The 115,343-nt window shown below is 36.5% G+C and carries 113 protein-coding genes, 1 tRNA gene and 1 riboswitch (1 of these 115 cut by a window edge); of the genes, 33 read left to right on the forward strand and 81 right to left on the reverse strand.

Going from position 1 to position 115,343, the window contains the following annotated elements; translation table 11 throughout:
• On the forward strand, positions 1-820 hold the 3' portion of the coding sequence (locus B5X51_RS05355) for a sensor histidine kinase (RefSeq protein WP_079719861.1). The gene continues 335 nt to the left of window position 1, outside the view; only the last 820 of its 1,155 coding nucleotides appear in the window; the start codon falls outside the window, past its left edge; it ends in the stop codon at positions 818-820.
• Here the strand turns inward: B5X51_RS05355 and B5X51_RS05360 are convergent.
• From B5X51_RS05360 to greA, 3 genes are all read right to left on the reverse strand, one after another.
• On the reverse strand, positions 817-1,203 hold the full coding sequence (locus tag B5X51_RS05360; protein WP_245828706.1) for an acyl-CoA thioesterase: 387 nt from the start codon (positions 1,201-1,203) through the stop codon (positions 817-819). The genes B5X51_RS05355 and B5X51_RS05360 overlap by 4 nt on opposite strands.
• A 23-nt stretch (positions 1,204-1,226) precedes the next feature.
• Positions 1,227-1,616, reverse strand: a complete 390-nt coding sequence (locus B5X51_RS05365) for an HIT family protein (protein WP_079719863.1) — start codon at positions 1,614-1,616, stop codon at positions 1,227-1,229.
• A 104-nt stretch (positions 1,617-1,720) separates the two neighbouring features.
• On the reverse strand, positions 1,721-2,197 hold the full coding sequence (greA, locus tag B5X51_RS05370) for a transcription elongation factor GreA (RefSeq protein ID WP_079719864.1): 477 nt from the start codon (positions 2,195-2,197) through the stop codon (positions 1,721-1,723).
• Positions 2,198-2,313: 116 nt separating this feature from the next.
• Between greA and B5X51_RS05375 the strand changes: the two genes are divergently transcribed.
• A complete protein-coding gene (locus tag B5X51_RS05375; RefSeq protein WP_079719865.1) occupies positions 2,314-2,748 on the forward strand; it encodes a Rieske (2Fe-2S) protein in 435 nt (144 codons plus the stop codon).
• 48 nt (positions 2,749-2,796) lie between these two features.
• Here B5X51_RS05375 and B5X51_RS05380 read toward each other — a convergent pair whose 3' ends face one another.
• The gene (locus B5X51_RS05380; RefSeq protein ID WP_079719866.1) at positions 2,797-5,178 is read right to left on the reverse strand and encodes a TonB-dependent receptor; all 2,382 of its coding nucleotides are present in this window, start codon (positions 5,176-5,178) and stop codon (positions 2,797-2,799) included.
• Between the two features lie 382 nt (positions 5,179-5,560).
• Here B5X51_RS05380 and B5X51_RS05385 point away from each other — a divergent pair, with 382 nt between their 5' ends.
• The gene (locus B5X51_RS05385) at positions 5,561-7,978 is read left to right on the forward strand and encodes a hybrid sensor histidine kinase/response regulator (RefSeq protein ID WP_079719867.1); all 2,418 of its coding nucleotides are present in this window, start codon (positions 5,561-5,563) and stop codon (positions 7,976-7,978) included.
• On the opposite strand, the gene B5X51_RS05390 is transcribed toward B5X51_RS05385, so the two are convergent.
• The 9 genes from B5X51_RS05390 to B5X51_RS05430 form a co-directional block, all read right to left on the reverse strand.
• Complete coding sequence (locus B5X51_RS05390; protein WP_079719868.1) at positions 7,968-9,323, reverse strand: sigma-54-dependent transcriptional regulator; 1,356 nt, start codon at positions 9,321-9,323, stop codon at positions 7,968-7,970. The two genes, B5X51_RS05385 and B5X51_RS05390, sit on opposite strands and share 11 nt — an antisense overlap.
• 393 nt (positions 9,324-9,716) lie before the next feature.
• A complete protein-coding gene (locus B5X51_RS05395; protein ID WP_079719869.1) occupies positions 9,717-10,058 on the reverse strand; it encodes a hypothetical protein in 342 nt (113 codons plus the stop codon).
• Positions 10,059-10,500: 442 nt separating this feature from the next.
• Complete coding sequence (gene arfB, locus B5X51_RS05400) at positions 10,501-10,902, reverse strand: alternative ribosome rescue aminoacyl-tRNA hydrolase ArfB (protein WP_079719870.1); 402 nt, start codon at positions 10,900-10,902, stop codon at positions 10,501-10,503.
• Between the two features lie 6 nt (positions 10,903-10,908).
• On the reverse strand, positions 10,909-12,438 hold the full coding sequence (locus tag B5X51_RS05405) for a DUF4301 family protein (protein ID WP_317042098.1): 1,530 nt from the start codon (positions 12,436-12,438) through the stop codon (positions 10,909-10,911).
• A 26-nt stretch (positions 12,439-12,464) separates the two neighbouring features.
• Positions 12,465-13,031, reverse strand: coding sequence for an AAA family ATPase (locus tag B5X51_RS05410; protein WP_079719872.1), 567 nt, complete (start codon positions 13,029-13,031; stop codon positions 12,465-12,467).
• Complete coding sequence (gene pnuC / locus B5X51_RS05415; protein ID WP_079719873.1) at positions 12,992-13,624, reverse strand: nicotinamide riboside transporter PnuC; 633 nt, start codon at positions 13,622-13,624, stop codon at positions 12,992-12,994. Before pnuC ends, B5X51_RS05410 begins: the two co-directional genes overlap by 40 nt.
• Positions 13,608-13,868, reverse strand: a complete 261-nt coding sequence (locus B5X51_RS05420) for a YkoF family thiamine/hydroxymethylpyrimidine-binding protein (RefSeq protein ID WP_079719874.1) — start codon at positions 13,866-13,868, stop codon at positions 13,608-13,610. The genes pnuC and B5X51_RS05420 overlap by 17 nt, the downstream gene beginning before the upstream one ends.
• Before the next feature lie 321 nt (positions 13,869-14,189).
• Positions 14,190-14,885: a phosphoglycerol geranylgeranyltransferase gene (locus tag B5X51_RS05425; protein ID WP_079719875.1), complete on the reverse strand. Its 696-nt coding sequence runs from the start codon at positions 14,883-14,885 to the stop codon at positions 14,190-14,192.
• Positions 14,885-15,532 (reverse strand): 4'-phosphopantetheinyl transferase family protein, encoded by a 648-nt coding sequence (locus B5X51_RS05430; RefSeq protein WP_079719876.1) that lies wholly within the window; start codon positions 15,530-15,532, stop codon positions 14,885-14,887. The genes B5X51_RS05425 and B5X51_RS05430 overlap by 1 nt, the downstream gene beginning before the upstream one ends.
• A gap of 66 nt (positions 15,533-15,598) precedes the next feature.
• Between B5X51_RS05430 and ahcY the strand changes: the two genes are divergently transcribed.
• The gene (gene ahcY, locus B5X51_RS05435) at positions 15,599-16,915 is read left to right on the forward strand and encodes an adenosylhomocysteinase (RefSeq protein WP_079719877.1); all 1,317 of its coding nucleotides are present in this window, start codon (positions 15,599-15,601) and stop codon (positions 16,913-16,915) included.
• A 190-nt stretch (positions 16,916-17,105) separates the two neighbouring features.
• Here ahcY and B5X51_RS05440 read toward each other — a convergent pair whose 3' ends face one another.
• From B5X51_RS05440 to B5X51_RS05455, 4 genes are all read right to left on the reverse strand, one after another.
• Entirely contained in the window at positions 17,106-17,453 is a 348-nt protein-coding gene (locus B5X51_RS05440; protein ID WP_079719878.1) for a putative signal transducing protein, read from the reverse strand.
• Between the two features lie 110 nt (positions 17,454-17,563).
• Positions 17,564-17,824: a 50S ribosomal protein L27 gene (rpmA, locus tag B5X51_RS05445; RefSeq protein WP_079719879.1), complete on the reverse strand. Its 261-nt coding sequence runs from the start codon at positions 17,822-17,824 to the stop codon at positions 17,564-17,566.
• Between the two features lie 28 nt (positions 17,825-17,852).
• Positions 17,853-18,344, reverse strand: coding sequence for a 50S ribosomal protein L21 (gene rplU, locus B5X51_RS05450; RefSeq protein ID WP_079719880.1), 492 nt, complete (start codon positions 18,342-18,344; stop codon positions 17,853-17,855).
• 102 nt (positions 18,345-18,446) lie between these two features.
• Complete coding sequence (locus B5X51_RS05455) at positions 18,447-18,911, reverse strand: DUF4199 domain-containing protein (protein WP_079719881.1); 465 nt, start codon at positions 18,909-18,911, stop codon at positions 18,447-18,449.
• 185 nt (positions 18,912-19,096) lie between these two features.
• Here B5X51_RS05455 and B5X51_RS05460 point away from each other — a divergent pair, with 185 nt between their 5' ends.
• Together B5X51_RS05460 and B5X51_RS05465 are read left to right on the forward strand one after the other, a co-directional pair.
• Positions 19,097-20,422, forward strand: a complete 1,326-nt coding sequence (locus B5X51_RS05460; RefSeq protein WP_079719882.1) for a M16 family metallopeptidase — start codon at positions 19,097-19,099, stop codon at positions 20,420-20,422.
• 17 nt (positions 20,423-20,439) lie between these two features.
• A complete protein-coding gene (locus tag B5X51_RS05465; protein WP_079719883.1) occupies positions 20,440-22,500 on the forward strand; it encodes a M16 family metallopeptidase in 2,061 nt (686 codons plus the stop codon).
• A 501-nt stretch (positions 22,501-23,001) separates the two neighbouring features.
• Here the strand turns inward: B5X51_RS05465 and B5X51_RS05475 are convergent.
• From B5X51_RS05475 to mutY, 5 genes are all read right to left on the reverse strand, one after another.
• Complete coding sequence (locus tag B5X51_RS05475; RefSeq protein WP_079719885.1) at positions 23,002-23,907, reverse strand: DMT family transporter; 906 nt, start codon at positions 23,905-23,907, stop codon at positions 23,002-23,004.
• Between the two features lie 240 nt (positions 23,908-24,147).
• Positions 24,148-24,711, reverse strand: coding sequence for a gliding motility lipoprotein GldD (gene gldD, locus B5X51_RS05480; RefSeq protein WP_079719886.1), 564 nt, complete (start codon positions 24,709-24,711; stop codon positions 24,148-24,150).
• A 13-nt stretch (positions 24,712-24,724) separates the two neighbouring features.
• The gene (locus B5X51_RS05485) at positions 24,725-26,053 is read right to left on the reverse strand and encodes a gliding motility-associated protein GldE (RefSeq protein ID WP_079719887.1); all 1,329 of its coding nucleotides are present in this window, start codon (positions 26,051-26,053) and stop codon (positions 24,725-24,727) included.
• A gap of 21 nt (positions 26,054-26,074) precedes the next feature.
• Positions 26,075-26,545, reverse strand: a complete 471-nt coding sequence (locus B5X51_RS05490) for a single-stranded DNA-binding protein (RefSeq protein WP_079719888.1) — start codon at positions 26,543-26,545, stop codon at positions 26,075-26,077.
• Positions 26,546-26,648: 103 nt separating this feature from the next.
• Complete coding sequence (gene mutY / locus B5X51_RS05495; protein ID WP_079719889.1) at positions 26,649-27,704, reverse strand: A/G-specific adenine glycosylase; 1,056 nt, start codon at positions 27,702-27,704, stop codon at positions 26,649-26,651.
• A gap of 126 nt (positions 27,705-27,830) precedes the next feature.
• On the opposite strand from mutY, the gene B5X51_RS05500 reads away from it, so the two are divergent.
• The 3 genes from B5X51_RS05500 to B5X51_RS05510 all read left to right on the forward strand — a co-directional run bounded on the left by B5X51_RS05500 (position 27,831) and on the right by B5X51_RS05510 (position 30,601).
• Positions 27,831-28,139, forward strand: coding sequence for an HU family DNA-binding protein (locus tag B5X51_RS05500; RefSeq protein WP_255351554.1), 309 nt, complete (start codon positions 27,831-27,833; stop codon positions 28,137-28,139).
• Between the two features lie 308 nt (positions 28,140-28,447).
• On the forward strand, positions 28,448-29,986 hold the full coding sequence (locus B5X51_RS05505) for an Rne/Rng family ribonuclease (protein WP_079719890.1): 1,539 nt from the start codon (positions 28,448-28,450) through the stop codon (positions 29,984-29,986).
• Between the two features lie 138 nt (positions 29,987-30,124).
• The gene (locus B5X51_RS05510; RefSeq protein ID WP_245828707.1) at positions 30,125-30,601 is read left to right on the forward strand and encodes a regulatory protein RecX; all 477 of its coding nucleotides are present in this window, start codon (positions 30,125-30,127) and stop codon (positions 30,599-30,601) included.
• Positions 30,602-31,149: 548 nt separating this feature from the next.
• Here B5X51_RS05510 and B5X51_RS05515 read toward each other — a convergent pair.
• The 8 genes from B5X51_RS05515 to B5X51_RS05550 form a co-directional block, all read right to left on the reverse strand.
• Entirely contained in the window at positions 31,150-32,031 is an 882-nt protein-coding gene (locus B5X51_RS05515) for a cupin-like domain-containing protein (protein WP_079719891.1), read from the reverse strand.
• The gene (locus tag B5X51_RS05520; RefSeq protein WP_079719892.1) at positions 32,028-32,897 is read right to left on the reverse strand and encodes a cupin-like domain-containing protein; all 870 of its coding nucleotides are present in this window, start codon (positions 32,895-32,897) and stop codon (positions 32,028-32,030) included. Before B5X51_RS05520 ends, B5X51_RS05515 begins: the two co-directional genes overlap by 4 nt.
• Before the next feature lie 15 nt (positions 32,898-32,912).
• On the reverse strand, positions 32,913-34,004 hold the full coding sequence (gene bioB / locus B5X51_RS05525; protein WP_079719893.1) for a biotin synthase BioB: 1,092 nt from the start codon (positions 34,002-34,004) through the stop codon (positions 32,913-32,915).
• Between the two features lie 78 nt (positions 34,005-34,082).
• Positions 34,083-35,240 carry a beta-ketoacyl synthase N-terminal-like domain-containing protein gene (locus B5X51_RS05530; protein WP_079719894.1) on the reverse strand — a complete coding sequence of 386 codons (1,158 nt, stop codon included), beginning with the start codon at positions 35,238-35,240 and terminating at the stop codon, positions 34,083-34,085.
• 112 nt (positions 35,241-35,352) lie between these two features.
• Entirely contained in the window at positions 35,353-36,618 is a 1,266-nt protein-coding gene (bioA, locus tag B5X51_RS05535; RefSeq protein ID WP_079719895.1) for an adenosylmethionine--8-amino-7-oxononanoate transaminase, read from the reverse strand.
• Positions 36,619-36,800: 182 nt separating this feature from the next.
• Positions 36,801-37,418 (reverse strand): dethiobiotin synthase, encoded by a 618-nt coding sequence (gene bioD / locus B5X51_RS05540; protein WP_079719896.1) that lies wholly within the window; start codon positions 37,416-37,418, stop codon positions 36,801-36,803.
• A 232-nt stretch (positions 37,419-37,650) separates the two neighbouring features.
• Positions 37,651-38,094, reverse strand: coding sequence for a putative signal transducing protein (locus B5X51_RS05545; RefSeq protein ID WP_079719897.1), 444 nt, complete (start codon positions 38,092-38,094; stop codon positions 37,651-37,653).
• Positions 38,091-39,239 (reverse strand): aminotransferase class I/II-fold pyridoxal phosphate-dependent enzyme, encoded by a 1,149-nt coding sequence (locus tag B5X51_RS05550; RefSeq protein WP_079720727.1) that lies wholly within the window; start codon positions 39,237-39,239, stop codon positions 38,091-38,093. Before B5X51_RS05550 ends, B5X51_RS05545 begins: the two co-directional genes overlap by 4 nt.
• A 33-nt stretch (positions 39,240-39,272) precedes the next feature.
• Here B5X51_RS05550 and B5X51_RS05555 point away from each other — a divergent pair, with 33 nt between their 5' ends.
• A complete protein-coding gene (locus B5X51_RS05555; protein WP_079719898.1) occupies positions 39,273-39,719 on the forward strand; it encodes an MgtC/SapB family protein in 447 nt (148 codons plus the stop codon).
• A gap of 1 nt (position 39,720) precedes the next feature.
• On the opposite strand, the gene mnhG is transcribed toward B5X51_RS05555, so the two are convergent.
• From mnhG to B5X51_RS05590, 7 genes are read right to left on the reverse strand one after another with little or no spacing between them, the layout of a single operon-like run.
• Positions 39,721-40,125: a monovalent cation/H(+) antiporter subunit G gene (gene mnhG / locus B5X51_RS05560; RefSeq protein WP_079719900.1), complete on the reverse strand. Its 405-nt coding sequence runs from the start codon at positions 40,123-40,125 to the stop codon at positions 39,721-39,723.
• The gene (locus tag B5X51_RS05565; RefSeq protein WP_079719901.1) at positions 40,122-40,397 is read right to left on the reverse strand and encodes a cation:proton antiporter; all 276 of its coding nucleotides are present in this window, start codon (positions 40,395-40,397) and stop codon (positions 40,122-40,124) included. Before B5X51_RS05565 ends, mnhG begins: the two co-directional genes overlap by 4 nt.
• Positions 40,394-40,870 (reverse strand): Na+/H+ antiporter subunit E, encoded by a 477-nt coding sequence (locus B5X51_RS05570; RefSeq protein ID WP_079719902.1) that lies wholly within the window; start codon positions 40,868-40,870, stop codon positions 40,394-40,396. Before B5X51_RS05570 ends, B5X51_RS05565 begins: the two co-directional genes overlap by 4 nt.
• Positions 40,870-42,390, reverse strand: a complete 1,521-nt coding sequence (locus tag B5X51_RS05575) for a proton-conducting transporter transmembrane domain-containing protein (RefSeq protein WP_079719903.1) — start codon at positions 42,388-42,390, stop codon at positions 40,870-40,872. Before B5X51_RS05575 ends, B5X51_RS05570 begins: the two co-directional genes overlap by 1 nt.
• On the reverse strand, positions 42,387-42,740 hold the full coding sequence (locus B5X51_RS05580; RefSeq protein WP_079719904.1) for a Na+/H+ antiporter subunit C: 354 nt from the start codon (positions 42,738-42,740) through the stop codon (positions 42,387-42,389). Before B5X51_RS05580 ends, B5X51_RS05575 begins: the two co-directional genes overlap by 4 nt.
• 3 nt (positions 42,741-42,743) lie before the next feature.
• Entirely contained in the window at positions 42,744-43,154 is a 411-nt protein-coding gene (locus B5X51_RS05585) for a Na+/H+ antiporter subunit B (RefSeq protein WP_079719905.1), read from the reverse strand.
• 45 nt (positions 43,155-43,199) lie between these two features.
• Positions 43,200-45,509, reverse strand: a complete 2,310-nt coding sequence (locus tag B5X51_RS05590; protein ID WP_079719906.1) for a putative monovalent cation/H+ antiporter subunit A — start codon at positions 45,507-45,509, stop codon at positions 43,200-43,202.
• 542 nt (positions 45,510-46,051) lie between these two features.
• On the opposite strand from B5X51_RS05590, the gene B5X51_RS05595 reads away from it, so the two are divergent.
• On the forward strand, positions 46,052-46,231 hold the full coding sequence (locus tag B5X51_RS05595; protein WP_245828720.1) for a helix-turn-helix domain-containing protein: 180 nt from the start codon (positions 46,052-46,054) through the stop codon (positions 46,229-46,231).
• On the opposite strand, the gene B5X51_RS05600 is transcribed toward B5X51_RS05595, so the two are convergent.
• The 6 genes from B5X51_RS05600 to B5X51_RS05625 form a co-directional block, all read right to left on the reverse strand.
• Entirely contained in the window at positions 46,232-47,164 is a 933-nt protein-coding gene (locus B5X51_RS05600; protein WP_217699533.1) for a DMT family transporter, read from the reverse strand.
• Between the two features lie 80 nt (positions 47,165-47,244).
• Positions 47,245-47,538: a F0F1 ATP synthase subunit epsilon gene (locus tag B5X51_RS05605; protein ID WP_079719907.1), complete on the reverse strand. Its 294-nt coding sequence runs from the start codon at positions 47,536-47,538 to the stop codon at positions 47,245-47,247.
• Positions 47,539-47,615: 77 nt separating this feature from the next.
• Positions 47,616-49,130: a F0F1 ATP synthase subunit beta gene (atpD, locus tag B5X51_RS05610; protein WP_079719908.1), complete on the reverse strand. Its 1,515-nt coding sequence runs from the start codon at positions 49,128-49,130 to the stop codon at positions 47,616-47,618.
• 296 nt (positions 49,131-49,426) lie between these two features.
• Positions 49,427-51,274, reverse strand: a complete 1,848-nt coding sequence (gene glmS, locus B5X51_RS05615; RefSeq protein ID WP_079719909.1) for a glutamine--fructose-6-phosphate transaminase (isomerizing) — start codon at positions 51,272-51,274, stop codon at positions 49,427-49,429.
• 27 nt (positions 51,275-51,301) lie between these two features.
• Positions 51,302-52,867 (reverse strand): BamH family beta-barrel-assembly machinery protein, encoded by a 1,566-nt coding sequence (locus B5X51_RS05620; protein ID WP_079719910.1) that lies wholly within the window; start codon positions 52,865-52,867, stop codon positions 51,302-51,304.
• Between the two features lie 13 nt (positions 52,868-52,880).
• Positions 52,881-53,693: a glycogen/starch synthase gene (locus B5X51_RS05625; RefSeq protein ID WP_079719911.1), complete on the reverse strand. Its 813-nt coding sequence runs from the start codon at positions 53,691-53,693 to the stop codon at positions 52,881-52,883.
• 110 nt (positions 53,694-53,803) lie between these two features.
• Here B5X51_RS05625 and panC point away from each other — a divergent pair, with 110 nt between their 5' ends.
• The 8 genes from panC to B5X51_RS05665 all read left to right on the forward strand — a co-directional run bounded on the left by panC (position 53,804) and on the right by B5X51_RS05665 (position 60,353).
• The gene (gene panC, locus B5X51_RS05630; RefSeq protein ID WP_079719912.1) at positions 53,804-54,661 is read left to right on the forward strand and encodes a pantoate--beta-alanine ligase; all 858 of its coding nucleotides are present in this window, start codon (positions 53,804-53,806) and stop codon (positions 54,659-54,661) included.
• A 3-nt stretch (positions 54,662-54,664) separates the two neighbouring features.
• Positions 54,665-55,015, forward strand: coding sequence for an aspartate 1-decarboxylase (gene panD, locus B5X51_RS05635; RefSeq protein ID WP_079719913.1), 351 nt, complete (start codon positions 54,665-54,667; stop codon positions 55,013-55,015).
• A gap of 4 nt (positions 55,016-55,019) precedes the next feature.
• Entirely contained in the window at positions 55,020-55,985 is a 966-nt protein-coding gene (locus tag B5X51_RS05640; protein WP_079719914.1) for a lysylphosphatidylglycerol synthase transmembrane domain-containing protein, read from the forward strand.
• A 37-nt stretch (positions 55,986-56,022) separates the two neighbouring features.
• Positions 56,023-57,171, forward strand: a complete 1,149-nt coding sequence (locus B5X51_RS05645; RefSeq protein ID WP_079719915.1) for an alpha/beta hydrolase — start codon at positions 56,023-56,025, stop codon at positions 57,169-57,171.
• A 19-nt stretch (positions 57,172-57,190) separates the two neighbouring features.
• A complete protein-coding gene (gene radA / locus B5X51_RS05650) occupies positions 57,191-58,555 on the forward strand; it encodes a DNA repair protein RadA (protein WP_079719916.1) in 1,365 nt (454 codons plus the stop codon).
• A 62-nt stretch (positions 58,556-58,617) separates the two neighbouring features.
• Positions 58,618-58,863 carry a hypothetical protein gene (locus B5X51_RS05655; RefSeq protein ID WP_079719917.1) on the forward strand — a complete coding sequence of 82 codons (246 nt, stop codon included), beginning with the start codon at positions 58,618-58,620 and terminating at the stop codon, positions 58,861-58,863.
• Complete coding sequence (locus B5X51_RS05660; RefSeq protein WP_079719919.1) at positions 58,863-59,159, forward strand: type II toxin-antitoxin system RelE/ParE family toxin; 297 nt, start codon at positions 58,863-58,865, stop codon at positions 59,157-59,159. The genes B5X51_RS05655 and B5X51_RS05660 overlap by 1 nt, the downstream gene beginning before the upstream one ends.
• A 60-nt stretch (positions 59,160-59,219) precedes the next feature.
• On the forward strand, positions 59,220-60,353 hold the full coding sequence (locus B5X51_RS05665; RefSeq protein WP_079719921.1) for a M23 family metallopeptidase: 1,134 nt from the start codon (positions 59,220-59,222) through the stop codon (positions 60,351-60,353).
• Between the two features lie 68 nt (positions 60,354-60,421).
• On the opposite strand, the gene B5X51_RS05670 is transcribed toward B5X51_RS05665, so the two are convergent.
• From B5X51_RS05670 to B5X51_RS05705, 8 genes are all read right to left on the reverse strand, one after another.
• On the reverse strand, positions 60,422-61,684 hold the full coding sequence (locus B5X51_RS05670) for a MutS-related protein (RefSeq protein WP_079719923.1): 1,263 nt from the start codon (positions 61,682-61,684) through the stop codon (positions 60,422-60,424).
• A 56-nt stretch (positions 61,685-61,740) separates the two neighbouring features.
• Positions 61,741-62,778 (reverse strand): NADP(H)-dependent aldo-keto reductase, encoded by a 1,038-nt coding sequence (locus tag B5X51_RS05675; RefSeq protein ID WP_079719924.1) that lies wholly within the window; start codon positions 62,776-62,778, stop codon positions 61,741-61,743.
• Positions 62,779-62,803: 25 nt separating this feature from the next.
• Positions 62,804-63,748: an OmpA family protein gene (locus tag B5X51_RS05680; RefSeq protein ID WP_079719926.1), complete on the reverse strand. Its 945-nt coding sequence runs from the start codon at positions 63,746-63,748 to the stop codon at positions 62,804-62,806.
• Between the two features lie 121 nt (positions 63,749-63,869).
• Entirely contained in the window at positions 63,870-64,640 is a 771-nt protein-coding gene (locus tag B5X51_RS05685; RefSeq protein WP_079719928.1) for an exodeoxyribonuclease III, read from the reverse strand.
• Between the two features lie 52 nt (positions 64,641-64,692).
• A complete protein-coding gene (locus B5X51_RS05690; protein ID WP_079719929.1) occupies positions 64,693-65,232 on the reverse strand; it encodes a DinB family protein in 540 nt (179 codons plus the stop codon).
• Positions 65,233-65,243: 11 nt separating this feature from the next.
• Positions 65,244-68,222, reverse strand: coding sequence for a T9SS type A sorting domain-containing protein (locus B5X51_RS05695; RefSeq protein WP_079719931.1), 2,979 nt, complete (start codon positions 68,220-68,222; stop codon positions 65,244-65,246).
• Between the two features lie 115 nt (positions 68,223-68,337).
• Positions 68,338-69,876 carry a glycine--tRNA ligase gene (locus tag B5X51_RS05700; RefSeq protein WP_079719932.1) on the reverse strand — a complete coding sequence of 513 codons (1,539 nt, stop codon included), beginning with the start codon at positions 69,874-69,876 and terminating at the stop codon, positions 68,338-68,340.
• 63 nt (positions 69,877-69,939) lie between these two features.
• On the reverse strand, positions 69,940-70,824 hold the full coding sequence (locus B5X51_RS05705; RefSeq protein WP_079719934.1) for a hypothetical protein: 885 nt from the start codon (positions 70,822-70,824) through the stop codon (positions 69,940-69,942).
• A 62-nt stretch (positions 70,825-70,886) separates the two neighbouring features.
• Here B5X51_RS05705 and B5X51_RS05710 point away from each other — a divergent pair, with 62 nt between their 5' ends.
• Entirely contained in the window at positions 70,887-71,567 is a 681-nt protein-coding gene (locus tag B5X51_RS05710) for a ComF family protein (protein ID WP_079719935.1), read from the forward strand.
• A 58-nt stretch (positions 71,568-71,625) separates the two neighbouring features.
• Positions 71,626-73,239 (forward strand): Ig-like domain-containing domain, encoded by a 1,614-nt coding sequence (locus B5X51_RS05715; protein ID WP_079719937.1) that lies wholly within the window; start codon positions 71,626-71,628, stop codon positions 73,237-73,239.
• Here the strand turns inward: B5X51_RS05715 and B5X51_RS05720 are convergent.
• Positions 73,226-74,005: an amidohydrolase gene (locus B5X51_RS05720; RefSeq protein ID WP_079719939.1), complete on the reverse strand. Its 780-nt coding sequence runs from the start codon at positions 74,003-74,005 to the stop codon at positions 73,226-73,228. The genes B5X51_RS05715 and B5X51_RS05720 overlap by 14 nt on opposite strands.
• A gap of 101 nt (positions 74,006-74,106) precedes the next feature.
• On the opposite strand from B5X51_RS05720, the gene B5X51_RS05725 reads away from it, so the two are divergent.
• The gene (locus B5X51_RS05725) at positions 74,107-74,616 is read left to right on the forward strand and encodes a DUF1440 domain-containing protein (protein WP_079719941.1); all 510 of its coding nucleotides are present in this window, start codon (positions 74,107-74,109) and stop codon (positions 74,614-74,616) included.
• Here B5X51_RS05725 and B5X51_RS05730 read toward each other — a convergent pair.
• The 4 genes from B5X51_RS05730 to B5X51_RS05745 form a co-directional block, all read right to left on the reverse strand.
• Positions 74,613-77,087 carry a ligase-associated DNA damage response DEXH box helicase gene (locus B5X51_RS05730; protein ID WP_079719943.1) on the reverse strand — a complete coding sequence of 825 codons (2,475 nt, stop codon included), beginning with the start codon at positions 77,085-77,087 and terminating at the stop codon, positions 74,613-74,615. The two genes, B5X51_RS05725 and B5X51_RS05730, sit on opposite strands and share 4 nt — an antisense overlap.
• Positions 77,088-77,254: 167 nt before the next feature.
• Positions 77,255-77,590 (reverse strand): endonuclease domain-containing protein, encoded by a 336-nt coding sequence (locus B5X51_RS05735; protein ID WP_317042099.1) that lies wholly within the window; start codon positions 77,588-77,590, stop codon positions 77,255-77,257.
• Positions 77,591-77,745: 155 nt separating this feature from the next.
• On the reverse strand, positions 77,746-79,392 hold the full coding sequence (locus B5X51_RS05740) for an ATP-dependent DNA ligase (protein WP_079719945.1): 1,647 nt from the start codon (positions 79,390-79,392) through the stop codon (positions 77,746-77,748).
• Positions 79,389-80,435: a ligase-associated DNA damage response exonuclease gene (locus tag B5X51_RS05745; protein WP_079719946.1), complete on the reverse strand. Its 1,047-nt coding sequence runs from the start codon at positions 80,433-80,435 to the stop codon at positions 79,389-79,391. Before B5X51_RS05745 ends, B5X51_RS05740 begins: the two co-directional genes overlap by 4 nt.
• Before the next feature lie 158 nt (positions 80,436-80,593).
• Here B5X51_RS05745 and B5X51_RS05750 point away from each other — a divergent pair, with 158 nt between their 5' ends.
• Positions 80,594-81,016 carry a TerB family tellurite resistance protein gene (locus tag B5X51_RS05750; protein ID WP_079719948.1) on the forward strand — a complete coding sequence of 141 codons (423 nt, stop codon included), beginning with the start codon at positions 80,594-80,596 and terminating at the stop codon, positions 81,014-81,016.
• A gap of 126 nt (positions 81,017-81,142) precedes the next feature.
• Here B5X51_RS05750 and fbp read toward each other — a convergent pair whose 3' ends face one another.
• Positions 81,143-82,150 (reverse strand): class 1 fructose-bisphosphatase, encoded by a 1,008-nt coding sequence (gene fbp, locus B5X51_RS05755; RefSeq protein WP_079719949.1) that lies wholly within the window; start codon positions 82,148-82,150, stop codon positions 81,143-81,145.
• Positions 82,151-82,350: 200 nt separating this feature from the next.
• Between fbp and B5X51_RS05760 the strand changes: the two genes are divergently transcribed.
• The 5 genes from B5X51_RS05760 to B5X51_RS05780 all read left to right on the forward strand — a co-directional run bounded on the left by B5X51_RS05760 (position 82,351) and on the right by B5X51_RS05780 (position 87,215).
• A complete protein-coding gene (locus B5X51_RS05760) occupies positions 82,351-82,836 on the forward strand; it encodes a GNAT family N-acetyltransferase (RefSeq protein ID WP_079719951.1) in 486 nt (161 codons plus the stop codon).
• A 72-nt stretch (positions 82,837-82,908) separates the two neighbouring features.
• Complete coding sequence (locus B5X51_RS05765) at positions 82,909-83,379, forward strand: GNAT family N-acetyltransferase (protein WP_079719953.1); 471 nt, start codon at positions 82,909-82,911, stop codon at positions 83,377-83,379.
• A 6-nt stretch (positions 83,380-83,385) separates the two neighbouring features.
• Positions 83,386-84,636, forward strand: a complete 1,251-nt coding sequence (locus B5X51_RS05770; RefSeq protein WP_079719955.1) for an aspartate kinase — start codon at positions 83,386-83,388, stop codon at positions 84,634-84,636.
• Positions 84,637-84,673: 37 nt separating this feature from the next.
• Positions 84,674-86,476 carry a GNAT family N-acyltransferase gene (locus B5X51_RS05775; RefSeq protein WP_079719957.1) on the forward strand — a complete coding sequence of 601 codons (1,803 nt, stop codon included), beginning with the start codon at positions 84,674-84,676 and terminating at the stop codon, positions 86,474-86,476.
• An 88-nt stretch (positions 86,477-86,564) separates the two neighbouring features.
• Positions 86,565-87,215: an SDR family oxidoreductase gene (locus B5X51_RS05780; RefSeq protein WP_079719959.1), complete on the forward strand. Its 651-nt coding sequence runs from the start codon at positions 86,565-86,567 to the stop codon at positions 87,213-87,215.
• 109 nt (positions 87,216-87,324) lie between these two features.
• Here the strand turns inward: B5X51_RS05780 and B5X51_RS05785 are convergent, their stop codons facing one another.
• The 14 genes from B5X51_RS05785 to B5X51_RS05850 all read right to left on the reverse strand — a co-directional run bounded on the left by B5X51_RS05785 (position 87,325) and on the right by B5X51_RS05850 (position 101,024).
• Complete coding sequence (locus B5X51_RS05785) at positions 87,325-87,741, reverse strand: arsenate reductase ArsC (RefSeq protein WP_079720728.1); 417 nt, start codon at positions 87,739-87,741, stop codon at positions 87,325-87,327.
• Between the two features lie 10 nt (positions 87,742-87,751).
• On the reverse strand, positions 87,752-88,237 hold the full coding sequence (locus B5X51_RS05790) for a DUF6428 family protein (RefSeq protein WP_079719961.1): 486 nt from the start codon (positions 88,235-88,237) through the stop codon (positions 87,752-87,754).
• Positions 88,238-88,390: 153 nt separating this feature from the next.
• Positions 88,391-88,777, reverse strand: coding sequence for a VOC family protein (locus B5X51_RS05795; RefSeq protein WP_079719963.1), 387 nt, complete (start codon positions 88,775-88,777; stop codon positions 88,391-88,393).
• 320 nt (positions 88,778-89,097) lie between these two features.
• Positions 89,098-90,078 carry a 2-hydroxyacid dehydrogenase gene (locus B5X51_RS05800; protein WP_079719964.1) on the reverse strand — a complete coding sequence of 327 codons (981 nt, stop codon included), beginning with the start codon at positions 90,076-90,078 and terminating at the stop codon, positions 89,098-89,100.
• A gap of 366 nt (positions 90,079-90,444) precedes the next feature.
• On the reverse strand, positions 90,445-91,794 hold the full coding sequence (gene mgtE, locus B5X51_RS05805) for a magnesium transporter (protein WP_079719966.1): 1,350 nt from the start codon (positions 91,792-91,794) through the stop codon (positions 90,445-90,447).
• On the reverse strand, positions 91,772-92,605 hold the full coding sequence (gene rsmA, locus B5X51_RS05810) for a 16S rRNA (adenine(1518)-N(6)/adenine(1519)-N(6))-dimethyltransferase RsmA (RefSeq protein ID WP_079719968.1): 834 nt from the start codon (positions 92,603-92,605) through the stop codon (positions 91,772-91,774). The genes mgtE and rsmA overlap by 23 nt, the downstream gene beginning before the upstream one ends.
• Positions 92,606-92,608: 3 nt before the next feature.
• Positions 92,609-92,917: a DUF4286 family protein gene (locus B5X51_RS05815; protein ID WP_079719970.1), complete on the reverse strand. Its 309-nt coding sequence runs from the start codon at positions 92,915-92,917 to the stop codon at positions 92,609-92,611.
• Positions 92,918-92,926: 9 nt separating this feature from the next.
• On the reverse strand, positions 92,927-94,750 hold the full coding sequence (locus tag B5X51_RS05820) for a tetratricopeptide repeat protein (protein ID WP_317042100.1): 1,824 nt from the start codon (positions 94,748-94,750) through the stop codon (positions 92,927-92,929).
• 13 nt (positions 94,751-94,763) lie between these two features.
• Entirely contained in the window at positions 94,764-96,035 is a 1,272-nt protein-coding gene (gene serS, locus B5X51_RS05825; RefSeq protein ID WP_079719972.1) for a serine--tRNA ligase, read from the reverse strand.
• A 157-nt stretch (positions 96,036-96,192) separates the two neighbouring features.
• Positions 96,193-97,512 (reverse strand): HTTM domain-containing protein, encoded by a 1,320-nt coding sequence (locus B5X51_RS05830; RefSeq protein WP_079719973.1) that lies wholly within the window; start codon positions 97,510-97,512, stop codon positions 96,193-96,195.
• Complete coding sequence (locus B5X51_RS05835) at positions 97,502-98,440, reverse strand: bifunctional riboflavin kinase/FAD synthetase (protein WP_079720730.1); 939 nt, start codon at positions 98,438-98,440, stop codon at positions 97,502-97,504. Before B5X51_RS05835 ends, B5X51_RS05830 begins: the two co-directional genes overlap by 11 nt.
• Before the next feature lie 7 nt (positions 98,441-98,447).
• Entirely contained in the window at positions 98,448-99,077 is a 630-nt protein-coding gene (gene pth, locus B5X51_RS05840) for an aminoacyl-tRNA hydrolase (protein WP_079719975.1), read from the reverse strand.
• A 229-nt stretch (positions 99,078-99,306) separates the two neighbouring features.
• Complete coding sequence (locus tag B5X51_RS05845; protein WP_079719976.1) at positions 99,307-99,960, reverse strand: 50S ribosomal protein L25/general stress protein Ctc; 654 nt, start codon at positions 99,958-99,960, stop codon at positions 99,307-99,309.
• A 122-nt stretch (positions 99,961-100,082) separates the two neighbouring features.
• Positions 100,083-101,024, reverse strand: a complete 942-nt coding sequence (locus B5X51_RS05850) for a ribose-phosphate pyrophosphokinase (RefSeq protein ID WP_079719978.1) — start codon at positions 101,022-101,024, stop codon at positions 100,083-100,085.
• Positions 101,025-101,403: 379 nt separating this feature from the next.
• On the opposite strand from B5X51_RS05850, the gene B5X51_RS05855 reads away from it, so the two are divergent.
• From B5X51_RS05855 to B5X51_RS05875, 5 genes are all read left to right on the forward strand, one after another.
• Complete coding sequence (locus B5X51_RS05855; RefSeq protein ID WP_245828708.1) at positions 101,404-101,895, forward strand: CIA30 family protein; 492 nt, start codon at positions 101,404-101,406, stop codon at positions 101,893-101,895.
• Between the two features lie 260 nt (positions 101,896-102,155).
• Positions 102,156-102,237: transfer RNA gene (locus tag B5X51_RS05860), tRNA-Leu, on the forward strand.
• 263 nt (positions 102,238-102,500) lie between these two features.
• Complete coding sequence (locus B5X51_RS05865) at positions 102,501-103,538, forward strand: hypothetical protein (RefSeq protein ID WP_079719981.1); 1,038 nt, start codon at positions 102,501-102,503, stop codon at positions 103,536-103,538.
• Positions 103,522-103,872 (forward strand): hypothetical protein, encoded by a 351-nt coding sequence (locus B5X51_RS05870; RefSeq protein ID WP_139374840.1) that lies wholly within the window; start codon positions 103,522-103,524, stop codon positions 103,870-103,872. The genes B5X51_RS05865 and B5X51_RS05870 overlap by 17 nt, the downstream gene beginning before the upstream one ends.
• Positions 103,869-105,122 carry a patatin-like phospholipase family protein gene (locus B5X51_RS05875; protein WP_079719985.1) on the forward strand — a complete coding sequence of 418 codons (1,254 nt, stop codon included), beginning with the start codon at positions 103,869-103,871 and terminating at the stop codon, positions 105,120-105,122. The genes B5X51_RS05870 and B5X51_RS05875 overlap by 4 nt, the downstream gene beginning before the upstream one ends.
• 94 nt (positions 105,123-105,216) lie before the next feature.
• Here B5X51_RS05875 and B5X51_RS05880 read toward each other — a convergent pair whose 3' ends face one another.
• The 10 genes from B5X51_RS05880 to metE form a co-directional block, all read right to left on the reverse strand.
• Positions 105,217-106,479, reverse strand: coding sequence for a hypothetical protein (locus B5X51_RS05880; protein ID WP_079719987.1), 1,263 nt, complete (start codon positions 106,477-106,479; stop codon positions 105,217-105,219).
• A 6-nt stretch (positions 106,480-106,485) separates the two neighbouring features.
• Positions 106,486-106,749 (reverse strand): hypothetical protein, encoded by a 264-nt coding sequence (locus B5X51_RS05885; RefSeq protein WP_079719989.1) that lies wholly within the window; start codon positions 106,747-106,749, stop codon positions 106,486-106,488.
• Between the two features lie 167 nt (positions 106,750-106,916).
• Positions 106,917-107,114 (reverse strand): type I restriction endonuclease subunit R, EcoR124 family, encoded by a 198-nt coding sequence (locus tag B5X51_RS15890; protein ID WP_176132729.1) that lies wholly within the window; start codon positions 107,112-107,114, stop codon positions 106,917-106,919.
• Positions 107,115-107,361: 247 nt separating this feature from the next.
• Positions 107,362-108,255: a hypothetical protein gene (locus tag B5X51_RS05895; protein WP_079719992.1), complete on the reverse strand. Its 894-nt coding sequence runs from the start codon at positions 108,253-108,255 to the stop codon at positions 107,362-107,364.
• A gap of 16 nt (positions 108,256-108,271) precedes the next feature.
• Positions 108,272-108,646, reverse strand: coding sequence for a hypothetical protein (locus B5X51_RS05900; protein WP_079719994.1), 375 nt, complete (start codon positions 108,644-108,646; stop codon positions 108,272-108,274).
• 4 nt (positions 108,647-108,650) lie between these two features.
• On the reverse strand, positions 108,651-108,923 hold the full coding sequence (locus B5X51_RS05905; RefSeq protein WP_079719996.1) for a helix-turn-helix domain-containing protein: 273 nt from the start codon (positions 108,921-108,923) through the stop codon (positions 108,651-108,653).
• Between the two features lie 286 nt (positions 108,924-109,209).
• Positions 109,210-109,704 carry a hypothetical protein gene (locus B5X51_RS05910; protein ID WP_079719998.1) on the reverse strand — a complete coding sequence of 165 codons (495 nt, stop codon included), beginning with the start codon at positions 109,702-109,704 and terminating at the stop codon, positions 109,210-109,212.
• 11 nt (positions 109,705-109,715) lie between these two features.
• Positions 109,716-111,032, reverse strand: coding sequence for a tyrosine-type recombinase/integrase (locus B5X51_RS05915; RefSeq protein WP_079720000.1), 1,317 nt, complete (start codon positions 111,030-111,032; stop codon positions 109,716-109,718).
• A 1,288-nt stretch (positions 111,033-112,320) separates the two neighbouring features.
• The gene (locus tag B5X51_RS05920; protein ID WP_079720002.1) at positions 112,321-112,575 is read right to left on the reverse strand and encodes a cysteine-rich CWC family protein; all 255 of its coding nucleotides are present in this window, start codon (positions 112,573-112,575) and stop codon (positions 112,321-112,323) included.
• Between the two features lie 24 nt (positions 112,576-112,599).
• Positions 112,600-114,906 carry a 5-methyltetrahydropteroyltriglutamate--homocysteine S-methyltransferase gene (gene metE, locus B5X51_RS05925; protein WP_079720003.1) on the reverse strand — a complete coding sequence of 769 codons (2,307 nt, stop codon included), beginning with the start codon at positions 114,904-114,906 and terminating at the stop codon, positions 112,600-112,602.
• Positions 114,907-115,082: 176 nt separating this feature from the next.
• Positions 115,083-115,267: riboswitch (cobalamin riboswitch) on the reverse strand.
• Positions 115,268-115,343 lie beyond the last annotated feature (76 nt).

Raw genomic sequence — 115,343 nt, forward strand, 5'->3', positions numbered from 1 at the left:
TTTAAAAGATGAAAATGAACCTATTATTATCAACCTTGGAAATGGAGAGAAACAATATATTTATTATGGAAATTCACCTGTTCTAAATAGCCTTAAGTATTATCCCATAGGATTAGTGCTAATAGGCTTTCTCTTTATTGGGGTGGTTTATTTCTTTTATACCACTACCAAATCTAGCGAGCAAAATAAACTTTGGGCCGGAATGGCTAAAGAAACAGCGCATCAAATTGGCACCCCATTATCTTCGCTTATTGGGTGGACAGAAATCCTGAAACAGGAAAATGTAAATGAGTCTTATATAGCCGAAATGGAAAAAGATATTACGCGGCTGGAAACTATTACAGAGCGATTTTCTAAAATAGGCTCTTCTCCAATTTTAGAAAAAACAAATATTATTGCAGCTACGCAACAAAGTTTCGATTATTTAAAAACCAGAAGCTCAAGACTTATAGATTTTTCTTTAGATGTTCCAGAGGGGAATATAACAGTAATGTTAAATCAGCAACTTTACAGCTGGACTATAGAAAATCTTGTGAAAAATGCTATAGATGCTATGCGCGGAAAGGGAAAACTAAATATTAGTATTCAGGAAGATCAAAAATGGGCACATATCCTTATTAAGGATACAGGAAAAGGGCTGGAAAAAAGCAGATTCAACCTTATTTTTGAACCCGGCCATACCAGTAAAAAAAGAGGATGGGGATTGGGATTATCTCTAGCCAAAAGAATTATTGAAAGTTACCATCACGGCAAAATTAAAGTAGAAGAAAGTGAGATTAACAAAGGTACAACTTTTAAGATCTCCCTTAGAAAAGTTTAAAACTCAGAAAGCTTCTCTCTTAAAGCTTCAGGAATCCTACAGCTTTTATTTTTTTTAAAATCGTAACAAACCACCACGTCTTTCCCTTCGGCACAAACCTCATTTACTTCATCTAAGATCAAATGTTTTAAGCCGAAACTACTATTTTTAATAAAATCGAGTTTGGTTTTTACAATGGCCTTACCGGGATAATACAACGACTTTTTAAAATCGCAGTGTGTAGAAACCAACATGGTGCCAATACTACTTTCTTCATACATTTCGTAAATCCCGGAAGCCTCCCAGAAATTTACACGACCTGATTGCATATAACGCATAAACGAAATATTATTTACGTGTTTATACATATCTAAATCGCTCCAATCTATTCTTAGCTCGAGCATTAACTTATAAGTTTCAAGCTTCATTATAGATTCACGTGAATAGATGCTGCCAATTCCTTGAATTCTTCTTCCTCCATTTTAACACTGTTAGAGAAATCCATGTCACTCATACTATTTAACGGAATAAGATGTACGTGTACATGTGGAACTTCCAGACCTACTACAGCCATCCCTACCCGCTTGCAATCCACGGTTTTTTCTAAAGCGATCGCTACTTTTCGGGAAAAACGCATCAATTCCTGATATACTTCCTCTTCCAATTCAAAGATTTTATTCACCTCTTTCTTTGGAATACAGAGAACGTGACCTCGCGCATTAGGATTTATATCCAGAAAAGCCAAAAACTGACTGTCTTCTGCGACCTTATAAGCAGGCACTTCGCCCCTTACTATTTTAGTAAACAAACTAGCCATAATAATTATTGAATTAGTTAATATCTTAAATATAAAATCCTTTTCGCAAAACCCTAGTTAAAGGTATTGGAAAAGGATTTTTTAAACTGTTAAAAACCGGAAATCTATTCTCTCCAGATATCTAAAACTTCAAATTTCATGGTACCACTAGGCACATCAATTTCTGCTGTATCGCCAACTTCTTTACCCAATAAACCTTTACCTATTGGGGAATCTACCGAAATTTTACCTGCTTTAAGATCAGCCTCACTTTGGGCTACCAGCTTATATTTTACTTCGGCTCCATTGGTTTGGTTCTTTATTTTTACGTGGGAATGCACCAGCACTTTTGAAGTGTCTAACTGAGACTCGTCAATAACCCTTGCGTTTGCAACCACTTCTTCCATTTTAGAAATTTTCATCTCTAAAAGACCCTGTGCTTCCTTAGCAGCATCATATTCTGCATTTTCACTCAAATCTCCTTTATCCCGGGCTTCGGCAATAGCTTCAGAAGCTCTTGGCCTTTCTACATCACGTAGCTGATTTAGTTCATCTCTCAACTTTTTTAGCCCCTCTTTAGTATAATAAGATACTTTGCTCATAACGTCATCGTTTATATAAATAGAAAAAATCCCATAGCACGACGGGATTTGTTTAACAAATATAATAAATTTACGCCTTGAAAACAATAATATTATTTAGCGAAAAATTTGCCGATATGACGAAAAAAATACTCGTTTTACTTCTATTTTCAATAATTTTTAATGGGTGCTCCACAAATGATGATAATTCGCTTAATAACCCTAACCTTATCAATTTAAATTTCAGGCTTCAACTAAACCTTGATTTTCCCGAATACAATGACCTTCAATTTCCTGGAAATAGTTTTGTAACTTATAATGAAGGTATACGCGGAGTGGTGGTGTATAATATTAATAATTCACAATACACTGCCTTCGAACTAAGCGACCCAAATCATCCGCCAAACACTTGTTCTGCAATGAGCGTTGAAGGGGTAGTTGCTACTTGTAATTGTGAAGATGGTAATTCCTATAATATTATTACCGGAGAATTATTAGAAGGCGAAGGCGAGTACGCTATGAAACCTTACCGAATTGAACGCCGCGGAAATATGATTGAGGTTTATAATTAAAAAACCCCTCCCCTCCCATTAAAAAGAAGGAGAGAGGCGACAAACAAATTAAAATTTCAAAGTAATTCCGCCTAAAAAGTTGGTAGTAGCTTGTGGATAGTACCCGGCACCATCTAAAGTTTGCACCCCAGTTGAATTGTCTGGATTCTCTACATTAAAAGTGTAATAATAGCCGTTAGAAACATATTCTTCGCCAAAAATATTATTGACCAATCCTGTAAATACCACCTCTTTAAATAAAGGTGCATTTCTCCAGGTATACTGAATATTAAAATCGTTCACAAAATAGGCATCCAGTTTAGATGTTTTGGCTTCAATATTACTCATATATTGCTCACCTACATATTTAGAAAGTAGGCTTAGCTCCAGGCCGTTTACCGGCAGATAGCTAATTCGGTTACCTCCTACTATAGAAGGCGAAAAAGAGATATCTGTATTTCCAAAGTCTACAAGCTCCCCATTCCAGGTAGATACAAAATCTGTATTCTTGTTTTGGCTTAAAGCCAGGTTTGGTCTTAGTACTACTTTCTCTGAAAGTCTAATTACCGCATCTATTTCTAGCCCTAAACGATAACTATTCCCGCTGTTTTCACGAATAAAAGCTCCTACATCGTCAATACCACCTGTAAGTACCAATTGGTTTTGGTAATCCATATAGTATAAATTAGTATTTACCTGAACGCTTGGGGTACTGTGTCTCCAACCTAATTCATAATCGTTCAGTTCTTCATGTTCCGGTTCGCCATTTTCATAATCACTCCTTCTTGGCTCTCTGTTGGCGCGCGCATAAGAAAAATAGAATTGATTTTGATTGTTTAGTGCATAGGTTAATCCCGCTTTAGGATTAAAAAAAGCAAAAGAATCGTCTATAAGGAATTCGTTTCCTTCAGATAAAACCCCTTCGGTCTCATAATCTATTGTTCTAATTTGCAAGTCTAAATAACCGGCCAGTTTTTCTGAAATTGCGTAGGTTGCTTTTCCGTAGAGATTAAAATCTGTTTTTCTTCCCACGTTTTCATAATATGGCTCATAAGGATCATTATTAAGAGCAAAACGAGTATAAATCACATCCCCAAAATGATCTCCTATATACCTATTCCAGGCACCGCCAAAATTCACATCCCAATCACTATCTTTATAATTTAAAGCGAAAGTGGTACCAAAAAAATCGTTATCCAACCATTTAGTTCCTACCAAATCTGATGTAGTAACTTCCTCTCCATTAGCCTGAAAATTTGGAAGTCCAAATTCATTTAAAGTGGCATCCTCTTCATATTCTTCATAATAACCACGACCATAGGTATAGTGGAAAGCGAGGTTAGAAGACCAGTTACTGTTATATTCCTGGTTCCATAATAGCTGATAATGATCTTGCTTATAATTATCGGTTTGGTTATCGTAGAATTTAGTATTTCCATCCTCATCTGTGTATGCTCCAGCAGGATTATAGGTTCGGTCATTTTCCAGGGTTTCCCCATCTATCCCGTACCAGGCCTGGTAAGTTCTTTCACTTCCCCCGAAAGTTATAGCTTTAACCAGTGTATTATCGTCTACATAAGTAGCTTGTAAAAAGTAGGATTTTAAATCGCTGCTGGCTCTATCTATATATCCATCGCTTTTAATTTGGGAAGCACGCCCTGCAATTTCCCAGTGGTTGTTTAATAAACCTGTACTAAATTTAAGTGTATGTTTGTGGGTATTAAAAGAACCATAGCTATTGGCAATTTCGGCATTTGCTTCTTCGCTATAAGCGTCGGTTAAAATATTAAGACTTGCACCAAAAGCACCTGCTCCGTTCGTTGAAGTACCTACACCCCGCTGTAATTGTAAGTTTTCTACAGAGGAGGCAAAATCTCCCAGGTTAACCCAAAAAGATCCAAGGCTTTCTGCATCATTATATGGAATTCCATTTATAGTAACATTTGTACTTGTAGTTCCACTACCACGCACCCTAAGCCCTGTGTATCCTACACCGGCTCCCGCATCACTAGTAGTAACCACATTGGGCATATAGTTCATAAGAATAGGAATATCCTGGCCCAGGTTACGGTCTTCAATTTCTTCGTTACTAAGATTACTATACGTAATGGGAGATTGGGCGGTTACCCTTAAGGAAGATACAAGAACCTCATCTAAAACCTCCTGCGCGTCTGCAAGGTCTACATTTAAGGTTTGATCTTGATTGAGCTCTACTTTTAAACTTTTCTGATTTCCATAAGAAAACACAAGCTGATAAGTACCTTCTTTAAGCTCCAGGCTATATTTACCATTTTCATCTGTAGCTGTTCCTTTTCCAGATTCTACGGCATAAACGGCCACTCCTTCTACCGGGGTTTCCCCGCGGGTAACTTTACCCTCTAAAATGTGTGTTTGAGCTAAGGCTTGCAATGAGAAAAGGCAGAGGCCACTAAAAAATAATAAAGATTTCATTCGTAAGAAATTATTTTACGAATAAAAGGGGCTATTATTCCTTGGTTAAAATTAGATAAAAAAAATCCTGAAATTGCCCACCGGTGTTTTGGCATTTTCAGGAGTACATACTTTTTACGCGTTATGCGTATGTCCCTTGGCAGCATTACCCGCCCAGGTTCTTTGGGTATGATCTCAGCCACACTTAAGTGGCACCCCTTTGAGATTGGGGGCAAATGTATAAAGCTTTTATGGATATTCCATAGTTATTAAGTCTATAAATTTATTCTCAAAAATTAATTCATCACAGACTTGCTAAGAGAACCTGGCTTCACAAAATTAAGAACCAGTAATTGCTGGTTTCATTTCGTTTAAATGGTGTAATTTTGGTAGCAAGAAATTTATGCGAAATACGAAACGGTCAATAACTTACAAAGTAATTAGCGGATATCTCCTTATAGCCGCACTTGCTGCTATTGCCGTTTGGCTAGTATGGAACCAGGTCGTTGCATTTAGCCAGGTTTCAGAAAAGAACAATAATAATAACGAACAGCTTTTTATGCTGAGCGATATTACCACCAGCCTTTATGAAACTGAAAATTTAAGCAGGCAACTTATTCAAACCGGAAATGAAGCCGATCTTGATAAATATCAAAACCAAATAGATAGTATTCAGTTTAATATTAAAAAACTAAAAACCGGTTATGCTGATAGTTCTATAAAAAATGAACTGGACAGTATTAAAGAATTACTTTCTGATAAGTCTACCAATCTTCAGGAATTATACGAACTAAGAGAGCAACAAAGAAATCAGAACTATTACTCCCAGGTCTTAAATGAATTAAAGAAAGTAGATCCCTCTTTTGATGATTATAATTACAACCAGCGTTTCTCCAACCTGGAACCGCACCAACGTAGGTTATTAATTAGATGGCTGGAATATTCACGGGAAGATAATGCCGAAAAACTCACCAACCGAACAGCCGACTCTATAATTGGCTCGGTAAGAAGTGTATTAAGTGAGTTGGAAATTGCTACCAGGCGTTTTCAAAATACAGTAGATAAAAAAGAACAGGAATTTCTGGAAAATGACATGATTATTAACCAGCAATTACGGCGTTTATTGGGTAAAATTGAACTTGAAGAACGGGAAGCCTCCATACAGCGAGCAAAAGTTTCCCAGGATATGATAAAAGAGAGTTCTCAAATATTCATAATTGCTGGAGTTGTGAGCTTCCTAATTATATTATTGTCACTTATTTTTATCATTAAAGATATCACTAAAAGTCAGCAATATAGAAGACAGTTAGAGGAAGCAAAAGATTTTGCTGAAACCCTGCTAAAAAGACGGGAGCAATTTATGGCCGCCATTACCCACGATTTAAGATCTCCTTTAAATACACTGATTGGCTATACCGATCTTATTGAAAATTCTTCATTAAATACCAAGCAGTTACATTATATGGACCAGGTGAAAAAATCGTCTAACTTCATTCTTCATTTGGTAAATGATTTATTGGATCTTTCTAAGCTGGAAGCCGGAAAAATGACGATTGAAAAACTACCATTTAATCCCGCAAAACTTATAGAAGATACTGTTTATAACGCTTTACCAGCAAAAAGAAATGAGAATGTAGCGATTGTTTTTGAAGCTTCAAAAGATGCAGACACACAAGTTCTTAGCGATCCCTTCAGGATAAAGCAGATAATTACCAACCTCATCACCAACGCCTGTAAGTTTACTAAAGAAGGGGAAATTAAAGTCAATATTTACCTTAAGAAAGAAATTGAAGATAGTTACTGCCTTATTATCTCGGTAAAAGATACCGGTATTGGAATTTCTGAAGAAAAACAAGAAGAGATCTTTGAGGAATTTTCACAGGAAAATACAAAAATAGAAAAAGCCTACGGCGGAACCGGTCTCGGACTTACCATTACCAAGAGTTTAACCGAATTACTAAAAGGCGAATTAAAGCTGAAAAGCAAGCAGGGTGAAGGTAGTGAGTTTACGGTTTTTCTTCCCGTTAGAAAGCTTACTACCGAAGCAGCCAAAGCACCTGAAACATCATCTACACCAGAATTACCAGATCTTACCGGAAAAACAGCTCTTATTGTAGACGATGAACCTTCTCAGCTTTCTCTCACCCGAGAATTACTTAAATCTATGGGAATGCAATGCGATAGCGCATTAAATGGAAATGATGCTCTTAAAAAACTAAAAAACCAAAACTATTCCCTCGTGCTAACCGATATACAAATGCCCGAAATGGATGGTTTTGATCTCATTAAAAATATCAGGAAAAAGTACAAAAGCGGGGAATTGCCTGTTATTGCTTTATCTGGGCGAACAGATGTTGACGCAGAAACCTATAAGCTTGCAGGATTCAACAAAAGCCTCTTAAAACCTTATAAACCCGGAAAACTTCAACAAAGTATTGCCGATATCTTTAGACTTGAACTTAAAGAAAAAGTAAATAATAACCTTCAAAACTCTAAGAACAATCATTACAATCTCCAGGACATTTATGATTTTTCGGCAGGAGATCAAGAAGCTGTACAAAGCATTTTAGAGGCTTTTATAGAAAGTTCTAGATCACAAATAGAGCTCATTGCTATGGCACGCAATGACAATGATTTAAGAGAAGTCGCCAGGTTAGCGCACAAGATGGTGCCTATGTTAAAGCAAATAAATGCCATACACCTGGGCAAGCAATTAGAAAGACTGGAGCAGCATGAAGCTTTTACAGATAAAGAATTTAAACAATTAAAGACCGGAATTTTAAGCTTAATGAAAGAACTGGAACAGGAAATTAAAGTTTAATATCGTACTGTTTTAGTTTGTTATAAAGTGTTTTGCGGTCTATAGAAAGTAATCTCGCAGCTTTGCTCTTATTTCCTCCTGCCTTTTCCAGAGCGTCTAAAATTAATTGCTCCTCATTCTTATTTTTAAATAGCCCATATTCGGTTTCTGGATTGGAATGATTCGCAGTTGCAATTTCATGCGGCAATACTTTAAGCGGTATCATTTCGTCTTGAGTAAGCAGAGCCGCCCTTTTTACCATGTTTTTTAACTCCCTTAAATTCCCAGGCCAGTTATAGTTTTTAAAAGCTTCAATAGCACTTTCGGTAAAGCCTATTACATTTTTCTCTAATTCAGCATTGGCCTCATCAAGAAAATATTCTGCAAAAAGCATCAAATCTTCCTTGCGTTCGTTTAAAGAAGGCACTTTAATTGAAAATTCATTTAAACGATGATAAAGATCTTCCCTAAACTCTCCATCTTTTACAGCTTGCGCAAGATCTTCATTGGTAGCGGTAATTACGCGAATATCCACATGTAACTCATTATTGCTGCCTACAGGTTTGATTTTTCTTTCCTGAAGCGCCCTTAATAATTGCACCTGGAGTTCATAACTTAAATTACCAATTTCATCTAGAAAAAGCGTACCACCGTTAGCCGCTTCAAAATGTCCGGTTTTATCGCTTATTGCTCCGGTAAAAGATCCTTTTAAATGACCAAAAAATTCACTGGAAGCCAACTCCCTGGGTATTGCCCCGCAATCTACAGCTATAAATGGAGCTCCTACACGCTTACTTTTTTTGTGAATACTTTTTGCCACCTGCTCTTTCCCGGTTCCACTTTCACCCATTATTAAAACAGACATATTTGTAGGTGCTACAAGCCCTATGTAATCACTTAATTTAAGTGCAGCTTCACTAACTCCCTTAACAAAACTGGTCTCCTGTGTTACGGCAGATTTTTGTATTGGTTTAGCTTGCTTTTTTTCCCCGGCTGGTTTAACCTGGGTATGAGTTAAAGCGTTCTCTATGGTTTGTAAAATAGACTCCGGTCTAAATGGCTTAGATACATAATCAAAAGCTCCAATTTTCATTGCCTCTACCGCCATACTAATTTCGGCATAACTGGTCATAATAATAACCTGAGTATCGGCATTTTTCCCTTTCACTTCTTTAAGAATCTCAAGACCACTGGTATCAGGTAACCTAACATCAGAAAGGATGAGGTGAAAGGAGTTATCTTTTATTTTTTTTAAAGCCTCCAGTCCAGAAAAAACCAATTCAACCTCATAGTCTCGCTTGATTAGAAAAGTTTTCAACATAGTTCCAAAAGGAACATCATCTTCAACTATAAGAATTTTTGTCATTGATTTTTAATTTAAGCGTCTTGCAAATTTAACAATCTAAAATTCATTAAGTTTAAAATAAGCATAAAAAAAGAGACCTCGTTAAAGGTCTCTCTTCAATGACAATCTAAATTATTTATTAACCTGTCATTGGGTGGTATCCATTTTCCAAACTGCAAAAAGCGCTATCTTCATAAAATCTATAAATCTACCTAAATAATTAAAAAAGTGTTAGTTAGTAGGCCAAAAGGCTATTTAATTATCTAAGTTGACGTGCTTACAATTGCTTATTGCTTTACATTTGGTGCCGAAGGAGTTGGTTTCTCTTAAAATCCGGCTGTTGATTTAAAATTTCTGTTGATTTTATTGGTAGGGCAAATCAAACCAACAGAAATTATTATTCAGGGCAAAAAACTATTTATCTGCTTTCTCAATCCAGTTGCCTTCTTTATCTATATAAGCTACCTTCTTCTCGCCATCTACATTAAGTGCCACTTTATATACACTTTTACCATCCTTTTCCATCACCCAGGCTTCTTCAGCTACGGCAGCATTCAAATCGGTCATAATTGCATCTTTTATAGCCTGTGGTAAAGCTAAAACATCAAGCTTTTTAAAATCATCTTTCACCTCCTGAGCCTCTTCTACAGTTTCAGTTTGCTCCATTTCCTCTGGTTCTTCTACCTGTGCTTGTACATTTTGACTGAACAAAAACATTCCAGCAGCGGCCATTAAAGTTAATCCAAGCTTTTTCATAATAATAAGGTTTTAAGTTATGTGGTTTAATTCTGATAAAGGATAAGGAATAATTGTACCAAAACCTCAATAACACATGTATTAAATTGATTTTCAATAGGTTAATTAAATTTCGAAAATCTTAATAGACATCAATTATGTAGAAAACCCCATTTTTTAAGAGAAAATTATGTAGAAGTGTAGATTTTCAAAAATAAGGAACAAAAAAAAGAGACCCTGAGGTCTCTTTTTCTCCGAAAATCTAAATTATACAACAGTATCTAAAGCTGCTATATCTAATATTAATTTAGCGAAATGTAAATACAAAAAATCGTACCATTAAACCAAATAAATTTTAAACTTCTGAAAACAAATACATTAACACACAACCATCTTTAAGCCTCCTTCCAGAAGCATAAAAAATAGGGTATCTTTTCTACACTAGTGTAGAAAATCATCTCACTTATTTTAAAGGATTGTTTCTTCTGGCTTTTTTTTCTGCATTGATTTTTTTCGCTTTTAGACGCTTTAATTTTGCGGACTTACTGGGTCTGGTTTTTTTTCTCGGTTTAGGCTTTTTTATGTTTTCTCTAAGTAGTTCAAAAAACCTGGCAACAACAAGAGCCTTATTTTTATGCTGGCTGCGGCTTTCTTCACTTTGTAAGATTAAAAGATGATCTTTTGTAAGCCGCGTAGATAGTTTTTTAAGTAAGCGCGATTTTTCTTCCTCCAAAAACCCTTCTGAAGCTTCTATATCAAAATAAAGCTCAACCTTAGAAGAGGTTTTATTTACGTGCTGGCCACCAGCACCCGAACTTCTCACGGCTTTAAAACTAAGTTCCCGTGTTATTTGCGCTTCATCCAAAACTAATTATTTAGGTTGATGAGTCGGCTTTAAAAGATCGGCTACTGTTTTTACAGGATTAAAAGTTTCTAACGGAACTTCTACAAAAACGGTATTCCAGTAAGCCATACCGCCGTTCCATAAACCTGGTCTTTCTAATGCTTTTAAGGGTTTTCCGTCTTTAGTTTTATGAGCAATAAAACTCATATTCTCATCTACGTAAAGATTAAGATCAAAACTTTCACCCTTGTGATTTTTTAGACTACAGGCAATATCTACAGGATTAAAGTGTGTAGAATTATTAAGAATTTCTAATTGCTCTGAATTATTTTTGTCTATTTGAGCGCCTTCAATAATTTGCAACGAGATCTCACCATCTTCATTCTTAACCAAAAAAGGGCCACCTCCTGGTTCACCTTCATTTTTCACCATTCCACACACTCTTAATGGACGATCTAGTTTTTTACATAGATATTCCATTTTCTCTTCACCGGTGAATTTATTAAAGGAAGAAGTGACTTTTACAAAAAGTTCTTCCTCTAAAAATTTTGCTATCTCTTCAATTTTTGTTTCTGAAATATTCCCGGCATCTAGAGCCTGCATATACTCAAAAACCTGCTCTTGTAGAGTGATGAGCTTTCCTCCAAGCATTCTCTTCATTTCTACTACTTTTGGAAGGTTGGTAGCAACAACTACGTTATCTATATTTTTAATAAAAATAAGATCGGCTTCCTGTTGATTCAGGTTTTCTATTAAAGCACCATGACCACCAGGTCTAAAGAACATCCTATCGTTTTCATCCCTAAATGGTTTATTTTCTTTGTCTACCGCAATAGTATCGGTTTTAGGATCCTGATACGAGTAAGAGATTTCGAATTTAGTTTGGGTAGCTTCTTCAACTCTTTCCTTAATATCCTCTAACTCATTTTCAAACTTTTCTTTATCACCTTCAGCAACCGTGAAATGCAATTTTGTTACTCCATTTACCGAAAGGTATCTTGCAGAACTATGCAAATGTTCCTCAAAAGCAGTTGCAGTAAAATCATTATAAGCATGAAAAGGAACCAGGCCTTTTGGCCAATCACTCAAGCCAAGCCCCGATTTATACAAAATAGTTTTTACCAGAATGAGTTGTTGTTCGTCATTAGATTTACCTGAAAAATCGGAAGTACTTTCTTTTGCTTTTTTATAAGCAAGCTCGTAAAATGGAAGCCTCTCTATTTTCTCAAAAAACAGTTGTAAACTTCCGTTCTCTTTTTTATCTAAATAATCCCTTAGGCTTTCTTTTTCGGGCTCAAATTCATCAGCAAAATTATGTAATGCTTTAAACATCCTGGTTGCCGCACCAGAAGCAGGGACAAATTTCAAAAGATTCAGCTGCTCTTTTTTATCTTCAAAAGTTTTAATAAACTTCTTTTGATCTTCAACATTATAAGCAAATATCCCGTTACCCAGGGTTGCTGCTTGCTGTATATCTACTTTTATATTTCCTCTTTCAAATATTTGAATTTGTCTTTCAACCTCTTGAGTTGATAATCCTTTTTCTTCAATCTGCAAAATGTCTATTTCGCTAAACTCCACGTCTATTTATTTTTTAAAAGTTTGTCTATTTCCTCTATCGCAATATTAAAACGATCTATAAGATCGCCTTTTAAAACTACATAAGGCTTTTGATGTTTTTTGAGTTCTTCCTCAAAACGTTTGAACATTCCTACTCTATCTTCGGGTTTATCCCGAAGATCGTCAGGCGTCCAGGGAACGTCAATATACGTTAAAAAGTACAGATCATATTGATTGTTTAACGCATGTTTAAGAAGTTGAGCATCGCAAAAACCTTCGTAATAGGCTTCAGAATAGACTTTTAACTCCAAAAGGTTAGTATCACTAATTAGGAGTTTATTAGCTTTTTCGGCCAGCACATTTTCACGTTTCATTTGGCCTTCAGCAATAGGGATCATGTCTTTTGGCTCACAAATCTTTTTTTCCTTATCCCATTTTTCCTGAAGATATTCCCGCATATATTCTTCTACCCAAAAAGTATCATAATGATTTGCCAGCATTTTTGCCAGGCTGGTTTTTCCGGTAGATTCGGGTCCAAAAAGAACTACTTTTATGAGGGACGAAGGTCGTTGCGCAAGTTTTTCTGCCATGCTTTATAGCCGTAAATAGCGATTATAGTAAATACAAAATATTGAAGCGCCGTTAAGGTAAGGCCTTTATAGAAATAAAGCGGAACCGAAATGATATCTCCAATAATCCAAAAAATCCAGTTTTCAACTTTTCTTTTGGCCATTAGCCACATTCCTACAAAGAAAATTGCCGTTGTAAAAGTGTCTACGTAGGCGGTCCAATTGGTCCATTTATCAAAATACTCATAAACTGCGAATACAAAAAGCAAGGTCGCAATAAAAATAAACAAGCATTGCCAGTTCTCTTTTTTAGTGGTATTGGTAATAGGCGTAAAATGCTCGGCATCTACTTTTCGCGTCCAAACATACCAGCCGTAGATACTCATAGAGAAATAATAAGCATTGATCATCATATCGCCCAATAATTCCCATTGCCAAAGCAAGTAAACAAAAATCATGGTACTAATTATCCCGGTAGGATAAACCAGAATATTGTTTTGCTTGGAATAGAGTACCGAAAGAAAACCAAAGATTACCGCAATTACTTCAAGGATGATAAATAAAGTTGGGTACCCGTAATACTGATCAAAGAAAAAATCAAAAATCGGCTGCATAGTCGCTTCGGTCAGATTTCACAATTTTAATATAAATGAGTCCGCGGTCTATAGCCTCAAAAGCATCTTTAATTTCTGAATTTAATAAATTCATCACCTCATCATAATCTCCATAAACCTGGGTGCTCAGCGGATTCTCTTTTACTATTAAGCCTGAAGCCCTCAATTTTTTGATGAAATTGATGATTTTTGGTTCAAAATCGTCCTGCAACGGACTTAATGTTAATTCTACTGAAATATTCATTGTTATTTGATTTAGGCCACGAATGCACAAATAATATGTTCACCCCAGGCAAGCCAAATTTAAAGATTTGAAATTAGTATTGTTGTGACTCAAGGAAACAATTTACGAGGCACTACTTTTTTGTTTCTCCAAAAATTAATCCGATCCTATTTTCAGTTAGTTTGAGAATCGCAATCAAGACTGTATATTTTCTCGTCATTGCGAGAAACAATTTGACGGAAGGAAAATTGTGACGTGGCAATCTGCAGAATAAAACCTGAATTTTCAACAACAGATTGCTTCAGTTGTGCCTCCATCGCAATGACGCTGTTTATTTATGAGCTATAAATTTTCAAATTGCGTTCCCATCACAATCATATCGGCACCGGCTCTATAGGCATTTTCCTGTTGTGTCAAACTTCTAATTCCACCACCTACTACCAAAGGAATTGAAACCGCTTTTTTTACTTCGGTAATAATTTCTTCAGAAACCGGAATAACAGCTCCACTTCCGGCTTCAAGATAAATAAGTCTTTTTCCAGAAAATTCTCCGGCCAAAGCAGTATTTACAACAGTTTCTAACGCACTCTGTGAAATTGGCTTTGTTCCACTTACCCGTTGCACAGCACATTCTTTCCCGCCGTCTATTAAAATATAGGCCGTGGGAATAATTTCCAGTTTACTATGTTTTAATTTCCCTACAGATTTTACCTGCTGCTCTATTAAATATTCCGGGTTTCTTCCAGAAAGCAGACTTAAAAACAGCAATGCATCTGCAGTCTCGGTGATTTGAGAATAATCACCGGGGAACAGGATCACAGGTAGATTGGTCTCGGTTTTTATTGCTTTTACAGTTTTTTCAGTTTTAAATTTTTCAACGGTACTGCCTCCTACTAAAATATGAGTTGTTTCTTTGGGAATCTTTTTTAGGTAAGTTGCTGCTTCAACTTCATTAAATTTATCGGGATCTATCAAAATAGCAAGTAGCCTCTCCTCATTGGCAGCGGCCTGGGAAATTTCAGCATAAAAATTCCGCATTAATTTTGGACTTTTTTAAGATCACCCCATCCATACACGCAAGTAAAACCTTCAAATTCCAGGAATTTCATTTCATAAAAAGACTCCCTCCCTTTAAAATTCACTTTCGCCGTAGTCTCGGCATCATCAAAGTCAAAATCGGTCACATTAATATGCTGTAAAAATCCGAGGCCGGGTTCGGCATACATTTTATAAATAGATTCTTTAGCCCCCCAAACTATGGTAAGTTTTCTTATTAAAGCTTCTTCGTTAGCTACAGTATGGTATTCGCTTAAAGGGGTGAATTTATTAGCTATTTTTAGAATTTTATCGCGTCGTTTTTCAATATCTATCCCCACTTTTTTATCGCTTAAGATAATGGCAGTGAAATTGAAAGAATGCGTAATAGAAATATTATTTCCGTTTTTTAAATGTGGCTTTCCCAGATTATCATAGAACAGGTCATGATCTACATAACCCGCTTCGGCCAATAAATGGCGAATACTCATAAAACCCCTGCGGTGGATTTCAGATTTCATTCCGCTTACACGATTTTGGCAATGTTCGGTAAGTTCAATTCCGCTACTCAAATCTTCAAAAGACTCTTCTACCTTCCAAATGAAGACTTTAGTGTGCAGATCTACTGTTATTGTTTTGTAAAGTGGCATGTAGATTTATTAAAGATTCCTTATTTTTGTGCTTGAAAAAAATTGCTAATATTCAAATATAATAATATGTCGACTAAAACAGTGCCGCATACCGCTTATAAAGTTAAGGATATTTCCCTGGCTGATTGGGGAAGAAAAGAAATAGAACTTGCCGAATCTGAAATGCCGGGCTTAATGGCACTTCGTGAAGAATACAAGAACGAACAACCACTAAAAGGAGCAAGAATTGCAGGATGCCTTCACATGACCGTGCAAACCGCTGTGCTTATTGAAACCCTAGTTTCTCTTGGCGCCGATGTTACCTGGAGCTCTTGTAATATTTTCTCTACTCAAGACCACGCTGCAGCTGCAATTGCCGCTGCCGGAATACCTGTTTATGCCTGGAAAGGAATGACCGAAGAGGAATTTAACTGGTGTATTGAACAAACTTTATTTTTCGGCGAAGAACGCGAGCCATTGAATATGATTCTTGATGATGGTGGCGATCTTACCAATATGGTTTTTGACAAGTACCCAGAGCTAGCTGAAGGCATCCGTGGACTTTCAGAAGAAACCACGACAGGAGTTCATAGACTTTATGAAAGAATGAAAAACGGAACTTTGGTAATGCCGGCAATTAACGTAAACGATTCGGTTACTAAATCTAAATTCGATAACAAATACGGATGTCGCGAAAGTGCTGTTGATGCTATTCGCCGTGCAACCGATATTATGCTTGCCGGAAAACGAGTAGTAGTTTGTGGTTATGGAGATGTTGGTAAAGGCACCGCTGCTTCATTTAAAGGCGCCGGATCTATTGTGACTGTTACTGAAATTGATCCTATTTGCGCTTTACAAGCTGCAATGGACGGTTTTGAAGTAAAAAAATTGGAAACTGTTTTACCAAAGGCTGATATTGTAATTACCACTACCGGAAACAAAGATATCGTTAGAGGTGAGCATTTTGAAGCGATGAAAGACAAAACCATCGTTTGTAATATTGGGCATTTTGATAACGAAATTGATGTTGCCTGGCTGAACAACAATCACGGTGATTCTAAAGATGAAATCAAGCCACAGGTTGATAAATATACTATTAACGGAAAAGATATTATTCTTTTAGCTGAAGGGCGATTGGTAAATCTTGGTTGTGCTACTGGCCACCCAAGTTTTGTAATGAGTAACTCTTTTACCAACCAGACCTTAGCTCAAATTGAACTTTGGAAAAATTCTGATAAATATGAGAATGAAGTTTATATGTTACCGAAACATTTAGATGAAAAGGTTGCTAAACTTCATCTTGAAAAAATTGGAGTTGAATTAACCGAACTTAAGGATTATCAAGCCGAATATATTGGCGTGGAAGTAAAAGGCCCTTACAAGCCAGAATACTACAGATATTAACAATGTAATTTCCGCCCTTCGACTATGCTCAGCATAAACTACAGCGGAAATCCCTTTATAAAAAGCAGACCTCACAGGTTTTGGAAACCTGTGAGGTCTTTTTATTTATTATACGTCATCCTGAACTTGCTTCAGAGCCTGTCCCGAATTCTTGTCGGGGATCTAAGCAAGTTTTAAACAAAAATCACTTCTAATTCCCGCTCATAAACCAGATGAAGAAAATAATAGCAACAAGCACTACGAGCAAGGCAAGCAGCACAAGCACCCATTTTGCAACTTGAGGTTTTCTTCTTGCAGGTTTCGAAATATTATGAGATTGGCCTAAAAAGCCACTTCTTTTAATAATTTCAGCAGCTCTCTCCCGCTCACTCTCCTCAACTTCTATTCGCATCCCATCATTTCCTAAACCCCCAATATTAGCCGCGCTATCCATAGCTTCGCCATAAGTTTTGTAAGCTATGTTCTCATCATCAAAAAGATTTTTTAGAATAGAAAGCTCATGCCGATCTGAAGTACGAAAAACATTTACATAGTTCATAATTAAAAACTTAAAGCCCCACTTAAAGATACAAAAAAACCCCTTCCGAATTTCGGAAGGGGTTTTTATATAATTTTAGAACTTCTTTTCCCTATTTCGGGTTAGGAACTCTATGCTTCATACGGTTCTATAGAAACGTAAGATTTATTGTTCTTTGTCTTAGAGAATTTCACAAGACCGTCAACTTTAGCGTGTAAAGTATGATCTTTTCCTGCGTACACGTTCTCACCTGGATTATGTGCAGTTCCTCTTTGTCTAACTATGATGTTTCCCGCTACGGCAGCCTGACCGCCAAAGATCTTCACACCTAAGCGTTTTGATTCTGACTCTCTACCATTCTTGGAACTACCGACTCCTTTTTTGTGTGCCATTTTACTTTAGTTTTAAGTAGATTAATATTTAACTTAAAGCTTCAATTAATTCAGCTTTCTTCATAGAAGAATAGCCTTCAAGACCTTTCTCCTTAGCCATCTCTTTCAATTCAGCTACGGTGTACTGACTTAAATCTTCCGATTTTTTATCAGATTTGGTTTCTTTAGGTGCTTCCTCTTTTTTAGCTGAAGCAGCTTTTTTTCCACCTTTTACATCGATGCTTTCAATTACGATTTCGGTTAAAGATTGACGGTGACCGTTTTTCTTCTTGTAACCTTTACGTCTTTTCTTTTTGAAAACGATTACTTTGTCTCCTTTAAGGTGACGTGTGATTTTTGCTCCTACAAGAGCACCATCTATAGCCGGGGCGCCTAGATTTATGTTGTCTCCGTCTCCGGTAAGAAGAACTTTGTCAAAAGAAACGCTGTCTCCTTCTTCTCCGCTTAGACGGTTAACAAACACTTTCTGGTCTTTTGCAACTTTAAATTGCTGCCCTGCTATCTCTACAATTGCATACATAGTGTTGTGATTAATTAATTTATGCTAAAAATTACGCTTACTTTTTTCGCAAGCGGGTGCAAATATACTTCTAATTAATTAATTCACAAAGCCTAAAAAGATTTAATAGGTGTGCTGCTGCCCTTCTTTGGTATTCCAGGAATCTTTAAACAGTTGCATATATGCTAAAGTAAGCACCAGGCTGGTAGCAAACCCCATTACTGCAACCACAAATAGCACAATTCCTATCTCTGTACCATAATCTGTACGCCACATATTTATAAGGTTACTCAGAAAATCTGGGCTTAATTCTGTAGCATAAAAGGCGAAAAAAATAGTAAATATAATAGTAGCATTAAACCCGGTAAGGAGACTTGCCATAAACCCTTTCTGATATTTAAACTTTGCGCCTTTGGAATTCCTGTAGGCTTTTAAAGACAGCCACATTCCCGCTGCCATTATCACTCCATTAAATAAGCTGAACAAAGGATAGATATGTACATTAAAAAGAGATAATATTAAAAAATAAGCAATTAGCCCTACTGCGATTAAAAGTCCATATTTAATTGGAACACTAAAATTCTTCATAGCTCTGGTTGGTGTTTTTATTTAGTAAATTTCTAAAAAATGTACCGGTTTTTAACTTAATAGCTTGTTAATTTTGACACTTTTCGCACATTTACGATATTTTCTACATTATTCTGAAGCTATCTTGTAACAAAATACGACTTTAGATTACTAATCCTATGCATTAATGAAAAATCTATTTAAAAATGATTAAAAACTTAAAGATGGCTGCCCTTGCATTAGTTTGTAGCGCAGCAGGAATTGCCCAGGAGGTAGAATTTACTGAGTACAACCTGGACAACGGATTACACGTTATTTTACACCAGGACAACACAGCCCCAGTAGCTACCGTTGGAGTAATGTACCACGTAGGTGCAAAAGATGAAGAAGCAGGCCGCTCTGGCTTTGCTCACTTCTTTGAGCATCTTTTATTTGAAGGCACCGAAAATATTGAACGCGGAAAATGGTTCGATATCGTTGCCGCTAATGGTGGTAGCAACAATGCTAACACCACGCAAGATCGCACGTATTACTACGAAACTTTCCCTTCAAATAACCTTGAATTAGGTTTATGGATGGAATCGGAAAGAATGCTTCATCCGGTTATTAACGAGATAGGCGTAGAGACTCAAAACGAGGTTGTAAAAGAAGAGAAACGCTCTCGTATAGATAATGCTCCCTATGGAAAGATCATTTACTCTACAGGCATCAACAAATACGTTTTTGATAAGCATCCTTACAAAAACTCTATAATAGGCACCATGGAAGACCTTGATGCCGCAGAGCTAGATGAATTCAAAGCCTTTTTCGATAAATATTACGGGCCTAATAACGCTACTTTAGTTGTTGCCGGAGATATCGATGTTGATGAAACCAAGGAAATGATCGAGAAGTATTTTGCTGAAATTCCTGCAGGAAACGAAGTAGAAAGAGTTTCTGTACAAGAAGAACCTATCACCGAAACCATTACTGCCACCGAATATGATAGCAATATTCAAATTCCGGCTAAGTTATTTGTTTACCGCACCCCTTCTATGAAGGATAGAGATGCCTATATCCTTGATATGATATCTTCTATTCTTACCGACGGAAGAAGCTCTAGAATGTACAAAAAGATGGTAGATGAAGAAAAAACCGCACTACAGGTATTGGCTTTTCCAAGATCTCAGGAAGACTATGGAACTTACGTGATGGGCGCACTTGCTTTGGGAGAAACTCCGCTAGACACTTTAGCTGTTTCTATGGATGAAGAAATAGACAAACTTCAAAATGAGTTGATTTCAGAAAAAGAATATCAAAAACTTCAGAATAAATTTGAGAACCGCTTTGTGAATTCAAACAGCAGCATATCAGGTATTGCTTCTTCATTAGCAACTTACAATGTTCTTTACGGAAATACAGATCTAATTAATGAAGAGATTGAAATCTATAGAGATATCACCAGAGAAGACATCAAAAGAGTGGCTAACGAATACCTTAATGAAAATCAACGTTTGGAACTAGATTATCTTCCAGAAAGCGAAAAGGAATAACATAAAAAACATATAGAATGAAATTTAATATAATCACATTATTTATCGCTTGTTTTTTGACCACCACGGCAATAGCACAGGTAGATCGTTCAAAACAACCGGAACCAGGACCAGCCCCAAAGATCAATCTTGGCCAGCCAGATGAATTCACGTTAAGCAACGGCTTAAAAGTTATGGTGGTAGAAAACAACAAGTTACCAAGGGTTTCTGCTTCCTTAATTATAGACAACAAACCTCACGCCGAAGATAAACCGGCCACCTCCTCTCTTGTTTCTGCTTTAATGGGTACGGGTACCCAGAATATGTCTAAAGATGATTTTAACGAGGAAATAGATTTTTTAGGAGCTAGCATAAATTTAGGAGCCGAAAACGCTTCTGCAAGTTCACTTTCTAAATTTTTCCCAAGAGTTATGGAGCTCATGGCTGAAGGAGCTTTGAGGCCAAAATTCACCCAGGAAGAATTTGAAGCCGAAAAGAACAAGCAAATTGAAGGCTTAAAATCTATCAATAAAGACGTAGGTTCTATAGCGAGCCGTGTAAGCGCAGCTCTAGCTTATGGAGTTAAGCACCCTTACGGAGAGTTTGCCACGGTAGAAAACACCGAGAAAGTTTCTTTAGAAGACGTAAAAAGTTTTTACAAAAATTATTTCAAACCCTCCAATGCTTACCTTGTTGTAGTTGGTGATGTAAAAACTTCTGAAGTAAAAAAACTTGCTGAGAAAAATTTTGGAAGCTGGGAAGCCGATGCTCCAAGAGAGCAGGAGTTACCTCAAGTAGCTAACGTGAATGAAACACAAATCAACTTAGTTGATATGCCAAATGCAGTTCAGAGTGAATTAAGACTTCAAAACACCATAGATTTAAAAATGGCAGATGAAGACTACTTCCCGGTATTGGTGGCAAACCAAATTCTTGGTGGTAGCTTTGGAAGCTACCTAAATATGAACCTTCGTGAAGACAAAGGTTATACTTACGGAGCAAGAACAAATACTGGAGCCGACAAATATGCTTCGAGATTTATTGCTCAGGCAAGTGTTAGGAACGCGGTAACCGATAGCGCAATTGTAGAATCTTTAAAGGAAATTAGAAGAATTAAAACTGAACCTGTAGATCCTGAAATGTTGGAAAATGCTAAAAGCAAATTTGCCGGTGATTTCGTATTGAGGTTAGAACAACCTTCTACCATTGCTAATTATGCGCTTAACATCAAAACCAATGATCTTTCAGACGATTTTTATGTGACTTTTCTTGAGAAAATAAATGCAGTGACTGCTGAAGACATTCAACGTGTAGCAAACAAATATTATCAAACCGATAATATGAGAATTGTAGTTGCGGGTAAAGCTTCAGAAATTGCTGAAAACCTTGAGAAAGTTGAATTTAACGGAAAAACAATTCCGGTGAAATATTACAACAAACTTGGAGAGGAAGTTGAAAAACCAGAAGCTAAAGAAGTTGACGCATCGGTAACGGTAGAAAAAGTTTACGCAGATTATATCGAAGCTGTTGGCGGACGTGATGCTGTTGAAAACGTAGAAAGTGTAGTTATGACAGCCAAAGCTAGTGTACAGGGAATGGCGCTAAACCTAAGCCTGAAAAGAACTATGGAAGGTAAGCTAAACCAGGAAGTTTCTGTTGGCGGTAACGTAATGAGCAAACAAATTTTTGATGGTGAAGCTGGATTTGTAATGGCGCAAGGTCAAAAAATCCCTTATAACGAAGATCAAATTAAAACTGCTAAAATAGATGCTAATCCATTTCCAGAACTACAGGTTGGAGATGCAACTTTAGAAGGAATTGAAACTGTTGAAGGTACAGATGCCTATGTTGTTGCACTTAACGACAACTACAAAGCTTACTACAACGTAGAAAGCGGTTTAAAAATGCAAACTGTACAAACAATGTCTCAAGCTGGGCAAACAATGTCTATTCCTACAAGTTATAGCGATTACCAGGAAGTAGAGGGAGTTAAATTTCCTTTTAAAATGACTCAGGCTGCTGGCCCACAAACATTTGAATTTGATGTAACTGAATACCTTATTAACGAAGGAGTTTCAGCTGCAGATTTTGAAGAATAGTGATTTTTATTGATGTTAGAGAGAACCGGCCAGCAATGGTCGGTTCTTTTATTTTAAAACCAAATCTAAATTTTATGGAAGTTGAAACCAACAAACATCTTTTACCATCTTATTTTAAGATTATCTCTTTTGTAATTGCCGGCTTAGCATTAATTTCTGCGGTAATAAGCTTTAATGAACAACTGAATCTGGCCCCCAACATATTCTTACCGCTTGGAAAATACTTATTCCTATTAGCACTGGTATTTTTTTCATTCTCAAAGGAAAAAAATGAAAAAAAACATTTTAACCAACTAAGGCTAAAATGTTTAATACCGGCAATAATTTTCGCTAATATCTTCTTCCTTTTCGAAACTTTTATGGAGGAGGAACTATTCAAATCGGTTGAGCACCGTGAATTTATGTCTGCATTTGAAGTTTTATTAATCTTTCATGTCTATTATTTAGTATCCTTTTACTATTACAAAAACAAGTAAGCGCAAACGACACTAAGAATTTAAATTAAGTAGCCTGTTTTCTAAACTTAGAAAACACTTTTTTAGATCTATTTACAATAAATACACCTATTAAGATTACAAAAGCCGAAATTAACTGCCAGCTACTAAAAACCTCACCATCTAAAATCCCCCAACCTAAAGCAACTACCGGAATAGTGTAGGTTACAGAAGTAGTAAAAACCGGATCTGAGATCTGCACCAATTTATTAAAAATTATCATGGCTACGCCTGTTCCAATCACCCCTAAAATAGCAACATAACCTATAGATTGTTGCAGCACGATATTAGAAAGATCGTGTTCAAAGAAACCTGAAAAATATAAAATCACCAAAGTAGGCAGTAATAAAACGGTGAAACTACCCGCTGCAATTGCCAGCGGACTAATATCACTCATATGTGTTTTAAGAATATTTACATTCATCGCATAACAAGAGGCAGCGATAATCACCAGAAGTGAATAAAGATAATTCTGATCTGGATTAATACTGGCACCACTTAAAATCAAGCCTGCCGTACCCAGAAGACCAACCACAACGCCTAATATTTTATTCTGATTAAATGCTGCCTTAAAAAATAGAGCACCAAATATAAGTGTCATTAATGGCGTCGCTGCATTTAAAATTGAAGCAATAGCACTATCAATTTCTGTCTCTGCAAAAGAAAAAAGATAAACAGGAAAGAAATTACCCAGTATACCTGATAGCAGCATCCATTTCCATTGCCCTTTCTTAATTTTCAGTATCGATTTAAAGCCAATAAGCACAAGAAAAGCAGCGGCAAAAATTATTCTTAATGATCCAACTTCTATAGCCGATAATCCTTCCAGGCCTTTTTTAATAAGAATAAAGGAACTTCCCCAAACAAGAGAAAGTATAACCAGGTACATCCACTTTAATTTTTCCAACGGCATATTACTAGAATTTTTTAAGCTGCAAAAGTCGGTATTACTTTAGAGCTGAAAAGGAAAGTGAAGATTATTTTTAACCCAATTCTATTAAAAGGGGCGTGGTGATTCCGTTTTAGCGTCTAAAGTAAAAAAAATATACTCAACTTAGACCCTGAAACGAGTTCAGGATGACGATTCAACTTTAACCAATAATAAATATTGAGAAAGGCTCCACTAATTCAAATTTCTCGTCCAGTTTGAAATTTAATCTTCCCAACGGAAAGTTTCAATAATATGTTTCATATCTTTTTTCAGATAATCTGCTGCGGGAATAATAGAATCATAATTAGGTTTAGCTCTAAAATAGGCTGAAGCCGTCACAAAGTGATTCACACTATCGGTTAGGTAAAATTGTGCCTGGGAAGCCGCATCACCAGAAACTTCATAAAACATTCCGTAAACATCCTGAACCTTATTGGTATAAACGTCACCTTCAATAGCATCGGCCTTTATAGTATGTTGCAAAGGGAGTTTTTGCGCATCAGCTAATAAGGAATCCAGGTTATTATTAATTGGCTGATAAGTTATAAATATAGTTCCGTTAAGCTCGTTATATTCCAGGTCTATCCAACAAGGAATATTATTTCGGGAAGCTTTAATTTCGGCCAGGGTATTGATTTCAAAATTATAAGGGCAATTAAGATTTGTAGGCTCGTATTTAGCTTCAGGGTAATTGAGAGATAAAAAGGCGCGCGGCTTGGGTGTTGCAGCATCTTCTCCGCAACCTAAAAGCATTAACATCACTAATACAAAGGGATATTTCTTCATACCATTAAATCTTCTAAACTTCTACGGGTGAGATATTTAATTTTATCTGCTTAAGACGTTTATTGTCTAAAACCTCTACTGTAAAGCTATAATTCAAGAAATAGATAACATCATTTTTCTTAGGAAAACCTCCCGAAATCTCTAATAAAAAACCCGCCAGGGTATCTGCTTCCCCTTTTCGATCTTCAAAAGCAACAGGATCTTCAATTTTCACGATTCGGTAGAAATCCTTTAAAGGCGTTTTTCCTTCAAAAACATAGGTGTTTTCGTCTAACTTGGAATAAACCAGGTCTTCATCATCAAACTCATCACTAATATCCCCTACAATTTCTTCAATAATATCTTCAAGAGAAATCAAGCCGCTGGTACCGCCATATTCATCTACTACAATTGCCAGGTGATTCTTTTTTGTCTTAAAATCATTCAACAAATCATCCAGCTTTTTATTTTCGGGAACAAAATAGGGCTCCCTAAGCAAGCTTGTCCAGTTAAAATCTTTTTCATCAAGAAATGGCAGCAAATCTTTAACGTATAAGATCCCAATTACATTATCTATATTTTCCCGGTAAACCGGAATCCTGGAGTAACCTCTATCTATAATTTCAGGAATAATTTCTTTATAAGTCTGGCTTTCATTTAAGGCAAAAATATCCATCCTGGGGCGCATTACCTGCTTAGTATCGGTATTACCAAAAGAGACAATGCCCTGTAATATTTTTTGCTCTTCCTGGGTAGTATCTTCTTCACTGGTAAGCTCTAAAGCCTGTGATAAATGATCTATACTTATAAAAGAACGCTGCTTCCCAAGACGGTTATGCATAAAAATAGTTACGGCTCGCATTGGACCACTTAAAGGAGTAAAAATAGTATCCAGAAAATTCAATGGACGCGCCATAAAATTGGAGAACAAGACGTTGTTTCGGCTGGCGTAAACCTTAGGTAAGATCTCACCGAAAAGCAGAATTATAAATGTAACCACCCCAACTTCAATTAGAAACTTGAAGTTTATGCCGTAGAATACGGTATTCATCCCGCCAAAAAGTTCATCGGCAAGATTATCGAATAGTAAAACTATGGCTATATTAATAAAATTATTGGCCACCAAAATAGTAGCCAGCAACTTCTTGGGTTTATCTAATAGATCTACCACTAGTTGTTGTGCCTTACTGCGCTTCCCGTCTTCAGCAATTACATCGGCTGGTGTAAGCGAGAAGAATGCTACCTCTGCCCCAGAAATTAAGGCTGAACAAAGTAAAAGCAGCAATAAAACTAAATAGCTTAATAGCTGCGAAAAATCAAAAGCGGCCCAAAACAAAATTAAACTGGGAGGTTCTGAATCCAAATGATGGGGTTTAAATTAAACTTAGAAAGGCAAATCGTCTTCCTCTTCTTCTTTTGCCATAGATTGACTGGCAAAATTATCATTTTTAGGCGTGTTTTGTTGATTTTGAGCAGGAGAATTTTGTTGTTGCATATTTCCGCCTCCTTCGCTCTCTCCTTTTGGAGTTAAAAAGGTAAACTCTGTACATTGTATTTCTGTGGTATAACGATCATTTCCCTGGTCGTCCTGCCATTTTCGGGTTTTAATTCTACCCTCAATATAAACCTTATCACCCTTTTTAAGATATTTCTCGCAAACCTCTGCAGCTTTGTTACGCACCACTATATTATGCCACTCGGTATTAGTAACACGTTCGTTGGTGGTACGGTTGGTATAAGTTTCGTTGGTAGCTAGCGGAAATCGACCAATTGCCCCACCGCCTTCAAAATAATGCATTTTCACGTCGTCTCCCGTATGCCCAATTAGCATTACTTTGTTTAATGTACCTGTCATCTCAATTAATTATTTTTTGCCAAAAAAGGCTATTTATTTACATTCTAAAATACTGAAAAATTTATTGCTAAATAAAGCTAAATTCTATAAAACTTTAAACAAATTATAAAGAATAGGTTTCCAGTGCTGTTTCTTCAAGGAAATTAGCAATTAAAACAGGCACAGGGTAATCTTTCACATTCTTTACAGGAATTCCCTCTTCCCCAATTCTTTCAGCTTTAACCCACCAAAAATGTGTATAAATATGTTGATGCGAAAGCTTATGCACCACAGGTTTTTGATTGTGTAGCTGTAAAGATAATTCCTGACTACCTAGAATTTCATTTATTTTTTCTTCGGAAGGAAAAGCGCCTTCGCTTATTGGTTTTTCGGTTTCAATTAATGGAAATTCATATAATCCGTTCCAAATTCCTTTCCCGGTTCTTTGCTGAAGCAGGGTTTTATTTTCTTCAGAATAAACCACTAAATAATTGAAGTAACGTTTTTTCACTTTTGCTTTCTTCAGCTTTACCGGCAAGTCTTTGATTTTATTCTTTTGCAAAGCCAAACAACCGGAACTTAAAGGGCAACTTTCACAAATTGGATTCCGCGGTTTACATTGCAGCGCCCCAAACTCCATTAAAGCCTGGTTAAAACTGGATGGATCTTTTTCGTCTAACAACTCAGAAGCCAGCGCTTTGAATTCCTTAATTCCAGCTGTAGAATTTATAGGGGTTTCCACATCAAAAAATCGAGATAAAACGCGATAAACATTCCCATCTACTACCGCAACAGGTTCATTATAACAAATTGAAGCAATAGCTGCAGCGGTATAGCCCCCCACTCCTTTTAGCTTTTTAAGTTCTTTATAAGAACTTGGAAAAACACCATTTAAGTCTTCAGCTACATATTTAGCGCTTTCATGAAGGTTTCTGGCGCGAGAGTAATATCCTAAACCCTGCCATAATTTTAGCACTTTTTCTTGAGGAGCTTGAGCAAGATCAAAGACACTGGGAAAAGCGTTTATAAAACGAAGATAATAGGGCAAACCCTGCTCTATTCTGGTTTGTTGAAGCATAATTTCACTCAGCCAAATATGATAAGGATCACGCGTTTCGCGCCACGGCAAATCACGCTTATTTTTTAAATACCAATCAATCAATACTTTAGAGAAAACCATACGCAAAATAGACTTGGTGCAATATTAAAAGTTTATTCCGTTATTATTTAATGAATTAGGCTTGAAATATTGTAGATTTAATTCTTATATTTGCGCCCTTGAAAAATATAGAAATCCCAATTTATAATATTAAATAGTACGAAAATGACGAAAGCAGATATTGTAGCAAACATTTCAGAAAAATTAGGAATGGAAAAAGGTGATGTCCAGGCTACTATTGAAACCTTCATGGATGAGGTGAAAACTTCATTAGAAAGTGGAGACAACGTATATTTAAGAGGATTTGGAAGCTTTGTAGTAAAAACAAGAGCCGAAAAAACCGGAAGAAATATCTCTAAAAACACAACAATTAAAATTCCCGCACACAACATTCCGGCTTTTAAACCAGCCAAAATCTTTGTTGAAGGGGTGAAAACTAACGTAGAAGTTAAGTAATTTTGAAACTGTAAAAAGTTTCTCCAGAAAATAATTTATTAATTAAAAAGGAACACTATGCCAAGTGGTAAAAAAAGAAAAAGACATAAGGTAGCTACGCACAAGCGTAAAAAAAGAAACAGAGCTAACCGCCACAAGAAAAAGTAGTTTTCATACTACTTTTTTTATTTAAAACGTTCATTGAAATTGAAACCCAGCTTATTACCTAACAAGTTTAGGGTTTCTTCAGGATTAAAAACCCTGTGATAAAATAATGTTTAATCCATCTGTAACTGCTTAGGCAGCTATAGATATAAATCTAATAGAGTGTGGACAAAGAATTAATTATTAGGTCCGGAACCTCTGCTGTAGATTTTGCCTTACAAAAAGATGGAAAACTTATTGAACTCAACAAGGAAGAAGACAGCAACAAATTTAATGTTGGAGATATTTTTATCGCTAAAATTAGAAAAGCTGTACCCGGGTTAAATGCCGCATTTGTAAATGTTGGTTACGAGAAAGATGGTTTTTTACACTATCACGATCTTGGCCCCCAGGTATCTTCTATGCTTAAGTTCATAAAACGTGTAAGCACAGGTAAATTAAAAGATTATTCCTTAAAGAATTTTACATTCGAAAAGGATATTGACAAAGACGGGGTAATTACCGATGTCTTAAAGTCAAATCAGTCGCTATTGGTTCAGGTTGTTAAAGAACCTATTTCTACCAAAGGCCCTAGGATAAGCTCAGAGCTTTCTATCGCGGGTCGATACATTGTACTGGTTCCTTTTTCTAATCGTATTTCAGTTTCACAAAAAATTGAAAGTAAAGAAGAAAAAGACCGGTTAAAAAGATTGGTAAAAAGCATTAAACCCAAAGGTTTTGGGATTATTGTTAGAACCGTAGCCGAAGGCAAAAAAGTAGCAGAACTGGACAGAGACCTTCAAAATTTGATGGGTCGTTGGACAGGAATGTGCAAAAAGATGTATAAACCAAATCATCCCTCTAAAGTATTAGGAGAATTAAACAGGGCTTCTTCCCTGCTAAGAGATATTTTTAATGACTCTTTTACTTCTATTACTGTAGACGATGAGACGCTTTATACACAAATTAAAGACTACGTGGGCGAAATCGCCCCGAGTAAAGAATCGATTGTTAAGTTATATCAATCTAATGTTCCAATTTTTGAAAAATACGGTATCGAAAGACAAATAAAAACTTCATTTGGGCGAACCGTCTCTATGAGCAAAGGCGCCTACCTGGTGATAGAACATACCGAAGCTATGCACGTTATAGACGTAAATAGCGGTAATCGTTCTAACAAATCCAGAAACCAGGAAGATACTGCATTAGAGGTGAATATGATTAGTGCCACAGAAATAGCCCGGCAATTGCGTTTACGTGATATGGGCGGCATAATCGTGGTAGACTTCATAGACATGGGCAAAGCTGAAAATCGCAAAACCCTGTTTGATCACCTTAGAAACGAAATGAGTGACGACCGTGCAAAACATAAGATTTTGCCTCCGAGTAAATTCGGGTTGATACAAATTACAAGACAACGCGTAAGGCCGGAAATGAATATTAAAACCCGTGAGGACAATCCAAACGGAACTGGTGAAATTGAAGCACCAATACTTTTAATAAACAAAATGAAAACCGACCTGGAAAAACTCATTAAGAAAGATCATAAAAAGATCACTTTGAGTGCGCACCCATTTATTGCAGCCTTCTTAACAAAAGGCTTTCCATCTCCCCGTTCGCAATGGTTTTTAGACCATAAGCGATGGGTGAAAATTTTACCAAGAGACGCTTACACGTACATGGAATATCATTTTCACGATAAAGAAGGAAATGAAATCCTTTAAATATTAAAGACGCCTTTCGTTAATTCGGAAGGCGTTTTTTTATGAGCTATTTTAAAAGTTCTTTATACTAAAAATCACATTCACCCAGCTTAAAAGATTAATTTTGAAATTTAAATCCTGAATTTTCATTTTTAAACCTTGAAAGAACCCCAGAAATCTTATACCGTTAAGGAAGCAACCATCAAACTGATGCAATTCTGCGCATACCGTGATCGATCACAAAAAGAAGTTGAGGACAAACTTCGTGAGATGAATATGATCCAGGCTGCACAGGAACAAATCATTATGGAATTGATGCAGGAAGATTTTTTGAATGAAGAACGCTTTGCGCGTAGTTTTGTTAGGGGGAAATTCAGAATCAAAAAATGGGGGAAAATAAAGATAAAACAGGAATTGAAATTTAAAGATATTTCTGCTCCAATAATTAAACTTGCTCTTACCGAAATAGACCAGCAAAAATATATAGCCACGTTATACGAAGTGGCAGAAAAGAAACTCAGACTTCTTAAAGAACCAGACAGCTTTAAAAAGAAGCGAAAATTAGTCGATTTCCTGCTTCGGAAAGGCTACGAAAGCGTATTGGTGTACGAAGCAGCAAATGAGCTTTTAGAGTAGCTCTTAAGTCTCAAAGAGCACTATTCAGAAGTATCTCGCGAGTGAAGGAACAAGCGCGGCGATCTTTTTTGGGGATGGTGAAGAGTGAAAAGTTAATAGGAAATAGTGAATACGCTCCGTCACTTCGAGTGGCTCGACGCGAGTCGGGATGTATCGAGAAGTGTTTTAAGTTCCAACTTCTAAAGATTCTTGATACGCCGCTATTTTCGTTTACACTCAAATATCAGAGAAATCGCAATGACAGCTTAACTATTCAACAACAGATTGCCACTTAGGCTATCGCCGCCTCGCAATGGCACTTAAAATATTCGTGAATTCGTGGCTATTGACCTGGAAATCAACAACAATATTCCATTTATAAAAAAAGAAATCAAATTAGAAATAAGATAACAACTTAAACGTCATTGCGAAGCTGCTTTTTTGCAGCTGAAGCAATCTCTTCAATTAAACAACTGAGAAATCCCGAATAACCATTCACAAATCAGCGACAGATTGCCACGTCGGCTATCGCCTCCTCAATGACGCGTAAAATCAAAAAGCCTTAAATTTTAAACCTTATTCTTCTTATGCGTACGTTCAACTGCCTGTTCATTCTTATAATCTATCCACTTCTGACCTTTTAGTTTACGCATATAGTTATCGAAATTTCGCATTACCACCAGGTTATAAACTGCTTTAGAAAAATTGGTAAGCGTTCTTGGAGTCGCTCTTAAACTCATAGAAAAACCAGGAGTCAAGTAGGTCATTTGGTGCCAGTAGCCTTCAGGCATGTATAATGCTTCGCCATGTTTCAATTCAGTCACATAGCCTTTAGCTTTTCTTAATACCGGAAATTTTTCAAAATCTGGATTATTAAAATCTATATCTTCCCGCGAAATAAGAGCGTGAGGGACTTTATACAAATATTTAGTTTGCGAAGGCGGATAAATGATACAGCGCTTCTTTCCGTGGAAATGAAAATGAAGAATATTGGCAAAATCAATATCGTAATGCATAAATACTTTAGAATTCTCTCCGCCAAAAAATAAAGTGGGTAACTGCTTAAGAAATCTAATCCCGAGATCTGGAAACTTAAAATCATTCTGCAAACCCGGGACTTCCTTTAATAAATGGTAAAGAAAAATTCGATAATTAGTGGGTTTTGATTTTAACAGATCTATATAATCTGCCATCCTCATTTCGGTATGTGGCTCGTTAAATTTCTGCTTAGAATTAATGGGTCTATCGTCGTATAGCGGAACCACTTTTTCCCCGGCAACCTCGCTAATATAATCTAAATCCCATTTTTGCGTAGCCGGCCAATCATCTACCAAATGCTCAATAACCACGGGTTTTTGCGCCCGAACATAGTGCTCCAAAAAATCTTTTTTAGAAATATTTTTAAGCCTTGGTATAGGCTCTAAGTGTAAGCTTTCTTCGTTCTCCATCATTCAATTCCAGCACTTCTGTGTGTATTTTCAATCGCTTTTCTATTCTTGTAATCTATCCAATCCTGCCCTTTAATCTTACGCATTAAATTATCGTAATTCCGAGTAATAATCAAGCTTTTGAGCACCTCGGCTATTCGACCAGGTTTTTGCGGCAAGGACCTTAACGTCATTGATAAACTCGCAGTTTCATATTTAATAAAATGCCACCATTTACTGGGAATATATAAAGCCTCGCCGTGTTTTAATCTTGTTTCAAAGCCTTTTGCTTTGGCCAATGCAGGATATTGCTCAAAATCTGGCTCATCCATATTTATGATCTCCATACTTACAATGGAGTGCGGCACCTGATACAAAAATTTAGTTTCCGAAGGCGGATAAAGAATCACTCTTTTTTCGCCTACAAAATTGAAATGAAAATTATTAGCAAGATCCATATCATAATGCATCACCACGCTACTACCTTCACCACCAACAAATAAAACTGGCAACTTTTTAAAGAATTTTACACCAAGATCTGGATACTTAAAATCATCTATTAACTCCGGGCAGTTTTGCAGGAGGTTAAAGAAAAACATCCTAAGATCTGTAGGGCCTTTTTCAAGAATATCTATATATTCCCGCATAGGAATTTTCTTTGCAGGGCCGTGAGAACTTTGCCTGCCTTTTGCCGGTTTCCCGTCATAAAGGGGCACTACAACATCTCCCGCTTTATCCCTAAAATAATCAAAATCCCATTTTTTCGTGGCCGGCCAGTCGGCAGAAAGTTCTTCAAAAACAACCGGTTTTTCGGGAATAAAATAGTCTTTCAAAAAATTTTCTTTTGAAAGCGTTTTAACCCGCGGTATGTCTTGCAGATTTAATCTCAAATTTTAGCTCCTTTTTTAAGCCTTGGCTTTTGGCTTTTGTTGCGCTTCTAAATTTCGCTCTATCTTATGCCCGGGTCTGGACCATTTTGGCTTCTCACCCAAATTCTGATATTGAGATTCTTCGGCTGAGACACTTTGCGGTTGTTCTTTTTTCTCAAATGCTTTTTGAGGATTCAATCCTAAAGATCTAAACAATTCCATATCCTCATTTACATCTGGGTTTGGAGTAGTAAGCAATTTATCCCCGGCAAATATCGAATTTGCACCGGCAAAGAAACACATCGCCTGCCCTTCTCTACTCATTTGCGTTCTTCCCGCAGAAAGCCTCACCTGGGTTTCAGGCATTACAATTCTGGCAGTAGCGACCATTCTTACCATTTCCCAGATAGAAACAGGCTCCTGTTCTTCCATAGGAGTTCCTTCAACAGGAACTAAAGCATTAATCGGTACAGATTCCGGCTGCGGACTTAAAGTTGAAAGGGCTACAAGCATTCCTGCTCTATCATCTGCACTTTCTCCCATTCCTATAATACCACCGCTACAAACCGTTACATTGGTTTTTCTAACGTTTCCAATAGTATCCAGTCTATCCTGGTAACCACGGGTAGAAATTACTTCTTTATAATACTCTTCTGATGAATCTAAATTATGATTATAAGCATACAAACCGGCTTCCGCAAGTCGTTGCGCCTGGTTTTCGGTAATCATTCCCAGCGTACAGCAAACTTCCATATCCAATTTATTAATGGTTCTTACCATTTCCAAAACCGAATCGAATTCTTCACCATCTTTTACGTTTCTCCAGGCTGCGCCCATACAAACCCGCGAACTTCCCGACTCTTTAGCACGTAGCGCCTGGGCTTTCACCTGGTTTACGCTCATAAGGTCGTTCCCTTCCACATTAGTATGATAACGCGCTGCCTGTGGGCAATACCCACAATCTTCCGGGCAGCCACCTGTTTTTATAGAAAGTAAAGTTGAAACCTGAACGGTGTTAGGATCGTGATTTTTCCTATGCACTGTGGCCGCTTCATAAAGCAACTCCATTAAAGGTTTATTGTATATTTCGAGAATTTCTTCTTTTGTCCAGTTATGTCTTGTGGCCATAAAAAATAGATTTGAATTCAAAAATAAATAAAACTGCGCTTTAATAGTCCTTCAGCAAAGAAAGTTTTCTTAAATATATTATTTGCGACTTATTAAAACAGAAACTGCGTTTCCTCCAAAACCAACTGCATTCACTAGAATATTTTCCAACCTGGCAGGTGAGTTGCTAATTACTGAAAAAGGAACTTCAATAAACTCCTGATACTCCAACATTAAAACGGCCAATTCTATATTTAATACTCCAGAGGCTGCAAAGGTATGCCCCAATTTCCATTTGTTACTGGTCATTGCAGGGGTGTTTTCTCCAAAAAGTGCTTTTATAGCGTTTACTTCTGAAAGATCTCCCTTTAAAGTTCCCGGTGCGTGCATTACTACCGCATCAATTTCTGAAAGGTCTTTCTTCCCAATGGCCATTTTCATCGCTTTCTGCAAAGATTCTCCATTTGCTGAAATAGAAACACTGTGTTTTAAAGTTTCAGTGGCATAGCCAATTCCTGTAATTTTAGCAATTGTCTTTTCTGAATCTTCTTTTTGAAGCGCCAATATTCCCGAAGCTTCTCCCAAGATCATAGAATTTCTCTTTTTATCCATATCTAAAGCACGGCAGGGAAAATCAAGATCTTCTGAAGCGTAGATCTTCATCGCTTTCATCTGCGCGATTGTAAATGGGGTTAATGCGGCTTCACTACCACCGGCAAGAAACTTATCGGCGAAACCGGCCTGCATCCAGGCGATGGCATTTACTACAGCATGTAACCCGGTTGAGCAGGTAACACTATGCGAAAACGCCGGCCCCTCTGCTTGAAGATCTTGTGACACCCAGGAAGAAATATTTCCTAAAGTAGTAGAAGGTGAAGCTTGTGTAGCAGCTTTTCCCGTTTCCACAAATTCTCTGTGGTATTTTTCAAATAATCCGGTAGCACCGCGTGAACTGCCAATATTAATACCTATATCCTTATCTTCTTCCCAACCCGCTTCTTTAATGGCCTTTCTGGCCGAATAAATAGCATATAAAACCGAATCATCCAGTTTTTTATAATTAAGGTTATAGTTACGAAGCGATTTTATAGCCTCCCGCACTTCTGTTGGCAAAAAAGCCGCAAAAGCTTCGGTTTTCTCAAACTGATGTTTGGTGATAAAATGTTTCGGTTTTTTATAGTTTTCCCATACCTCTAACCTGGATTGACCCAGAGCAGAAACTGAACCTAATGAAGATATATATACCGGTGATTTCAAAAGCAATTAATTTTTCAGCAAAAATACAGTCTGTAGCACCAACCACTAAATATTTAGCTTAAAAATATTGATTCAAGCCAAACAAGATTTTAAGGATATTTTGAAACTAATTCTAGATTTTATTCAGTAGTTCTTCTATAACACTATATATCTTATCCAACTCAATTTGTGAAATAGTAAAAGGTGCTAAAATATAAATAGTGTTTCCAAGCGGTCTTAGAAACACGCCATTATCCATAAAATGTTTAAAAAGTTGATTTCTAAGATTACCGTAGCGTTCCATTTTTACGTTTAAATCAAAAGCATAGATCACACCTAACTGTCTACGATTGGTGACTTTTGAATGATCTTTTATTCTTTCATCAAAAGCCTGATGGGATTTAATAACCGATTTGATTTGTTGTTGAATTTCTTCGGAAACCAATAATTCTATTCCGGCGATGGCTGCAGTACATGCCGGCGGATTTGCAGAATACGTATGCCCGTGAAATAAGCCTTTTGAAATGTCATTATCATAAAAAGCATCATAGACTTTTTGCGAACAGGTAGTTAATCCCATTGGCAGCAAGCCTGCAGTTAGTGCTTTAGACAGGCACATCACATCTGGTTTGTTTTTAAGATAATCTGAAGCAAAATATTTACCGGTTTTTCCGAAACCCGTCATTACTTCATCGGCCACACAAACAATGTCATTGTCTTTACAGATTTTCAGGATTTCATCTAATCCTGCAGCATTGTGCATTTTCATTGCCGCAGCACCCTGTACCAGAGGTTCGTAAATAAATCCGGCAATATTATTTACTGAGATCAGTTTTTTGAGTTGCGAAATAACCTCTGCATTATTTTCTCCTAGCGGAACCGGGATTCGTAGAACCTCAATAAAATGATCTTTAAAAGCACCGTTATAAACTGAAAGCCCGGAAACCGACATAGCGCCAAAAGTATCGCCGTGAAAACCTTCTTCAAAAGCCAGCATTATATTGCGATTATTGCCCTGGTTATGATGATACTGCAAAGCCATTTTAATCCCAATCTCGGTAGCCGTAGAACCATTATCGTTAAAAAACAGTTTCTGCTGATTTTCCGGTAAAATCTTTATCAGTTGTTCAGAAAGTTTTACCGCCGGTTCGTGGGTGAATCCGCTAAACACCACCTGATCCAGGTTTTGCATCTGGGCTGCAACTTTGCCGGTAATATATTCATTACAATGCCCATACATAGCAGTATACCAGGATGCGATCCCGTCTATATATTCTTTGCCATCTTCGCCGTAAAGAATACTTCCTTTCGCTTTTACGATAGGCAAAGCTTCCGGGCTAATTTTATGTTGGGTTAAAGGGTGCCAAAGGTGTTTTTGATCTCGGGTAACTAAATTCATTATTTTTTAATATGAGGAGGTTCTTACTAAAATTCAAATGTCATTGCGATCCCGATTTTATCGGGAGAAGCAATCTGCAAAGATCTATAATTCGATGAAGAGATTACTTCACTCCGTTCGTAATGACGTTCATATTCTAAACTTTCAAACCTCACAGGTTTTAGAAACCTGTGAGGTTTAATTTATTTCAATTTCTCTTTAAATAGGTCAGCGTATTCTTTGATTACATTTTGATCAAAATAAGGCTCCTTTTCTATTCTGCCAAGCACGCTTACACCGCTCATTTTTTTAATAATAGATTCGGTAGATTTATTTTCTTCCCCGGAAAAAATTATTCCGAAGCAATTCAAGCCGCGGGATTTTAAAGCTTCAAGCGTGAGCAAAGTGTGATTAATGCTCCCTAAATAATGGCGGGAAACCAAAATAATTCGATCTTCCAGCTGCATTAAATCGGCTATAGTTTCTTTATCGCTAATGGGAACTAATAAACCACCGGCACCTTCAATAACAAGATTAGCCTTTGCCTCCGGTCTTTTTATCTCTTTTGAAGTGATCTTTACTTCATCAATTTCAGCCGCAGCGTGGGGACTCATTGGTGTTTTTAACGCAAAGCTATTTTTATGAAAAACAGTTTTATCGTTAGAAACTAATCTTTCCACTTTATGGCTATCAGAATTATCAAGATCTCCAGCCTGGATAGGTTTCCAATAATCTGCTTGTAAGGCTTCAGTTAAGATTGCCGAAGCTATTGTTTTTCCAACTTCGGTACCTATTCCGGTAACAAAATAAGTTTGTTTCATTTATTTATAAATTCAATTCCAAAAGAAGGAATTCATTTTTAATTTATTGTATATCGGTAAAAAGTCATAATTTAAAATTTAGATGTCATCCTGAACTTGTTTCAGGATCTAAGTTGAGTGTATCGTACTGCTCATGTTAGATGCTGAAATAAATTCAGCATGACGCTTTATTCATGATTTTGACCTTATTGAGTAAGAACGGACGTACTTTTAATTTATAATCAATTTTATACTATAAGCCAACCTTGCGTCCAGTATCTTGGCGGTTTAAGCTAAATTTCTCTTCACAATTTTCGCAATGATAATCGTATTTATAGTGAATTGGCAGCGCGAAGGTGAGAAATGAAAATAAAAAAGCAAAGAAAGAACGCACATCTTTAATATGCGTATAAACCTTTACACGAGTACTCTCACAATTAGGACAAACTACTCTTTCCCCTTCGTCATCCAGGGAATAATTATGAATCTCATTTAAAATTGCCCGCGCCCGCTCCTCATCTTCAGTGTAAACGTTTAATTTTATACCGCCAATTGCCTGGCTCACCAGAGGATCTGTATCAATAAGCACCTGATCTGCAAGAAATACCTCTATGCCTTCAGATTGTAATTTCCCTTTTACAATTTGTGCTTCAGAAGAATACTGAAACCTGGCAATGTTTACAAAAGTGTTTTTCATACCAGTAATTTACTTAGTATTTTTAAAACCTTAGTAATTTCTTCTTCTGAATTAAAAGCATGCAGGCAAAACCTTAACCTTTCCTTCCCTTGGGGCACGGTGGGAGAAAGTATGGGTTTCACCTCAAAACCTTCTTTCTCTAAACTTTCTGCTATACTTCTCACCTGCTCAACCCCAGAAATAATACAGCTTTGAATGGGAGTATCGCTTTCCAGAAAATTTGCTGTTAAACCATTTTGTAGTATCTGGTTTTTAAAAAATTGAATATTACTTTTTAAATGCTGAATTTGTGAAATTCCATTATCAAACTCCAGGTAAACCGCTAAAATAGTAGCGACAGAATGCGGGGGTAAAGCGGTGGTATAAATAAAACTTCTTGAAAAATTAAGCAGGTAATCTTTTAAGCTTTGGCTCCCTAAGATTACTGCACCATGGCATCCGGGAGCTTTTCCAAAAGTATTAAGTCGTGCAAAAACTTTATCATGAATTCCCAGCTCCTGAACTAAACCCTCTCCTTTTTCGCCAAAAATACCAGTGGCATGGGCTTCATCTACAACTAAAAAAGCGTCAAATTCTTCTGCAATTTTAACCAGTTTCTTAAGAGGGGCAATATCTCCATCCATTGAAAAAACAGATTCGGTAACGATATAAAGCACCGAGTTTTCTTTCTTTTCAATTTTTGAAAGCTGAGTTCGAAGATTTTCGGAGTTATTATGATTGAATTTATAAGCTTTGGCGTGGCTAATCGTAATACCGTCTCTTATGGAGGCGTGTGCAAGTTCGTCATAAAAAATATAATCGCCTCTTTGTGGAACCGAAGCAAAAAAACCAATATTAGCATCGTAACCCGAATTGAAAATTAAGGCAGCTTCAGTTTGGTGAAATTCTGCGAGGTAATTTTCGGTTAAATCATATAAAATGTGATTTCCGGAAAGCAACCTGGAACCCGTAGCTCCATTTTGCAAGAGCTTATTTTCTTTTAAAATTTGATGTGCCTTTTTATAGATTTTTTCCGAAGAAGCCAGGCCGAGATAATCGTTAGAAGAAAAATCTATCTCTCCTGGGCAAAATAATAATTTCCTAAAAGAATTATCATTTTTCCTCTTCTGAAGTCTTTTCTCTAATTTTAAGGGCAGCTTTTCCATTTTACAAAAGTAAGCATTCATCAAAATAATCATATGGATTGGACATTATTTGCCTTAAGAGTTGGCCTCGCCACTACCGCCGGTTTAATTATAGGCCTGGAAAGAGAAATTCACGGAAAGGAGGCAGGCCTTAAAACAAATGCCCTGGTTTCCCTTGGAGCCGCAATCTTTGTTCTTATGTCATTAGAATTTGAAGGTGATAAATACGTAGATATTACCCGTGTTCTGGGTCAGATCGTGGTTGGAATTGGATTTATTGGAGCAGGAACCATACTGGAAAAAGAAAGAAAAGTAAAGGGACTTACTACAGCGGCTACGGTATGGTGCAGTGCAGGAACAGGTTGCCTGGCGGGATTTGGAATGTATACAGAATTAGCAATAGTGAGCGGGATCATCCTTACTATAAACCTTGTTTTCGGTTATATAGAGCACAAAATGAAGAAAAAGGCAGAAAAGGAGGATGAAGAAAGTTTAGATTAGACTATTTGTCATTCATTTTTGAATGATCAACGTTATTCTCAGGAGTATCATCGATTTCACTCTTTAATATATAAGAGTTTTTCTGGTATTTCCCGCGCAGATCATCCATTATAGAGCCTTTCCATAACTTAACACCCATAAAGTAAGATGCTCGTCCAATTAGATGCGCACTCACCGGTGCAGTTAAGAAAACAAAAAGTATAATTACTAAAGACCTTGAAGTAGTAGAGAGATCGTTAAAGAAAACAGCTGTTCCCACTAAAATTAAACCTACACCTAAAGTTGCTGCTTTAGTATTAACTGAAATTCGCATATAGGTATCGGGCATTCTTACGAGACCGATTGCTGAAAGCAAAACGAACAGGGTTCCCAAAGTGACTAAGATTACAATTATTACAGAACTCATTTTTTTCTATTTCGTTTTTCAAGGTAATAAGAAAAGGCCACGGTACTTAAAAAAGCAATTAAGGCAAGAATCATGGCAGTATCTAAAAAGGTAGATCTTCCATGTATAATACTATATACACCAATAATTCCAATCCCGGTAGTAATTAAAACATCCAGAGCAATAATCTTATCGGCGATACTTGGACCTTTTATAAATCGGTAAACTATAAGAAGTACCGAAAAGGCCAGTACTGGTAAAATTATATAATATAAATAATCGGTTAGTGTCATCTCAATATTTCCAAAATACGTTTTTCAAATCCATTTTTTATTCCCTCGATAAATTCTTCCCTATTGGTTATATACATACTATGCACATAAAGCACCTTCTTATCGTTAGAAACATCAAGGCTAAGGGTACCCGGGGTAAGCGAAATCATATTAGCAAGGAAGGTTATCCCAAGGTCACTTTGCACTGTAAGTGGTACTTTCACAATTCCAGGTTTCATTCTAAAATTTGGGGTAATCACCTCATAAGCTACTTGCAAATTTGCTTTAAACAATTCCCAGAGGAAGTAGAAAAAGAAGGCAATTAGTTTAGGAAGTAGCGTAAAATATCGTGCATCGCTATTTCCACGTGTAATAACCCATAAAATAAAGAAATTCAGTATAAATCCAAACAAGTAATTTTGGAAACCAAAATCTCCTGTAAGGGCTACCCATACAAAGGTGAGTAATAAGTTAGATACAAACCTGCTCTTCATTATTCGGATATTTGTGTGTTAAGTACCGCGTCTATATATTGTTGGTTATCCATTAATTCTGATGAAATTCTTGTTGCTAAAGTTTGAATATGCTCTGCTCCAAAACCTACATATAAAGTCACCAGGCTTAAGAAAACAATAGGTACTATTATCTGAATCCTTTTTATATTTTTAATCTTATGGTAATACCTAAATTTAGGTCTAACCGGTATTTCTTGTGCATCTTTCCAGAAAACTTCGGCCCAAAGTTTTGCGATTACCACCAAGGTAATAAAACTTGCAAAGATAATGGCGGCCAAACTCCAATAACTTCCAGTATCAAAACTTGCAGTAATCAATGATATTTTAGGCCAAAAACCTGATAATGGCGGGATCCCAACCAGGGAAAACAAAGGGATAAACATCAACAAACTCAATTTGGGATAATTGGCATAAAATCCACCCAAAGCACGCATACTATTAGAACCTTTTATGCGATAAATAAGTCCGCTAATCATAAATAAATTCGTCTTCACAAGGATATCGTGAACCAGGTAAAAAATTGCACCGGCAATGGCTACTTCTGTAAACATTCCTAAACCAATAATCATATAACCAATATGGCAAATGATCAAATATGAAAACACCTTCCTAATATTATTTTGAACCAAAGCTCCTACAGCACCACTAAAAAGGGTGAAAATAGCAAGCACCAATAGAATTTGATCCAGAAAAACATCTCCAACAAATATTAAGGTGAAGACCCTAATTAAGGCATATACTCCCACTTTAGTAAGCAAGCCTCCAAAGATAGCTGATACCGCCGAAGGTGGTGTATGATAGGAAGCCGGCAACCAAAAATACAGAGGAAAAACTGCCGATTTAATTCCGAAGCCAATTAAAAATAAAATAGCGGTAATCTCCACCAGGGCTCTATTTTCAACTGCTGCAACTTTATTGGCAAGATCGGCCATATTGAGGCTTCCGGTTAAACCATATAGCACTGCAATTGCGGTTAAGAAGATTATAGAGGCGAGAAAATTAAGCGTAAAATACTTCACGGCTCCTTCTAACTGTGCTTTTTCGCCACCAATAGTTATTAATACGAAAGAACTAATAATAATAATTTCAAACCAAACATAAAGGTTAAAGATGTCACCGGTTAAAAAGGCTCCTGTAAGACCTAATAGTAAGAAGTGAAATATAGGAAAATACCCAAATCTTAACCGGTCACTAATCACAGAACCAGAAGAGAATATAGATACTGCCAACCCGGCAATAGAGGTCAATAAGACCATAGTAATTGCAAAGGTATCGGCAATAAAAGTAATTCCAAAAGGTGCTTCCCAACCACCGGCCTGTATTGTTTGGGTTCCATTGTTCCAGATATAGGCAAAAACACCTATACTAACACCAAGGTGCACAATACTTCCAAGCATGCTAATTATTCGCTGCGCTCCAATTCTTTTCCAGAAAAACATCAGCAGGATAGCCAGTAGTAATTGCAGTAGTAAAGGATATAATATTAATTGTTGTGTCATGAATCTTCGTCTGTTGCGTTCATTTCGTCCAGATCATCGGTTTTAACCACTTTGTGCGCTCTTTTTACAAGAATAATCGCAAAAGATTGTAAACCGAAACTAATTACGATAGCGGTTAATATTAATGCCTGCGGAACAGGATCTGCGTAAGCCTCTAAAAATACTTTGGATTCTCCAGGAATAATTGGTGGTGCACCTTCGGTAATTCTTCCAAGCAGAAAAATAAGTAGGTTTGCCCCATTTCCTAAAAGTATAATCCCAATTATGAGTTTCACTAAACTCCGGCGCAGCATCATATAAATACCCGCGGCGTACAGAATTCCAATAATTATCGCTAAAAGAACTTCCATAAATTAAGCTGATTCTGAAATTGTAAATATTATAGTTAGGGTGACACCTATTACCACCAGGTAAACACCAATATCAAAAAATAAGGCCGACCCAACATTACCAATCACCGGGAATGGTTCGGGAAACCAAAGCCCCGTCATAAATGCCTGGTCAACAAATATTGGAGACATCCCGCTAAAAAAAGCAAGAGCTAGTCCCACCGGCATCAAAAAACCTGGATGAAACCTCAATAAGTTTTTAGTATCGTCTAATCCGTTGGCAAAAGCGTGCAATACAAAAGCAATTGCAGCAATCAAGCCACCAACAAAACCACCACCGGGCAAATAGTGCCCGCGCAATAATATAAAAATGGAGAACACCAGCAATACCGGCAAAAGGTAATTAGAAGCTGTTCTTAATATTAGCGTACTCATTTGTATAAATTTTAGTCAGCCTAAAAAAGGCTTTTAACGTTGTCTTTATTGTGACCTGTCGGTGCTTTTCAATCTTAGTTTTAACAAACCAAACACTCCAATAGCGGCGATTGCCAGAACTGAAATTTCCATAAATGTATCTATGCCTCTAAAGTCTACCAGAATTACATTTACCACGTTCTTCCCATGCGCCATTATATAGGCATTCTTAGCATAAAAATCACCAAGCTCACTGTTGGTTGGTTCTGCTAAAACCTGAAGCGCAAGCAAGCATACTACTGTACCTAAAGCGGCTGATAAAACCCCGTCTCTAACTCTCATTTTATAATCTGAAAGGGTCAAATACTTAGGTAACCTATATAACACCAGTACAAATAAAATTACGGTTAAAGTATCTATGGAGAACTGTGTCATCGCTAAATCTGGTGCGCTGTAAAAGACAAAAATCAAACAAATTGCCAGGCCTACAACTCCCATTGCGGCCACGGCCGCGAGCCTTGATTTTGTAAAAACGGTATAGAAAACCCCGGCTATTAATATTAACGCTACCACTAATTCATAAGCCGTAACTTGAGATAATTGCGTATGATCTATCACCACCCTGGAACTTCCAAACATTATATAGCTTACCAAAACAACCAGAAACAGCACTATTGTAGTCACATAATTTCTTAAATAGCCATTCTGAAAAACATTGGTCCAGAATGCCGAAAAAACATTAAAATAGTGCGTTCCCTTCTCCAGAATACTTTTTGGAGAAATAAACTCCAACTTTCCAATTCGGTTTTCCAGGTTAGCTGAGGGTTTTACAAAGAAATACAGCAGAATTCCCACCACAATAGTAATCGCACTTAATAATAATACTGTATTGAAACCGTGCCATAGTGCAAGGTGATACTCTGAAGCGTCAGCACCCAAGGCTGAAACTACGGGCTTCACTAAAGCCGATTCTATAATCATTGGGAATATTCCAAATAATAGTCCTAGAACAGCCAGAATAATCGCTGGTCCCCACATCAAAAAGTCTGGAGCTTTTACATCTTTATAAGGTTCAGGAAGTTTCCCTGTAAAAGGTTTTATCCCGGCCACAAAACCGGCCCAAAGCAATAATATTTTAGTCAGAACAATAGCTATCACAATAACTATTGTTAACGTTTCAGCATGCATACTGGCTTCATAGGTAAGCTCTTTTCCGAGGAAACCAATAGTGGGTGGAATACCCGCACTTGAGATCGCCGCCAAAATACCGGCAATAGCTACAGGCATCATAATCTTTCGAAGTCCCGCTAACTTTGTGACATCTCTTGTACCCGTTTGGTGATCTATTATTCCTGTTACCAGGAATAATGTAGCTTTATATAAGGCGTGAACAATTATAAAAACAGAAGCAGCCATGAAAGCATCTTTACTTCCCAGTCCAATTAAAAATACCAGGATTCCAAGTGCCGAAATAGTAGAATATGCTAAAACGCCTTTAAGATCGGTTCTAAAAAGAGTATGTATCGCAGAATACACCATAGTGATTCCCCCTACAATTATTAAAGTGGTGTTCCAGAATTCCTGGTCTCCCAAAACGGGGGTAAAACGCATCAACAAATAGATACCTGCTTTTACCATCGTGGCGGAGTGCAAATAAGTAGAAACCGGGGTTGGTGCTTTCATCGCACCAGGAAGCCAGAAATGAAAAGGAAATTGTGCCGACTTGGTAAATGCGGCTACAAAAATAAAAACTACCGCCAGGATATAATATTCACTGCCAGCAATGGCTTCTTTCATACTTAGCATTTCAGAAATGCTATAAGTTCCCGTGATACTTCCCAGCAATAAAGCTCCTGCCAAAAGGGAGAATCCTCCAAAACCGGTGATACCCAATGCTGTTAAAGCCGATTTTCTTGAAGCCGGGTTGGTATTATTGAACCCAATTAGAAAAAAGGAACTTATACTGGTTAATTCCCAAAAAACGAAAAGGGAGATAAGATTGTCTGAAAGTACCAGCCCAAGCATTGCTGCCATAAACAAACTCAGGTATCCATAAAATCGATCAAGGTATTTATGCCCTCTAAGGTAAGATGCGGTATATGCAAACACCAGGAAACCAATCCCGGTAATCATTAACGAAAAAAGTAGGGAGAGACCGTCTAATTTAAAACTAAGATCTACTCCAAAGGCCGGAACCCACTGGTAGGTTTTACTAATAATTTCTCCGGAGCTTATTTGCGGAATAAAACTGGCAAAATAAACAAAAAGTCCCGCTGGAATAAGCGCTGAAAGAATAGCTAATTTTCCCCTGAAGAACTTTCCTGTAAACACCAGAAATAACGCGAATAAAAAACCTAAAAGTATTGCTGTTAGCATATATTATCTCTCAAAAAGTCCGTTCCTCGCAAATATAAGAGATATTATTGAAGTTTTATTATCAAAACACCCCTAAAGCTGCAGAAAGCACACCGATTTAGCAGCTTCTTATTTTTAATCATTTCAGGAAGCCTGTTTCTTAGCAAATTTCTTAAAATGCTGAAATTAATTTATCATTTTTATTCCAAGTAATTATTGTTTTTCGATACTTTAATCTGGTTCGTTATCATTAAACAAGAATTACAATTTTATGAAGCCCCCAGTATTTCCCAAAAGGGTTACAGACCTATACTTATTTAGAGTATTAATTTCTATAGCCGAAAAACATCTTAAAAGAATTATATATCCGTTTTCATTTATAAAATTGAGAAAACCACATTACATCAGACCTTACAGGTTTCTAAAACCTCTGAGGTCTCTTCATATGAAGGATTTTATTAACCGATTTAGAATGGAATGAAATTTTATAAATTATATTACTTTTTGAGGGTATTCAGAAAAAAGAACTAACCGTTTAGCTATCCCAAAATCTGAATTGAAACCTGGAAGAAAAAGGAATAAAAAGCAAAGAACTGGCCGATAAAATTGGCATTACCACTGCAAATCTCTCCATTTTAAAAACAGGAAAGGCTAAAGCCGTGAGGTTTTCTACTTTAGAGGCGATTTGCAAGGCTTTAAACTGCCAGCCTGGAGATATTTTGCATTACGCAACTAAAGAATAACTAAGCCTTCTTAAACCTCTTTCTATTTTTTATTTTCGTTAGAAGCCTGGAGAAATTAATATTGTCAAAAATTAAACCACTAACAATAAAAACAAGTCCGACGATAGTGGAAAAAAGAATAGTTTCCCCCAGCACAAAGTAGATGACTATCAAAGAGAGGAAAGGCACCAAATAAATGAACTTACTAACCTTAGCGGCGTGAGAAGACTTTTTTAGCGCTAAAGACCAAATAACAAAGGTAATTCCCATTTCAAAAAAACCTACATAGGCCGCGGCTGCATATTTTTTTAATGAGAAAGAAGGGAATTCTGAAAAAACAAATAGCGCAATACTAATATAAACCATTCCAAATAAGAAATTAAGGAACAGCTTACTAATTTCATCTCTCTTATCTTTTATATTATAGATCCAAAACAAGGCCCAAATCACCGCAGAAGCTAGCCCCAGAAAAGCACCATAAGCATTACTAAAAGAGAAAGAAAGAAGATTACCCTTCGTTGAAATTACCGCCACTCCAAGAAAACTAATAACGATGGCTATAAAATTTTTAAGGCTAATCTTTTGCCCTAAAATAGGAATAGAAAGCAAAGTGATCATTATTGGCCAGGTATAATTTAAAGGCTGTGCCTCCTGGGCCGGTAACAAAGAATAAGCTTTAAAAAGAACTATATAATATACAAAAGGGTTAACAAACCCAAAGACAGCCGATTTTAAATAAGCCTTTTTAGGAAATTGAAAAATCTCTTTTAGTTTCTTCTGAAAAACTAAAATAAAAAACAAAGAAATTAGAGAGCCGAAAACTGCCAAAAACAGCAACTGCAAATAGTCGAAATATTCTAAAGATAGTTTCATGGCGGCTGCCACAGTGCTCCATAGCAATACCGCTAAAACCGCATATAAATAAGCTTTGCTTTGTTCCTGAAAAGACTTCAAACCATTAAATAATTAGCAATTATACAGATATAAAAAAGCCGGACATTTGCCCGGCTTTCTCAATATTAAACTTCCTAAGATTAATCAGCCAGAATAATGGCTTTATTATCTTTCATTTCTAAAACTCCGCCTTTTATAGTATAATAAAGAACATTGCTATTTGATTTATCTTTCTTGAAATCTTCAGAAAGCTCATCGTCTAATTCCTTATTAGAGGCAGCAAGTTGAATTTTAACTTCCCCTTCAACCAATGTAGAAACTATAGGTGCGTGATTGTTCAGCATTTGAAATTCCCCGGCATGACCAGGAACTTTTACTGCATCTACATCAGCTTTAAAAACTATAGCTTCGGGAGTCACTATTTCTAAGTACATATCTTTTAGTTTGTGTTTACAGTTTTCAGCAAAAAACACTTACTGATCACTGTTCACTGACCACTGTTTACTTTTTATTAGTCTTCTTCAGCCAACATTTTCTCTCCGGCCTCGATAGCTTCCTCGATGGTTCCTTTAAGGTTAAAGGCAGATTCCGGAAGGTGATCTAATTCGCCATCCATAATCATATTAAATCCTTTAATAGTATCTTTAATATCAACTAAAACTCCTTTTAGACCGGTAAACTGCTCGGCTACGTGGAAAGGTTGAGAAAGGAAACGTTGTACACGTCTTGCTCGAGATACAGCAAGCTTATCTTCTTCAGAAAGCTCTTCCATACCAAGAATAGCAATAATATCCTGCAATTCTTTATAACGCTGTAAAAGCTCTTTTACACGTTGCGCACATTTATAATGATCGTCACCTAAAATATCGGCAGTAAGAATTCTTGAAGTAGACTCCAAAGGATCTACCGCAGGATAAATACCAAGCTCAGCAATTTTACGTGAAAGTACCGTTGTTGCATCCAGGTGGGCAAATGTTGTTGCCGGCGCCGGGTCAGTAAGGTCATCTGCAGGTACGTAAACCGCCTGTACAGATGTAATAGATCCGTTTTTAGTTGAAGTAATACGCTCTTGCATCGCACCCATCTCTGTTGCCAAAGTTGGTTGATAACCTACCGCAGATGGCATACGCCCAAGAAGTGCAGACACCTCTGAACCAGCCTGTGTAAAACGGAAAATGTTATCTACGAAGAAAAGAACGTCTTTCCCCTGGCCTTCTCCAGCTCCATCACGGAAATATTCCGCAATTGTAAGTCCAGAAAGCGCTACACGAGCACGTGCTCCAGGTGGTTCGTTCATTTGTCCAAAAACGAAAGTTGCTTTAGAATCTAGCATTGCAGTTTTATCAACCTTTTTAAGATCCCAACCGCCTTCTTCCATAGATTCAGAAAAAGCATCACCGTATTTTATAATACCAGATTCAAGCATTTCTCTAAGAAGGTCATTTCCTTCACGAGTACGCTCTCCTACTCCGGCAAATACCGAAAGACCACCGTGGCCTTTGGCGATATTATTAATTAATTCCTGTATAAGTACTGTTTTACCTACACCGGCACCACCAAAAAGACCAATTTTACCACCTTTTGCGTAAGGCTCAATGAGGTCAATTACTTTAATCCCGGTAAATAAAACTTCTGTAGAAACAGATAAGTCTTCAAATTTTGGCGCATCTCTGTGGATAGACATCCCATCTTTTCCGGCTTTAGGAAGATTCCCAAGCCCGTCAATAGCATCTCCAACAACGTTGAATAAACGACCATATACATCTTTACCAATTGGCATTTGTATAGGTGCTCCTGTAGCAACCACTTCTACACCCCGGCTTAAACCATCGGTAGAATCCATAGAAACTGTTCTCACAGTTTCCTCTCCAATGTGTGATTGCACTTCTAAAACCAAAATGGAACCATCTTTTCTGGTGATTTCCAAAGAATCATAGATTTTTGGCAATTCAGCATTCTCTGAGTCGAACACAACATCAACTACAGGGCCAATAATTTGGGCAACTTTACCTGTTACTTTAGACATTATTTAATTCTTTAATGTTTTCGTATTTAAAATATCTGAAAAACCCAATATTATAATTCACAATGCATTAAAAACGCAGAAGGGTATTTTCAGGCTGCAAAGATAGTTTTTTCTAAATAAAATCATACCTCTCTTAAAATAACTTTTTGCAAGCTTTCTAAAGCAAGCAAAAATAAGGCTTAGCATGATCTTTAAATAGAAAATCCCTCCTGAAAATTTCAAAAGGGATTTTATAAATATTTAATTAGACCTCACAGGTTTCTGAGACCTGTGAGGTCTTTATTTAGGTCTACATTTTACTCTACTGTAACAGATTTCGCTAAATTCCTGGGCTGATCTACATTTTTCCCAAGCATTACCGCAATATGATAAGACAATAACTGAAGCGGAATAGTTGTAACAAGCGGTGTTAACGGCTCTAGTGTTTCAGGCACTTCAATCACGTGATCGGCAAGTTCTCTTACTTCGGTATCACCTTCGGTAACAATAGCAATAATTTTACCTTTTCTAGACTTGATTTCCTGAATATTACTCACTACTTTTTCATAATGCCCTTTTTTAGTGGCAATAACCACCACCGGCATCTCTTCATCAATAAGTGCGATTGGACCGTGTTTCATTTCGGCTGCAGGATAACCTTCAGCATGAATATAGGAAATCTCTTTAAGTTTGAGCGCCCCTTCTAAAGCAACCGGGAAGTTAAAACCCCTACCTAAGTAAAGACAGTTCCTGGCATCTTTGTAAATATCAGCAATCATTTTTATATGCTCATCACCTTCTAATGCCTTTTCTATTTTAGAAGGAATGCGCTCCATTTCCTGCAAATAGGTCATGAACTCTGTATGGGAGATCGTTCCATTTTGTTTTGCAAGTTTTAGGGCTATTAAAGTAAGTACGGTAATTTGAGTAGTAAAAGCTTTTGTTGAAGCCACACCAATTTCAGGCCCGGCGTGGGTATAAGCCCCCGCATGAGTCTCGCGTGAAATTGAAGAACCTACTACGTTACAAACCCCAAAAGCAAAAGCACCTTTTTCTTTAGCAAGTTTTATAGCTGCCATAGTATCGGCAGTTTCCCCACTCTGGGAAATAGCTATAATGACATCTTTTTCTGAAATAATAGGATTACGATACCTAAACTCTGAAGCATACTCTACTTCTACCGGAATTCTGGCAAGTTCTTCAAAAATATATTCAGCAACTAAACCAGCGTGCCAACTCGTTCCACAAGCAACAATAAGGATACGTTTAGCATTGGCTATACGTTCTAAATTATCATCCACCCCGGCCATTCTAATTATACCCTCATCGGGCAGCATTCTACCACGGTAGGTGTCTTTTATTGCTGTTGGCTGCTCATGAATCTCTTTAAGCATAAAATGCTCATAACCACCTTTCTCAATTTGCTCCAGGTTAAGTTGTAATTCCTGAACATATGGATCTACCAAAGTATCATCCTGGATCTTCCTTACTTTTACCTCTTTACCTCTTCGCACTACTGCCATTTCACCATCTTCCAGGTAAATTGCATTATTAGTATATTCTATAAAAGGAGAAGCATCTGAAGCAATAAAAAATTCATCCTCTCCAACTCCAATTGCAAGCGGACTTCCCAAACGAGCCACTACAATTTCATCTGGCTTGGTTTTATTGTAAACCGCAATGGCATAAGCACCAATAGTTTGGTTTAATGCAATTTGAACTGCTTTACCAAGTTTAACACCTTCGTTTATAATTACATCTTCAATAAGATTAACTAAAACTTCAGTATCGGTGTCACTTTCAAAGGTATATCCACGAGATTTCAACTCCTTTTTTAAAGCATCATAATTCTCTATAATCCCGTTGTGAATTATTACAATATCACCAGAATTTGAAAAATGGGGATGACTGTTTACATCATTAGGCACCCCATGGGTTGCCCAACGTGTATGACCAATCGCAACATTTCCGTTGGTTGTTATAGTTTTTTCAAGTTTTTCTTTTAGATCTGCAACTTTACCTTGTGTTTTACAAAGTTTAAGCTCTTCTCCATCATAAAGGGCAATTCCAGCACTATCGTATCCACGATACTCAAGTCTCTGAAGCCCCTTGAGGACAACGGGATAAGCATCCCTATGCCCAATATATCCTACAATTCCGCACATAATAGTATATTGGTGTTAGTAAATTAGTTAGTTAATCTCTGTATAGTATATTCTAAGTTTTAATCGTTTATCTTCATTATTTGATAAGTTACCGTGCAATACAGTACCCTTAGGACTAAGCACACCCATTACCGGGTAAAAATCTACATCTTCCGTATTTCTAACGGCCGAGTTGTTAGTAATATTAATATTTTGAATAACAGCAAGACCTAATCTTACATTTTCAGCTTCATCCTCAATAATATTTGTAACGTGCTGTGTCACATTTAATTTGTAACGAATTCCATTACCATCGTCATCTGTTTCTAAAGGACCCGAGAAAGACGAAAGCGAAACATCTGGGTTAATTTCATTTCCATCCTGAACAAAATTTAACGCAAAATTATAATCGGCAATAATTCTATTATTATCCAAATCGTAAAGATAAATACGTGCAGGCTCGTTAACATCTTCAACAAAATCCTGATCTACATAGAACGTTAGATTGGCTTCGTTAATTAACCACTCATTTTCTCTCAAAGCAGCTATCTGCTCTTCACTTTCAAAGAGTTCTATCACCGCCATACTTCCTTCTCCTCCGTCAAGAAAAAGCTTTTCAGCACCGGCTTCTTCATTACTATCTTCAATAGCCTGTAAAACATCCCCGGGATACTCTCCTTTAAATGTGTTTACAATTGTACTACCAAAATTTAGTTTGTATTGTTTTGGATTTCTTATCGTGTCAGTACCACCATCATCATTAATGGTTTCCACCTCGTTGGTGTAAAATAGCTCTATCCCAGCATTTGAATCCTGAAGATTAAAGAACATCATAGTACCATCATCTTCATTTGATTCAGCTTTAATAAACATTCCGCGCAAGTAGTTCTTGAAATTATTATTATTGCTCAATACGCCAGAACCTTCCTTTTCAATAATTTTTTGCTGAAAGTAATCTACCGGAAGTTTAATTCTTAAGGCAGGGCCCGAACTAATCGTATCCTGTTCACCCTGTTCATTTTCTTCATAAGAAACAATAGCTCTGGGAGAGGGTATAAAGTTGTCATTTTCATAAATAACATCTCCAACAAGATTCTGCTCAAATAAGTCTTGTTGATCTGAATAATAGCGTTGTCTATCTTGAAAATCTGCTTCAGGATCTAAATCTCTTAGATAATAATTAGACTCCTGTACAGAAATTTTAATTGGTGTATTTCCATAAATGGAATCTAAAGCATATTCTATATTGCCATCTTCATCCAAATCTCCTTCTGTACTAAAATAAGGAATGGTTAGCACCACACTATCAAGTTCTGGCTCAACACCAAAAACAGGATTATTGGTAGGCAAAGAAATTTGGCTAAGTATACTTGCCGTAGTTTGCCCGTAAATTGGGTGATTATAAACACCCAGTAAATGATTACCAAAATTATTGGTTTGTACCGAATTAATCTTTTTACTGTAAGCAGTTACTTCAACCTCCTCTAACTCAAGATCACTTGTGTTTTCAATAATTTCGCCGCCAACGGTACTATACTCATCATCACAGGCCACAAAAGCAAAAACAACAACAAATAAAGTTGCTGTTTTATACATCATTCTCATTAAATTCATTCGATAAAAATTTCTATTCTGATAAAACTTCGTTAATATAAAAATCCTGATAAGCCTGGCTAAATTCTTCCCTGTTTTTGTATGGAAGTAATGGTTTATTAAGCCTACTTAGGTATAATGATAAATCTTCAGGAATATTGTCACCAGCTGTAATTATTGCATCTGAATGATCTACTGCCTGCTTCATTAAATTAACAAAGTTTGGAGTTTTTAAATGTTTTGTATCTTCTTTTTCCATCCCATCATACAATACCTTTTCCTGCATATCTTCGTCTAACGTTTCATCGAAGTCTTGATTGTATACAGAGGTAACAATTTTTGCACCACTAAACAATGGTTCGTTACCATAATAACGTCTTAAGTACAATGGAAGCAAGGATGCCAGCCAACCATGAACATGAATAATATCTGGCGACCAGTTTAATTTTTTCACAGTTTCTATTACCCCCTTAGCGAAAAAGATAGCGCGCTCGTCGTTATCTTCAAACAAATTACCTTCCTCATCGGTAAGTGTAGCTTTTCTTTTAAAATAATCTTCGTTATCTATAAAGTAAACCTGCATTCTTTCCTTTGGAATAGAAGCCACTTTTATAATCAATGGCATATCCAAATCATTAATCACCAGATTCATCCCCGAAAGCCTTATCACTTCGTGAAGTTGATGGCGGCGTTCATTGATATTACCAAACCGGGGCATAAAAATTCTTATTTGCCCTCCAATATTATTTACCATTTTTGCGGCTTCAAAAGACGTGGATGATATTTCGGTTTCAGGCAGGTAAGGAATAACTTCAGATGATACGTATAATATCCTCTTATCTTTCATAAATAGATGGCTTTAATTGCGATTGCGAACAAAAAACACGCAAAATTACAAAAATTTATGCAGATTGCTGGTAATATATTAAGTTTGCACGCTGTTAATTTTATAATAAAATGCAGGTTTTCAAAGAAAAAACCCCTTTAAAAGCGGCTATTAGAACCGCAAAATCTAAAGAAAAGACCATTGGTTTAGTCCCTACTATGGGGGCTTTACACGAGGGGCATTTATCTCTGGTAAAACAGGCTCTACAAGCATGTGATCAAGTGATTGTCAGTATCTTTGTAAATCCAACCCAATTTGATAATGCGGAGGATCTTGAAAAATATCCACGTACTTTAGAAGAAGATATTAGGCTCTTGAAAGAGGCCGGTTCTAAGCTTTGGGTTTTTGCTCCTACGGCCAACGAATTATACGGTAAAAATATAAGTTCTGAGCAGTTTCATTTTGATGGATTAGAGCAAGTGATGGAAGGAAAACACCGAAACGGACATTTTGACGGAGTTGGAACCATCGTAAAAAGGTTGTTCGAAGTAATTACGCCTCATAAAGCTTTTTTTGGCGAAAAAGATTTTCAGCAGTTACAAATTGTAAGAAAATTAATTGAAAAAACAGGGCTTCCAGTGCAAATAGTAGGCTGCCCTATTTTAAGGGAAGATAATGGTTTGGCAAGAAGCTCCCGGAATGAAAGGTTGAATACCATTGAGCGTGAAAAAGCTTCTTTTATTTATCAAACCTTGCTCAAAGCCAAGGAATTATTTGGCACAAAAAGTGCAGAATATATTCACAACTGGGTACAGGAACAATTTGATAGCCATCCAATTTTAAAACTAGAATATTTTGAAATTGCCAATACCCAAACATTAGAAAAAATTAACCGAAAAAGAAAAGGCAATACCTACCGTGCTTTTATCGCAGCCTATGCTGGCGATGTTAGGCTTATAGATAATATTGCCCTAAACAACGAGGAATAAACTATGCAAGTTCACGTAGTAAAATCTAAAATTCACAGAGTAAAAGTTACCGGCGCCGATCTTAATTATATTGGAAGCATCACCATAGATGAAGATCTTATGGAAGCTGCTAATATAATTGAAGGTGAAAAAGTTCAAATTGTAAATAATAACAATGGGGAGCGCCTGGAAACATATGTAATACCGGGCCCAAGAAATTCTGGCGAAATCACTTTAAACGGTGCCGCCGCGAGAAAAGTAGCTAAAGGCGATATTTTAATCTTAATCACTTATGCTATTATGGATTTTGAAGAGGCTAAAACTTTTAAACCTTCTCTGGTATTCCCAAATGAAGAAACCAATCTTTTGAGCTAATTAATTGAAAAAAAAAGCCGTTAAAATACTTAAAATCATACTCCCATTATTATTGGGAGTTTTTTTAGTTTGGTATTCTCTTAAAAGTGCTACACCTGCAGAAAGAGAAGAGTTATGGCTAAATATTTTAAATGCCAATCCCTGGTTTCTATTGCTTTCTATGATTTTTGGCGGGCTCTCCCACCTTTCACGTGCCTACCGGTGGAAGTTCATGTTAGAACCTATGGGCTATAAACCCAGGTTACCCAATAGTTTTATGGCCGTAATGGCAGGTTACCTCGCAAATTTTGGTATTCCAAGATCGGGAGAAGTTTTACGCGCAGCCAGTCTTTCTTCTTATGAAAAGATTCCTTTTGAAAAAGCATTTGGAACTATTATTTCTGAACGAATTGCCGATGTAGTGGTCATGCTTAGCATTACCGCATTCACTTTATTACTTCAAACCGAATATTTACTGGCTTACTTCAGCAATAATAATATTAATCCTTTAATCAGTTTCGGATTCCTTTTAGCTCTTTTAGTAGTTGGGATTATTGTACTTCAGTTTATTAAAAGATCACAACTTTCATTTTTGATTCGTATTAAAAAAATGGCACGCGGACTTTTAGAAGGAATGCGAAGTATATTCAGAATGAAACAAAAATGGGCATTTATCTTCCATACGTTATTTATATGGCTCATGTATATTTTAATGTTCTATGTGATTATTTTTGCCGTTCCCGGAATGGAAAACACCAGCTTCTCTGTAATCATGGCTGCATTTGTAGTGGGTTCATTTGCAATTTCGGCCACCAATGGCGGAATTGGCGTTTACCCGGTAGCAATTGGTGCTATTCTAGTTGTTTTTGGCATTGCTAAACAAACCGGCGAAGCTTTTGGCTGGATCACCTGGGGCACACAAACCCTTTTAGTTCTTATCCTGGGCGCACTTTCCTTCATATTTCTCCCTATTTTCAACCGTCAGAAATAATATATATCTTGTGTTGGTTAAACAAAACCCAACACCTATGATTAAAAAACTACTAATTTTTGTACTGCTGGTAGCTCCGCTACTAAGTTCAGCACAAACTCTTTATGAAACGATCTCTTCAACCAAACTCGGCGAAACAAGAGAAATCAAGATTCAATTACCACGAAATTACGAGGAAAACACTGAAAAGACTTACCCGGTTATTCTCGTACTCGATGGAGACTATCTTTTTGAGCCCATGGCGGGCAATGTAGATTATTATTCTTACTGGGAAGATGCTCCCGAAATGATTGTAGTAGGCGTAAACCAAAGCAAATCCCGTATGGATGATGCCTACTACGAAGAACGTAATTTCCTACCAGCAGATAAAGGCGCAGCTTTTTTTGAATTCCTGGGAATGGAACTTTTGCAGCACCTGGATAATAAATATAGAACTGCAGATTTTAGAGTTATTGCAGGGCATGATTACACGGCAAATTTTATTAATTATTATCTCCTGAAACCGAATCCAATCTTTAATGGTTACATTAATTTAAGTCCAGATCTGGCACCACCAATGGCCGATCGTATTACCAATGCCTTAAGAAAGTCTGAAACCAAAAAATGGCTTTACCTGGCTACCGGAACCGATGATATCCCACAGCTAAAAAAGGGAATTGAAGACCTAAATTCTCAACTAGCAGCTTTGGAAAACGATTTGGTAACCTACAAGTTTGATAATTTTGAAAATGCCACCCATTATTCCCTGGTTGGAAAAGCAATCCCGGCCGCTTTAGAAAGTATGTTTAGCGTTTACAGGCCAATAAGCAAGAAAGATTACAATGAACTCTTGTTACAAACCTCTGTTTCTTCAGTAGAATTTTTGACCGATAAATATGAAAGCATAAACGATCTTTTCGGTATTCAGAAAAAAATAAGATTAAGTGATTTTATGGCTATTCATAATGCAATTGAAAAAACACGACGCTGGGACGATTATAAAGGCTTAAGCGATTTGGCTTATGACAACTACCCGGGAACTATGCTGGGAACTTACTTTGAAGCCCGCTACGAAGAGGAAACCGGCAATCCTAAAAAAGCGATGCGCACCTACCAAAATGCCTACGGACAGGAAAAAATCGCATTTTTAGATACCGATTTTATGCTGGCTAAAGCCGATGCAATTAAAAAAGATTTCGGTTATTAGCGGGAAAATTTAAAGCTAAATGGCCAAGGTTAAATCAACGTTTTATTGTCAGAATTGCGGGAGCCAATATTCTAAATGGCAGGGCAAATGCAGCTCTTGCGGCGAGTGGAATACCATTGCCGAAGAAATTGTAGAAAAACCTGACAAAAAGGACTGGAAATCTCCTACCGACAGGGAAGCAAAACGAACTGCCAAACCTTTAAAAATAGCTGAAATTGAAAACAGCCCCCAAAACCGATGGAATACCGGTAATAATGAACTGGATCGGGTTCTGGGCGGCGGACTTGTACCGGGATCGCTCACCCTACTGGGCGGTGAACCGGGCATAGGGAAAAGTACTTTGCTCCTTCAAATTTCACTTCAATTAAATTACAAAGTATTATACGTTTCGGGCGAAGAAAGTCAGCAGCAAATAAAAATGCGCGCAGAACGCATCAATCCGGTTGCTGCCAATTGCTATATTCTCACCGAAACCAAAACTCAAAATATCTTCAGGCAAATTGAAGCTATTGAGCCCGAAGTAATTATTATAGATTCTATACAAACCCTGCACAGCGATTATATTGAGAGTGCACCGGGAAGCATCTCCCAAATTAGGGAATGTACCGCCGAACTCATAAAATTCGCTAAAGAGACCAATACTCCAGTCATTTTAATAGGCCATATCACCAAAGAAGGAAGTATTGCCGGCCCTAAAGTACTCGAGCATATGGTAGACACCGTTTTGCAGTTTGAAGGCGACAGAAACCACGTATATCGAATTCTAAGAGCGCATAAAAATCGTTTTGGTTCTACCCATGAATTGGGAATTTATGAAATGCAGGGCAGCGGTTTAAGGGAAGTAAGCAACCCCTCAGAGATTTTAATTTCCAAAAATGATGAAGACCTAAGCGGAACAGCAATTTCAGCCACCCTGGAAGGAATGCGACCGCTTATGATAGAAATTCAGGCACTGGTTAGCACGGCAGTTTATGGAACCCCGCAGCGCTCTGCTACAGGATACAATGTAAAAAGACTCAATATGTTACTGGCGGTTTTAGAAAAACGTGCCGGTTTTAGATTGGGTGCTAAAGATGTTTTCCTAAATATTACCGGCGGAATTAGTGTAGATGATCCCGCCATAGACCTTGCGGTAATCGCTGCTATTTTATCTTCAAATGAAGATATTTCTATTCCAAAAGATATCTGTTTTGCTGCTGAAGTTGGACTTGCAGGTGAAATTAGACCTGTGACCCGTGTAGAACAGCGCATTATTGAAGCCGAAAAACTTGGTTTTGCTTCAATCCTGGTTTCCAAACAAAGCAAAATCCCAAAAAGCAACTTCAATATTAATATCGTAAAAGTTGCTAAAATTGAAGATGTGGTAAGTCATTTGTTTGGATAAATCATCCTCTCATCTTTAAATCAATAAAATATCGTAATTTAATTTGACTTAAAATTTTAGTTATGAAAGATGAAAAAATGAAGGAAAAGATAATAGCCTATATTGATAATGCAGATAAAGAGTTATTAAATAAGCTTAGTGAGGTAATTGAAAATTATAAGGAAAAAGAGACTGTTGCATATACTTTAGAAGGCAAACCACTATCTGAAAAGGATTATTTAAAGGAGTTAGAAATTGCCGAGAACGAAATTAATAGCGGACAATTTATTAGTCAGGAAGAGTTGGAAAAAGAAGCGGAAAACTGGTAATGCCTAAATTCAATATAATTTGGTCTTCAACTGCAAAATTAGAACTTCAAAAAATACACGATTATTTTAAGTTTGAGAAAAAAGCCCCTCAAGCAGCAAAATCAATAGTTCGGGACATTCTTAAAGCAACTAGAGAGATTACTTTTCCTTCACAATACCAAATTGAAGAAAGCAATTCAAAATATCGTAGGATTGTAATTCGTAATTATAAAATAATTTACCAGGAAGAAAATAGTAATATTTTAATCTTAAGAATTTTTGATAGCCGCCAAAGTCCTGAGAAGCTAAATGATTGAGAAACTTTCATCCTTAATCTGGCATAATTACTGCTCTAAATTGCACGGAAACGCAAGACTATGAAGCAGATTAAAATTTTAAGCTTATTCTTAATTCTAATAATTTCGGGATGTTCTCAGGTAAATAAAGCAACCGATTTTATCACCAACCCTACCGCAAAAGAACAGTATAAACGTGATTTTAATGTTTCAGTTGAATTGTTTCAGATTTGGGAAAATTCAGCTGAAACGGTATTTCAGGATAGTGTAAGTATTAACCTGCCTTATGCTGAAACCGGTAAATTCTTTCCTAAAAGTTTTTCGGTTTATTCTTACGCAATTGAGCTTCAACCGGGAGAAATTTTTAATGTAGAAGTCGAAACCGATTCTACAAAACAATTGGTTTTTATAGAACTTTTTGAGAAAACGAGCGATTCTATAAACCTATTTGAAAAAGTCAAATTTTCAGATTTCCAAAAGAAAACTTTAAGTTTTGAAGCCAATAAAAGAGCTACCTATAAATTAGTTATCCAACCCGAAATAGAAGCTAGTACTCCATTTGTATTTAAAATGGAGAAAAGTCCAGCTTATTTATTTCCGGTAGTTTCCGGAGTAAATACCAACGTACAAAGCTATTGGGGAGACAATCGCGATGGAGGCGCAAGAAGCCACGAAGGCATCGATATTTTTGCAAAAAGAGGAACACCTGTGGTAGCGGCTACAAACGGCAGTATTGGCTATACTGGCGAAAAAGGCCTTGGCGGCAAACAGGTTTGGTTACGAGACCACAAGCGCAATCAGTCGCTTTATTATGCACATTTAGATAGCATTGCAGATGTTAGCGGAAATGTAAAAAGAGGAGATACTTTGGGTTTGGTGGGGAATACGGGAAATGCGAGAACCACGCCACCACACCTGCATTTTGGTATTTATAAAAGTTATCGCGGTGCTATAAATCCTTTACATTTTGTTTATCAAACTAATATTCTGAAAACCGAACCTGAGAAATTAGATAATATTCCAAAGAAATTAATTGTGCAGAGTAGCAAAGCCAATCTTAGAAATAAGCCATCAACTTCTAATTCGAAAATTTTAAGCACTTACAAAGCTAAGGATACACTTCAATTTTTAGGAAAAACTAAAGATTGGTTTCACGTTAGAAACCCTGAGAACAAAGCTTCTTTTATTCACCAGAGTTTGGTGAGTCCCATTTAGATTGTAGCCTTACCCAATTTTTAGGGAAGGCTACAAAATCACTCGTCATTGAGATCCCGCTGACTATATTAATCTAGCAATTTGTTTAACCCTTCTTTTTCAAATAAAATTTGACCAACTTTAATGTCCGACCAACCTTTTTTTAGTTGATAAGTAAAAGTGGGCATATTTTCGATCAATTCACAATCAATATAATAATTTTCAATTTTTCCATTTGAAATGCTTTTTAATTCTTGAATGTGAGTGGATATAAAAAAATATGATTTATTGAATTTGCTTAATCCTTTTATGGTTGTTTTACAAATTTCAAACCCATCTTCCACATTCGTTCCACTAAAAAGTTCATCAAAAATAGCAAAACATTTTTTTCCACTATTTACTTGCTCAATTACACCTTTAAGATTCATCACTTCGGTCATGAAGTGGCTATAACCATTTAAAATATCATCTCTTCTGTTTATTTCAATTGAAAAGTAATCAAAAAATGGAATTTCTGCTTTTGACGCCGGCGTTCCAATCCCTAAATGACCAAAATATATGCAAAGTCCAACTGCTTTTAAAAAAGTTGATTTCCCTGACATATTTGGTCCATTTAATACAATTACATTACTATTTGTTTCAAGGTTATTTTTGACCGGATTTTCTAATAATGGATGATAAAAATCTCGAAGTTTAATAATACTATCTGTAAAAATTGGAAACGAAAAATCGTTTTTTGTTATTCCTATGCTAATGGATAAATATGATTCGAATAGGAAAAATGCTTCCCAAAAAGGTCTTATCAATTCCTTTCTCTTTAGCGCATTAATTTTTTCGATTAATTCGATTACGTGCTTATCTTTTAGTCCTTTTTCTCTGATTATAAACTCAAACTTATGAAGCTCAAAATTTGATAGGAACTGTAAAATTTGTTTAATGTTTGAAGCGTATTCTTTTGGAAAAGCTTCTAATTTCAATCTTGTAAAATATTTGGATTCCAAACGATGGAAAAACAAAACCAATTGATTCAGTTTACTCGTATATCGTGTTTTCTCTTGTTTTGAAGCAAATAGTTTATATTTCAGTTTTTTCTTTGAAAGGTCTTCGATTTTGTCATCGTTAAGAAAAAAATGAACTTCGTTTAAGTATAAAACTGTATAGGAGTAGTCCTTTAATACATTCTTATTTTCAGAGAATCCTTTCAATATATTCTGACGGTGAATTATGTCAGTAGTCGATTGCAATGGTTTTTCAAGAATATCAAAGATTTTATTCCTTGAAAACATATTTAGGGAATAGTCGAATAATGGTAAAATTTCCTTTTCTATATTTAAATCTTTAATATTATTCATATTCTATTCCGAGAGTTCGTTTCAGCTTGCAGGTAACTTGCTTTGTTAATTAAAATTTATGGCGCAGGATTTGGATAAGTTTCATGAACTTTATTGATCTCTTCCATAACTTCTTCGGAAAGATCTACATCTATACTTCCAATATTTTCCGCTAACTGTTTTATAGACGTTGCACCAATAATATTACTGGTCACAAAAGGTCGCGTATTCACAAAAGCCAGAGACATTTGTGCGAAATTCAAATTATGTTTTTTAGCGATCTCGCTATAAGCGCGCGTAGCTTTTACCGCTACATCACCGGAATATCTCTTATACTGTGAAAATAATCCCAGTCTTGAATTTGGCTCAATTCCGTTTAAATGTTTTCCGCTTAAAGTTCCCATTCCCAATGGAGAGTAAGGGAATAAACCTATATTTTCACGATGAAGCACTTCTGCAAGTCCAACTTCGTCTTTTCTATTCAATAAATTAAACGGGTTTTGCACCGTGATCATTTTTGGAAGATCATGCTTTCTGCTTTCTTCCAGAAAACGCATTACTCCGTATGGAGTTTCATTGGAAAGACCCACCTGCCGAATTTTTCCTTCTTTTACAAATCCGTTTAAAGTTTCCAAAACTTCCTGAAAATTTTCTTCCCAGGATTCATTCTCATCATGTTCATAGCCCAATTTTCCAAAGAAATTGGTATTTCGCTCCGGCCAATGAAGTTGATAAAGATCTATATAATCTGTTTGCAATCTTTTTAAACTCTTATGTAAAGCATCGGTAACTGCTTCTTTAGAAAAACCAAGGTTCTCTCGAATATGATCCATGGCATTTCCCGGGCCTACAACTTTTGAAGCCAACACTACATCTTCCCTTTTTCCAGATTTTTTAAACCAGGAACCAATAATTTCTTCAGTACTTCCCTGGGTTTCTGCTTTTCCAGGTATAGAATACATTTCTGCAGTATCCAGAAAATTTAGGCCTTTATCTAAAGCAAAATCTATTTGCTCATGACCTTCGGCTTCGGTGTTTTGTTCACCGTAGGTCATTGTACCAAGGCATATTTTACTAACTTTTATATCGGTATTGGGGAGCGTGGTATATTTCATTAATTTTTCTTCAGCAATTATTATTTTATTCGTTGAGCAATTTAGTTACCTCATCTAACTTTGGTGTTAAAATCACCTCAATTCTTCGGTTTTTTGCTCTGCCTTCAGCAGTTTCGTTGGTCGCGACGGGAGCATATTCTCCACGACCGGCCGCAGTTAGATTCTGCGGATCTATTCTGCTGTTTTCCTTTAAAATTTGAACAATAGAAGTTGCTCTTTTAGTAGAAAGATCCCAGTTATCATTTAAAAGCCCACTTCCGCCATAAGGTACATTATCCGTATGTCCTTCAATTAAAACTGCGATATCCGGATTTTCTGCCAACACCTGCCCTAGTTGTTTTACGGCTTGCCTACCTTCAGCATTTACCGCCCAACTTCCGGAACTAAACAACAATTTATTTTCCATAGAAACATAAACTTTACCATCACGTTGTTCTACGGTTAAACCTTTGCCTTCAAAATTGGTTAGTGCTTTAGAAATAGCATCTTTTAGCGCATTCATTTTGGCATCTTTGGCGGCAATTAATTCCTCCAGCTCATTTACTCTCCTGGAACGCGCGTCTAAATCGCGCTGTAATTTATCTAACCTGGTTTGCTCCTTTACCAGCGCCTGTTCCTTTTCTTCTAATTCGGCTAAAAGCTGACGATTTTGCCGGGAATTTTCTGCAATTGCAGCCGAACTGTTTTCTTCCAGGGCATCGTAAGATTTCTTTAGGGTAGCGTAATTTTTCCTGGAGCTTTCTAATTCATCTTTTAGACGATCTCTTTCAGCCGTTGCCTCAGCATAATCCTTTTTTAATATCGAATATTCTTCATCCAGATCTTGATATTTTTCAAGTTCAGATTGGGTATTTCTATTCTCCCGTTTTAAATCGGCGTGCCTGCTTTCAAGTTCCTGGTATTTTTTTGAAGAAACACAGGAAGTCAACATAAAAACCGCTGAAATTGCTAAAGCCACTACTTTTTTCATTTTTATAATTTTAAATTCAAATATCTTCTAATTTACCGTCATCGCGAGCCCGATAATTATCGGGAGAAGCAATCTGTAAACTGGTAAAGATTACTTGACTCCGTTCGTATTGACGTTCTTTTTAAAAATCTGATTCCAATTCCACCAAAACAGGACAATGATCGCTGTGTTTGGCCTCAGGTAATATAACGGCACGTTTAAGTTTTTCTTGTAAAGGTTGGGCCACTAAATTATAATCTATTCGCCAGCCTTTGTTATTGGCCCGCGCATTAGCACGATAACTCCACCAGGAATATTGATCTCCTTCTTCATTAAAATGCCTGAAAGAATCTATAAAGCCACTTTTCATAAAATTATCTATCCACTTTCGCTCTTCGGGCAAGAAGCCAGATGTATTTTTAAGTCGTACAGGATCATGAATATCTATAGCTTCGTGACAAATATTATAATCTCCACAAATAACCAGATTCGGAAAGTCCTGCTTTATTTCGTCTATATATTGCTGAAAATCGTCCATAAACTTGAATTTATGTTCTAAACGGGCAATATTAGTCCCCGAAGGTAAATACAAACTTATGATAGAAAAATCTTCAAAATCTACACGTATGGTACGCCCCTCGTGATCCATATAATCTATTCCTGTGCCATATTCTACGTGTAAAGGCTTATGTTTACTTAAGATTGCAACCCCGCTATAACCTTTCTTTTGCGCAGGATACCAATAATGATAAGGATACCCGGCATCTTTAAAATCATCCAGGTTTAATTGTTCCGGCTGCGCTTTAATCTCTTGAAGACAAACCAAATCTGGATCTGCCTGTTGTACCCAATCTAAAAAGCCTTTTCTTACGGCAGCTCGAATTCCGTTTACGTTATAGGAAATGATTTTCATGAAAGTCAATTTTGCTCAAAAATAAGGCTAAATGAAAGATTTACAAGTTGGATTATTGAATTTCCAGTAGTCTTTTGGCTTGTTGAAAATGTCGTTCTTCATGGGAAAGAATAATCTTAAAAGCAGCATCAAGTTTATACACAATTTTAGGATTTGCAGGGGAAGAAATTACCGCGTTTTTCTCCAAAAGATCTTCAGATTCCAAAATCTTTTGTTTTAATTTCTCCTGATGCTCGGTAAACCTGGCCAGAATATCTTCTGAAGCCCTATTTTCTGAAGGTTTCCAAATGGAAAATGTTTTTGTCTTTTTAGTGGTTTCAGGCTGCACCGATTTTAAGATTGTCTTTCCAAAAAAATTCACTAAAAAACCAAATTTAGCAGTAAAGGCTCTTTTATGATTTTTGTTACGAAGTCTATCTATCATTGGAAAGTAAGACTGATTTATCAAAATTAGATGTTCTAAGTTTTGCGCAATACTCCAGGTATCCGCATCAGGTTTGCGATGAATTTCAGTCTCACTTAGTTCCCCAAACTCCGTTTTAAACTTCAGGGTAAGCTTATCTAACCTGTTTAAAAATTCTTCCGTATACATCCTGCCCCTTGTTATTCCACAATAAATCGCTTCACTTTCCCAACTTCCCGGGTTCCCATTCTTACCAGGTAAACTCCCCTGGTGGCGTAAGACATATCTAATTCATAAACATATCCATTACCGGAATTTTCTACCTGATTTTCCAGCATTTTTTGCCCTAAGATATTATGAACCGTAATTCTTAAAGTTTCCTCATAATCGGTTTCCATCACAATTCTAAACTGTTTATTTTCTTCGGAAACTACTATAAGTTCAGCTTCGTTTAAAATAAAATCTTCAATATCTAAGGTAGAATCGGTAATGCTTACGGAATAATCGTGGGTTGTTCCATACTCCAAAACCTCGCATGGATTATTTAAGTCTCCGTCAAAATCTACATCTCCCGCCCTAATTCTTAATAAATGCTGGCCTAAAGGTGCATCGCCTGGAATACTAAAGTTTGTATCATGCCATTCTCCTGCTGTTGGAATAATTTCTGAAGTTATTAAGCGTTCCTCATCGCCAAATACCGCATCGTCATTCAAATCTATCCACATAGAAAATCGCTCGGCATTTTGAGCGGTTAATTCGCCAAATAATGATTGTACAGATACCGTAAACTCACTTTGAGAGCGATCTAAATTAGCAGACAGACCAATAAAATCGGCATAACCATTTCCGCAGGGAATACGTTCGTTAAGCACGTTTTCCAATTCAAAGAAGAAAATTCCGTCTCCAAAACTACAATTACCTCCTTCGGGAATACAATCTAAATTGGCAACCGATTTCACACTAGTATCGTTATTGGGTTCAAAGTCATTTTCTAATCTGGTGCCCCCGGTAATTCTATAGCTTCCGGAAGGCGAAATATCTGAGGTTTGATTAAAAGTATACACTTCTAAACCCCCAACCGGCAGTGTACCACTAAAAACCTCCCTAACAGGAGTGTTATTTCCTATTTGATAAAATACCGGAATATCCTGCTGCGGCTCTCCTCCAAAGTTTTCTATGCTTACTGTTATTTCTTCTGAAGCACTAAAATTCTCTCCGGTTTGTGGCGCATCAATAGAGGTCACACCAACATCGTTGGGAGGTAGGTTTTTGACAGAAACAAGCAATATGTCGTTTTCAAGATTTTCATCTCCCTCTAAATTTGTATTAAAAACAAATTCATAAGTTCGGCCAACCTCAGAAAGATCGGCATTTTCAGAGAAAGTAAATTCGGCCGAGCTAGTTGACGCAATACTTTCTTCAAAGATTTCAGTTACTTCCGGACCACCATCTATACTATAACTTACTTCAAAATTAGATTGCGCATTTCGGCCGTAATTTCTTATTCTAATCGTAATTTCTTCATTTGCGCCTAAACTCGAATTCTCAGGACTTACCAAAGAAACTACTCCAAGATCGTTATCAAAATCTGGTGCAATTTTAAATACGCCTACGTGGTTTTTTCTTTCAGAACCTACAAAGTACTCCCCATTATGCCAAAATGTAAGCCCATCGGCGGGATCTACGCTTAAATGCGCATAATCGCCATACCTGGAATTAGGATTAGGACTTTCTCCTTCAATAATGCTCTGCTCCTCTATAGTCATTAATCCAGGCTCATCGTTCTTATATCTTCCGGTATAACGCAAAGAGGGAAAAACCGGATTCTGCGGATTATCATTTAAAACGGTGTAACCAAGAGCTATATTTCCTTCAGCATCTAAGCCAATACTTCCACTAAATCTGTCGCTATTATCTGGCGCATAAGTCCCCTCTTGATAAACACTCCAGGGGCCACCATTATTTTGCTGCCTAAGCTCGTACCAACGTATACCTGCATGTTCTGCTGCGCTAGGATCTACATCTACCACAAAATTCATTACAACGGCATTATAATTTTGAAAACGCCTATAGGTAGTCATATACATCATAGTAGCTTGCAGCACATCTATCTCTGGAGTGTCGCTTCCCGGTTGAGAAAGATTTGAAAAAGAGCCTCCATCAAAAGTTGCTATAAATGGAGAAACACCTTGAGCGGCACCTAATTCCTGGGATTCAGATATTGTGGAATTCAATGGGTTATTCCAATCTACGTTAATTAGCCAAAGCTTTAAATGATCTTCATTAACACCTGCCCAGGAATCGTCCTGAAGGTAAATAATTGGCGAGTTTCCGCGCGGTGGTAATTCATTTCCAATACCAGAAAAACCAGCTGGACTATAAAATCCATTGGTTTCTATTCCTGGTAACGGAAAAGACATTATTTGTGCCGTTTGCCCTAGTAGCATTTTATCCCTTTCTAAGGCATAAACAACTTGGCTGGTGGCTGCTGTTTGTGAATTTTTATTGGTGGTAATATAATATCCATCTCCCCATACTGAAATTTTAGGATAATCTGGCAACACGCCATTGGTTGTAAAACGGTAGGTATACCAACCATCATTAACAGGGTCTGGCCCTTGTGATACCGCAATCAAAAAACTTTCTGGGGTATCGCTAAATTGTGAAATTATAAATCTATCGGCAAATTCATCATAAAGTATAATAGGGTCACCAAGAGTTTCATTGGTAAACTCTCCACCTATGCTAGCTAAAGATGCCGGCTGCCTGATTTGATTTCCTGATTTATCAAATATTGAAAAGGCCGAGTTCCAGCCGTTTACAAAATGATTAGGGCCTGCAGCTCCCGTTGGATCTGTAGGCGTGGCTTGAGTAGAAGCTGCTTCAAAAGTAAAATTAGGAGCTTTTACAGGTATTTCCCCCATTTTTTGCTGAAGTGCTCCCGTCTTACCTTTTGGCAGGCCTTTACCGGGAACAATTTTGTTGATTCCGCGATTCCTGGGATTATAGATTTTGAATTTCTTTTCTGGCGGCGCAATTAATTTTCTTTTAGCCATCGCAGAAGAAGAAACCGCACTGGCAGAATCTATATATACAGGACCAGAGGTCTCCCTCTGCTGACCAATAATTACAGCATGAAAACTAAAAATTAAAACTAATAGGATTGTAATTTTTCTCATTTTGAAATGACTCTTCTTTTACATTCTAAAAATAAGGATTCTATGCTTATCAAAAACAAAAGGAGCGATTAACTTAACTAATCGCTCCTTTTCTATAATAAAAATCACTTTTTATCTATTTTTTCATCCAACTTTTAAAGTCTACTTCTTGCTGGATAATTTCCTTAAGCTCTGTAATTGCAACGCGTTTTTGCTCCATAGTATCCCTATAACGAACCGTCACTTTTTTATCTTCAAGTGAATCGTGATCTACAGTAATACAAAGCGGAGTTCCCGCAGCATCCTGGCGACGGTACCTACGGCCAATCGCATCTTTCTCGTCATATTGAACTCTAAAGTCCCATTTTAATTCCTCTATAATTTCATGGGCAAGCTCTGGCAAACCATCTTTTTTAACTAACGGAAGCACCGCAGCTTTAGTTGGTGCAAGTACCGCAGGTAGCTTTAAAACTGTTCTGCTAGTCCCACCTTCCAGCTCTTCTTCTTTTAATGAAGCTGAAAAAACCGCTAAAAACATTCTATCTAAACCAATAGATGTTTCAATTACATAAGGCACATAATTTTCTTTCATTTCAGGGTCATAGAAACGCAATTTCTTCCCTGAATGTTCTTCGTGTGCTTTTAAATCAAAATCTGTTCTTGAGTGAATTCCTTCTAATTCTTTAAAACCGAATGGGAAATTAAATTCTATATCTGTAGCAGCATTAGCATAATGCGCCATTTTTTCGTGATCGTGGAAACGGTAGTTTTCTTCGCCCAAACCTAAAGAAGCATGCCAATTCTGGCGAGTTTCTTTCCAATGTTCAAACCACTTTAATTCTTCCCCGGGACGCACAAAAAATTGCATCTCCATTTGTTCAAATTCCCGTTGGCGGAAGATAAACTGTCTCGCTACAATTTCATTTCTAAAAGCTTTTCCTATTTGTGCAATTCCAAAAGGAATCTTCATCCTACCGGTTTTTTGCACGTTAGAAAAGTTTACAAAAATTCCCTGAGCCGTTTCAGGCCTTAGATATAAGTCTGTAGCAGAATCTGCAGAAGCTCCCAATTTAGTTCCAAACATTAGGTTAAACTGCTTAACATCTGTCCAGTTCTTAGAACCGCTTTCGGGACAGGCAATTCCCAACTCTTCAATTAATGCTTTTACATCAACCAGATCTTCATCGGTAAGGGATTTGGCAAGACGCTCAAGAATCTCTCTTTCTTCCTTTTTATAACGAATAACCCTTGGGTTGGTAGCCACAAACTCTTCTTCGTTAAACTTATCGCCAAAACGTTTCTTTGCTTTCGCAATTTCCTTTTGTGCTTTTTGATTGATCTTTTCAGCATAATCCTCAACCAGAACATCAGCTCGATAACGTTTCTTAGAATCTTTATTATCAATTAAAGGATCATTAAAAGCATCTACGTGGCCGGAAGCCTTCCAGGTGGTTGGATGCATTAATATTGCCGCATCTAAACCTACGATGTTCTGGTGCAACTGCACCATACTTTTCCACCAGTAATCTTTGATGTTTTTCTTTAATTCGGCTCCATTTTGCCCATAATCGTAAACAGCACTTAAGCCGTCGTAGATTTCACTGGATGCAAAAATATACCCATACTCTTTAGCGTGGGATATTACATTTCTAAAAAAGTCTTCTTGTTTTGCCATAGCGCAAAAATAAAAAAACCGCCCTGATAAACAGCAGAGCGGCCTTTGATTTTTAAGTTTTAATTATCTTAGGTTAAAAGAGGCTGTTCCCAGTAAAGTTGCGTTTGCATAAACATATACTTTGTAGGTGCCTTCAAGTAATTTATCTTCTTTGGTATTAGCCAGCAAACAAACATCAAGTTCGTTATTTTCATAGTATACTTTTGAGGCCGCACTATAAACCATTGCACCACCTTCGTGTTCTACCACAATTTCGTCACCTACCAATTCATTTTCAGGATTATAAACCTGTACATACATATCTCTTTCGCCCGGCCCGGCCAAATCGTTAGCCGTAATGGTGAAGCAAGTTCTCACCTGGTCTATTCGTCCGGTTCGATCATTTTCTACCAATTTCCCACTGTTTCTTACAATTACCCCTTCCCCGCGAAGGTTGGTGATTTTTAATTGAGCTGCACGGTCTACTTTATTAGCAAGATCCTGATTGGTAGTTTGCAATGAATCAGAAATACGAGTACGCTCTTCTAAAACTACATTGGTACTGTCTAATGTTTGAGTCATCATTTGGTTTTGACGGTTCAAACTGTCTACCACCCTAAACAGTCGGTCTTTTTCAGCCTTAAGGTTTCCAATTTCACGACGATAGCGTGAAATTAAAACGAGATTAGCTTCATTATCTTCAACCGAATCTAATAAGCGTTCAATTCTACCTCTTGCATCTACAAGGTTCTGATCCATAATTTGATTCTCCTCAATAGCCTCATCATATTTAACGATCAAATCATTAAGTTCATCTTCTATTACCTGCTTTTCTTTAGTAAGAATTGCTTTATTTTCTTTCTCTTCGTTGTAGAATTTAATTGTATAAATACCTAAGGCAAGTAAAGCCACGGCTAAAACTCCCGTTAAGATCTTAAGCGCTGTGTTATTTTTCTTTTCGGTCATCATATTAATAAAATTTTGTTTGTAAATTTAGGAGTTTATCAAGGCAAACTACAAGGACTTAACAAATGTTTCACGATTTAGCAAACCTGTTCTACCCTAAAATATGTAATTGCTGTGATAGCCCACTTTTAAAGGCTGAACAAGTGATTTGCACTTCTTGTTTACACCAACTTCCAACTACTAATTATCACTTAGATAACGAAAACATCACGAAAAAAGTATTTGATGCCCGCTTAAGTCTTGAAAATGCCACTTCTTTGCTTTATTTTAAGAAAAAAGGAATAGTACAAAATCTTATTCATAACCTAAAATATAAGAAACAGGAAGAAGTTGGAAGTTTTCTTGGAAACTGGCTTGGTGAAGAATTAGCCAAACATCAAGGATTTAACAATGTTGATTGTGTGATCCCGGTTCCTCTTCACTATAAAAAGTTAAAGAAAAGAGGTTTTAACCAGGTATCTGAATTTGGTAAAACCATTGCTCTCAAATTAAAAGCCAATTATATTGACGATGTGCTGGTAAAGAAATCCAGCTCACGCACTCAAACATTAAAAAAGCGCCTGGGAAGATGGGGGATTATTGATGCCACTTTTATGATAGAAAATCCGGAGAAACTGGAAAACAAGCATTTATTATTAGTAGACGATCTTGTGACTACCGGTGCAACCCTGGAGGCTTGCGGAAATAAACTTCTCCAAATTAAAAATACTAAACTAAGTATCGCTACTATGGCAATTACAGATTGATACCCACGTTAAAACCTAAAATAATTGTTTCTTTGCTCTTAGATTTCATTTTTTTATTATGCTGAAAAGAATTCCCGGAATTTTAATAGTTGCTGCGCTGGTTTTGCTGTGTGTACAATGTGCCAAAAAAGGAATGCCGGAAGGTGGACCTAAAGATGAAGAGCCGCCAAAATTTATTAGGGCAAATCCTGAAAATTACAATACAAACTTCAATGCAGATGAAATTAGGATCTTTTTTAACGAATACATAAAACTGGAAGATGCCCGGCAGCAAATAGTTATTTCGCCGCCAATAGAACCACGCCCAGGCATAATGCCAATGGGATCTGCGCGTAAAGATGTGCGCATACAAAACCTGGATTCGCTTCAGGAAAATACCACTTATACCATTAATTTTGGGAAAAGCATTGTAGATAATAACGAAGGCAATCCACTACCCTATTTCAAATATGTATTCTCTACCGGAGATTACCTGGATTCTTTAAAAATTTCCGGAACTATAAAAGATGCTTATCTAAAAGCTCCTTCAGAATTTATTTCTATTTTTTTATATGAAGTAGATTCTACTTTTTCAGATTCTTTGGTGTACAAAGAGACTCCAAGATATGTTACCTATACCTTAGATAGCACCGTAAATTTTGAGCTTGAAAACCTTAAGGAAGGCACCTATCAAATACTTGCCGTAGAAGATAAAAACGATAATTATAATTTTAATCCGAAGACAGAGAAAATAGGGTTTTTAGAAAACCATATCACGCTACCCACAGATTCCACCTACGACATTACTATTTTTAAGGAGAAATTAGATTTTGAAGCGGAACGTCCAAAATTATTAAAAGGCAATCAAATACTCTTTGGTTATGAAGGCTCTAAAGGAGTAGATAGCGTAGAAATTAACCTGTTAACTGCAAAACCGGAAGGCTTCCAATCCAGAATTGTAAAAGACCGTAAAACCGATACACTTTACTATTGGTATAATATTAGACCAGAAAATGACAGCCTTTCCTTTGAAGTGGTAAGCCCTACGCGACGTGACACCTTATTTACAAAAATAGCTGAAGCTGAAAGAGATTCCCTAAAGCTTACGGCAGAACCAACAGGCAGTATAGCGTTTGAACAGAATTATAGATTGCAGGCAAACACTCCTATTACCGGATTTAGTAAAGAATTAATTAGTATTAGAGATGGAGATTCTACATTGGTACCTTTCAATACTGAAATACGCCGCCTGGAGAACGAAATTATAATTTCTTTCGATAAAGAAGAAAGCAGTAAATACGAGGTAGTAACCCTTCCAGGCGCCATAACCGATCTGTTTGGAGATACTAACGATACGATAAGAAATACGCTTAGCACCAAGTCTTATGCAGATTATGGAAGTATTATTTTAACGCTTCAAAATGTTGACAGATTTCCAATTTTGGTACAGCTAACCGATGAAAAAGGCGAAGTTCAATACGAAAAATTTTCAACCGGAGATAGTAATTTTCACTTCCGATTCTTAAAACCGGGAAAACATCTAATTAGGGTGATTTTTGACGATAATGAAAATCGAAAATGGGATACGGGAAATTATCTTAAAAGAATTCAACCTGAGGAAATTCAATATTACCGGGACACTATAGACGTGAGATCTAACTGGGATATGCCAGAGACTTTTACTTTAGACTAAATTCATCGCGATCCTGAAGAAATTTAAAATGATTTCGGGTTTCTTCCAATTGCTTTTTATCCAATGCAATTTCTTGTACAAACGGTTCTTCCCTATCCAACTCGGTTATGTTTTGGCCTAAACCGTCGTATACTGCGGTATGCCCGTTGTATTCAGCTGCATTCCCATCTTTTCCGGTTCGGTTTACACCAATGCAGTAACTCATATTTTCTATAGCGCGGGCCTTTAAAAGTACATCCCAGGCAAAAACCCGTTTCTTTGGCCAATTGGCAACATATATCAACAGGTCATAATCTTCGGTATTCCTTGAAAAAACAGGGAATCTCAGATCATAGCATACCAGCGGACAAATTTTCCAGCCTTTATATTCAACCACCAATCTTTCTTTTCCGGCAGTATAGGTTATATGTTCGTTGGCCAAAGTAAAAGTGTGGCGCTTATCATAGATTTTATAAGTTCCATCAGGAAAAACAAAGAAAAGCCTGTTGTAATAATTATCATTTTCGGTAATAATCAGGCTTCCGGTTATCGCAGCATTTTTCAGTTTTGCAATTTCACGCATCCACTGTAAACTTAAACCATCGGTCTGTTCGGCCAGTTTTTCAGCATTCATGCTAAAACCTGTAGTGAACATTTCGGGAAGGATAATTAAATCTACATCTTTAGAAAGTGACTTGATTTCTTTTGAAAAAGAACTTCTATTTTCCTGAGGATCTTCCCACTTTAAATTTGCCTGTATTATCGCGGTATTTAGTTTTTGTGCCATACCCAAAATTACCAAATTTTAAATTTCTGCTGCTAAATCCTTGTTAAACAATTGTAGAAAACTCACATAATGGATAGTTTTAAGATGTAAAATCATACAATATGAAAGTACAAGCTTTATTGAAAAAAGATTCTTATTCTAAAGCTGCCGGTCGTGGATTGCTGGCCGGAGTAATTGGCGGATTGGCCGGAACAGCGGTAAAAAGCCTGGTAGAACACTTTTTAACTGTGCGGGAAGTTGAACAACGCTCTGCCCAAATTAAAATCGTAGATGAGCTTTCTACAAAAATCACCGGTTCTCCAATAAGTGTTGATAATGAAGAATTAGCCGAGCAATTAGTAAATTTCCCAATTGGAGCCAGTGTTGGCGCGGCTTACGGTTTCGGTAAAAAAGACAATGAAAAATTAAATATTAAAGATGGAATAATTCTAGGAGGTTCTACCTGGATTTCAACTCACGAAACTTCACTGCCCATGATGGGATTGGAGCCAAAACCTACAGATGTTCCTATGAGAATGCAATTTAACGAACTATTTGCCCACGTTCTTTTTGGCATTACTACCGAAGTGGTTCGTAGTACAGTTTTGCAAAGATTAAATGAGAGAGATTAATTTTCCAGGCTTTTCAGCATTTTTTTAATCCTATCTTCCAGTTTTTCTGAAGATAGTTTTTCCCGAAGTCTATCAGTAATAATCGGAAAAGAAAAAGGCGTTGGTTTTTCGCAGTTTTTCCAGATACTCTTTTGATGCTGAATGCGCTCTAAAGCCATTCTTAATCGGCCTTCTTCCAACTGATGCTCAAAAGTTTCCCTGAAAGATTGCAAATACAATAAATTATCATCTTCATAATCTTTAAAGACGCTGAAAAGCAATTGCGAGCTACTTTGCAAATGCTTGCTTTTAATTAGTTTATTCGGGTAACCGGTAAAAACCATCCCGGCAATTACCGCAATATCCCTAAATTTTCGCCTGGCCATTTCGGTAGCATTTAAACTTTTATAAAGATCGTCCATAAGAAATTCTGCGGAAAAAAGATCGTTATCCAAAACTTGCTGCATATCGATTTCCTGGTCTGAGAGCAATTCAAACCCATAGTCGTTAAAGGCTATACTAAAGGAAATAGGGGAAAGTAAACTGATGCGATACGCCAGTAAACTTCCCAAAGCTTCGTGCACAAAACGACCTTCAAACGGATAAAAGATCGCGTGATAACCTTCGCGGGTTTTAAAAGTTTCAATTAAAAACTCATCCTGCTTTGGAATAATAGATTCTTTTTGTTGCCGCTCCAAAATTGGCTGTAAAGCTTTTAATTCATCTGATTTTTCCGAAGAACCTGCAGCAGTCGAAGCAGAAGCGGCATACATTTCTTCCCTTAGCAATTCACTCATTTGTGCTGAAAAAGCCATCCTGCCGCCCATCCAGCTGGGCACTTTAGACGTTTTTTTCTTTGATTTTCGTACTAAAACCTGCATGCTTTTTATGCGAACCAATTCCAGGTTTCTTCCGGCAAAGGTGAACACATCGCCAGGCGTAAGTTTGGAAATAAACCATTCTTCAATCGTGCCAATATAACCGCCTTTCAGGTATTTGACACTTAATACCGCATCGCTCACAATCGTTCCAATTTGCAGGCGGTGCCGCATCGCAATCCCCCGGTTATTTACTTTAAAAAGACCGTCTTCTTCAATTTCAATTTTCTTGTATTCATCATAAGCCTGCAAACTCTGACTACCTTTGGTAACGAAATTCAAGATCCATAACCATTCATCTTCGGTAATGCCCTGGAAACAAAACGTAGATTTAATTTCGGGCCAGATTTTCTTCGGAAAAAAGCCATTGGAAACCGCTAAAGTTGTAAGGTATTGCACAAGAACATCAAAACTCAATAAATACGGAATTCTATCTTCCACGGCAGTCTTCTGCACCGCTTTTTGTAAAGCTGAAGCTTCAATAAGTTCTATAGCGTGCGTGGGTAAAAAATGAATTACACTTTCTTTTCCAGGTTGGTGACCGCTTCTCCCTGCTCGTTGCAAAAACCTGGCAACGCCTTTTGGACCGCCAATTTGAATAATGGTTTCCACAGGTGCAAAATCTACTCCCAAATCAAGGCTGGAAGTACAAACCACGGCTTTTAAAGTTTCATTTCTAATGGCCTGTTCAACCCAAAGCCTGGTTTCTTTATTAATGCTACCGTGGTGCATCGCTACTTCCCCCGCAAACTCTGGGTATTTATGCATTAATTTTTGAAACCAAAGTTCGCATTGCGAACGGGTATTTGTAAAGAGCAACGTAGTTCTGGAATTCTTTATAATCGGAACTACCTCGTCAATCAAGTGCAAGCCCAAATGGCCTCTCCAGGGAAACTTTTCCATTTTCTCTGGAATAATAGATTTCACGCTGATCTTCTTCTTTAAATTCGCCCTGATCAATACCGAATTCTCAAAGGCTTCTGAATTTGGACCGAGCAAAACTTCCCGCGCCTGTTCTAAGTTCCCAATCGTGGCCGAGATTCCCCAAATTCGCAAATGTTTTGAAACCGTTTTTAAACGAGACAAAGCGAGTTCCATTTGCACGCCGCGCTTAGTACCTAGTAATTCGTGCCACTCATCAACCATCACGGCATTTAGGTTTTTAAAAGTTTTATCGTAATTTTTTGAAGAAAGCAGCAGCTGTAAACTTTCAGGGGTGGTAATTAGTAAATCGGGCATTGACTTTTTTTGCGCTGCACGAACTTTTTGCGGGGTATCTCCCGTGCGAATTCCTACGGTTAAACCACTGCCAATTTCATCAGCAAATCGTTGCGCCGACTGCTCAATTTCTACCGAAAGTGCACGAAGCGGGGTAATCCAGATCGCTTTTAAGCCTTTTTTATGTTTCGTCTTATAGTCGGGATTTTTCTTTAAATAATCCAGCACTATTGGCACCCAAAGTGCGTAGGTTTTTCCGCTACCCGTGGGTGCGTTTAAGAGTCCGTTCTTTTTCTGCAAAAAAGCCGTCCAGGTTTGCTTCTGAAAAGCAAAAGGCTTCCACCCCTGGTTAGAAAACCAGGTTTCGGCGATTCTTGTAAGTTCGTTTCTATTCATGTTTTAACCCTTCCGCCATTCCTTCGGAATGCCACCTTCCCTTAAAAAAGGAAAGAACTATATTTCTTTTTACAATTACCATCCAGCGTTGTTCGCCTCCTTTTTAAGGAGGGGTGCCCGTCAGGGCGGGGTGGTTTATTTCTTCTTAAAATTATCTTCAATCTCTTTCAAAACTGAAGGCAAAAAGTCAAAACCATTCTATTTTCAAATCGTATTACTTTAAATCCCCAATCCTCCAGTTTTTTATTCCGTTTTTCATCTTTTTCTTCAGCTAGTGGATTTTTATGAACCTCTCCATCTAATTCAATAATCAGTTGCTCTTCCGCGCAATAAAAATCCACTATAAAATTTTCTATACTATATTGTCTCCTGGATTTTCTTCCCTTAAATTTTCTTCGTTGTAACTGTTTCCATAAGAATGCTTCAGCAGGAGTCAAGTTATTACTTAATGCTTTTCGAAAGGGTCCTAAATATTTTTTTCTGTTATGGCTTGGCTTTTTCATTGTTTTAGTTTTATCCTCTAACCCTTCCGTCTTATTCAGCTAACGCTGAATGATCCACCTTCCCTTAAAAAGGGAAGGAGCTTTTATTTTAATATTTCATCAGCCGCCAAAGTTCACCTCCTTTTTAAGGAGGGGTGCCCAATAGGGCGGGGTGGTTAATCCGGAATTAAATCCCTCAACTCACCCAACGTATTTGCTTCGTGTATATTTTTATCAGTGCGCCAGCGCAGCATTCTTGGAAATCTTGTTGCTACGCCGCTTTTATGGCGTTTGGACTCTGCTATTCCTTCAAAAGCAATTTCAAAAACGTGATGAGGTGTCACGCTTCTTACCGGCCCAAAACGTTCTAAAGTGTTTTTCTTGATCCAGGCATCGAGTTTTCTAAATTCAGCATCGGTTAAACCGGAGTAGGCTTTTGCAAAAGTCACCAGTTCTTTTTTTTCGTCGTCCCATAATCCAAAAGTATAATCTGTGAATAAATTGCTTCGTCTGCCGTGACCGCGCATGGCATAAGTGAGCACAGCATCTACCGTAAGCGGATCTACTTTCCATTTCCACCAATCGCCTTTCTTTCTTCCCACTAAATACGGCGAATCCAGTCTTTTCAGCATTAGTCCTTCAGATTTTTCTTCTCTTGCACGTTCGCGTTCTTCGGCAACTTCACTCCAATTTGTAAAGGAAATTCGTTCAGATAAATGCAAGGGAATTTCTTCCGAAGAAACCTCAGCATAGAGATTCTCCAGAATTTTTCTTCTTTCAACAAACGGCTCGGTCCTGATATCTTCTCCTTTCCATTCCAAAACATCGTAAGCCTTTAAAATTACCGGGGTTTTCTCCAGTAACTTTTTACTGATATTTTTTCTTCCAATTCGGGTTTGCAGATCCTTAAAAGTCCCGATTTTTCCATCAGGAAAAGGTAATATTTCTCCGTCTATTGCCGTTCCGTTAGGAATTTCACCCACGAAATCTTCAAATTCGGGGTATTTATCAGTGACCAGTTCTTCTCCACGGCTCCATACAAAAAGTTCGTCATTCCTAACAATTACCTGAGACCGAATGCCATCCCATTTATGCTCAGCACTCCATTGCGCTACATCGCCTAATTCTTCAACTCCACTATCTATCGCGTAGGCCAGGTAAAACGGATAAGGTTTTGATAAATAATCTTCCTCGTTTTCTTCTAAAATCAGTTTTTTAAAAGTGGTTTTTTCAGGCTTCCAATTACCCATCATTTTGTAGGCAAGTATATCTTCGTCAATCTCGGTAGCTTTGGAAAGTGCACGCGTCATTAATTTCTGGCTCACTCCAATTCTGAAACTTCCGGTGATGAGTTTGGTAAAAACAAAACGCTCGTAATAATTAAGCTCCAGCCAATTTTTATGTAAGTAGTTCTTTTTTTCTGCTTCGGTTTTAGGTTTTAACTCCAGTATCTCCTGAAGGAATTGATTAAGGCTTTTTTCGGTATTTTCTTCAGCTGGCGGAATTACGAGCGCGATTGTTTCAGCCAGATCGCCCACAATATGATAGGACTCTTCAAATAACCATAAAGGAATATTAGCCAATTCTGATGCCCATTGGCGCATTAAAGTGGTGTTCACAGGTCTTGGTGGCCTGCGATGCGATAAAATAGCGATAGTCCAAACCTTATCTTTATCCTCAGCATTATTAAAATAATGCGTTAAAGCCTCAACTTTTAAGGTAGTTTTATTGGTGCTGTCTAAGGTTTTTATGAGTTCAGCAAAAACCCCTAAGCCCCCCGACCCCCGAAGGGGGAGTTCTTTATCTTCAGTTTCTTCTTTCATAATTTTTCATCTTGAAGATTATTGTTGCCTTCTTCCCTGGGCTTCTCTTCATCTTCTCCCATTTCCCCTTCGTATTGTGTTTCTTCGGTTCGGGCATCATAGCCTAATTCTCTTAGATAGCGGGAAAAAATATCGGTATAACCGTGAGTGCAAATTACTTTTTCGGCTCCGGTAGCTTTTATAGATTTTAAAAGCCCCTGCCAGTCGCAATGATCTGAAAGCACAAACCCCTTATCTATAGCTCTTCTTCTACGAGCACCCCGAAAGGTCATCCAACCACTTGCAGAAGCTGTGACATAAGGCACCATTTTTTTTATCCAGGGACTGCCGTGGGCACTTGGAGGAGCCACCACGATATTTCCTTTAAATTCATTCTTTTTGGTATCACGGGTAACCCTCGTAGTGTCCGGCATTTCAGATAAAGGGCGAATCACCTCCGTCATATTTTCTATAGCGCCATGAGTGTAAATTTTTCCGATAGAAGTATCGAGATGTTTTAGCAAACGCTGTGCTTTTCCGAGGGAATATCCAAAGATTACAGAGGTTCTACCATCTTCCTTATTTTGCTGCCACCAATTATTGATTTCGGTAAAAACTTCCGCTTGTGGTTGCCATTTAAAAGCTGGTAATCCAAAAGTACATTCGGTGATAAATGTGTGACATTTTACCGGCTCGTAAGGCACTGCTACACCATCTTCTTGATCTTTATAATCGCCGGTAAAAACCCAAACTTCGCCTTTATGCTCTACCCGTATTTGAGATGAGCCAATAATATGACCGGCAGGATGCAGGGAAAATTTCACACCGTTAATGCTAAAGGTTTCATTCCATTCTTTGCCGGAAACTTCAATTTCTCCCAGACGGTGTTTAATAATAGGAACATTGCTGTGATGGGTGATATATTTTTTATGGCCCCAGCGGGAATGATCTGCATGGCCATGGGAAATAATTGCCTTAGCTACAGGTTTCCACGGATCCAGGTAAACATCTGCCGCTTCGCAGAAAATTCCTTTTTTATTAAAAGCGAGTAAAGGTGGTTTCATTTTTCTTAGGTACTTAAATTGAAATTACCCAAAATGCAACGCTAAAAAAAAGGATTAAGAAAAGATTAGCGATTGACTAAATCCTAAACATTTTAGAGTTTTTTTGATAAAATATACATTAAGCTTTAAGTATATTTGTATATATAAAACTTTTTAAAATGTCATTTTCAGATTTATTTGGTTCGGGAGAACACCTTCGTAACATCAATCACTTTGCTTCTATTGTAAACCTTGCGAGTGTAGATGGTGAGATTAACGAGAAAGAACGTGTGCTCTTAGAACGTTTTGCGCGTAAACTTGATATTAGCGAGCAGGAATATAATATGGTTATTAAAAATCCGCAAGAATTCCCTATTAGTGCCTATAATAGTGTGGAAAAACGACTGGAACGTTTACACGATCTTTTTAAGATTATTTTTGCAGATAATGAAATAGACCAGGAAGAGCAGACGCTTATTAAGCGTTATGCTATTGGCCTTGGCTTCTCAAACGAGAATGCCGAGAAAATAATAAAAAGATCTATACAGATTTTTAGCGGACAATTGAATTTTGAAGATTACCAATATCTATTGGATAAGTAAATCTTCTAAATTATTTAGGCTTGTGAAAGTGTGAATAATCTCTTTCCATAAAGCTGAAATAATCCAGAGTTTCGAGATTATTTCAGCTTTAAGATTTTATATAATCTTTTCAATTAGTTATGCTTCTCAACTATACTTCCGCATAAACTCTTCAGCTTTATTTACCATATTTTTACTTCCGCAGAAAAAAGGTGCACGTTCGTGCAATTCTTTAGGCTGAATATCCATTATCCGGTTAAAACCGTCGGTAGCTTTCCCTCCGGCCTGTTCTACAATAAACGCCATTGGGTTACATTCATACAATAACCTGAGCTTACCATTATTGGCTTTAGAACTTTTTGGATAGATAAAAATTCCCCCTTTAATCATATTCCTATGAATATCAGAAACCATAGAACCAATATAACGAGAAGTGTAAGGCCTATCCTCTTTTTCTTCCTGGCAATATTTTATATATTTTTTTACGCCCTCGGGAAAATGCACGTAATTTCCTTCATTCATTGAATAAATACTTCCATTTTCAGGAAATTTCATATCTGGGTGCGATAAATACCAGGAGCCCAGGGCCGGATTCAAAGTGAATCCGTTCACACCACAACCGGTTGTATAAACTAGCATGGTAGAGGTTCCATAAATAATATAACCTGCTGCCACCTGTTGGTTTCCAGGTTGCAAAAAGTCTTCTTTGGTTACCGGCGTTCCAATTGGGGTAACCCGCCTATAAATTGAAAAAATAGTTCCTACAGATACATTTACATCAATATTAGAACTACCATCCAATGGATCCATAAGGACCACGTATTTATTTTTATTGTCATTATTCTTCCCGGAAATGGTAATAAAATCGTCGTTCTCTTCTGAAGCAATTCCGCAAACAATCTCCCGGTTTATTAGTGTTTGAATAAAAGTTTCATTAGCATATACATCTAATTTCTGCTGATCTTCCCCCTGGATATTTGTATCGCCGTGCAATCCCAAAATATCTACTAAACCGGCTTTATTTACTTCGTGATTTACCACTTTAGCCGCAAGACGCAAAGATCTGATTAAACGGGAAAGTTCTCCCGAAGAATAAGGAAAGGCCTGTTGATTTTCTATAATGAATTCGCCTAAAGTTTGATTTTTCTTAACCATTTTGAACCAATATCGTTATTTGCTTCAAAATTATTCATTTTTTTTAGTTACTAAAACGTTTTCGTTGTAAAGTATTAGAAATTCCTAAAATACCTTAGGATAACATCTAAAGTGAATCATCTATAATTCTTGAGGGGAAATCTCTGTAATTATCTTTTTTGACATTTCATTTTTTACTTTTGCAGATAAAGTAAATTAAAATGGAATTTAAAATTAGAAAAGCAACACCGGAAGATATGCCGGCGGTTTTAGAACTTATACAGGAACTGGCAGAATTTGAAAAAGAACCGGATGCTGTAATTATCTCGGCAGAAGATCTTAAAAAAGATGGTTTTGGAGCAAACCCTGCTTTTACTTGTTTTGTAGCCGAAGCAGATGGAAATATTGAAGGAATGGCCCTATGTTATTTTAGATATTCAACCTGGAAAGGAAAAACAGTGCACCTGGAAGATCTTGTAGTTAGAGAAAGCATGCGAGGCAAAAGTTTGGGGAATGCCCTGTATACCCGCGTAATTGAATTTGCCAAAGAACAAGGTGTAAAACGAACAGAATGGGTAGTTTTAGATTGGAATACCCACGCACGCGATTTTTACAGCCGCAGTGGTGCAACAGTTTTCACCGATTGGTGTACCGTGCAAATGGATGAGAATGCGATGGACAGGTTTCTTAAAAAAGAATCACGTTAATAATAAACTAAGCCCCTCTAAATAGGCCGGGATCTTAAAATCTATTCCTATTTTTGTAGAAACACCAAACTTATGGAATACAAGATACGTGAAGCTAAGCGGGAAGATATGCCCGCGGCTTTAGAACTTATAAAAGAGCTTGCCGCTTACGAAAATGCTTCCGAGCAGGTTGAAATTTATGTGAGCGACCTGGAACATGAAGGTTTTGATGAAGGAAATTTTAAATGCTTTGTAGCCGAAGTAAATAATAAGATTGAGGGAATGGCACTTGTTTATTTTAGATTTTCCACCTGGAAAGGTCGTACCCTTCACCTGGAAGATCTAATTGTTCGAGAAAGTATGCGAGGCACAGGACTTGGAGGCGCACTTTATAAAAGAGTAGTAAAATATGGTCACGAAAATAGCGTTAAAAGAGTAGAGTGGGTAGTTTCTGAAGGTAATAAAAATGCCCAGGAGTTTTACGAAAATACAGGCGCAGATATTAAAAAGAACTGGTATACCGTACATATGGATGAAACTGGAATCCAGAAAAATATCGATTAAAATTCTATGAAAGTTTTTAAGTTTGGAGGTGCGTCGGTTAAAGATGCAGCCGGGGTGCAAAATGTTCAAAAGGTATTAGAGAAAACCGGAAACGGCCCGAAAGTGATTGTAATCTCGGCTATGGGTAAAACTACCAACGCATTGGAAATTGTAATCAAAGATTATCTTTTTGAAAAGCAAGTCCCCAAAAGTCTTCAGGCAGTTGAAGAAACTCATTTTGAAATCTTAAACGAACTTTTTAAAGATTCTAAAACTACAATTTTTAATAAGGTAAACGAACTATTTACCGAGCTTAGAAATTTCCTTCAGCATAACAAATCTGAACAATACGATTTTGTCTACGACCAGGTGATTTGCTATGGCGAATTGATTTCTACTACTATAGTTAGTTCATATCTTAACAGCCAGAACATTAAAAACAACTGGCTTGATGCCAGGGAAGTTATAAAAACCGATAGTGTTTATCGGGATGCCGGTGTAAACTGGGAAGAAACCCAGGAAGCCATTCAGAGCAATATAAATTTAAACGAAATAAATATCACTCAGGGTTTTATAGGTTCAGATCATAATAATTTCACTACCACGCTTGGAAGGGAAGGAAGTGATTATACCGCAGCGATTTTTGCCTATTGTTTAAATGCTGAAAATGTGACGATCTGGAAAGATGTTCCGGGCGTTTTAAATGCCGATCCACGGGTTTTTAAAAACCCAGAACTACTCCAGCATATTTCTTATGAAGAAGCCATAGAACTTGCTTTTTACGGTGCTTCGGTAATACACCCAAAAACCTTGCAACCACTTCAACAGAAAGAGATTCCCCTTTTTGTAAAACCATTTTTAGAACCGGAAAGTCAAGGTACGAAAGTAGGAAAAGGCGCATTAATTTTTCCTGAAATTCCCTGTTTCATTGTCAAAAAAGACCTGGTTTTAATATCGCTTTCTACCCTGGATTTTTCTTTTATGGTAGAAGAAAATATTAGTGAGATTTTTAGGCTTTTTCATCAATATCAAATGAAAGTTGATTTAATTCAGAATTCAGCCATCAGTTTTTCTGTTTGCCTGGACAATAAATTCAACCAATTAGAGAAGCTTATTCAGCATTTAAAAGCACGATTTAAAGTAAGTTTTATACCTGGGGTTTCTTTATTTACCATTAGGCATTTTAATGATGAAGCTATTGCAAGCCTGGAAAAAGATAAAGAAATCTTGTTAAAGCAACTTACACATAACACCCTTCAAATTGTAACTCACAATTAAGTATTTTCTTGTTGCAACTAAATAAACCAGTCTAAAAATGGGAATTGTAAGTGCCAAAGAGGTTGCGAAATTAATGAACCTTGAGAAATTGGGAGCTTTAGGAACTTCTATGGGCTGGCTCATTTTGAGAACTACCAAACTATCGCGACTTAATAAGGAATACCAAAAACGCAAAAACCTTAACGGGATTGACTTTATAGATTCTATCTTAGAAGGCTTTGAAATAGATTTTGAAATTCCGGAAAAAGACCTGAAGCGCATTCCTAAAACCGGAGCATTTATCACAATCTCAAATCATCCACTGGGCGGGATTGACGGAATGATCCTGATGAAATTATTGCTTCGTGAACGTTCAGATTACAAGGTGATCGCAAATTTTCTTTTACATCGCTTAGACCCGTTGAAGCCCTATATTATGCCGGTAAATCCTTTTGAAGATCACAAGGAAGCGAAATCGAGTTTAGGCGGAATAAAAGAAGCTATCTCTCACTTAAAGGAAGGCCATGCATTGGGAATGTTCCCGGCGGGAGAAGTTTCTACTTATAAAGACCAAAGAGTAATTGTAGATAAAGCCTGGGAACCGGCTGCGATGAAACTTATTCAAAAAGCTAAAGTACCCGTAGTTCCCATATATTTTCACGCAAAAAATTCTACTTTTTTCTACCGCTTAGCTTCAATGAGCGATATTTTGCGAACTGCGAAACTACCCAGCGAAATGCTCACGCAAAAAAAACGTAAAATTAAAGTGCGTATAGGGAATCCAATAGCGGTAGAAGATCAATTGGAACATCCAAATATAGAAGCTTTTACGGCTTTTCTACGCCGTAAAACCTATATGCTCGCCAATGTTTTTGAAAAGAAAAATCTTTTTGATAAGCTCCCAAAAAGTTTAAAATTACCGAAAAATCCAAAAAAGATTGCCGGGGAAACCGCTGAAATCTTAATGGAAGCAGAGATTGAAAACTGTCGGGGAATGGACAAACGTTTATTGTCCAGCAAAAATTATGAAGTATTTCTGGCTAAAAAAGAAGTGATTCCCCATATAGTAGCTGAACTGGGCAGATTACGTGAAATTACCTTTAGAGCAATTGGCGAGGGCACAAACAAAGCTACAGATCTAGATAAGTTTGACGATTATTATTATCACCTGTTTTTATGGGATAACGAGGCTAAAAAAGTAGCCGGCGCTTATCGTATGGGAATGGGAAATGAAATTTACGCCAGCCACGGAATAGATGGGTTTTACCTTCAGGAGCTCTTCAAGTTTGAACCTGAGCTTTATAAAATGATGAGTCAATCTATAGAAATGGGTAGGGCGTTTATCATTAAAGAATATCAGCAAAAACCAATGCCGCTTTTTTTACTTTGGAAAGGCATTGTACACTGTACTTTACGTTTCCCGGAACATAAATACCTTATTGGGGGAGTTAGCATTAGTAATAAGTTTTCAAATTTCTCGAAATCGCTGATGATTGAGTTTATGAAATCACATTATTACGATCCTTATATCGCACAGTTTATTAAACCGAAAAAAGAATTTAAAGTAAAACTAAAAGACGCAGATAAAGATATTATTTTTGACGCCAGTAAAGCTGATCTAAATAAGTTCGATAAGATTATTGATGAAATAGAGCCAGAAAATATGCGTCTTCCGGTTTTGATCAAAAAATATATTAAACAAAATGCAAAAGTTGTGGCGTTTAATGTAGATCCACTTTTCAACAATTCTGTAGACGGATTAATGTATATAAGAATTGCTGATTTACCGGAAAGCACCGTAAAACCGGTGATGGAGGAATTTCAGAAAGAGCTGGAAGCAAAATTCAATTTAAAACATTAAGCTGTTAATTTCATGTTATTCTGAAGTTTTCATTATGAAGGCTTTTATTTCATCCTTATCTTGAAATTGACAAAAATTAAAATTAAAAATGGAAAAGATATTAATAGCCGGTTCAACCGGACAAACAGGAAAAAGAGTTATCGAAATTTTGAATAATACTCAAAATTTCAAACCCGTAGCTATGATTCGCAAAGAAGAGCAGAAGCAAATCTTTGACGACATGGAGGTAGAAAGTATAATGGCCGACCTTGAAGGCGATATAGACCACGCTTTTAAAGGAATAGATCGAGTTATTTTTGCTGCTGGCTCTGGTGGTAGCACTGGCCCTGAGAAAACAACAGCAGTAGACCAGGAAGGCGCTAAGAAAATGGTAGATGCAGCTAAAAAACATAACGTAAAGAAATTTATTATGCTTAGCTCCATGGGAACCGATAAGCCAGAAGAAGGTGGTGACCTGGAACATTACCTAAAAGCGAAAAAAGAAGCCGATGATTATCTTGTAGACAGCGGCATTGTTTATACTATTTTACAACCCGGCAGACTTACAGACGATATGGGGCTTGCCAAAGTAAAATTAGCTCCAAAATTAAAAGAACGAGGCGAAATCTCGCGTGATGATGTGGCTTTTCTCCTAGTAATGTGCCTAGCAGACCCACTAGGAAAAAACATGGCATTTCAGGCCCTGGAAGGCGAAGAATCTATTAAATCTGCGCTTGTAGAGTTAAGCCAAAATAATTAAAAAAATTCTTTAGATAGAACTTATTAAAATGCTGTTTGGTAGTTCCCAAATGATAGATCCTGAAACAAGTTCAGGATGACGTAGGAATGATCAAACAGCATTTTTTGTTTTATAGATTGTCATTCACAAATTTCTCACACCAGTCTTTTATTTGGTTCCTGGTGCTTCTAAAAGCTTCCTGAATTTCTTCTTCTGAACCCTCTACCTTAGAAGGATCTGTGAAATTATGATGCAACCTTAATGCTTTTTTTGAAGGGATAAATGGGCAATTTTCATTGGCGTGGTCACAAACGCTAATGATAAAATCAAAATCTATAGCTTTATATTCATCTACGTGGTTGCTGGTGTGTTTAGAAATATCTATTCCATCCTGCTTCATAATTGCTACCGCTTTTTTATTTAAGCCGTGAGTTTCAATTCCTGCGCTATAAATATTAGCGCGAGATTTAAAAAAATCTTCTAAATAACCCTGTGCCATCTGGCTTCTACAAGAATTTCCGGTACACAGAACAAGTACGTTTTTCATAAAAAATAAATTAACAGCAGCCACCGCCGGGTGCACATTCATTTACACTAAGCTCTTCCGGCTGGGCTACACCGCAAGCTTCTTTAGCTTTACAATCGGTTGGATTTATATCCAGGTTTATCAATAAATTTCCATTTTTAATTGCAAAACCAGTTACAAATAATTGTGCGGTATGAAAGTTAGCATTGCTATATTCAAATTTCACCTCAGCCTCCAAATCATAAGCCTTCATCTGGCCTACTTTCTCTAAAATGGAAAGGGCTTTTGAAACCTTCATAAAGTCGGTTTTACCAAGTTCCTCCGGACTTTCCCATAGCTGAATAATAGTTTCGTTCCAGGCATCTGTCCCCGCACCACAATCTACCGAGTCTATTTTTAGATGTTTTACCTCTGTGATATGATAATTAGCTCCTACCAGCAGGTTAGGTGCATACTCAAAAAGTAAAGGTTTTTCCTGATGAGATTTGAGTAGCTCGAATAATTCTGAAGTTTTCATAATTCTATTTATTGATATATCGCAATATTACGATTAATATGGATTATAAAAAATTCCTATTCGATTTTTATTTCTGACAAATAAGTGTAGATAAAAATAACCCCTCCGCCTATCGGCACCTCCCCTTAAAAAAAGGAGAGGAATTCTAAAATTTTATAAAAAAGCCTTGTCATTGGGCTCCCAAAGTTCAATCTTATTTCCTTCTAAATCCATTATCCAGCCGAACTTCCCTTCTTCCACCTTTTGAATTTCATCCATAACTTCAACTCCTTCGGTCTTTAAAGCCTTCAGCAATTCTTCAAGATTTTCTACACGATAATTCATCATAAAATCTTTATCTGATGGCTTAAAATACTCCGTATCTTCTTTAAAAGGACTCCATTGCGTAGAACATTTATTTCCATTTTCGTCCATCCACCAAAATGTGCATCCCCATTGATCTGTATTTAAACCCAGGTGCTTGCTGTACCACTCTTTTACCGCTTTCGGATCTTTACTTTTGAAGAAAACCCCACCGATTCCCGTAACTCTTTTATTCATATTGTTTCTGAATTTATTTTTATGAAAATAAGCTAATAGAATTAAAGATTGACTTTGAAATCAATGCTAAAAATGATTTTTCAAAAATAATTTATGTCATTACGAACCAAGTGAAGTAATCTTTGATTCGATAACTCCAATTTGCAGATTGCTTCTCTCAATAAAAATCGGGATCACAATGACAAAAAACTTGCTGTTTTAAGGAATAAAAACTTTAAGGTATTAGATTCTGAAATAAATTCAGAATGACGTCACATCATAAAAAAACCTCACAGGTCTTGACGACCTGTGAGGTTTAAATTATTTTGGTCAAGGAAGAATTATTTCTCTTCTCCCTTTCCGAATTTATCAATAATTTTTCCTGCAATTACACTCGCAAGTCTTTCGTGAGATTCTATAGTCCAACCGGCAACGTGCGGACTTAAAATAACATTATTCAAAAACATAAGTTCACGCATAGGATCTGGAATTTGATTTTCTATACTTAGGGAAACGTTCTTTTTATTAGAAAAAAGACTTTCAAACGATGCTTTTTCGTATTCCAGAACATCCAAACCGGCGCCAAGAACACGGCCGTCCTTTAATGCGTCTACAAGATCTGATGTTACTACATTTTTCCCGCGAGCGGTATTTATAAACCAAAATGGCTTTTTGTAAGCATCTATAAACTCTTTGTTGATCATTTGGTCGGTTTTAGGCGTCCAGGGCGTGTGCAGGCTCACTACATCACATTTTTCACGAAATTCTTCTAATGATACCTGGCGAACATTTTCATCGCCTACACCTTCTTTAATATCATAACAAATCACCTCAACATCAAAGCCTCGTAGTTTTTTAGCGAAAGCTTTTCCCATATTTCCGTAGCCAACAATCCCAACGGTTTTTCGATCTAATTCCAGGCCTCGGTTTTCTTCCCGATGCCAAAGACCATCCCGAACTTCCCTATCGGCTTTATTCAATTTATTAAAAAGAGACAGCAACATGGCCAGGGTATGTTCCCCAACGGCATTTCGGTTTCCTTCTGGGGCCGAAAACAAAGTAATTCCATGTTCTTCGGCATACTCTACGTCTATATTTTCAAGACCCGCTCCTACCCTGGCAATAAATTTTAAATTAGGCGCAGCATCAATAAACTCGCGATCTATGGTATAGCGACTTCTAATCACAATCCCATCGTACAAATGCTGATTCTCCAGCGTTTGTTCCCGAGACTGGCTGAAACCTTCTATATTATGATGACCGGCATCGTCTAGTTGTTTAATTAAGGTTGGATGATTGGTATCTGAATGTAAAATAATCATTGCTCTAAATTGAGTTTTTATTTTTATAACATAACGCCCGCCGGGAGAAGGTGCAAAAACAGGCTTCCCCTAGTTATATTAAATTAAGTTTGAAAAATGTAATAATTATATGGAAATGATGGCGGTTTCATCTTTATTTACTCACTAAGGGAGATTTTATGAGACTGTATAAAAAATTTCACGTCAAGCCAAACTTGTTTCAGTTTCTACCATGTTAGATCCTGAAAAAAGTTCAGGTTGACGGTTTAAGCAGCCTAATTATGGTTTTAAAATTAGCATAGCCTGCACACTTATTACAGGTGTTTTAATTATTAACCTACAAAGTTAAAGAATGATTTTTATAATGAGAAACCTGAGACGCTTAAGTTAAAACCCAAGCACTAATTTAGAAATATAGAAAAAGAGAAAAATACCGAAGATGTCATTACTTGTAGTGATAAATGGACCGGTAGCAATAGCAGGATCAATACCTTGTTTATTTAAAATAATTGGAACAAAAGTACCCACCAGGGCAGCAACAATAATCACCGAGAGCAAGGATGCAGCTATAGTAAGGCTTACCAGTTGATCCTGGCCTACAATTAAACCAAATAAAATAACCAGTATTCCTAATGCAATTCCATTTATTAAACTAAGTCCTACTTCTTTTATTAACCGCTGCAGTAAGCTTCCACGTAAATTATCATTAGCAAGACCCTGAACGATAATGGCACTTGATTGTACCCCAACATTTCCTGCCATCGCCGCAATTAAAGGGGTGAAGAAGAATAAAATAGGAAATTGCTCCAAAGCTTCTTCAAAACCTTTCATAATATAAACACTGCCCAGTCCTCCAAAAAGACCAAGAACCAGCCAGGGCAAACGAGCACGGGTTAGGCGCAAAATACTATCATCGGCCTCTACATTTTCGGAAATACCGGAAGCCATTTGATAATCTTTTTCGGCTTCTTCTTTTATAAAATCTACAATATCATCAATGGTGATCCTTCCCACCAGGCGTCTCATTTCATCTACCACGGGAATAGCCTCAAGATCATACTTTTGCATAATTCGCGCTACCTCATCACCTTCAGTATGTACATTTACAAAATCTACCTGCGGGATATATACATCACTAATATTTGCATGACTTGGTGCGGTAAGTAAATCTTTTAATGAAAGCCTCCCTTTTAATTTATTTTTATCATCTACCACGTAGATAGAATGAACGCGTGTAACATTTTCAGCTTGCTCTCGCATCTCTGCCATACAACCGGTCACACTCCAGTTCTCATTTACTTTAACCAGCTCTTTAGCCATAAGTCCACCGGCAGAGTCTTCATCGTAACGAAGCAGTTCTACAATATTATCGGCATGCTCTTCGTCTACTAGTTGAGCGATTACATTTTGTTGGCGTTCAGGAGAAAGTTCAGAAATGATATCGGCAGCATCATCGGTATCCATTTCTTCCAGCTCTTCGGCAATTTCTTTTGCAGAAAGTGTCTCCAAAATGCGCTCCCGAACTCCCTCTTCCAGCTCCATTAGAGCTTCAGCAGTTTTTTGGCTATCTAAAAGCTTAACCACATAGGTGGCTTCTTCTAAAGAAAGTTCGGTAATAATTTCAGCAATATCAGCGTGGTGCACGTCTTCAAGGTGCAGTAATAACTCCTCGTTACTTTCTTCGGCAACAAGAAGTTTTATTTTATCAATTAATTCACTGCTGATTTGAAATTGCATAAGGCTGAATTTTAAGGGTCAAATCTATAAATTCCCGGAAACCCAATTGTTCCGGGCGCTGGCCAAATATAATATCTTCCCTTAGATTATCGGGTAAATCGAAACTTTTTAAACTATTTCGTAAGGTTTTTCTACGTTGCTGAAAGGCTGTTTTTACCACTCTAAAAAACAGTTTTTCATCACAAGGCAGACTAAAATCTTCTTTTCGGGTTAGCCGCAATACACCGCTATCTACCTTTGGCGGCGGATTAAATACTGAAGGCGGCACGGTAAATAAATATTCAGCTTCGTAAAAAGCCTGCACCAATACAGAGAGAATTCCGTAAGTTTTATTGCCTTCTTTTTCACAAATTCGCTTAGCGACTTCCTTTTGAAACATCCCTGAAAATTCAGGAATTTGATGTTTTAACTCTAAAACTTTAAAAACAATTTGGGTAGAAATATTATATGGAAAATTGCCTATAACCGCAAAAGCCTCATCCCTAAAAACTGTTCCCAGGTCGTATTTTAGAAAATCGTATTGGTGAATTCTATCCTCAAGTTGCGGATAATGCTCTTGCAGGTAAGTAACACTTTCGGTATCAATTTCAATTACGTGAACTTCAGCATCCTGTTTAAGGAGGTATTTGGTTAAAACGCCCATTCCGGGGCCAATTTCCAAAACCTTATTATAGCCTTTATAGCTAAGCGTTTCAGCAATATCCTGCGCTACACTTTCATCGGTCAAAAAATGCTGGCCAAGATGCTTTTTAGCTCTTACATCACCATCCTGAACCTGAGGTGCTTTTCCTTTCTTTTTGTATTTCCCCATAAATTATTGCTCGCTAATTACTTGCATTTCGGTTCTAAAAGCAACGAATTTGCCTTCAAAAATTTTGGTTTTCTTTCTCATGCTATCAGCATCTTCCTTGTAATATTTATCCAATTCAGCCTTATTTTCGGCTGTATATTGAACCGAATAGGTAATACCGCCCATAGCTTCGGTGACCATTACACGCGACATTAAAGCTTTTTTAAATTTTCCGGTATCCAACATTTCGGGAATATGCTCTTCTTTCATCCATTTCACCCAATCGTCGTGAATAGCTTCTTCTACATTTATGGTTACGTTGTATATATACATGTTGATTTTTTAAGGTGTTTCCTGGTAATCTCCTCTAAGTGCCCGGTATTTTTTGCGGGCTTCCACAAAATAAATACTGTCGGCAAAGTTAAAGATTATTTGTTCGTAATATTCTTTGGCCTTTTCCGGGTTTCCCAGCTCATTTGCATATAATTCGGCTAAATAATAATGAGCATTATCCGCCAGGATATCGGTATTAAAATTCTCAATAATTTTGAGGTAATTATTCTTAGCCTTCTCCGGTTGGCCTGTTTCTTCAAATAATTGAGCTTGTTTAAGCAAAGCTTCATCTTCAATTTTTTCACCTTTATGAAGGTTTAAAATTTCTCCAAAAAGTTGAATTGCCTCTAAATCTTTTTCCTGAAAAGCAAGCAAATCGGCACGGGCATATTTTTTAAGTGCAGTTTGAGTAGAATCTTCTATAGAATTATCTTCAATAAGCAAACTCAACTCCATCGCATCATTAGCGATAAGTTGCGAAGTAGAAGATTTTAAAATATCCAGTTGCTGTTTTGCCCATTTAAAATCTCCTTTAAAATAGCTGGTTTTTGCGACTTTAAATCGTGCATTTTGTGAAATCTCATCGTTTTTCACCAAATTCTGAACCTGGGAATAATAAATAAGCGCTTCATTAAATTTCTCCTGAAGCACTAAGATATCTGCCAGGGCTAGTTTTATCATCGCTTTATCGAAATCGCGATTGGCCTGTTCTGAAAGTTTTTTCAACAATTTGACAGCTTCTTTTTGCTTTTCCTGTTTAAAAGCCAGGAAATTAGCAAAATCTATTTGTAAAGCCAACGTGTTGAGGCCGGTTCCAAACTGCTCCAGCAATTCAGCATATCTTTTTTCTACTTCTGCATTTGTTTTCTCATCTTCATTTTCCTGCTGCATTTTTAATAAAAACTGATTTCCCTGCAACACCAGGTTTTCTGAAGGTGCTTCTGCTACCACATACTCAACAATTTCTGAAGCAGCCTGAAAATTGGAAGCTTCCCTGGCCATAATCGCAAGGTTTAAAATACTCTGTAAACTTTTATCGCTTCTTCTGTAAATTGCTTTTTCCTGCGCAAAAGCCTTTAAGAATTCCTCTTCCTGGATAAAAAGCCAACTAAGCATCTCGTTATACAGTAGCCTGGGATTTTTTTGAAGCTTGGAAAGCAACAACCTTCTAAAAATAGTATTGGCATCACTTGAAGCATCTGCCGATATATACTTACCGAATTCACGATTGGCGATTGGAAAAAAATCTGGATTCGCTTCTATCAGTTCCAGGTAATTCTTGAACATAAGTTCTGTTTTACCCTGCTCCCCATAAATTCTTGCGAGTTGTATATTAAAGTTTAACTCACTGTTTAGCTCCATTGCCTTTTCGTACGTTGCCGCAGCGTTTTTAAGTAAACTATATTTCTGAAAAGTTCTGGCTATGGAATATGCATAATTAGGACGGGCATCTACTGCACTTAAAGCTTCTGCATAAAATTGATCAGCTCTTTCGGTATTTTGCTGAAGTTCATAATTATGCCCCAGTTCAATTAAAAGTGTTGGATTATTTGCTGAATTATTCAATTTCTGCCGAAGTAATTCTTCTGCTTTTTTAAAATTCTCCAGTTGCTGATGACTTTGCACTACCCCAAAAAAATAGGAAATATTCTGCGGATTTTCTTTCAGTAATTCCTCGTAGGTTTTAAGTGCTTTCTCAAATTCTCCCTGGTCAAAAAAATTACGCGCCAACACATCAGATTGCGCCCGGGCGCCTAAAATGGAGCAAATAAAAACAAGAAAAAATAAGACAGAGCGCATCCCGTAAATATAAGAATTTGCCCTGTGAATCAATATAATTAGCTGTTTAATCAATAAGATTGAAGCCGGTGTAAGGCACTAAAACATCAGGAATTTTAATTCCGTCTTCGGTTTGATAGTTCTCCAGAATTCCGGCAAGAACACGCGGCAAGGCCAAAGCACTTCCATTAAGTGTGTGCACCAATTCCTTTTTCCCTTCTTTATTCTTATACCTAAGTTTAAGTCGGTTAGCCTGAAAAGTTTCAAAGTTTGAAACCGAGCTAATCTCCAACCAACGATCTTGTGCGGTAGAAAACACCTCAAAATCGTAAGTAAGCGCAGCAGTAAAACCAAGATCACCACCACAAAGCCTTAAAATTCGGTAAGGTAATTTTAGATCGATTAAAATATCTTTTATGTGAGCCACCATATTATCTAAAGCCGCATAAGAATCTTCGGGTTTTTCTATTCTTACCAACTCAACTTTATCAAATTGATGCAAACGATTAAGTCCGCGAACGTGGGCGCCATAAGAACCTGCTTCACGTCTAAAACAAGGCGTATAACCTGTACAGGCGATTGGGAAATCTTTATCTATTAACAAGCGGTCACGATACATATTCGTCATAGGAACCTCAGCAGTTGGAATCATATAAAGATCATCTGCCGTGATATGGTACATCTGCCCTTCTTTATCGGGCAATTGTCCTGTTCCTAAACCGGAAGCTTCGTTAATCATTAAAGGTAACTGATATTCGGTATAACCGGCATCAATGGCTTTATCCAGGAAGTAAGTTATCAAAGCCCTTTGCAAACGTGCTCCTTTTCCTTTATAAACAGGAAAACCGGCACCAGTCACTTTATTTCCAAGCTCAAAATCTATAATATCATATTTCTTAGCAAGTTCCCAGTGTGGAAGCGAACCTTCTGCAAGCACAGGTACATCTCCCTCTTTGAAAATCTCTTCGTTATCTTCTTCTGAAGTTCCCGCGGGCACCGATTTGTGAGGAACGTTAGGAATAGTATAAAGCAAAGTTTCCAGTTTTGCTACAGTTTCAGAAAGCTCTTCTGAAAGTGCTTTAGAATCTTCTTTTAAATTCCCGGTTTTCTCCTTGATTAGATTGGCTTTTTGATGTTCTCCATTTTTGAACATCATACCAATTTGTTTAGATAGCCTGTTAGATTCAGCTAAAACATCATCGAGTTTCACCTGGGTAGCACGGCGTTTATCGTCTAACTGTAGTACCTCTTCAAAAATATCTTCGGCTTCAAAATTTCGTTTTTTGAGTGCGTTAATGAATTCCTGTTTATTTTCTCTGATATGATTAACCTGTAACATAGCTTTCTTTTACTCGATAATCGAGATTTAAATTCTGCATCCCGAAAAATCGGGATGCCTCGATATTATTAATTATTTCCTCGTAATGCTTCGTGCATCTGCCCAAAGTAATTTACCTGATTTCAAGCTGCAAATGTAAGAAAAGCACTGAAGATTTCTAGTCTAATTTTGAAGGTAAAATCCAATCGTGATGCTTAAAGTGATGCCATTTTTCAGCCGCAAGATCCACTTTTGGATCTATAAAATTTTCGTAAGGTCTGCCGTTGATGCTTATTTTAGATTTCACAAACACCTGCACTTCTTTTCCTTTTTCGGCATAATCCTTCTTTATATGTTGCGCAAACTGCCACATCATATCTGGCTTAGAGTTTACCGAGCGCATCTGCTTTTTACTCAAATAGCGGGCTTTATTAAGGTGAATGGTATCAGTAGTTCCTTTCTCAACCACTTTAAAAGTTGTTTTCCCCGAACGAGAGCGCAACATCATACGCCAGCTTAAGCGGTGGGCTTCTTCTGTCCAGAGTACATTATCTTTAAAAAACCAGTGTCGAAGCGGCAAACCAATTTGAATAGCAAACCACAGCGCAAGAACCGTAATTAGTGGTTTTTTATAGGAAGGGATTATAATTTCAGCTTTATCGTAATAAGGTTTTCTTTTCCGAAGAATGTATTTATTGATTGTTTCTGAAGGAAAAAAGAACAGGGTGAAAGCCAGGGATAAATAAGGAAATATCCCAATATGAAAAATAAAACTATTAAACAGGTGAAAGAAAATTGCGAGGATAAAAGCAGGCATTCTTGTTCGTTTCCATAAGAGCGCGGGGATAATCAACAAATCAAAGATTAGTCCAAAATAAGTAATTACATACCTAACCCAGGGCTGCTGAAGTATTTCTCCCACCAGCCAGTAATCGGCTTTTCCAGCCATAAGCATAGCCGGCAGGGTGCCATCCAACCAATCTGGATATAATTTTGCTACTGATGCATAGGTGTAAACAATCCATAATTGCAGAACTATTAAAAGCCAAACCCACTGCGGCATAGCAATTTTCTGAAAGTCAGGTTTTTTCCAGGCGTCTAATGATAAATAGCGATGTACCGGAAGAAAAAACATTATTCCGCAGAGCAACATCAGCAAATAATAATGATTGTTATAGGAAGATTTTTGCATCAGGTAAACCGATGCCCACATTATGGTGTAACAAAAAATACTGAAACGATATTTAAAGCCTAGCATTACGAAAACACCAAACAGCCCCATTAATCCGTAGTAATACAACATTCCATTACCCGGGAGTGGCTGCAGAAATTCAAAACCAATAAAATTAAAGGTAAAGTCGGGCTCAATAAGGACTCTACGAATCCAACCGGTAAAAATTGCTCCAACAGCTTCCAGAGTAATAAGCAAGCCAAAAATAATTCTGAAAGCGATAAGCGCCGAATTATCTACCTGCTTAAAAAGCCATTTATTGAGCATAATTATCCCTAATATACTGTTTAGAAAACGCCTCGTCTTGCTTCATTGCGATCTTTAAAGCTTCTATAGAACTAAATTTTTTCTCTGCTCTAATCCTGGTAAGCATTTCTATTTTAAGTTCTTTGCCGTATAAATCTTTATCGAGATTAAAGAAATAGGTTTCAATAGTTTGTTCCTCGCCACCCACTGTTGGGTTGGTTCCTATATTCATCATCCCAAAATAATGTTTGCCATCAATATTGGAACTCACTACATAAACTCCATTTTTAGGAATCAATTTATAATCTTCCTTAATACTCACATTAGCGGTTGGATACTTGAACTCTTTTCCGAGTCCGCGTCCTTTCACCACCACCCCCTTTAAACTAAAAGGCGTTTGCAAATAGTTATTGGCTTTTTCTACCCTACCCTCTAAAAGCGCATTTCTTATTTTGGTAGAACTTACTGCTACCTCGTCAACTTCCTGTTTGGTTATTTCTTCTACATCAAAACCATAGTCTTCACCAAATTGTTTTAAGGTATTGATATCTGCTGTACGATTTCGGCCAAAACGATGATCGTAACCAATAATTACTTTTTTAGCTTGAAGCCGATTTACCAGAATATCCCTAACAAATTCCTGCGCGGTAAGTCTGGAAAACTGCTGTGTAAATGGGTGCACCACCAAATGATCTATCCCGGTTTCTTCCAGGATCTCGGTACGCTCTTCTATAGTATTTATAAGTTTTAGCCCGCTCTCTTTTTGCAAAACCATTCTTGGATGTGGAAAAAAAGTAAAGATTACCGATTCAAGATTTTCAATCCTGGCGGCATCTACAAGTCTTTTTATAATTTGTTGGTGACCAGCGTGAACGCCATCAAAAGTACCAATGGTAACCACCGTTTGTTTCTCACTTTTAAAAGCATTTGCTCCTTTATGTATCTTCAAGGTCAACTTATTTACCGTTAAATGAATTCATTGTATTAGAAATGCCGGCTGTGCCAAAAGATTTCACCAACTCAGCCGACTTCTGAAAGCGTTCCGGCAATTCCTTTTTCTCTTCCTCTCCCCATTCGCCCAGCACATAATCTACTTGTTGGCCTTTAGAAAACTCATCGCTAATACCGAATCTAAATCTATTATATTTAGTGGTATTTAGTGTATTTTGAATGTCTTTTAAACCATTATGGCCTCCATCACTGCCTTTGGTTTTTAACCGAATAGTTCCAAATGCTAAATTAAGATCATCTGTAATTACCAATAAATTCTGCAATTCTATTTTTTCTTTCTGAAGCCAATAATTAACAGCCTTCCCACTAAGATTCATATAAGTTGAAGGTTTCAACATTATAAAAGTTCTACCTTTAAACCTAAATTTAGCAATATCTCCTAACTTTTCTGTAGAAAAACTCACCTCTTCTTTTTCGGCTATATAATCTAAGATTTTGAACCCTATATTGTGACGGGTATTTGCATACTTAGGACCTGGATTTCCCAGCCCTACAATCAAAAATTTTTTCATGGGATCTTGTTCTTCTTCCTGGGGCTTTTTCTTATTGAGTATTTTTCCGAAGAAAGGCAGCATAGCTTTAGTTTTGGTAAAGATAAAATTATTAGAATATCTAACTAAATGTTTTTAACCGATAATCGAGATTTAAATGCTCCAGGGCCTAACTTAAATAAACTGTTATTCTCCATAAAAGAGTCGTGAGTTGGCTTCAAGATGGTTTACTAAAAATTAATTTAAAAACCTTCGGAAATAAAAAAAGCACCCCGAGTGGGATGCTTTAATGTTTTGTTGAAAAAAGAATAGATTAATTATCTTCTCCTTCTTTAACTGCAGCAACATCATCTGTTTCAGTAGATGGTACTTCGTCTGCTGGTACTTCATCTTCATCATCGTCCTCTAGGGCAACAATGTTACGTGAAGTTCTCACCTGACAAATTACTGTGTTATCTGGATGTTGAATTTCATAAGCTTCATCTTCTACAGCAGTAACATAAAGTTTTTGACCTATCTTAAGTTTAGATACATCTGCAGTAATATAATCTGGCAATTCCTGAGCCAAACCTCTTACTTTTAACCTACGTAGGTTATAACGTAATACTCCACCATTCTTCACACCTCTGGCAACACCTTCGGTATGGATTGGAATTTCCATAGTGATTGGTTTATCATCACTAATCTGGTAGAAATCTACGTGCAAAATAGCATCTGTAACCGGGTGGAACTGGATGTCCTGAAGAATAGCGTCAAACTTCTCGCCATCTCCAAACTTAATTTCCACGGTATGCACATCTGGGGTGTACACAAGGTTGTTAAACGAAATTTCTTCTGTTGCAAAATGCAACGGCTTGGCATCTCCCCCGTATAATACGCAAGGAACCTGTCCAGCATTACGTAGGGCCTTCGTGGCTTTCTTTCCTACGCTTTCTCTTTTAGATCCGTTGATCGTAATTGATTTCATTGTTGAAAAATTTTAGGCTGCAAAAGTAGCGCTTTTTTCGGTTCTATAAAACCCTGAATCAAAATTCTTTAAAAGAAGATTCCTATTCATAAGACTCCTTAAAAAACTCAATACAAGCGGTTTTACATGATAAATTTAGAACTTATAGATTTATTTTCGTGAACCCTGGTCATCACATCGGCAAAAAGATTAGCGCAACTAACTACTTTAATTTTTTTGCTTTCCTGTTTTAGAGGAATAGAATCTGTAACTATCAATTCCTGAAGTTTGGAGTTTTCAATTCGCTCGTAAGCCTCACCAGAAAGTACCGGATGTGTACATATAGCACGTACGCTTATAGCCCCACGCTCCATCATTACATCGGCAGCTTTAGTTAAAGTACCTGCTGTATCTACCATATCATCTACCAATACCACATTCTTTCCTTCTACATTACCAATAAGCTCCATATGCGAAATCACATTGGCTTTTGCACGTTGCTTGTAACAAATAACCACATCACTCTCTAAAGCTTTAGAATATGCATAAGCTCGTTTAGATCCGCCCATATCTGGAGATGCAATTGTTAAGTTATCCAATCCTAATTTTTTTAAATGCGGAAGAAATATTGTAGAAGCATATAAATGATCTACAGGTTTTTCAAAAAAGCCCTGAATTTGATCTGCGTGCAAATCCATAGTAATAATCCTGGTTGCACCAGCAGTTTCAAGAATACTCGCAATCATTTTAGCAGCGATTGGCACTCTCGGCTTATCTTTTCTATCCTGCCGCGCCCATCCAAAATAAGGAAGTACAGCAGTAATATGGCGAGCTGATGCTCTTTTAGCGGCATCAAGCATTAATAACATTTCCATTAAATGATCTGATCCCGGATGGGTAGATCCTATAATAAAAACACGAGAACCGCGAACCGATTCTTCAAAAGAAGGTTGAAATTCCCCATCACTGTAAGTGGAGGTAATCACGTTTCCTAATTTGGCTCCGTAAGCAGCCGCTATTTTAGTAGCTAAAGCTTTACTCTGTGTACAGGAAAAAATTTTTGCTTCGGTAGTTACTTCTGGCATTTTGTGTTGTGTTTGAGTGTTTTGTGGTACATAAGTTGTGTGGCCCCAAATTTATAAATTTATTTCTTTCTGAACAGGTTTTGACAGACGCTACTTCGTATTAAAAATTTAGTTTCTAGCAACATCCTTCAACACAAACTACTGGTAGCAAGCCCAAAAGGCCTTTATAGAAAATAATATTTTTAATTTTGAGACGAGCCTCCCAACATTAAATCTAGATTATGGATTAAGAAAAATTAAATCAAATTATTAATAAATTTATAGTTAAACCACCTAAAATCTCTTCTCACCCTCCAATATGGTATATTATTAGAAATGTCTTAAATTTAAAATAAAAATGATTCAACAACAACTCACAGTAATCTTAATACCGCTAATTATGAGCAGTTTACTTATTTTTAACTTCAATTCAACTAATGACTGGTCTGGCTGGGAAGTAGAAAACGATGTGGTAATGGGTGGGAATTCTTCCAGTAAACTAGAACGTAGTACTGAAGGTAATGCCGTTTTTAAAGGCTATGTTTCCCTGGAAAACAATGGCGGTTTTGCTTCATTGCAATATCACTTTGCTTCTAAAAACATCAGGAATTACAAAAAAGCACATATTCTATTAAAAGGCGACGGAAAGAATTATCAGTTTAGAATAAAAGCTAATTTAAAGGACAGGGCTTCCTATGTATATACTTTTAAAACTACGGGAGACTGGCAAACTGTGGAGATCCCGTTAAAAGAAATGGTTCCCACCTTTAGAGGCAGAAAGCTGGACCTCCCTAATTTTTCGGCTGATGAAATTCAGGAAGTACGATTTTTAATTGGAAACAACAGAGCAGAAAACTTCCGACTTGAAATTGACAAAATAGAGCTAAAGTAAATTACCTCACAACAAGTCTAACAGACATTAAATAGAAAAAAAATGGATTTCGAGGTATCCCGATTCTTCGGTACTGAATATTAAATCTCGATTATCGAGTAAATTATTACAAAAATCTGAGAAACCCTGTTTATTAATTATTCCCAATTAGCTGATAATAGCAGTAAAACAATGCTTAAAAGCTACACATTAGCTTATTGGAAAAAAAATAGAAAAAACCGTGCGTTAAATGGAAAATTTTATAATTTTGCCGTCCACTTGCTCGAGTGGCGGAACTGGTAGACGCGCTGGATTCAAAATCCAGTAACTTCGGTTGTGCGGGTTCGATTCCCGCCTCGAGTACTTAAGCTCCTAATAACCTACTGGTTTTTAGGAGTTTTTTTTTAAACTAAAACAATTTGACATACACATGTCAAACTTTTTAATAATCAGCTATACTGCTAAGCACGTAACAGTTTTTATTCAATTTTTCTTCCCACTCAAACTAAAACAGTAAGAAATTTAATCTATAAATTAGAAATTTATATATTTGAAATCCAATATTCTCAATGCCCTTACCTTTGAAATGTTGCATATTCTAATTTTTTTAGTTTAACAAAACCAATATGACGCAAGGTCAAAAGACTCTTTATTACGACATTTTGGATTCTCATGTATTAGCAGATGACATCCAAGCACTTTTAAGAAAATATAAGGAAGACAACCGTGATTTAATTCGACTAGGAGGTACTAAAGAGGAAAAAATAGAAAACCTTTTTGAAGCAATTGAAAATAATATTATTGAACTATCGGAAGTTCAAGGTTTATTAAAGGATGCTGAAGAATATGGAGATCAGTATATCTATTTTTATAAACCTGTAGATGGAGTTAATCCAGACCAATATCACGACGGAGATAAGATTGCGAATGCTATTCTTCCCCAAAATATTAGAAAAGATTTTCCTAAAATTATTCAAATGCCCTCAAAACGGGAATGGGTTGATTTTAGAGCTCCAAATAGAGGGGTGAAAAATTCTTGGATGTTTAAGCTTTATGATAGAAAAACACGAGAAGTAAAAGAAAATGAAGCTAGAGATGTATCAGGCAGAAGAGTCGTAACTTATGTAACAAAAGAAGACCGTTTGGTCTATATTGCGTTATGGGATGGTGAAGATGAATTATCATTAAAAATTAGTCGTACATCTTTTGATTCAACTAAAAGCTTAAGAAGCTCAAGAATAGAATTGGAACAAATGATGGCTAGAGGGATACACATCCGAAAAGATTTTAAATTTTTTGATTTAACAGATACTATCAATAAAATCTTAATTAATTCGGAGGATAACAAAAATAATTATATCTTGTTGAGTGCCAAACTAAAAGACACTCACAATGGCTACGCTACTATAAGTTCTCACGGTGAAGATGAAACAGATTTATTATCCGACGTTTCGAGAAAAGAAGCTATAAATGCTTATATTAATGGAAACGGTAAAGCAAGTAGTTTAGTTGTACAGTTTTTAGCTGAAGGCTCAAATGGTGAATTATCCAAAGACATAAAGGTAGTCCTTGGAAAACATACAATGAACGAGATAATTATATCGTCTAAGATCAGTCCTCAGGAATATAAATATGTTAGAAGGAAAATTGCAGAATTTAGCTAAGGAATACCCTGAGTATTCCAAGATTTTCGAAGCTATTCTTGATTGGTTTGAAAGACACCCAAACCAAAGGGCTATTACTATGGATTATTTCTATTCAGATAAATACTCCTTCTCAATTCCCGACATCAATATTACATTCATGATTCTAAAGGAACATTCAATCTTGAAGACCGTTTATCGGGTTATTGATGAGGATGGCAGCAAGATTAGTCACGATTTTTTGAATCTTAAAGATATTCCTACTCAAGTAGATACAATGTGGGGAAATAAAAAGGATATTGAAGATGTAGATGTTATTCCATTTTACGCTCTTGAAAAACAAAATGACTTTTGAGCACAGGTTCTAGGATTAATAACTATAGAGATATTGTAACTGATTTTCACCATATTATCAAACCACGGTGGAGTAATGATGGTGTTAATATAAAAACAGTAAATGAGCAATGGATAAAGGCTATTTCAGAGAAGTATAAGGATGATAAACTGACCCTCTATGCGCATGAATTATTATTATCCGAAGTCCATATATTTTACAATCACCCCTCACCAGAACCAATAGCTTATGATCAACTTGCCCTAGTAATGAAGGGGGGTGGCATAAAAGGCTTAGCATACGTAGGAGCATTAGAAGTATTACAGGATCATTATGAATTTGACTGGTTTTCAGGAACTTCTGCTGGAGCTATAGCAGCATTGCTATTAGGCTCAGGACATAATGTTAAAGAACTAAACGAAATTTTAGCTACTAAGAATTTTGCAGATTTTAAGGATGCAAATTTTTTTCAAATGCTTAGAAACCTGATTCTAGAAAAAGGTTTATATAAAGCAAATACATTTGTAGAGTGGATAGATGAACTTCTTTCCCAAAAATTAGAATCTAATGTTGCCGTTAGATTACAAGACCTGCCAAAAAGAACTACAGTATATGCTAGTAGAAAAGATAAAAAGGCACTAATATTTGATTCTCACGAGGCAGCATCAAGAGAGCAATCCGCTTCTTTTGCAGCTAGATGTAGTATGTCGATACCTTATATGTTTACGCCCCAGTCAAGCGAAGGAATGAGAGTTCTCGATGGAGGTGCTCAAAATAATTTTCCCGTTGATGAAATTTTGGAATCTAAAAAAGATAGCAATTTCATTGGGCTTTATTTAGGTGAGGAAATATATAAACCTAAGCGTAAAAGTTTATTACTCTTTGATTTAATCAGCATCTTTACTGAATCTACTGATCCTGAAATACTTAGGAAGTATAAAGACAAAATAGTTGTTATAGACCCATCACCTATTTCAACAATGCAGTTTAAACTCAGTTCTGAAGAGAAAGAATTTCTATTAGAAGCTGGAAGGTTAGGAGCAATTAAATTTTTAGATAAGCGAAGTGATTTTAATAAGGAAGATTATGATTATAATAAAAGAAAAAAGCTTTTAGAAGAAAAAAGAAAAATTATTACTAAACAAAAACGAGGTAAAAGAGTTTGGTTTAAAGCAAAAGTATACGCCGTAATAATATTAATTTTTTTGAGTCTATGTCTTCTTTTATCCTTGATCGGCAGTTTATTATTGAGTTTGATTTCATCAATATAAATCTTTTCCGCTAAATTAATAGAGCCCGAAACAGACTTTATTAACCTACCATTTTTAAAACTATATATAAACCTTGAATTTGGATAGGATTACTTTAAAATGGCCAGCAGATCTCATTAATAGTTTCAAGTATAATTGCTATACCGATAAAGAGAATTAAAATTCCTATTTGCAATAAAAGGTTTCTTTCTGTAAAGTGAAAGGTATCATCTGTGGATGGATGAGTCAATGAAAATACTAGAGGTATTAAAAGTGACGAAATTTGGATTAAAACAAGTACAACAGACATAATTCCGATTACAGAAGAATTAAGCACATAATTACCCCACAAGGTACCTTCCAGTCCTAATAGTTTATAGCTTATATGTGCAGCAAGAATTATGAAGAACACTAAGAGATACGCAAAAGCCATTTTCTCTTTTTTTGAAGCTGCGAAGTTTTCTCTTATTTCTTTTTTCTTTTCAGAAGGAACGTAGGTGAGATTTATATTAATTATATTTTTCCCATCCACAACAAACACATTTCCCGGTATTTTTTTTCTTAATCGCGATTTTTTATAGATCTTATTCTCAATTTCATCTTCTTCGATTGCTTTTTCTGTTTTCTCTTGATGTTCCGACTCTATAGTGAAAGAATAAGAAGATTCCGCTTGGTTGACTTTTGTGTCCTTGGGTATTTTTTTATAACGATAGGCATCTAACAAGTAGATTCTTTCCAATTTGGTAATATCATCGGCTTTTAAATCGTAGTCAGCTACATAACCAGTATATAATTCTCGATTACCTTCTGAGTTTGATATCATCACATCAGCATATGTAGTCGAAAATTTGTGATCAAGAAGTAATTCTTTGTCAGCAGAAGCTATATTTCTACCTTGCTCAAACTTCCTGAAGTGAAGTAATTCACCACTAAAGATATAAAACCACTGATTTTGAAATTTGAAGATTTTATATTTTTTATCCCAATTATACAACCTAATAAATCTTGCGGATAGGTGCCCAACTATTATTGCGAATAGAAAAATGTAAAGAGAGTAGTAAATAAATATATCAAGGCTGTTATTGAGGAATACTACCGTGTCATTTTTTATGTCTTTTTGACCGCTATATACAAAATCATTGAAAATATTATAGATATCTGTATTTTCTAATTGAAAAGCTATAAAGGCATCTGCAAGAAGGAAACCAACCGTTTGGATACAAACACCAGGAACTATACTATAAAAAACACTATGTAAAACAGGATCTTTGGAATCGAATTGTTTAGAGAATTCCCCATAGTAAAAGAATCTGCGGAAAAGTATGCCGGGAATTATAATGGCTATAAAAAAGGCTATGAATCCAAAAGTTAGATTCAATTTTTATCAGAGTATTTTATTAATATTCGTTTTACCCCAGTCACCGGTTATGTGATATTTATCAACCGCATGACGAAGCTGACGAGCTCCGTCTTGGCTGTCTAAAACCTCCCTTGCATCATTAGAAATGATATTAGTATCTGTTTTAGACAAAAGAATTTTTACAAGATAAAAGATCGAGGTAAGAACAGCTATAAAACCAATTATATCTGAAAGACTTTTCTCTTTTGAAGAGGCTTTAACTTTATCTTGAGTTTGATTGCTTGTCATAGAGATTGTAAACTTACATAATTAAAAGGTGTAGTTCCAATAATATCGCCAAAAATACATTTTTTTTTAATTATGTCGATATTTCACCCCATCCCATTAATAAAAGTATCTATAAAGAATTTGATCTTGTCAATAATCCTTTCTGAGGATTTCTTACGTTCTCTTAGTCAGGGCTTATCTTTCATAGTTTCTATTACCTCATCACTTAAAGGCTGCTTTTCAGTAAATGAAAAAGTCGATATTAGCTTGTTAAGTTTTTCTTGATTAAGATTCTCTTCATTACTTAATTCTTCTAATGCATTCTGTTTTTCCAGTGCCCAGAAACTTTCAAATTCTTCAGGTATATCATCCCTGTCAATTATCAATGGTAAGTTTGATCTTCTGACATTGATTAATTTTGATTTGGTAACGATAGGGCGTTGTCCAAATATAGAAAAATGATTAGAATCGAGTATGAGAAAGCAGGGTTTCCTAGAAAGGATAATTATTTTGTTTGATCATAATTATGAGGCTATTAGGACTTACAGATTAATTTAGGGTAAAAGTAAAACACTTTTAAAAAGGGATGGGGTAAGAAATAAAGAAAAACGGTTTGAAATTTTTAAACATTTCCTAAGTGAGGATAGGTGCTGATTCTGGCTCAACTAATTGTGAAATCTTTTTCTGCATTAATTTAGTTATTCTTTGTGGTAAATTTTCTGGAATTAATTTCAGCTTTTGATTCATTACTTTACGGTGGTAATTAAAATTGTCTCTCTTAAGAGATACCCAAAAATTGGGATTGCTATATCTGTTCCGATCCTTTGTTTCGTCAAAAATCTCAAAATCATAGAAAAGTGTTCTTTCCCACTCTTCTAAAAGAACATTTGTAAGATTTGTTAATCCAAAATCTATTATATCGTGTAAAGTAATATCTCCATTTTTGCCAATGATTTGATTAAGTTTTGCCCTCCGAAATTTAATTTCAAAGCGCATAATTGGTTCGGGTATCATGTAACCTTGTAATTGGTAATGCTTTTGTTTATCGTAAATTTTAATGATGTAATTATTATGCTGGGCTTGAATATAGTTCCCTTCATCTCCTACGTATACCCATTTAAACATTCTAGTTTTATGAAACAAGCAACATTGAAGGATTTTCTTAGTTGGATAAGGAGGTTTGAAATTCAACCCTAATTCTAGCTGTTTGATAAACATATCATGAGGTGAAATATTAAATTTAACCTTCAAATCACAAAGAACCTCCTGAAGGTTAGCTATACTGAAATCATTAAAATTATGTTTTCCCTGATTCCAATATTTATGAAAACTACCCTCCATTGTAATTCTTGAATATTCTGAATGGGTATTAAAAATTGTAAACTTCAAGCCATTATAATAAGCTATAGATTTTCCACTTAATTCTGCTGTACTATAATTAAGCCTTGTTTGAAATTCTAAAAAAGGATTTTCTAACAAGTCCTTTTTAAAACTTGTAGGAAGTTCGGATTTTTGAAAATCAAACAAGGTTAACAGGTTTAAATTAAGCTACAGAAATTAAACGCAATTCCTTTGGAGAATGAAAATTGTAAGCCCTTAAAACACAAATAGGGTCTTCAGGAAATATCTCCAAACTTATTATTAAAGATCGGTTCTGAGTATGTGCTGCACCATTGTAGATAAATTCGTTTTCGACATCTTTCGTCAGTCGGCAAATCGGCTCACCCCAACCTTCTTCTTCGGGCAAATGCAGCTTATACCACATATTATCATTTTTAGAACCCTGAACCAATTTTAGCTCAGCTGGTAGAATTAAGGAATCAGCTGGACTCATTAATTTAAAATAGATAACAGATTTTAAATCGGAATTTTTAGAATAGATGGAGTATTGGTAATAAATATTTTCGTGTTTTCTCATTTTTTTAAATTTTAATTAAACTTGCTTCTATTTCACTTCTTCTGAAATAAATTCTATTTCCAAGAGCATATTTTTTTAAATATCCAGATTTACACCAGTTATGTAAGGTTGAAATATTAATTTTGAATAGACTAGCAACTTCCTGCCTAGTAAGAAGCTCTTGAGTTTCCTTACATCTAAACTCTTCTCTAAAGTGATCTAACTCCTGTTTAATTTTTTCTAGTAGATCTTTTTTAAAATCTTCAGTAATAGCCTGAACAAATCCTAAGTTTTCCATTTGTAAAAATTTTAATTTTTAAAATTCTTAAAACCTACTGTAAATGAATCCATGGTATTCATCTACAATTTCGCAATAAGAATGGTTTCGTTTAAAACCTTTACAAATGTATGTGGTGGAAATAGCGTGATTGGTAATTTGTTCTCGTGTATTCTCGTTTAAAAAAACTTTGCCCTAATCCCGAATTTAGAGTGGGTGAGTTTAATTAGGTTGTTTTTGACTGCTTTTGGTTTAAGCTGGGAAGGTGAAGATGTTCTAATAGCTGAAAAAAGGAAAGGATAAAAATTCAGAGATTTTCTGAATCTTCAGAATATATTTTCTTGAAGTAACTAAGGGAGTACCCCGTCTCTATATTTCTGTGGGTTAACTCAAGAGCTTCTTTTTTTGATATGCACAATGTCTCAACTATTAAGTTCACAAGCTTAAAAACATCATTTATATCTTTGTTTTTTCTTAGACCAAATTTCGCAAGCGAATTAAAGTTTTTCGATTTTTTCAAGGTTCGAAGAAATTTAGTAGCTCTTCCTAATCCAATCTTTTTTTCAAAAAAATAAACTCTAAAAACCTCTTCGGCAAATCTTATATAATCCTGAGAGTTTACGTTATAAGTACTTATGAAGTTTTTCGTGTTTTTAATACTGTAAGCATTCGTATCGAAATCATAACTGATTTGCCGGATTATTTTGAATGCTTCCGAGGCAGTCTCAAATCTCAACTTGTTATGAACCCTTCTAGAATAGCTTGAAATTAAATTCTTTAATCTTTGTTCAGGACTTTTCATTTTGGACTGTTTTAAGCAGATGAAGAGCTTCTAATAACGCGAAGCTCAGAATCCTTCTCCTTGTTCAAATCTTGATAAAACTTCATAAAAAGATTTGCATTTTCATCCTTATCTTCTTTACGATTTATGTATTCTAGAAACATACTTTCTTTTGAGTGACCCGTAATATTTATAAGTATTGGAGTGGGTATTTTTTTGTAGTAGTTGGTAGCAAAGGATCTCCGAAAAGAATGCGAAGAGATTAATTCATTTTTAGGATAAAAATCTAATTTTTTTCTCATCGTTTTTTTATCCATTTTTTTTCCTTGAACAACCTCATCAATCTTTGCTTCTGCGCAAAGTTTCTTCAGATATTTATTCAACTTCTGTAAACTTATAGGATATGGGAAATTTCCTGCCTCAATAATATCTATAACATCAGGATCAAGGACACCGATGGTTACAAACCTTTTAGTTTTTTGTTGAATTATATCAATATAATAATTCCCTTTTTCGAATCTTACATCTTCCTCAGTCAACCTCAGCAAATCACTAGCACGTTGCCCAATTGCGCAACCGACAACCAACCACTTTCTCACGTTTTTAAGAGCCTCAGACTTAATCTCCGCATCCTTAATTTGCTTTATTTCTTGAAAGGAGAGTGTAATTATATGCCTATCCTCATTACGCTCTCTAAAGCTCTCTATTCTCCCCGAGTAACTATGTGTTTTAATATCCATGCTTTCAGCATCTCGGCATACAGTTTTCAAGTTATCAATTTGCTTACCAGCATGATTAATGGAATATTTTCTATCGTTAATTAACCAATTAGTAAATCCTTCAACAAAAACTTTATTAATATCCATGAAGTGGATCTGGGATTTTATAGTGGTCTGGTAATCTTGTATTATAGTTTTAAAAGTTTTGTAACCAGCTATTCTTTTATTCGACAATCCAATCTTATTACTACCCTTAATTTTTCGGGTATTAGCATTATCGATAATATATTGAACGTGATTTGCCACTACACTTCTATCAGTCTTCTTTACCCTACTAAAGCAATCGTTGATTTTTGCATCAAGCCATAATTTATCTATTATCTCACCATTTGCTAAAGAAACGTTTACTTGATCGTAAATATATACTTCCAATTTATTAAGATTAGAAAAGACTTTTTTGTTTTCTGCAGAGTTCTGTTTAGGTTTTTTTGTTTTTATACTCCAATCTTTTGGGTGAATGGAAAAGCCTGTTTTACTCTGGTACATCTGCCCACGACCTAAAGAAAGATACAAATAGATAGAAACGTTTTTATTCGCAGAACTTCTTAATCTAAAATTTACTGTAGCCATTTTATAAATTTGAATTGCTAATCTACAGGTAAATTTATTTTTGACAAACACTTGTCAAACATTATTTAGAATTAGTTAGATTAAAATATTTTTTATTAGACATCCCGAAACCTCAAATATAACAGGACATTATAATAATAATCCGCATTCTTAAGGATAAATAATTGATACTAAATATCTACAAAAAAGAAGGGTTCACCTCCCGCCTCGAGTACTGAAAAACTAAAAATCCTTATTGACACTTTGTTTATAAGGATTTTTTTATTTTGAGTAATAAGGTTCCATGAATTGTTTTAAATTTTTCAAGGATCAAGCCTAATTGTTGCGGACTAAGCAATAATTGTAGTCAAAATATTAATAAAGAAACCTCACAGGTTTTGAAAACCTGTGAGGTTTTGGCAGGCAAGCCTTTTTAAAATGGTTTCAACTTCAATTATGTTCTTTAATTATCAACATACTAGATCCTGAAATAAATTCAGGATGACGGTTTAAAGGTCGGACCTTTTTCAACTTTTCAGAAAAGCTCCTGATTATTCTTACAACCAACGCTAAGTATTACTCCAAAAAAGAATATGTATTTTATAATTTTCATCTTCAAAAAATTTAAATAAAGGCCCACCCGTAAAAATAGAGAACTGTAGGCAGGCCTTTCAACTAAACACAAAATCTTAAATAAACTATTTCACCTGTTCTGTAACTTTTGCTCGCCTAATGTGTTTTTCCAAACATATTTATGGCTATAACTTTTATGATATGCTCGCCTGCTTATAGTTAAGCAGGAATACGGGCAAGCCATAAATGTTCACTTTTTTAGGATTAGAAGATCTTCTACCGGGCATCAATACTTGGTTAAATCGCATTTGCAGACCATTTTTCATAACCAGCAATAGTTGCTAATTTTTTGGAGAAATCTCTTTGGTTTCCATTAGAGCTTTAGCTTTTCCAAAAGAACGTTTTTCAAGTAAGCTTACTGTTTTCTAAGTTTTAAGCTTTAGTTATGAAAGAATAAATTCGGGATTATTCGATAATCGAGATTTAATCCTCCGAGCCTTCCTTCGAAATCCATCTTTTTTCCATTTAATGCTTCGTGGGCTTGCCAGGAGATAATTTATCTCACTAATTTTTTTAGCATTTAAGAAGTTTCAAAAACAGGAATATTTATTCCTAAAACAAAAATCCCCGCACAAGGCAGGGATTTACTTATTTTCCAGTATCAGCTAATAAAACAGTATTAAAATTTTAATTTCTTAAAATCTTAAGCCGTTTTCTTCAGCGATCTTTATCACTATCACTTCTTAGGCACCCTATAAAACACCCCCAGGATAGCTTTCATTTTATCCTGTAAATTTTGGTTATGATACTCTGCTTTCAAAACTTTCATACATTCTGCACAGAGACAATTTTCATACAACTCACGTATGTATTCTCGCTCTTTATTATCTAATGCTACAGCAGAACATTGACAGAGTTGTATAGACCCAACTTTACATTCAAATGCTGTTTTACATCTTGGGCAGTATTTTTCTTCGTGTTTCATGGGCATTTATCAAGAATAGGTTTCTTTAATCTAACTTTCTACTACAGTAGTCCTTGCCTTTTTTGCGGCATTAACCATCGCCTTTAGTGCCGCTTCAGTTTCTTCCCACTTTCTGGTTTTTAAACCGCAATCTGGATTTACCCAAAGCTGTTCGGCAGGAATTACTTTTTGAGCCTTTTCAAGTAAGACCAGCATTTCTTCTGTAGAAGGAACTCTTGGTGAATGAATATCATAAACACCCGGCCCAATTTCATTGGGATACTCAAACTTAGAGAAAGCTTCCAATAATTCCATTTGTGAGCGGGAGCATTCAATAGTAATCACATCTGCATCCATAAACGCTATGCTCTCCATAATATCATTAAATTCAGAATAACACATATGGGTATGGATTTGGGTGGAATCTTTTACCCCACTAGATGCCAATTTAAAACAATCTACAGCCCAGGTTAAATAATTTCTCCAGTCCAATGCACGTAAAGGCAATCCTTCTCTTATGGCCGGTTCATCTATTTGAATTATTTGTATCCCGGCTTGTTCCAAGTCCCGTACTTCTTCACGAATTGCCAAAGCTATTTGTTTACAAGTGGTAGATCGTGGCTGATCATCTCTTACAAAAGACCATTGTAAAATTGTTACTGGCCCCGTAAGCATTCCCTTAACCCATTTATTGGTTAGCGATTGTGCATATTTAGACCAATAAACCGTCATTGCTTTTGGCCTGGAAATATCACCATATATAATAGGAGGCTTCACACATCGGCTACCATAACTTTGCACCCATGCCCTTTTAGTGAATAGAAAACCATCTAACTGCTCTCCAAAGTACTCTACCATATCGTTTCGTTCATATTCCCCGTGAACAAGAACGTCTAAACCTATGTCTTCCTGCCACTCAATGGTCTTTTCGGTTTCTTTCTTTAATAAACTATCGTATTCTTCTGCTGATAATTTTCCTTTTTTGTATTGTGCTCTCCAACTTCTCACCTCTTTGGTTTGTGGAAACGAACCAATGGTAGTGGTAGAAAATCGGGGTAAATCCAGTACTTTCTGCTGCTGAATTTTTCTTAAACTAAATGGATTATTACGCTGGGAGTCTTTTATTGAAATTTGATTTACTGCGCTTTTAACATTTTTGTCATGAATTAAGCTTGAAGTTTCCCTACTCTTAACAGCCTCCAGGTTCTCCTTAAATACATTTATGAGACGTTCTTCAGTGTTTCCAATGGCTAAAGCCTGAAGCGTTTTTAATTCTTTCACTTTTTGCCGGGCAAAAGCCATCCAGTTCTTAATTTCCGGGTCTATTTCAGCTTCCAAATCAAGGTCGTATGGGACGTGCAATAACGAACAGGAAGGAGCTATCAGCAATCTATCTGAACCTAATTTATCCTGTGCTTTTTGAATAAGATTAAGCGAATTTTCAAAATCGTTTTTCCAGATATTACGACCATCTACTATCCCGAGAGATAAATTTAAGCCACCCGGAATATCATCAAGCACATCTTCTAGTTGGGATGAGCATCGCACCAAATCAATATGTAGTATATCTACGGGAAGCTTAAGGCTCAAGCCCAGATTATCTTTAAGGCCTTCAAAATAGGTGGCAATAATAAATTTAAGCTCAGGGAATTTTTTTCTAATTTCGGCATATACAAAAGTGAACGCTTCCTTAGTTTTTTCATTTAAATCTAAAGCTAAAAAAGGCTCATCAAATTGAATCCATTCTGCGCCTTTATTCTGTAGATCAGATAAAAGATCCAGGTAAATAGGTAATAGTTTCTCTACCAGGTCTATTTTATCAAAACCCTGCTCTTTTTCTTTTCCTAATAAAAGATAAGTAACCAATCCAATAATCACAGGTTTAGGATTAATTCCTGCTTCTTTTGCTTCCACAAATTCACCAAGAATTTTATTGGAGTTAAGCTTAAAATTTTGGTTTTTGGAAAATTCAGGGACTATATAGTGGTAATTAGTATCAAACCACTTGGTCATTTCCATAGCGGTAATATCTAACCCCTCTTTTTGATAACCCCTGGCCATGGCAAAGTACAAATCCAGATTGCTTAAACCCCTTTCACCTTCAATTTCCTTATAGCGTTCTGGAATGGCTCCCAAGGTTAGGGTCATATCCAATACCTGATCGTAATAAGAAAAATCATTGCAAGGAACCAGGTCAATTCCTTCCTCTTTTTGAAGGTTCCAGTTTTCCCAGCGGCTTTTCTTTCCAGCTTGAAGGAGGTCTTGAAGTTCATTTTTGCCCGACCAATATTGCTCGCAGGCTTTTTTGAGTTCTCTGTTGCTACCAATTCGCGGATAGCCAAGAATGTGCGTTTGCATTTCTAACTTTTAATAATTAAACATTTAGTTTTAAAAGTCTTTAAAAATGCTTCGTAATGCCTGGCGATAAGAAAAAAGGAGAAAGAAGATACACCCAAAAAAACATACTTCTCCTGTAAAATAAAAAGTATTATAATGGATACATCTCTAAGACCTAAGCTTCAGACCGCGAAAGCATTGTCCAATCAGAATAGGCAGGTCTCCTGACTTGTAACGGCTGCTGTCATCCTTCCCGCATTATGCAGTGGATTTTCCAGGACAGCGCCTTTAAATTGTTACTTACAGTTGCGCGACAGTTCGTGATTTTCACACGATTCCCTATTAATCTACCTTAAGTAAAACCTTTTCTGTTTGATGAAGTATGATAAAGAACTTATTAAGGATAAAACTATGGATTATTTATTTATTTTCCCGGTATTCATTCAGTTTAAATAAAA

Source organism: Salegentibacter holothuriorum (assembly GCF_900168045.1).
Taxonomy (GTDB): Bacteria; Bacteroidota; Bacteroidia; order Flavobacteriales; family Flavobacteriaceae; genus Salegentibacter; species Salegentibacter holothuriorum.

What these genes read in the sequence shown, in the direction of transcription:
- B5X51_RS05360 (WP_245828706.1), bottom strand. Translation starts at nt 1,203, where the DNA reads ATGCTCGAGCTAAGAATAGATTGGAGCGATTTAGATATGTATAAACAC.
- B5X51_RS05365 (WP_079719863.1), bottom strand. Translation starts at nt 1,616, where the DNA reads ATGGCTAGTTTGTTTACTAAAATAGTAAGGGGCGAAGTGCCTGCTTAT.
- greA (WP_079719864.1), bottom strand. Translation starts at nt 2,197, where the DNA reads ATGAGCAAAGTATCTTATTATACTAAAGAGGGGCTAAAAAAGTTGAGA.
- B5X51_RS05375 (WP_079719865.1), top strand. Translation starts at nt 2,314, where the DNA reads ATGACGAAAAAAATACTCGTTTTACTTCTATTTTCAATAATTTTTAAT.
- B5X51_RS05380 (WP_079719866.1), bottom strand. Translation starts at nt 5,178, where the DNA reads ATGAAATCTTTATTATTTTTTAGTGGCCTCTGCCTTTTCTCATTGCAA.
- B5X51_RS05385 (WP_079719867.1), top strand. Translation starts at nt 5,561, where the DNA reads ATGCGAAATACGAAACGGTCAATAACTTACAAAGTAATTAGCGGATAT.
- B5X51_RS05390 (WP_079719868.1), bottom strand. Translation starts at nt 9,323, where the DNA reads ATGACAAAAATTCTTATAGTTGAAGATGATGTTCCTTTTGGAACTATG.
- B5X51_RS05395 (WP_079719869.1), bottom strand. Translation starts at nt 10,058, where the DNA reads ATGAAAAAGCTTGGATTAACTTTAATGGCCGCTGCTGGAATGTTTTTG.
- B5X51_RS05410 (WP_079719872.1), bottom strand. Translation starts at nt 13,031, where the DNA reads ATGGCAGAAAAACTTGCGCAACGACCTTCGTCCCTCATAAAAGTAGTT.
- pnuC (WP_079719873.1), bottom strand. Translation starts at nt 13,624, where the DNA reads ATGCAGCCGATTTTTGATTTTTTCTTTGATCAGTATTACGGGTACCCA.
- B5X51_RS05420 (WP_079719874.1), bottom strand. Translation starts at nt 13,868, where the DNA reads ATGAATATTTCAGTAGAATTAACATTAAGTCCGTTGCAGGACGATTTT.
- B5X51_RS05425 (WP_079719875.1), bottom strand. Translation starts at nt 14,885, where the DNA reads ATGCGGAATTTTTATGCTGAAATTTCCCAGGCCGCTGCCAATGAGGAG.
- B5X51_RS05430 (WP_079719876.1), bottom strand. Translation starts at nt 15,532, where the DNA reads ATGCCACTTTACAAAACAATAACAGTAGATCTGCACACTAAAGTCTTC.
- ahcY (WP_079719877.1), top strand. Translation starts at nt 15,599, where the DNA reads ATGTCGACTAAAACAGTGCCGCATACCGCTTATAAAGTTAAGGATATT.
- B5X51_RS05440 (WP_079719878.1), bottom strand. Translation starts at nt 17,453, where the DNA reads ATGAACTATGTAAATGTTTTTCGTACTTCAGATCGGCATGAGCTTTCT.
- rpmA (WP_079719879.1), bottom strand. Translation starts at nt 17,824, where the DNA reads ATGGCACACAAAAAAGGAGTCGGTAGTTCCAAGAATGGTAGAGAGTCA.
- rplU (WP_079719880.1), bottom strand. Translation starts at nt 18,344, where the DNA reads ATGTATGCAATTGTAGAGATAGCAGGGCAGCAATTTAAAGTTGCAAAA.
- B5X51_RS05455 (WP_079719881.1), bottom strand. Translation starts at nt 18,911, where the DNA reads ATGAAGAATTTTAGTGTTCCAATTAAATATGGACTTTTAATCGCAGTA.
- B5X51_RS05460 (WP_079719882.1), top strand. Translation starts at nt 19,097, where the DNA reads ATGATTAAAAACTTAAAGATGGCTGCCCTTGCATTAGTTTGTAGCGCA.
- B5X51_RS05465 (WP_079719883.1), top strand. Translation starts at nt 20,440, where the DNA reads ATGAAATTTAATATAATCACATTATTTATCGCTTGTTTTTTGACCACC.
- B5X51_RS05475 (WP_079719885.1), bottom strand. Translation starts at nt 23,907, where the DNA reads ATGCCGTTGGAAAAATTAAAGTGGATGTACCTGGTTATACTTTCTCTT.
- gldD (WP_079719886.1), bottom strand. Translation starts at nt 24,711, where the DNA reads ATGAAGAAATATCCCTTTGTATTAGTGATGTTAATGCTTTTAGGTTGC.
- B5X51_RS05490 (WP_079719888.1), bottom strand. Translation starts at nt 26,545, where the DNA reads ATGACAGGTACATTAAACAAAGTAATGCTAATTGGGCATACGGGAGAC.
- mutY (WP_079719889.1), bottom strand. Translation starts at nt 27,704, where the DNA reads ATGGTTTTCTCTAAAGTATTGATTGATTGGTATTTAAAAAATAAGCGT.
- B5X51_RS05515 (WP_079719891.1), bottom strand. Translation starts at nt 32,031, where the DNA reads ATGATGGAGAACGAAGAAAGCTTACACTTAGAGCCTATACCAAGGCTT.
- bioB (WP_079719893.1), bottom strand. Translation starts at nt 34,004, where the DNA reads ATGGCCACAAGACATAACTGGACAAAAGAAGAAATTCTCGAAATATAC.
- bioA (WP_079719895.1), bottom strand. Translation starts at nt 36,618, where the DNA reads ATGAATTTAGTTACCCGAGATCAAAAACACCTTTGGCACCCTTTAACC.
- bioD (WP_079719896.1), bottom strand. Translation starts at nt 37,418, where the DNA reads ATGAAACAAACTTATTTTGTTACCGGAATAGGTACCGAAGTTGGAAAA.
- B5X51_RS05545 (WP_079719897.1), bottom strand. Translation starts at nt 38,094, where the DNA reads ATGAAAAACACTTTTGTAAACATTGCCAGGTTTCAGTATTCTTCTGAA.
- B5X51_RS05550 (WP_079720727.1), bottom strand. Translation starts at nt 39,239, where the DNA reads ATGGAAAAGCTGCCCTTAAAATTAGAGAAAAGACTTCAGAAGAGGAAA.
- B5X51_RS05555 (WP_079719898.1), top strand. Translation starts at nt 39,273, where the DNA reads ATGGATTGGACATTATTTGCCTTAAGAGTTGGCCTCGCCACTACCGCC.
- mnhG (WP_079719900.1), bottom strand. Translation starts at nt 40,125, where the DNA reads ATGAGTTCTGTAATAATTGTAATCTTAGTCACTTTGGGAACCCTGTTC.
- B5X51_RS05565 (WP_079719901.1), bottom strand. Translation starts at nt 40,397, where the DNA reads ATGACACTAACCGATTATTTATATTATATAATTTTACCAGTACTGGCC.
- B5X51_RS05570 (WP_079719902.1), bottom strand. Translation starts at nt 40,870, where the DNA reads ATGAAGAGCAGGTTTGTATCTAACTTATTACTCACCTTTGTATGGGTA.
- B5X51_RS05575 (WP_079719903.1), bottom strand. Translation starts at nt 42,390, where the DNA reads ATGACACAACAATTAATATTATATCCTTTACTACTGCAATTACTACTG.
- B5X51_RS05580 (WP_079719904.1), bottom strand. Translation starts at nt 42,740, where the DNA reads ATGGAAGTTCTTTTAGCGATAATTATTGGAATTCTGTACGCCGCGGGT.
- B5X51_RS05585 (WP_079719905.1), bottom strand. Translation starts at nt 43,154, where the DNA reads ATGAGTACGCTAATATTAAGAACAGCTTCTAATTACCTTTTGCCGGTA.
- B5X51_RS05590 (WP_079719906.1), bottom strand. Translation starts at nt 45,509, where the DNA reads ATGCTAACAGCAATACTTTTAGGTTTTTTATTCGCGTTATTTCTGGTG.
- B5X51_RS05605 (WP_079719907.1), bottom strand. Translation starts at nt 47,538, where the DNA reads ATGTACTTAGAAATAGTGACTCCCGAAGCTATAGTTTTTAAAGCTGAT.
- atpD (WP_079719908.1), bottom strand. Translation starts at nt 49,130, where the DNA reads ATGTCTAAAGTAACAGGTAAAGTTGCCCAAATTATTGGCCCTGTAGTT.
- glmS (WP_079719909.1), bottom strand. Translation starts at nt 51,274, where the DNA reads ATGTGCGGAATTGTAGGATATATTGGGCATAGGGATGCTTATCCCGTT.
- B5X51_RS05620 (WP_079719910.1), bottom strand. Translation starts at nt 52,867, where the DNA reads ATGAATTTAATGAGAATGATGTATAAAACAGCAACTTTATTTGTTGTT.
- B5X51_RS05625 (WP_079719911.1), bottom strand. Translation starts at nt 53,693, where the DNA reads ATGAAAGATAAGAGGATATTATACGTATCATCTGAAGTTATTCCTTAC.
- panC (WP_079719912.1), top strand. Translation starts at nt 53,804, where the DNA reads ATGCAGGTTTTCAAAGAAAAAACCCCTTTAAAAGCGGCTATTAGAACC.
- panD (WP_079719913.1), top strand. Translation starts at nt 54,665, where the DNA reads ATGCAAGTTCACGTAGTAAAATCTAAAATTCACAGAGTAAAAGTTACC.
- B5X51_RS05645 (WP_079719915.1), top strand. Translation starts at nt 56,023, where the DNA reads ATGATTAAAAAACTACTAATTTTTGTACTGCTGGTAGCTCCGCTACTA.
- radA (WP_079719916.1), top strand. Translation starts at nt 57,191, where the DNA reads ATGGCCAAGGTTAAATCAACGTTTTATTGTCAGAATTGCGGGAGCCAA.
- B5X51_RS05655 (WP_079719917.1), top strand. Translation starts at nt 58,618, where the DNA reads ATGAAAGATGAAAAAATGAAGGAAAAGATAATAGCCTATATTGATAAT.
- B5X51_RS05660 (WP_079719919.1), top strand. Translation starts at nt 58,863, where the DNA reads ATGCCTAAATTCAATATAATTTGGTCTTCAACTGCAAAATTAGAACTT.
- B5X51_RS05665 (WP_079719921.1), top strand. Translation starts at nt 59,220, where the DNA reads ATGAAGCAGATTAAAATTTTAAGCTTATTCTTAATTCTAATAATTTCG.
- B5X51_RS05670 (WP_079719923.1), bottom strand. Translation starts at nt 61,684, where the DNA reads ATGAATAATATTAAAGATTTAAATATAGAAAAGGAAATTTTACCATTA.
- B5X51_RS05675 (WP_079719924.1), bottom strand. Translation starts at nt 62,778, where the DNA reads ATGAAATATACCACGCTCCCCAATACCGATATAAAAGTTAGTAAAATA.
- B5X51_RS05680 (WP_079719926.1), bottom strand. Translation starts at nt 63,748, where the DNA reads ATGAAAAAAGTAGTGGCTTTAGCAATTTCAGCGGTTTTTATGTTGACT.
- B5X51_RS05685 (WP_079719928.1), bottom strand. Translation starts at nt 64,640, where the DNA reads ATGAAAATCATTTCCTATAACGTAAACGGAATTCGAGCTGCCGTAAGA.
- B5X51_RS05690 (WP_079719929.1), bottom strand. Translation starts at nt 65,232, where the DNA reads ATGTATACGGAAGAATTTTTAAACAGGTTAGATAAGCTTACCCTGAAG.
- B5X51_RS05695 (WP_079719931.1), bottom strand. Translation starts at nt 68,222, where the DNA reads ATGAGAAAAATTACAATCCTATTAGTTTTAATTTTTAGTTTTCATGCT.
- B5X51_RS05700 (WP_079719932.1), bottom strand. Translation starts at nt 69,876, where the DNA reads ATGGCAAAACAAGAAGACTTTTTTAGAAATGTAATATCCCACGCTAAA.
- B5X51_RS05705 (WP_079719934.1), bottom strand. Translation starts at nt 70,824, where the DNA reads ATGATGACCGAAAAGAAAAATAACACAGCGCTTAAGATCTTAACGGGA.
- B5X51_RS05710 (WP_079719935.1), top strand. Translation starts at nt 70,887, where the DNA reads ATGTTTCACGATTTAGCAAACCTGTTCTACCCTAAAATATGTAATTGC.
- B5X51_RS05715 (WP_079719937.1), top strand. Translation starts at nt 71,626, where the DNA reads ATGCTGAAAAGAATTCCCGGAATTTTAATAGTTGCTGCGCTGGTTTTG.
- B5X51_RS05720 (WP_079719939.1), bottom strand. Translation starts at nt 74,005, where the DNA reads ATGGCACAAAAACTAAATACCGCGATAATACAGGCAAATTTAAAGTGG.
- B5X51_RS05725 (WP_079719941.1), top strand. Translation starts at nt 74,107, where the DNA reads ATGAAAGTACAAGCTTTATTGAAAAAAGATTCTTATTCTAAAGCTGCC.
- B5X51_RS05730 (WP_079719943.1), bottom strand. Translation starts at nt 77,087, where the DNA reads ATGAATAGAAACGAACTTACAAGAATCGCCGAAACCTGGTTTTCTAAC.
- B5X51_RS05735 (WP_317042099.1), bottom strand. Translation starts at nt 77,590, where the DNA reads ATGAAAAAGCCAAGCCATAACAGAAAAAAATATTTAGGACCCTTTCGA.
- B5X51_RS05740 (WP_079719945.1), bottom strand. Translation starts at nt 79,392, where the DNA reads ATGAAAGAAGAAACTGAAGATAAAGAACTCCCCCTTCGGGGGTCGGGG.
- B5X51_RS05745 (WP_079719946.1), bottom strand. Translation starts at nt 80,435, where the DNA reads ATGAAACCACCTTTACTCGCTTTTAATAAAAAAGGAATTTTCTGCGAA.
- B5X51_RS05750 (WP_079719948.1), top strand. Translation starts at nt 80,594, where the DNA reads ATGTCATTTTCAGATTTATTTGGTTCGGGAGAACACCTTCGTAACATC.
- fbp (WP_079719949.1), bottom strand. Translation starts at nt 82,150, where the DNA reads ATGGTTAAGAAAAATCAAACTTTAGGCGAATTCATTATAGAAAATCAA.
- B5X51_RS05760 (WP_079719951.1), top strand. Translation starts at nt 82,351, where the DNA reads ATGGAATTTAAAATTAGAAAAGCAACACCGGAAGATATGCCGGCGGTT.
- B5X51_RS05765 (WP_079719953.1), top strand. Translation starts at nt 82,909, where the DNA reads ATGGAATACAAGATACGTGAAGCTAAGCGGGAAGATATGCCCGCGGCT.
- B5X51_RS05770 (WP_079719955.1), top strand. Translation starts at nt 83,386, where the DNA reads ATGAAAGTTTTTAAGTTTGGAGGTGCGTCGGTTAAAGATGCAGCCGGG.
- B5X51_RS05775 (WP_079719957.1), top strand. Translation starts at nt 84,674, where the DNA reads ATGGGAATTGTAAGTGCCAAAGAGGTTGCGAAATTAATGAACCTTGAG.
- B5X51_RS05780 (WP_079719959.1), top strand. Translation starts at nt 86,565, where the DNA reads ATGGAAAAGATATTAATAGCCGGTTCAACCGGACAAACAGGAAAAAGA.
- B5X51_RS05785 (WP_079720728.1), bottom strand. Translation starts at nt 87,741, where the DNA reads ATGAAAAACGTACTTGTTCTGTGTACCGGAAATTCTTGTAGAAGCCAG.
- B5X51_RS05790 (WP_079719961.1), bottom strand. Translation starts at nt 88,237, where the DNA reads ATGAAAACTTCAGAATTATTCGAGCTACTCAAATCTCATCAGGAAAAA.
- B5X51_RS05795 (WP_079719963.1), bottom strand. Translation starts at nt 88,777, where the DNA reads ATGAATAAAAGAGTTACGGGAATCGGTGGGGTTTTCTTCAAAAGTAAA.
- B5X51_RS05800 (WP_079719964.1), bottom strand. Translation starts at nt 90,078, where the DNA reads ATGATTATTTTACATTCAGATACCAATCATCCAACCTTAATTAAACAA.
- mgtE (WP_079719966.1), bottom strand. Translation starts at nt 91,794, where the DNA reads ATGCAATTTCAAATCAGCAGTGAATTAATTGATAAAATAAAACTTCTT.
- rsmA (WP_079719968.1), bottom strand. Translation starts at nt 92,605, where the DNA reads ATGGGGAAATACAAAAAGAAAGGAAAAGCACCTCAGGTTCAGGATGGT.
- B5X51_RS05815 (WP_079719970.1), bottom strand. Translation starts at nt 92,917, where the DNA reads ATGTATATATACAACGTAACCATAAATGTAGAAGAAGCTATTCACGAC.
- serS (WP_079719972.1), bottom strand. Translation starts at nt 96,035, where the DNA reads ATGTTACAGGTTAATCATATCAGAGAAAATAAACAGGAATTCATTAAC.
- B5X51_RS05830 (WP_079719973.1), bottom strand. Translation starts at nt 97,512, where the DNA reads ATGCTCAATAAATGGCTTTTTAAGCAGGTAGATAATTCGGCGCTTATC.
- pth (WP_079719975.1), bottom strand. Translation starts at nt 99,077, where the DNA reads ATGCTGCCTTTCTTCGGAAAAATACTCAATAAGAAAAAGCCCCAGGAA.
- B5X51_RS05845 (WP_079719976.1), bottom strand. Translation starts at nt 99,960, where the DNA reads ATGAAATCAATTACGATCAACGGATCTAAAAGAGAAAGCGTAGGAAAG.
- B5X51_RS05850 (WP_079719978.1), bottom strand. Translation starts at nt 101,024, where the DNA reads ATGCCAGAAGTAACTACCGAAGCAAAAATTTTTTCCTGTACACAGAGT.
- B5X51_RS05855 (WP_245828708.1), top strand. Translation starts at nt 101,404, where the DNA reads ATGAGCAGTTTACTTATTTTTAACTTCAATTCAACTAATGACTGGTCT.
- B5X51_RS05865 (WP_079719981.1), top strand. Translation starts at nt 102,501, where the DNA reads ATGACGCAAGGTCAAAAGACTCTTTATTACGACATTTTGGATTCTCAT.
- B5X51_RS05885 (WP_079719989.1), bottom strand. Translation starts at nt 106,749, where the DNA reads ATGACAAGCAATCAAACTCAAGATAAAGTTAAAGCCTCTTCAAAAGAG.
- B5X51_RS05900 (WP_079719994.1), bottom strand. Translation starts at nt 108,646, where the DNA reads ATGAGAAAACACGAAAATATTTATTACCAATACTCCATCTATTCTAAA.
- B5X51_RS05905 (WP_079719996.1), bottom strand. Translation starts at nt 108,923, where the DNA reads ATGGAAAACTTAGGATTTGTTCAGGCTATTACTGAAGATTTTAAAAAA.
- B5X51_RS05910 (WP_079719998.1), bottom strand. Translation starts at nt 109,704, where the DNA reads ATGAAAAGTCCTGAACAAAGATTAAAGAATTTAATTTCAAGCTATTCT.
- B5X51_RS05915 (WP_079720000.1), bottom strand. Translation starts at nt 111,032, where the DNA reads ATGGCTACAGTAAATTTTAGATTAAGAAGTTCTGCGAATAAAAACGTT.
- B5X51_RS05920 (WP_079720002.1), bottom strand. Translation starts at nt 112,575, where the DNA reads ATGCCCATGAAACACGAAGAAAAATACTGCCCAAGATGTAAAACAGCA.
- metE (WP_079720003.1), bottom strand. Translation starts at nt 114,906, where the DNA reads ATGCAAACGCACATTCTTGGCTATCCGCGAATTGGTAGCAACAGAGAA.